Below are 114,289 nucleotides of genomic sequence, written 5' to 3'. Positions count from 1 at the left end.
CCATCGCGGCCAAGGCGCGCACGGCGGCGGAGGGCGCGAGCGCGGTGCACCTCACCGGCAATCTGGTCAGCCGGGGCCATACGTACAAGCTCGACATGCGGCTCAAGAAGAACGGCGGCTCGGGCAAGGTCGCCAGCGAGGCCAGCACGTTCCAACTGCTGCGCGTCGGCGGGGATCTGTACCTGAAGGCCGATGCCGCCTTCTGGTCGCACCAGAAGGGGCAGCAGGACCAGAAGGGCGGCGGTTCCGCCGCCGACAAGCTGGACGCCAAGTATGTGAAGGTCCCGTCCGGCGACCCCTCGTACAAGGAGCTCAGCGGCTTCACCGACAAGGCCGTCCTGCTGGACGGCGTCCTGGGCCTGCACGGCAAGCTCTCCCGCGGCGACCACGGCTCCATCGCCGGCACCCGCACGATCCGCGTCAGCGGCGACGGCGGCAGCGGCGGCACGCTCGACGTCTCGCTCAAGGGCACGCCGTATCCGCTGCGCCTGCAACGGGCCGGAGGGGCGGGAGTGGTCCAGCTGGCCGACTGGGACAAGGACTTCGCCCTGGCGGCCCCGTCCAAGGACCAGATGGTCGACTACGGCCACAAGATTCCACGAGGAGACTAGGCGCGTCCGCCGAACGGCTCGCGCAGCTTCCCGAGTCTCTTACGGGCGCGAATCCCGTCCGGAGCAGCTCCCCGGCTACGGGCAGCGAGCCGGCTATCGGCGGCGCGCCTTACGGGCCTTGCGGGCGCCCCGCGCCAAGAGCTTCGGCAACCCGGCCGGCACGGGCCGGCGCGTCGTAGCGCCAGTAGGCACGGGAGCGGCCGCCAGCGACCCCTCCGGGAGCTCCGCCGTCTCCCCGGACGGTTCCAGCCGCAGGACGCGGCACTCGCGGGCCCAGCGCTCCTCGATGCGGTCGGCGTCCGGCGCGTTCAGGCGCTTGCCCTTGAGGTCCGCTACGGCCGCGGTCCAGGCATCGCCGCCGGGGGCCAGCTCGCTGACGCGGGCCGTCCACTCGACGAGCCGCCCGCCCTTGTCCTTGCTGCGGACGGTCACGCTCGCCGTGGCCCCGTCGGCGAGGCCGAGGCCCGTGAGCGGCTGCTCGCCCGGCCCGTCGCCGACGAGGTGCAGCGCGCCCTCGTGCCATACGTGCCACAGCGCCCTGGCGGCGGTCCCGGCCTCGGCGCCCCGCACCCAGACCAGGCCGGACTTCTTGGTGGCCTCTTCGATCAGCGCCCGCGTCTGCGTCATACGCGCCAGCTTATGCGGGGGCGCCGACAGCGGGTCCGTCAGAGCCAGCCGTTGCGCTTGAAGCCGCGGTGGATCGTGAAGCAGATCACGACGGTCACGATCATGACGGCCGGGTAGGCGTACTTCCACTTCAGCTCCGGCATGTGCTCGAAGTTCATGCCGTAGACCCCGGCGATCATGGTCGGGACCGCGAAGATCGCCGCCCAGGAGGTGATCTTGCGCATGTCCTCGTTCTGCGCCACGGACGCCTGCGCCAGATTGGCCTGGAGGATCGAGTTGAGCAGGTCGTCGAAGGAGACCACCTGCTCGTGCACGCGCGCGAGGTGGTCGGCGACGTCGCGGAAGTACTTCTGGATGTCCGGGTCGACCAGCCGCATCGGCCGCTCGCTGAGCACCTGCATGGGCCGTATCAGCGGGGTGACCGCCCGCTTGAACTCCAGCACCTCGCGCTTGAGCTGGTAGATCCGGCTCGCGTCGCCGCCCCGCGAACTGCCCTTGGCGGGGGCCGAGAACACATCGATCTCGACCTCGTCGATGTCGTCCTGCACGGCGTCGGCGACCGCGATATAGCCGTCGACGACCTGGTCGGCGATGGCGTGCAGAACCGCCGACGGGCCCTTGGCGAGCAGCTCCGGGTCGTCCTGCAGCCGGTGCCGCAGCGCGCGCAGCGAGCCCTGGCCGCCGTGCCGCACGGTGATGATGAAGTCCCGGCCGGTGAAGCACATCACCTCGCCGGTCTCCACGACCTCGCTGGTGGCGGTGAGCTCGGTGTGCTCGACGTAGTGGATGGTCTTGAAGACGGTGAACAGCGTGTCGTCGTACCGCTCCAGCTTGGGGCGCTGGTGGGCGTGGACGGCGTCCTCGACGGCGAGCGGGTGCAGCCCGAATTCCTGGGCGATGCCGGAGAACTCCCGCTCGGTGGGCTCGTGCAGCCCGATCCAGGCGAAGCCGCCGCCGTTCTCGGTGCGCACCCGCCGCATGGCCTCGGCGGGGCTGACGGGCTCGCTGACGCGGCGGCCGTCGCGGTACACGGCGCAGTCGATGACGGCGCTGTTGGCGGACGGGTCGCGGGTGGTGTCGTAGTCGTACGCGGCGTGGCCGCGCCGCAGGGCGGGGCGGACGGCTGCGCGCAGGTCGCGAATCATCGACAAGGCTGACTCCTTCACGGGCCGGCCGGCAGCGACGGGCGCGGAGCGCAACGCGGCCCGGAACGTGGACGTGCGGCCTGGAATCGAGGCCACGTCCGCGAAGCGGGCGGCGTTCCGTGCGATGAGGCTGTCGGCAGTTCGCGGGGAACACGGAACAAGCGAGACGAAGGCGCTCTTCCGTCAAGTGCTGCGGACGCGAAAGGACTTCCGGTGTTTGAGTACTGAGAAGCCGGGTACGGAAGGCTTCAGATCACCGGGGGACGCATACCGAGCGGGAGAACGGGAGAACTGTCGGTACTGCACGGTCGACTTGGATCACCCACCGCAGCCCCACCTCCTCCGGCCGGTCCCCGTTGGGGGACTGACGTAACTCCCTGACACCAGCGGCCAGGCTAGCAGCCGCGGCAAGGGGCCCGGTCCGCCTTTGCCCGTTCGATACGCGTTCTATGCTCGCTCCATGGCAGACGTTCTTCAGCAGGTCGAGGCCCGGTTGCGTACGGCGCTGGGCGAACCGGACGCACGGGCCGCGGTGACCTTCCTGGGAACGGACCGCATCGAGGTGCTGCGCTTCGTGGCCGAAAACGAAGCGCGAACCGAAGCGCGAACCGGAGCCGGGGCCGGAACCGGGGACGAGGGGTCGGACGGCGGCGTCACGGTCCGCTACGCCACCCTCGGGATGTCCGCCCAGCCGATGGCCGACCCCGCCGACATGCTCGCCGACCAGGTCCGCGGGCCCCGCGCGGAGCTGGTGCTCTCCGTGCGCACGGGCCGCGCCGACACCGACCGGGTGCTCCGCCCGCTGGCCGTCCTCGCGGCGTCGCCGCAGGTCGAGGGCGTTGTCGTGGCCCCCGGCGGCTCCCTGGACACCGGCGAGCCGCTCTGGCCCGGTGCGCCCTTCACGTCCGTACTCGTCGGAGCGGGCGGCGGGCTCGTGCCGGACCTGGAACTGGACGATCCGATGTCTCCGGTGGCCTTCCTGCCGCTGCTGCCGATGACGGCGAACGAGGCGGCCTGGAAGCGCGTGCACGGCGCGGCGGCGCTGGAGGAGCGCTGGCTCCGGCACGGCACGGACCTGCGGGACCCGCTGCGCGCGGGCGTCCCGCTCGGGGACTGACGCCCGCTCATCCTCGTGGGCGCGGAAGCCCCGCCGCGCGGTGGGGGAAGACCGGCGCGGCGGGGCGGTGATGGGGGAGCGGGGTTCCGGTAGGCGGGACCCCGCTCGGACCCGGCTCGCGGTGACTCAGCTCGCGAAGACCGAGACGCTGTCCTCCGTGGCGTGGGCCGGCTCCAGCTCCTCGGCCTCCACGGTCAGCGGGCGGCGGCGGGCCCAGACGATCCCGGCGCCGACGACCGCGGTGGCGGCGGCGACCACGAACGGGATGTGGATGTCCGTCCAGCCCTCGATCTTCGGCGCGAGGAAGGGGGCCGCGGCGGCCGCGAACCAGCGCACGAAGTTGTAGCCCGCGCTCGCCACCGGCCGCGGCGCGTCCGACACGCCGAGCGCCAGCTCCGTGTAGACGGTGTTGTTCAGGCCGATGAAGGCGCCGGAGACGATCGTGCAGACGATGGCCGCCGTGTGGTCGCCGTAGCCGAGGAAGAGCAGGTCCACGGCGAGCAGGACCAGTGAGGCGCCCAGCACCTTCAGCGAGCCGAAGCGGGCCTGGACCCGCGGGGCGACGAGCACGGAGAAGACCGCGAGCAGCACGCCCCAGGCGAAGAAGACGCCGCCGGACTTGTAGGGCGACATGTTCAGCACGAACGGCGTGAAGGCCAGCACTGTGAAGAACGAGTAGTTGTAGAAGAACGCCGAGGCCGCGGCGGAGGCGAGTCCGGGGTGGCCCAGCGCCTTGACCGGGTCCAGCAGCGATGTCCTGCGGGCCGGCTTGGGCTGCTCCTTGAGGAACGCGGTGATGGCGATGAAGCCGACGGCCATCAGCACGGCGGTGCCGAAGAAGGGGTAGCGCCACTTCATGTCGCCGAGGATCGCGCCGACCAGCGGGCCGCAGGCCATGCCGAGCCCGAGGGCGGATTCGTACAGCAGGATGGCCGCGGCGCTGCCGCCTGCCGCCGCGCCGACGATGACGGCGAGGGCGGTGGAGACGAAGAGCGCGTTGCCGAGGCCCCAGCCGGCCCGGAAGCCGACCAGTTCGCCGACGGAGCCGGAGGTGCCGGAGAGGGCGGCGAAGACGACGACCAGCGCCAGGCCCGCGAGCAGCGTCTTCTTGCCGCCGATGCGGCTGGAGACGAAGCCGGTGACGAGCATCGCGATGGCGGTGATCAGGAAGTACGAGGTGAACAGGAGGGACACCTGGCTGGGGGAGGCGTCCAGGCCCTTGGCGATGGAGGGGAGGATCGGGTCCACGAGCCCGATGCCCATGAAGGCGACGACCGAGGCGCCCGCCGTGGCCCAGACGGCCTTCGGCTGGCGCAGCAGGCTGGTCGCGCCCTCGTCGAACGGATCCTCTTCGGCACTGTGCTGCTTCATGCGTGCCCCACCCTTCTCCGGGCGCGTCGATGCGTGTCCGGCGTGTGACCGATGTGGTGTGCGCGGTCTCCGCGGAGATCGTTGACGTTTACACACAATAACTTAGACGCGCTAATAGATGCAACTAGCATCTAGTTCTCGCGGGTGGCCGACGCCCGGCCGGGTGATCAGTGGGTGATCGTCCTTGACGCGGCGACCACCGGGGAGGACCGTTGGTCCTTATGAGGGGCGAACCCAGTTGCCCGAAGTGCGGTGGCCGGGTGCGAGCGCCCGGTCTCTTTGCCGACACCTGGCAGTGCGGAGTGCACGGCACCGTGCACCCCCTCCAGCCCGTCGTGCCGCCGAGCGTCGAGGCGCTGGCCGTCGTGGTGAACCGCGCCCGGGTGCCCGTCTGGATGCCATGGCCGCTGCCCGTCGGCTGGCTGTTCACCGGAGTGGCCTGCGCGGGCGACGACCGCGGCGGCGGTCGTGCCACCGCGGTGGCCTGCTCGGGCCCCGGCCCGCTCGGCGGCCCCGGGGAGCTGGTGCTCGTGGCGGAGGAGCTCGGCGTCGGCCTCGGCGCGCGCTACGCCGGTATCGCGGGCCCCGACCCTGGCCCGCACATGTGCGTCGACCGCCCGCCCGACGCCAAGGTCCTGGCGGCCGGCCGGCCCACCCCGCTCTGGCATGTCGAGGGCGCGCCCGACGACCGCGCGGTCTTCGCGGGCGAGGCGCGCGGGCTGTGGCTGTGGGCGGTGGTCTGGCCGGAGCGGTCCGGGCTGATGATGTACGACGAACTGGTCCTCACCGACCTGCGCGAAGCGGGCGCCGAGGTCGATCTGCTGCCGTGCGGCGCGCTGTCGCCGCGCGTCATCGCGCCGCCCGACCCCCGCTGACGGGCGCGTCCGCGCGGGGTAGCGGTATGTACGTACAGGGGGCGCGCACGGGGCGTGCGGCGAGGCGGGCGCGGGCGTTTGGCGCGGCCGTGTTCGAACGGCGGTTATCCTGATCAGGTCCCCTCCGTGTCCCGAGCCGAGTCTGGAGCCGTGCCGTGCGCATCGACCTGCACACCCACTCCACGGCGTCGGACGGCATGGACACCCCCGCCGAGCTGGTGCGCAACGCCGCCGCGGCCGGGCTGGACGTCGTGGCGCTGACCGATCACGACAGCGTCGGCGGCTACGCGGAGGCCGTCGCGGCCCTGCCCGCCGGGCTGACCCTGGTCACCGGCGCCGAGCTCTCCTGCCGCTGGGCCGTCGAGTCGCCGGACGACGACGGCATCGGCATGCACATGCTCGCCTACCTCTTCGACCCGCGCGAGCCCGAACTGTGGCGTGAGCGGGAGCTCGTACGCGACGGCCGGGTGCCCCGCGCCCAGGGCATGGTCGCCAAGCTCCAGGAGCTCGGCGTCCCCATCACCTGGGAGCGGGTGGCGGCGATCGCCGGCGACGGAGCCGTCGGGCGGCCCCACGTGGCCGCGGCCCTCGTCGAGCTGGGCGTCGTCGACAGCGTCTCCGACGCCTTCACGCCGCAGTGGATCGCGAACGACGGGCGCGCGTACGTCGACAAGTACGAGTTCGACCCCTTCGAGGCCATCCGCCTGGTCAAGGCCGCGGGCGGAGTCACCGTCTTCGCGCACCCGATGGCGCTCAAGCGCGGCCGGTGCGTACCGGAGAGCGCGATCGCCGAACTGGCCGCCGCCGGCCTCGACGGCATCGAGGTCGACCACATGGACCACGACGAGCCGACCCGCGCCCGGCTGCGGGGGCTCGCCGCCGACCTCGGGCTGCTGACCACCGGCTCCAGCGACTACCACGGCAGCCGCAAGGCGTGTGAGCTCGGCGAGTTCACGACCGACCCGGAGATCTACGGCGAGATCACGCGCCGCGCGACCGGGGCCTTCCCCGTGCCCGGCGCGGGCGGCTGAGTCCGTACGACGCGGAGTCCGAACCCGAGTCCGTAACCGAATCCGCGAGCGGCCGTATGTACGGCCGGGCGGTTCGTAGCGCCGCTGTGGGCTCGTAGCGCCGTCCGCTCTCCCCGACACCTTCCTCCCCCCCTCACTCGTACCTCGTGCAAGGCCATCACTGTGTTCGACTTTGCTGTCTTCGGGTCCCTTTTTGTCACGCTATTTGTGATCATGGATCCGCCCGGCATCACGCCCATCTTTCTCGCCCTCACCTCCGGCCGCCCCGCCAAGATCCAGCGCAAGATGGCCTGGCAGGCGGCCACGGTCGCGTTCGGCGTCATCGCCGTCTTCGGGCTCTTCGGCCACCAGATCCTGGGCCGGCTGCACATCACGCCGCCCGCGTTGATGATCGCGGGCGGGCTGCTGTTGCTGCTGGTCGCGCTCAGCCTGCTGACCGGGAAGTCCGAGCAGCCGACGCAGACCAAGGACGTCAACGTCGCGCTCGTACCGCTGGGCATGCCGCTGCTGGCCGGGCCCGGCGCGATCGTCTCGGTGATCCTCGCCGTGCAGCACGCGCACGGCGTCGGCGAGCAGATCTCGGTCTGGGCCGCGATCGCGGCGATGCACGTGGTGCTGTGGCTGGTGATGCGCTATTCGCTGCTGATCATCCGGGTGATCAAGGACGGCGGCGTGGTGCTCGTGACGCGGCTCGCCGGGATGATGCTCTCCGCGCTCGCGGTGCAGCAGATCATCAACGGCGTCACCCAGGTCGTGCAGGGCGTGTAGCCGCGCCCGCCCGCCGTCCCCGGCGTGTGCGCGCACACCTCATGATGAGGTGTACGGCTCCGCGCCCCCGGAGACCACGAAGCGCCCCGTACCTTCTGTACGGGGCGCTCGGCGTTATAGGGGTACTGCGTAAGGCGTTACCGGACCGCGGTGTCGGCCGGGCGGATGTAGATGCGCTGGCCGATCGCTGCGGCCTGCTGCACGATCCGATTGACGGAGGCGGCGTCCACGACGGTGCTGTCTACGGCGTTGCCGTCCACATCGTCCAGTCGCATGATCTCGAAGCGCATGGCTTCTCCCTTCGTCTGATCCTCCTGAGGAGAACTGATGAGTAAGAGTGCGAGGCGCGACAGTGCGCCTCGTTCCTGGTGGGTACAACGAGGTGCACTATGAAAAGATTCCCTACGCTAAAGAAAATTTTCGGGAGCCTAAGTATTTGCTGGTGAAGCGGCCGGTTGTGCCCGCCGCGCGGGCCCCCGGACAATGAGGCGCGTATGAACGACGTCCAGCCCTCGGGGCCTATCGACCTCACCGCCATCGCCACCGGCATCGAGCGCGCCAACGAGCTCCTCACCCGCGTACTCGCGGAAGTGGCGACCACCCCCTCCACCCACGCGATCTTCGTGGACGCCGGCTACGTCTACGCCGCCGCGGGCAGACTCGTCGCCGGGACGGAGGACCGGCGCGCCTTCGAACTCGACGCGGAAGGGCTGATCGAAGCCTTCATCGACCGGGCGCGCACGATATTCCCCGACAGCCGCCTGCTGCGCGTCTACTGGTACGACGGGGCGCGCCGCCGCATCCACACCACGGAGCAGCAGCGCATCGCCGAGCTGCCGGACGTCAAGGTGCGGCTCGGCAACCTCAACGCCAACAACCAGCAGAAGGGCGTCGACTCGCTCATCCGCAGCGACCTGGAGTCGCTCGCCCGGCACCGTGCCATCAGCGACGCCGCCCTCATCGGCGGCGACGAGGACCTCGTCTCGGCCGTCGAGGCGGCGCAGGGCTACGGCGCGCGCGTCCACCTGTGGGGCATCGAGGCGGCCTGCGGGCGCAATCAGGCCGAGCCGCTGCTGTGGGAGGTCGACAGCCAGCGCACGTTCGACCTCGAATTCTGCAAACCGTACGTGGCACGGCGTACGGGCATGTGCCCGCAGGAGCCGTACGCCGCCGCCGACCCGGGGGCGGCGGCCGGAGGCGGGGACGGGCCGGCGCCCAGCCGCGACGAGGTGCGGTTCGTGGGCGCGCAGGTCGCGGCGCGGTGGCTCGGCGAACGCGGCCGCGAAACGCTCGCCGACCTGCTGCCCGGCCACCCCTACCTGCCGGGCCCCGTCGACCAGGAACTGCTCGTGGAGGCCGAGGGGCTGCTCGGCCTCTCGCTACGGGCCCACGCCGACCTGCGGCGGGCACTGCGGGACGGGTTCTGGGAACACCTCCAGGCGCAGTACTGAACCGGTTCCGCGCCCCCGCCCGTACCGGGCGGATTCAGTGCCGCGACCAGAACGCCGCCAGTGCCGCCGCCGTCTCCTTCGGACGCTCGGCGTTGGGGGAGTGCTCCGCCCCCTCGATCACCGTGCGGCGCGCCGACAGCCGCTCGGCCATCGCGTCCATCAGCGGCACCGGCCAGGCGTAGTCGACCGCGCCGGAGACCACGTGCTTCGGCAGCGCTACCGCCGCCAGCTCGGCGACCCGGTCCGGCTCGCCGAGCAACTGCCGCCCGGTGCCGATGAGTTGAGCCGTCTCGGTATCGAGCCACCTGCGGTGCAGGAACTCGTCCAGGGCCGGGGACGCGGCGGCGTCCGGCACGTCCGCGGGGTTTTCGGGGTCCATGGCGCGCATCGCCTGCCAGACCGACTCCATGTCCCGCGTGGACAGGGCGTCGATGAGCAGCTTCGTACGGGCCTGCTGCTCCGCCGCGATGGCCGCCGGGCCGCTGCTCATGATGGTCAGCGACCGGAAGGGGGACGCGTCGCGCAGCACCGCCGCGCGCGTGATCAGCCCGCCGAGGGAGTGGCCGAGCAGATGCACCGGGCCGTCGCCGAGCGCCGCGGCCTGCGCGTGCACGTCCGCCGCCAGCTCGTCCTGCCCGTACGCGGCCTCGTCGGCCGGGCCCTCGCTCTCGTACTGGCCTCGCCCGTCGACGGCCACGACCCGGTACCCGGCCTGCGCCAGCGGTTCCAACAGGGCGTTGAAGTCCTCTTTGCTGCCGGTGAACCCGGGGACGAGCAGGGCGGTGGCCCGCGGCTCGGCCGCCGGGGGGCGCGCGTCGCACACGGCGAACGCGCCGCGCCCGGTCTTCAGTCGGTACGCGCGGGCGCACGCGGGCAAGGTGAGTATCGGCGGCCTGCTCATGCCCAGAGGCTATCCGCCGCCCCGTCGCCGCCGTCAGCCAGCCGCCCGCCGGAGGGCACGGCCGCGGACACGGCGAAGGCCCGCTCCCCGGCATTTCGGGGATACGGGCCTTCGGCGGTGCCGTACCGGGTCAGCCTTCGGTCGTCGCCTTGGGCTTCGCGGCGCGGGTGCGCTTCGGCTTGGCGGGGGCCTCGGCGACCGCGTCCGCGCCCGCCTCCGACACCGGCTGCGCGGCCCGCGTGGCGCGGCGCCTGGGCTTGGCCTCGGCGCCCTCCACAGCGGTCTCGGCCGCTTCGGCCTTGGGCTTGGCGGTCCGCGTGCGCTTGGGCTTCGCCGGGGCTTCGGCGGTCGCCTCCGCGGTGTCCACGGCCGTCTCGGCGGTCTTGGCCTTGGCGGTGCGGGTGCGCTTGGCGGGGGCCTCGGCGGTCGCTTCCACCGTGTCCACGACCGCTTCGGCAGCGGCCTTGGGCTTGGTCGTCCGCGTGCGCTTGGGCTTCGCCGGGGCTTCGGCGGTCGCCTCCACCGTGTCCACGGCCGCTTCGGCGGTCTTGGCCTTGGCGGTGCGGGTGCGCTTCGGCTTCGCCGGAGCCTCGGCGGCGGCCTCCGCCGTGTCGACCGCCGCGTCGGCCTTGGGCTTGGCCGTGCGGGTGCGCTTGGGCTTCGCCGGGGCTTCGGCGGTCGCCTCCACCGTGTCCACGGCCGTCTCGGCGGTCTTGGCCTTGGTGGTGCGGGTGCGCTTGGGCTTGGCGGCGTCCGTACCCTCGGCCGTCGCGACCGCTTCAGCGGCCTCCGACTTCGCGGTCCGCGTGCGGTTCGCCTTGGCGGCGTTCGCCTCGGCCTCCGCGGCCATGCTCGCGATCGTGCTCTCGACCGTGACGAAGGACGGCTCGTCCACCGCCGGCTTGGCGACGCGCGGACGACGGCGGCGCGGCCTGACCGCGGCCTCCTCCACGGCGGCGGAGCCGGCAGCGGCCTCGGGCCGTACGGCAGCGGACCGCGCGGCGGCCGGCTTCTCGGCGGCGGGCTTCGCGGCGACCGTGTCCACTGCCTGAGCGGCCTGAGCGGCGGGCGCAGGGGCCTCAGAGGTCACCGTGGCAGCGGCCGCCGGTGCCGCGGGCGCCGCACCGGTGCGGGTGCGGCGACGGCGGCGCGGCGTCCGGGGAGTCTTGGGCGCGCCCTCGGCGACGGCCTCGCCGGGAGCCTCGACAGCCGTCTCGGCGGCCACGGGGGTCACGGGCGACGCCGCGGCCTCCGAGCCCACCGTCGAGCCGCCGCGCGTGCGGCGGCGCTGACGCGGGGTGCGGTTCCGCGCCGGGCGCTCCTCCGTGGCGACGGGCGCCGCCGCGACGGGCTTGCGGCCACGGCCGCGGCCGCCCGTCTCGCCCAGGTCCTCGATCTCCTCGGCCGCCAGCCCGGCCCGCGTGCGCTCGGCGCGCGGCAGTATCCCCTTGGTGCCCTGGGGGATGGACAGCAGCTCGAAGAGGTGCTCGGAGGTGGAGTACGTCTCCTCCGGCTCGTCGAACGGCAGGTCCAGCGCCTTGTTGATCAGCTTCCAGCGCGGGATGTCGTCCCAGTCGACCAGCGTGACCGCCGTACCGGACTTGCCCGCGCGGCCCGTACGGCCGATGCGGTGCAGATACGTCTTCTCGTCCTCGGGGGACTGGTAGTTGATGACATGCGTCACGTTGTCGACGTCGATGCCGCGGGCGGCGACGTCGGTGCAGACCAGCACGTCGACCTTGCCGTTGCGGAAGGCGCGCAGCGCCTGCTCGCGGGCGCCCTGGCCGAGGTCGCCGTGGACCGCGCCGGACGCGAAGCCGCGCCGTGCGAGCTGGTCGGCGATGTCGGCGGCCGTGCGCTTCGTACGGCAGAAGACCATCGCGAGGCCCCGGCCGTCGGCCTGGAGGATGCGCGCGACCATCTCCGGCTTGTCCATGGAGTGGGCGCGGAAGACGTGCTGCGTGGTGTTGCGGACGGTCTGGCCCTCGTCGTCCGGCGACGTGGCGCGGATGTGCGTGGGCTGCGACATATAGCGGCGGGCGAGGCCGATGACGGCGCCCGGCATGGTCGCCGAGAACAGCATCGTCTGGCGCTTCACCGGCAGCATGGTGATGATCCGCTCGACGTCGGGCAGGAAGCCCAGGTCGAGCATCTCGTCGGCCTCGTCGAGGACGAGCGCCTTGACGTGCGAGAGGTCGAGCTTCTTCTGGCCCGCGAGGTCCAGCAGCCGGCCCGGCGTGCCGACGATCACATCGACGCCCTTCTTGAGGGCCTCGACCTGCGGCTCGTAGGCGCGGCCGCCGTAGATGGCCAGGACGCGCACGTTACGGACCTTGCCGGCGGTCAGCAGGTCGTTGGTGACCTGCTGACAGAGCTCGCGGGTGGGGACGACCACGAGCGCCTGCGGGGCGTCGGTCAGCTGCCCGGACGTGGCCCGGTCGGCCTCGACGTCCGCGGGGACGGTGACGCGCTCCAGCAGCGGCAGGCCGAAGCCCAGCGTCTTGCCCGTGCCGGTCTTGGCCTGGCCGATGACGTCGGAGCCGCTGAGGGCGACCGGGAGCGTCATCTCCTGGATGGGGAAGGGGGACACGATGCCGACGGCCTCCAGGGCCTCGGCCGTCTCGGAAAGAATCCCGAGGTCTCGGAAAGTGGACAGAATCTTGCCTCTTCTGTGAGACGCGGAGCGAGGCGGCGAAGGGGGTCGTACCGCGCCGGGTACTGGACCGGCCATGGTGGGGCCGGATGACGCGGGACCACTGCCTTCGCTCGTGCGCACGTGCCGCGAGCGGTTCCCTGCTTGGCGTGCGTACAGCTCGTACGCGCCGCGCTGAGGGCGGTCGGGTGGAAGCCGATCGGGCCACCGACCGGGCATCCGCTGGAGTCCGGGAGGCTTGCTTCCGGAAGACACAGCATAGGGACGGCCCGCCGATACTCGGCAGGCGCAATACCACTGTACCCCGGAATCGTGCATATGTGTTGGGGCAAACCTTTGTACGAGTGGGGTACGCGTGGTTGACCAGGGGCTTCCCCTTCCAGACGAGCGGGCTATTGTGCGGTCCATGGAGACGCCTGACAACGCCGCTGCCGCCGCCGAAGAACACACCGGGATCGCTGCCCAGGACTGGGCCCAGGCATCCGCCGAACCGCAGTACAAGGCCGCCGTCGTCGATCTGCTGGGCGCGCTCGCCTACGGCGAGCTGGCCGCCTTCGAGCGGCTCGCGGAGGACGCGAAGCTCGCGCCCTCGCTCGGCGACAAGGCGGAGCTGGCGAAGATGGCGTCCGCCGAGTTCCAGCACTTCCAGCGGCTGCGCGACCGGCTGGCGGCCATCGACGTCGAGCCGACCGGCGCGATGGAGCCGTTCGCCGCCGCGCTGGACGAGTTCCACCGCCAGACCGCGCCGTCCGACTGGCTGGAGGGCCTGGTCAAGGCGTATGTCGGCGACTCGATCGCCAGCGACTTCTACCGGGAGGTGGCGGCCCGGCTCGACTCCGACACGCGCGGCCTGGTGCTGACCGTCCTGGACGACACCGGGCACGCGACCTTCGCGGTCGAGAAGGTGCGGGCCGCGATCGAGGCCGAGCCGCGGGTCGGCGGGCGGCTCGCGCTGTGGGCCCGGCGGCTGATGGGCGAGGCGCTCTCGCAGGCGCAGCGGGTCGTCGCGGACCGCGACGCGCTCTCGACCATGCTGGTCGGCGGGGTGGCCGACGGCTTCGACCTCGCGGAGGTCGGCAAGATGTTCTCCCGCATCACCGAGGCGCACACCAAGCGCATGGCCGCGCTCGGCCTCGCCGCCTGAGCGGACTCCCGGCATGACGGCCTCCGGCCATCACGGCCTCCTGCCATCACGGTGTCGGGGGCCGGCCGGTCCGGCGGTCAGAGGTCGTACGTGCCCGGCCCCGGGTGGAGCTGTCGCTGCAGATGGAGCGGGGAGAGAGAGCCCTGACGCGCCGGCTCCGCTCCGGCGGTCGCCGGCCCCGTCAGACCGTCACTGATCGGCGGACGCGGCTCGCGGGGCGCAGCAGCAGCGACAGCAGCGCCACGCCGAGCGCGGCTCCCGCGATCAGCGTCGCGATCGCGTGACCGGGGCCGAGGACAGCGTGTGCGAGCAGGGCGCCGAAGAGGGCCGCGACCGGTCCCGTGGCGAGCGTCAGGGGCCGGGAGGGGAAGCGGTCGGGCAAGCGCCGCACCGCGCCCAGGGCCATGGCGAAGCCAATGAGGACTGAGCCGAACGCTTCCAGGAAAATCATGGTGCGATCCCTCCCGCTACGGCCGAAGCACAAGTGCAAATCGGTCGTAGCCGGTCTTACCCAAGGGCCAAGTCCAGCAACCCTCTCCCGTTCCTTCACCTCCAGGGAGCCGGAAACCGGTCCGCGCGGCGGTGTTCGTACTGGTGACGACAACGGCGGGGCCCCGGTGATTCCCACCGGGGCCCCGCCGTCGAACGCCGAACGTCGAACGCTGATCAGAGCGCGCTGAAACCGACCTTGCGGGCGGTCGGCTCGCCGATCTCGACGTACGCGAGTCGGTCGGCCGGCACCAGGACCTTGCGTCCGTGCTCGTCCACGAGGCTCAGCAGCTGCGCCTTGCCGCCCAGCGCCTCGGACACCGCGCGCTCGACATCCTCGGCAGACTGCCCGCTCTCCAGAACGATCTCGCGGGGCGCGTGCTGCACGCCGATCTTGACCTCCACGGCTTTTGTCCCTCCGATGGTCAGTATGGGTACGCGGTCAGCCGCGCCGTACGCAGCACACACTAGCCCGGTACGGGCGGGTGGCGGGGCGCGGGCCGCACGCCCGCAGCGAACAGAGGATCAACGCCCGGCGGCCCGTCCGGGGCTACGCCCCGTCGGTGCCGTGCAGCGGGAAGCCGGCGATGCCGCGCCAGGCCAGCGACGTGAGCAACTGCACCGCGGTGTCGCGCGGCACCGTGCTCCCGCTGGAGAGCCAGTAGCGGGCGACGACCTGGGAGACGCCGCCGAGGCCCACGGCCAGCAGCATCGACTCGTCCTTGGAGAGTCCGGTGTCCTCGGCGATGACGGCGCAGATCGCCTCCGCGCACTCCAGCGACACCTTGTCGACGCGCTCGCGCACCGCGGGCTCGTTCGTCAGGTCGGACTCGAAGACGAGCCGGAACGCGCCGCCCTCCTCCTCCACGTACGCGAAGTAGGCGTCCATCGTCGCGGCGACGCGCAGCTTGTTGTCGGTCGTGGACGCGAGGGCCGTGCGCACCGCGTGCAGCAGGGCCTCGCAGTGCTGGTCCAGCAGGGCCAGATAGAGGTCCAGCTTGCCGGGGAAGTGCTGGTAGAGGACCGGCTTGCTGACGCCGGCGCGCTCGGCGATGTCGTCCATCGCCGCCGCGTGGTAGCCCTGCGCGACGAACACCTCCTGGGCCGCGCCCAGGAGCTGATTGCGTCGGGCCCGGCGCGGCAGGCGTGTGCCCCGCGGGCGCGCCTCGGTCTGCTCGATGGCTGTCACGCCGCCTCCCAAGATCAATCCGTGCACGGTGTGCACCGCGCCCGCCATCGTACTTTTGGGTAACAGGCCGGCGCGCGGTCCGGGCGGAGAATTTCACGCTCTGAGCACAGTGGGAAATCGGCAAATCCGAGATTGCCGACAAAGCGTCTTTCTTGTCCGTGGTCGGGCGGTTACCGGTAGTCGTACTCGTCCGCCGCTGGTCGACACGTTTACCGGTAGTCGTCCTCGTCGGTCTCGACCACGCGGGCCTGCTCGGCCACGTCCCCGGGGTCGGCCGCGTCGGTGTCGACTCCGGTCAGGGGGCCGTCGCGGTGCTGGGTGAGGTCGGTGTGCTGCTCGGCGGCGTCGGCTTCGGGGGCCTCGACGTCGATCTCCGACGCGCCGGGGGCGTCGTCATCGCCGTCGTCGTACTCGTCGAAGGTTTCGGGGTCGGTCGGGTCTACAGGCATGGTGGGCCCCTTTCCCAGGTGCGCGCCTCTCACACGGGATGCCGGGCGAGCGCCCTGCGTCCGAGCCTAGGAGAGGCGGGTCCGGTCCGCCACGCGGTCTGTGACGGCGGACACACAGGCTTGCGGCGTGATCGTCTCGTAACATTGCCCGCATGTCTTCGACCGAGTCGCCGGATGCCCGCACTGTCCCCACGGTGCCGCCCGGGGGCTCTGTCCGAAGCGGCGTCGGGGAGTCGTTGCGGACCGTGACCCTGCCCGGCCTCACCCTGGCCGTCCGCTCCCGGCCGCCCCTGGCCGAGGGGCTGGCGCCCGCCCTGTACGTGCACGGGCTCGGCGGCTCGTCGCTGAACTGGTCCGACCTGATGGCGCGGCTCGCGCACCGGGTGGACGGCGAGGCCCTCGACCTGCCGGGGTTCGGGCACTCCCCGCCGCCCGACGACGGCGACTACTCCGTCACCGGACACGCGCGGGCCGTCATCCGCTATCTCGACGCGAGCGAGCGCGGCCCGGTGCACCTGTTCGGGAACTCGCTGGGCGGCGCCGTCGCCACCCGCGTCGCCGCGGTCCGGCCGGACCTGGTCCGTACGGCCACGCTCATCTCGCCCGCGCTGCCCGAGCTGCGCCCGCAGCGCACCGCCGTGCCCACGGCGATACTGGCCGTGCCGGGGATCATGCCGCTGTTCATCCGCGCGACCAAGGGCTGGACCCCGGAGCGGCACACCCGCGAGGTGCTCGCGCTCTGCTACGGCGACCCGCGGCGCGTGTCGGCGGAGAGCTTCGAGGACGCCGTGGCCGAATACGAGCGGCGGCTCGGGCTCCCCTACTTCTGGGACGTGATGATGCGTTCGGCGCGTGGCATCGTCGACGCCTATACCCTCGGCGGGCAGCATTCCCTCTGGCGGCAGGCGGAGCGAGTCCTCGCGCCCACTCTGCTCGTTTACGGCATGCGGGACCAATTGGTCGGTTTCCGCATGGCGCGCCGGGCCGGCAGGTCCTTCCGGGACTCGCGGCTGCTGGAGCTCGTCGAAGCGGGACACGTCGCGATGATGGAGGAGCCGGAGACAGTGGCGCGGGCCTTCGAGGAACTGCTGGACGACGTCGATGCGCGGCACGCCCGCGGCACGGGAGGGGGCGGGGCGCCCCATGGGTAAACACAGCGCGCGCAACCCCGGCGCGGGGCGGGCGGCGGACACCCCGCAGCCGCCGGCGCCCGCGGCCCCCGGCACGGGGCGCCGCCGCAGAGCGCCCCGGAACGAGGCCGGGAGCGGGACCGGTACGGGCGGCGAGCCGACGCCGCGCGGGCGGGGCGAAGGGCCCGCCGGCCACCCGGAGGTCCGTGAGCCCGGCGGCGGCTGGGGGGTGGTCGGCCGGCAGGCCGGCGAGCCCGCCGGCGAGTCGCACCAGCGCGGCGGCGAGCAGGAGTTCTCCGCCTTCGGCAGAGGCCGGGCCGTGCGGCCCGAGCCGCGACCGCGGCCGCAGCCGCAGGGCCCGATGGCGACCGGCATGGTGCCGCGCCCGCGCCAGGAGTTCATCGACGCATTCGACTATGTCGACCAGCAGGACCACCGGCGCGACGGGGACGGCCCGCGCGACGGGGTCCACCGGCGAAACGAGGACGACGTGTTCGCCGCAGGAGCTCCCGACAGGGTGAAGGACGATGCGAAGCCCGGCGGGCCGATCATCGGGCCCAGCGTCCCGCCCGTTCCGGCCGATCAGGCGGTGCCGCCCAGCCGGGGGCCGGAGCGGCGCACGGGAGCGGCCAAGGGCGGTCTCGCCCGTACGCTCACCGGCGTCGCCGCCGCGGCCGTGACGGCGGTGCTGGCCGTGGCCGTCTCCGGCCAGGTCGCGCACGACCAGGACGGCAAGGGCGGTGGCGGCGCGGCGCAGGCGGCCGGCGGCGCCGAGCGGCCCCGCACGGACGCCGCGACCCGCACGAAGAGCCGGCCCGCGCCCCCGCCGGGCACGGACGCGGACCACTCCCCGTACGAGGTCCAGATGGCGCGGAAGTTCCCGCTGGACGCGAAGCTCCAGGCGTCCGGGGAGTTCGAGCCGGTGCCGGGGCACGACAAGGCGCCCGGCAAGGGCGAGGTGCTGCGCTACCGGGTGGACGTGGAGAAGGGGCTCGGGCTGAACGGCGCGCTGTTCGCCGAGGCCGTGCAGAAGACCCTGAACGACGACCGCAGCTGGGCCCACGGCGGGCAGCGCACCTTCGAGCGGGTCTCGTCCGGCCACGCGGACTTCGTGATCAGCCTGGCCAGCCCCGGCACGACCGCGAAGTGGTGTGCGAAGTCGGGCCTGGACACCACCCAGGACAACGTCTCGTGCGACTCCGCGGCCACCGAGCGCGTCATGATCAACGCCTATCGGTGGGCGCAGGGCGCGGTGACCTACGGCGACGACAAGATGCACGCCTACCGGCAGATGCTGATCAACCACGAGGTCGGGCACCGGCTCGGCCGCAACCACGAGACGTGCCCGAAGCAGGGCGCGCTCGCGCCGGTGATGATGCAGCAGACGAAGTTCCTGACGCTGGACGGCGCGACCTGCCGGGCCAACCCCTGGCCGCACCCCAACGGGTAGGAATCCCGGCATGTGAGACCAGGAGTCTCTGATTGCGGGACACCTTTGCCAGTGAACGGATATTCGTCCAGGATTCTCCGCATGTCGCATCGCCACGCCCCCGATGACGCCGGCTTCGAGCTGGCGCTGATCGGCGTGGCCGCGCATGCGATCGCCGACATTCTCTGTCGCTGAGACCGCCCCTCCGCGCTTTCTCGCGCGTTCCCCCGCGTCTCACCATCTGATTTCTGTGTGCCCGCCGGGGGCGGTCCAGTGCCCGGCCACCGCATACGGGCTCCTCCCTGCCGCCTTCCGTGGGTGCTTCATGCCGCCACCTTCCGAAAGGCGCCCTCAGTCATGCGTCAACTGCCCCTCATATCGCACCGCGCGGCCGCCGCCGCGGTCGTCGTCGCCCTGGTCGGGGGCGTGGCGGCCTGCGGACCGAAGGAGGCCGGCGACGCCAAGAGCGGCGGCGCGGCCGGAGCGCCGAAGCAGGGCGGCACGCTCACCGTCCTCAACCGCGAGCCGCAGAAGGACTTCGACCCGGCCCGCCTCTACACCTCCGGCGGCGGCAACATCCCCTCCCTCGTCTTCCGCACCCTCACCACCCGCAACCGGGCGGACGGCGCCGCCGGCACCAAGGTCGTCCCCGACCTCGCCACGGACCTGGGCACGCCCAGCGAGGACGCCAAGGTCTGGACGTACAAGCTCAAGGACGGACTCGCGTACGAGGACGGGTCGCCGATCACCAGCGCCGACGTCAAGTACGGCATCGAGCGCTCCTTCGCCGGCGAACTCTCCGGCGGAGCGCCGTACTTGAGGGACTGGCTGGTCGGCGGCGAGCACTACCAGGGGCCCTACAAGGACAAGGGCGGCGAGGGGCTGAAGTCCATCGAGACGCCGGACGCGAAGACCCTCGTCTTCCACCTCAAGAAGCCCGAGGGCGACTTCCCCTACCTCGCCACGCAGACGCAGTTCGCGCCGGTGCCCAAGGCCAAGGACACCGGCACCAAGTACGAGGAGCACCCCGTCTCCTCCGGCCCGTACAAGGTCGTCAGCAACACCGGCGACGGCGAGCGGATGCTGCTGGAGCGCAACCCCCACTGGTCCGCGAAGACCGACGGCCAGCGGCACGCCTACCCCGACCGGATCGACGTGAAGTCGGGCCTGGACCCCGCCGTCATCAACCAGCGGCTGTCCACCGGCTCCGGCCCGGACGCCGCCGCCATCACCACCGACACCAACCTCGGCCCGGCCGAACTCGCCCAGGTCAGCGGCGACAAGCAGCTCGCGGACCGGGTCGGCACCGGCCACTTCGGCTACACCGACTACCTCGCCTTCAACCCGCGGACCAAGCCGTTCGACGACCCGAAGGTGCGCCAGGCCATCTCGTACGCGGTCAACCGCACCAGCGTCGTCAACGCCGCGGGCGGCTCCTCGCTCGCCGAGCCCGCGACCACCTTCCTGCCGAACCAGAAGGCCCTCGGCTATACCCCCTACGACCACTTCCCGGCCGGGAAGACCGGCGACCCCGACAAGGCGCGCGAGCTGCTGAAGGAGGCCGGCTACGGGCAGGGCGCCCCCAAGGGGCCGCTGAGCATCACCCTCACCCACTCCACCGCCCAGAACTTCGAGACCAGCCCCGAGATCGCCACCGCCCTCCAGGCCGGGTTCAAGAAGGCCGGGATCGCCGTCAAGCTCCAGGGCCTGGAGGACAACGACTACAACCAGCAGGTCCACTCGACCAAGACGCAGCCCGGCCTGTTCCTCGGCCACTGGGGCGCTGACTGGCCCTCCGGCGGCCCGTTCCTCGCGCCGATCTTCGACGGCCGGCAGATCGTGGAGGACGGCGCCAACTTCAACTCGGCGCGCCTCGACGATTCCGGGATCAACGACGAGATCGACGAGATCAACAAGATCACCGACCACGACGCCGCCGCGAAGCGCTGGGGCGCCCTCGACAAGAAGATCGGCGAACAGGCCCTGACCGTCCCGCTGTTCCACCCCGTCTACAAGCGGCTCTACGGCAAGGACGCCAAGAACATCGTGATCAGCGACTGGACCGGCGTCCTCGACATCTCCCAGGTCGCCGTCAAGTGAGCGCCGGAACCCTAAAAGCGCGGCCCGCGCCGCCCGCCGCCCAGGCCCCGCCCTCCGGCGCCCGCCAGGTCTGGCGGCGGCTGCGGGCGCGGAAGTCCGCGCTCATCGCCGCCGCAGTCCTCGCCCTGCTGGTCGTCCTCGCGCTCGCCGCCCCGCTGCTCGGCGCCCTGGAGGGCCAGGACGTCAACGCCTACCACGACCACCTCGTCGACTCCGCGCGCGGCGGGGTGCCCATCGGCCCGTACGGCGGGATCAGCGGCGACCACTGGCTGGGCGTCGAACCGGGCACCGGCCGCGACCTGTTCGTACGGCTCCTCTACGGCGCCCGCGTCTCGCTCGCCGTCGCCGCCGGAGCCACCCTCGTCCAGGTCTTCATCGGCGTCGCGGTCGGGCTGGCCGCCGGGCTCGGCAACCGGCTCGTCGACAGCGTCCTCAGCCACTTCAGCGACGTGATGGTGGCGCTGCCCATGCTCGTCTTCGCCATCGGCGTCACCGCCGTCGTGCCGTCCTCCTTCCCGCGCCCGGTGCTCCTCGTCATCGTCATCGGCCTGCTGGCCTGGGGCGGCACCGCGCGGATCGTACGGGCCCAGACCCTCACCCTCAAGAAGCTCGACTACGTCGCCGCGGCCCGGCTCGGCGGCGCCTCGCGGCTGCGCGTCGCCCGCCGCGAACTGCTGCCCGCGCTCGCCGCGCCCGTCATCACCTACGCCGCGATCCTGCTGCCCACCAACATCGTCACCGAGGCCGGAATGTCCTTCCTGGGCGTCGGCGTCACGCCACCCACCCCCTCCTGGGGGCAGATGCTGTCCACCGCGACCACCTGGTTCCGCGCCGACCCCATGTACGTACTCCTCCCGGCGCTCCTCCTGTTCGCCACCGTTCTCGCCTTCACGGTCCTCGGCGACGGGCTGCGCACGGCCCTCGACCCGCGCGCCGCGTCCCGGCTGCGGGTCGGCCGTACGGGGCGCGCGGCCCGGCGGAAGAAGGGGGAGCCCGCATGAGGGGCTACCTGCTGCGCAGGGCCATCGGCGCGGTCATCGTGCTCTTCGCCCTCTCGCTCGTCGTCTACGCGCTCTTCTACGTCGCCCCCGGCGACCCCGCCCGGCTCGCCTGCGGGCCGCGCTGCAACCCCGAGCAGATCCGCCAGGTCCGCGAGCAACTGGCCCTCGGCGACCCCGTGTACGTGCAGTACTGGCACTTCCTGCAAGGGCTCGTCGCCGGCCACGACTACTCCACCGGCACGGGCGTACTGCACTGCGACGCCCCCTGCTTCGGCCTCTCCTACCAGAACGACCAGCAGGTCACCGACCTCATCGCGCAACGGCTGCCCGTCACGGCCTCGCTCGCGCTGGGCGCCATGGTGCTGTGGCTGCTGCTCGGCGTCGGCAGCGGACTGCTCTCCGCGCTGCGCCGCGGCGGCGCGACCGAGCGGGTACTGACCTGGCTGACCCTGGCCGGCACCGCCACGCCCGTCTTCATCATCGGGCTGCTGCTGCTCATGCTCTTCTGCGCGTACCTGGGCTGGCTGCCCTTCCCCTCCTACGTGGCGCTGACCGAGGACCCCGAACAGTGGGCGTGGAACCTGCTGCTGCCCTGGACGGCGCTCGCCCTCATCGAGTCCGCGAAGTACGCGCGCCTCACGCGCAGTTCGATGCTGGAGACGCTCGCCGAGGACCACATCCGTACGTTCCGGGCGTACGGGGTCGCCGAGCGGTCCATCGTCGGCAAGCACGCGCTGCGCGGCGCGCTGCCGCCGGTCATCGCGCTCACCGCGCTCGACCTCGGCTCGATGTTCGGCAACGCGGTCCTGACCGAGACGCTCTTCGGGCTGCCGGGGCTCGGACAGCTGCTCGTGCACGCCACCCGGACCATCGACCTGCCGGTCGTGGTGGGCGTCGTGCTGGTCACGGGCGCGGCCGTCGTCGTCGCCAACATCGTGGCGGACATGTTGTACGCCGTCGCCGACCGAAGGGTGGTCCTCTCATGAGCCCTCGTCCGAGTCCGCCGAGTCCTTTGGGGCCCCGCGACATCCCCGATCCGCTGGTGGAGGTCGCGGACCTCTCCGTCACGTTCCCCGTGGGCCAGGGCGCCGCCGTACGGGCCGTGGACGGGCTCTCCTTCACCATGCCGCCGGGCGGCGCCCTCGGCATCGTCGGCGAGTCCGGGTCCGGCAAGAGCACCGTCGCGTACGGGCTGCTCGGCCTGCACCGGGGCACCGGCGCCGAGGTCACGGGCGCGGTACGGGTCGCCGGCCGGGACGTGCTCGCCGCCGGGGACGCCGAACTGCGCGCCCTGCGCGGCCCGGTGGCGGCCATGGTCTTCCAGGACCCGCTCTCCTCCCTCGACCCGTACGCGGCGATCGGCGACCAGATCGCCGAGGTGTACCGCGTGCACCGGCGCGACGCGTCGCGGCGGGCCGCGCGGGCGCGCGCCGTCGAGGTGCTCGACCGCGTCGGCATCCCGGACGCCGCGCGCCGCGCCCGCGCCCGCCCGCACGAGTTCAGCGGCGGCATGCGCCAGCGCGCGCTGATCGCCATGGCGCTGGCCTGCGAACCCCGCCTCCTCGTCGCCGACGAGCCGACGACGGCCCTGGACGTGACCGTGCAGGCGCAGATCCTCGGGCTGCTGCGGGAGCTGCGCGCGGAGACGGGCATGGGGCTGCTCCTGGTCACGCACGACCTGGGAGTGGCGGCCGGCAACGTCGACGAACTGCTCGTCATGAAGGAGGGGCGCGGGGTCGAGCACGGCCCGGCGCGGGCGGTGCTGGACGGGCCGCGCGAGGAGTACACGCGGGCGCTGCTGGCGGCGGTGCCGCGGATCGACGTACGGCGGGCGGTCGCTTCCGGGCCGGCGCCCGCCGGCGAACCGCTGCTCGAAGCCGTCGGCCTGCGCCGGGAGTTCGGGCGCGGCAAGCGCGCCGTCACCGCCGTGGACGAGGTGTCGCTGACCATCCGGCCGGGGGAGACCGTCGGCGTCGTCGGGGAGTCCGGCAGCGGCAAGACGACGCTGGGGCGGATGCTCGTACGGCTGCTGGAGCCGTCCGGCGGTGCGCTGCGGTACCGAGGGCAGGACATCGGTGGTGTGCGCGAGCGCGAGCTGCGCGGGTTCCGCGGCGAGGCGCAGATGGTCTTCCAGGACCCCGTCTCCTCGCTCAACCCCCGGCGCGGCATCGGCGAGTCGATCGCGGACCCGCTGCGCACGGCGGGGGAGCTGACGGGCGAGGAGATCGTCGAGCGGGTACGGAAGCTGCTGAGCAGGGTCGGCCTCGACCCGGACGCGTACCACCGCTATCCGCACGAGTTCAGCGGCGGCCAGCGGCAGCGCGTCGGCATCGCGCGGGCGCTCGCGCCCGAGCCGAAGCTGATCGTCTGCGACGAGCCCGTCTCCGCGCTCGACGTCACCACGCAGGCGCAGGTGGTCGAGTTGCTGGGCGACGTGCAGCGGGAGTCGGGGATCGCGCTCGTCTTCATCGCGCACGACCTCGCCGTCGTACGCCAGGTGAGTGACCGTGTCGTCGTGATGCGGGACGGCCGGATCGTCGAGGAGGGTCCGGCGGACACCGTCTACGACGATCCGCGGCACCCGTATACGCGGGGCCTGCTGGCCGCCGCGCCGTCCCTCGCACCGGTCGAGGCCGCCGCGTAGCGCGCGCCAACGCGTCACCGCCGGGAAAGTTACGCCTGTTCACCCCTTCCGGTGGCGCGATGGACAACCGTCCATCGCGCCACCCGCGGCCCCGCATAGCGTGCACTCGCTGCTGTTCGGCAGCTGCCCACAGGGGAGGACGGGGGTGCGCTCGTGCGCGTTGGACTGCTTACGGAGGGTGGGTGCCCGTACCCGGGTGGTGAGGTCCGGGGATGGTGCGACCGGCTCGTGCGCGGGCTCGCGCGGCACGACTTCGAGGTGTTCGAGGTCTCCGGGGCCTCCGGGCTTTCTGAAGTCTGCGAGGTCTCTGGGGTCTCCGGGGCCTGCGAGGTCTCCGAGGTCTGTGGCGGTGCCGGACTGTGGGCGGCCGACGGGCGGCGCGGCCGTGTGACCCGGGTCCGTACGGCGCGTCTGGGGGGCGGGCCGCAGACCGTGCCGGGCGCTTCCCAGTCGTACGGACGGCGCGAACGGCGCCGGTTCGCGGAGCACTTCGGGGACCTCGCGGCCGCCGTCGGCACCGCTTCCGCGGGCCGCGGGGCACCCGGCGACGCCGCCGGGAAGCCCGCTGATACCGCCGGCTCCGGCTACGGCTTCGGCTCGGGTTATGGCTCCGGCTCCCGCGATCAGCGGGGTTCGCGCGGCCCCGGCGGCCCTGGGGGCTCCGCGTGGCTGACGGACCGTTTCGCCAGCGGTCTCTACGGCCTCGCCGAACTCGCCCGCGACGCGGGCGGGCTGCCCCGCGCCCTCCGCTCGGAGCACGCCGTACGGCTCCTCGAAGCCGCCTGCCGCGCCTCGGGGGCGGCAGGCCCCGCGCGCGGCGTGCGCGTCGGCGATCTGCTCACCACCGCGGCGCTGCTGGAGCGCGCCCTGCGCCCCCTCTCGCTCGACTGGTACGGGGGGCCCGGCGGCGACGGCGGGCGCTCCGGCGACCGGGGGCTCGCCGGGGTCGACCTGTGCCACGCCACGGCGGGCGGGCCCGCCGCCATCCCCGGACTGCTGGCCAAACGCTTCTTCGGTACGCCGCTGCTCGTCACCGAGTACGACGTGCGGCTGCGCGCCCACCACCTCGGCCACGCGTACGCGCCCGGCGGCCCATCGACCGCCCTGCGGTCCCTGCTCGCCGCCTTCCACGGGCTGCTGGCCGCCGAGGTATACGACGCCGCCGCGCTCGTCACCGCGGGCGACGCGCACGCCCGGAGCTGGCAGGAGCGCTGCGGCGCGGACCGCGCCCGCGTGCGGATCGTCCACCCCGGCCTGGACGCGCGCCCCTTCGCCGACGCGGGGGAGGGCGGATGCGCGGAAGCGGGGGAGGGCGACGCGGACGACGACGGCCGGACCCTCGTGTGGTCCGGCCGGATCGGCCCCGCCAAGGACCTCGTCGGCCTCCTGCACGCCTTCGCGCTGATCCGCGCCTCCGAGCCAGGCGCCCGCCTGCGCGTCGTCGGGGCCCCGGCGCCGGGGCGGGAGGCGGCGGCCTATCTGGAGCGCTGCCGGGCGCTCGCCGCCGAGCTGTTCCCGGACGAGGGCGCGGTCTCCTTCGAGGAGCCGAGCGGCTCGGGGGACGGGGGCTCCGCTGAGGCGTACGCGTCGGGCAGCGTCGTCGTGCTGTCGAGCGTCGCGGAGGGCTTTCCGTTCCCGCTCGCCGAGGCGATGTTCCGCGGCCGGGCCACGGTCTCCACGGACGTCGGCGCGGTCCGCGAAGTCATCGGCGGTACGGGCCTGGTGGTCCCGCCGCGCAACCCGCACGCCCTCGCCGCGGCCTGTGTGGAGCTGCTGCGCGCCCCTGAGCGCCGTGCGCGCCTGGGCGCGGCGGCGCGTGCCCGCGCCGTGGAGCTCTTCACCGCCGAGCGGAACACCGCGGCGTTCCACGGCATCTACCTGGAGCTCGTCGCCCACTGCCCGGTGCGCGGCGCGTCCGTGGACACCGACGGCCAGCCCCTCCCGTTCGCCCGCCCGGCCGAGTCCCACGTTCCGGGTCACTGGTCGGCGTCGTCCCCGGCCTCCGGGCGCACCGCCCGCTTCCGGCAGTGGCTGCCGGGCGCCGGCACGGCGGCCCGGGGGCGGCAGGCGGCGCCGGACGAGCCCGCGGCGACCCGGGTTCCGGGCTGGGCTCGGGGCGGGGGAGAGGCCGGGTGCGAGGGGGAGCCGGTGGGCGCACCGGCCCGGCGAGTTGAGGAGGACGCGTGAAGCGGTCCCGTGTGACGACGCCGGACGATACGGCCGTCGAGCCCGTGCCCGAGCCCGTGCCCGTAACCGCGGGGCCGGGCGTCCCGGAGCGGTCGGGGCGGCCGAGGCCGGAGGACCGGCCGCAGCCGTCGGACCCGATCCGCGAAGCTCCGCGCGGGCCCGCCGATCCGGTCAGGGCGCTGATGCACCAGTACCATGAACTGTGCGCGCGGGCCGTCGATCCCCTGGAGATCGCCGCCGGTCTGGAGGCGAGGGGAGCCACCGACCGGACCGCCGCCAACTGCCGTCACCGCGACATCTTCGCCCTCGCCGAGGAGCTGTACGCGCGCGTGCCGCGCGATGACGCCCCTGAAGACGCAACCGTCGCCCCGGACCGCTCCCTCGGCGCGCGCTCGCGGCGCGCCGCGCTGCATCTGCTGCCGGGGGCCGCGTGCGCGGCGACCGTGGCGGCGCTGTCGTACGCGGGGGGCGCGGCCCCCGCGGTACGTATCGGCGTAGGCGCGTGCGGGGCCGCCGCCGCGGCGGTGGCGCTCCGGTTCTGCCTGGGCTGGCCGGGCAAGGGCGGCGGGCTCTCGGGCGCGCTGTCGGTCGGCTGGCTGATCGGGTACGCGCTCTTCGGCGACTGGCTGCTCGCCGAGGTCGTCAGCGGCGGCCCGGACGCCCTCCCCACGGCCGAGCCGCCCGAGTACGACGGCGCGCCCACCGCCCTGGCCCTGGCCTTCGCGGTGCCGCCGGCCGCGTGGTGCGCCCGCTGGTTCGCCGTACGGTCCGGCCGGGCGCTCATGGGCAGCCGGGGCCTCGCGGAGTTCGCCGGCCGCGTCCGGCCGGTGCTGCCGGCGGCTGTCGCGCTGTTCCTGTGCTGCGTCCTCGCGCTCGTACCGGCGGCCCGTCTCGCGCTGGGCGAGCGGCCGTACGCCGCGCCGGGCGCCGTGGCCGCCGCCGCGTCGCTGGCCGTACTCCTTTTCATCGCCCGGCTGCTCGCGGCGCACGGCTTCACCACCGCCGCGGTTGCCGGCACGGCGGCGGCCTGCTGCGCCGAGGGCGTCGCCGTGTGCGCCGTGCTCATCGCCCGCCTGCCCGGCTGCGACGCGGTCGCCCGCCCCGTCACGGCGCTGGTCGCCGCCCACGGCCCGACCGCCGTCCCCACCCTCGCCTGCGCCTTCGCCGCCCTGACCCTCCTGGCTTACTGCCTCCCCGCCCTCACCCGAGCCACCGCCCACACCACCCCCCGAACGGGGCAGAGGTGACGGGCGGGACCACGGCGGGCGGGGCCCGCGCGGGGTACGGGCGTGGGGGCGCGCGGAGGGCGGGTGCGGGGGCCCGTACGCCGGGCGGGCGTCGGCCTTCGCGCCCGGCGCGAGCGGACGTCCGTACGCCCTGTGCGCTCGGGGGTTGTGAGCCCGGCGGAGCCGTCCCCGGCCCGGCGTCGGCCCGTACGCCGTCACCGCCCATGTCCATGCAGCGGCCCCGCCGCCATCGGCCCCCGGCCCGTCCCGCGGCCCCACGGGCCGCATCGGCGTCGGGTTCGATCGCCCGGCCGGGGTGGTCCCGGCCGGGTGCCCATCACCTTGAGGAGCGACGCACATGACCGTTCGACCCACCAGCAGAGGGGCGAAGAGGGCCCCGGAACCCTCGGGGCCGGCCGAGCGGGAGCGAGGGCGTGACCGATGAGGGCTCTGTTGCTCGGCGCCAACGGCTACCTCGGCCGGTATGTGGCCGACCGGCTGCTCGCCGATCCCGCCGTCCAGCTCACGGCGCTCGGCCGCGCCGACGACGCCGACGTCCGGTTCGACCTGTCCACCGGCAGCCCCGGCGCGCTGACCAGGTTCCTGGACGCCGTGCACCCCGGCGTAGTGATCAACTGCGCCGGTACGACGCGCGGCGGCGCGCGCGAGCTGACCCGGCACAACACCGTCTCCGTCGCCACGGTCTGCGAGTCGCTGCGCCGCAGCGGCTGCGGGGCGCGCCTGGTGCAGATCGGGTGCTCGGCGGAGTACGGGCCCTCGCAGCCGGGCTCCTCGACGGCCGAGGACGCGGTGCCGCGCCCCGGCGGCCCGTACGGCGTGAGCAAGCTCGGCGGCACGGAGCTGGTGCTCGGCTCGGACCTCGACGCCGTGGTGCTGCGGGTGTTCTCGCCCGTCGGTCCCGGCACCCCGGCCGGTTCGCCGCTGGGGCGGCTCGCGGAGGCGATGCGGCGCGCGATGCAGAGCGGCGAGACCGAGCTGAAGCTCAGCGGCCTCGGGGTGCAGCGGGACTTCGTGGACGTACGGGACGTGGCCCGCGCCGTGCACGCGGCGTCCCTGTCGGCGGCGCAGGGCGTCGTCAACATCGGTACCGGCCGCGCGGTGCGGCTGCGCGACGCGGCGGCCGTCCTCGCCCGCGTCGCGGGCTTCACGGGGACGCTGCACGAGATGGACGTGCCGAACCCGCGCGGCGGCCCCGGCGACCGCGAGCACCCGGTCAACGCGCCCGCCTACCCCTATCCGGACGGCTGCGGCAGCTGGCAGCAGGCGGACGTGCGCACCGCCCGCGACCGGCTCGGGTGGCGGCCGCGGATCGCCCTGGAGGAGTCCCTGGCGGACATCTGGATGGAGGCGGCATGTCGTATCTGATGCCCCGTGGGTTCGCCGCACGGGTGCAGCGGGCGGGCGCGACCACCAGGGCGGCGCCGCAACGGCCCGCGGTGGAGGGCCCGAAGCGGCTGGGGATCGGCGTGCCCGGCTTCGCCCACCCGATGGTCGCGCCCGTGGAGTGGGGCGAACTGCTCTGCCCCGGCGCGCCCTTGGACTGGTCCGTGCTCAACGTCGCCCAGGGGCCGGGCGCCCGCCCGGACCCGTACTGCCTGGCCGTCGCCGGGCGGCTGCGCGACGCCGGGGTGCGCGTCCTGGGCCATCTGGACGTGCGCGCGGGCGCGCGTCCCTTCGGCGAACTCGTCTCGGACGCGCACCGCTTCCTGGACTGGTACAAGGTCGACGGCTTCTATCTGGACCGCTGCCCCACGGAGCGCTCCGGCCTGCCCGAGGTGCGCCGCACGGCGGACACCCTGCGCGCGCTGCTGGACCGCTCGTACGTCGTCCTCGCGCACGGGGCGCAGCCGTTCCCCGGATATGTGGAGAGCGGTGACCAGTTGGTCACCTTCGAAGGGACGTGGTCCGACTACCGGTGGTCCCAGGTCGCCGAGTGGACCGCGGACTACCCGCCCGAGCGGTTCTGCCACCTCGTGCACGGCGTGCCGCGCCCGCATCTGGAGGAGGCCCTGCGCATCGCCCGCTGGCAGGGCGCGGGAACGGTCTACTTCACGGACCGTTCGCCGCGCCCGGGAGCGGCGGGCGCGGCGGGCGGGGACGGCGCCTGGGAGGCGATGCCCGGCTACTGGGACGAGATCGTCTCGCGCATCGGACCTGGTGTCTCGGAATGAGGAGGGGCGTGGCAGTGTTACGGGGAGAAGTGCCCCGCGTGAGCGGGGCCGGTCCCGTCCACCGACCAACGGAGTCCCCGTGTCGCTGCCACCCCTGGTCGAGCCGGCTGCCGAGCTCACCGTCGATGAGGTCCGCAGGTACTCGCGCCATCTGATCATCCCGGACGTCGGGATGGACGGGCAGAAGCGGCTGAAGAACGCCAAGGTGCTCTGTGTGGGCGCGGGCGGCCTCGGCTCGCCCGCCCTGATGTACCTCGCCGCGGCCGGCGTCGGCACCCTGGGCATCGTGGAGTTCGACGAGGTCGACGAGTCGAACCTGCAGCGCCAGATCATCCACAGCCAGGCCGACATCGGCCGCCCCAAGGCCGAGTCCGCCCGCGACTCGGTCAAGGGCATCAACCCGTACGTGAACGTCGTTCTCCACCAGGAGCGCCTTGAGGCGGAGAACGTCATGGAGATCTTCTCCCAGTACGACCTGATCGTGGACGGCACCGACAACTTCGCCACCCGCTATCTCGTCAACGACGCCTGCGTGCTGCTGAACAAGCCGTACGTCTGGGGCTCGATCTACCGCTTCGACGGCCAGGCGTCGGTCTTCTGGTCCGAGCACGGCCCCTGCTACCGCTGCCTCTACCCGGAGCCCCCGCCCCCCGGCATGGTCCCCTCCTGCGCCGAGGGCGGCGTGCTGGGCGTGCTCTGCGCCTCCATCGGCTCGATCCAGGTCAACGAGGCCATCAAGCTGCTCGCCGGCATCGGCGAACCGCTGGTCGGCCGACTGATGATCTACGACGCGCTGGAGATGACCTACCGCCAGGTCAAGGTCCGCAAGGACCCCGACTGCGCGGTCTGCGGCGAGAACGCCACCGTCACCGAGCTGATCGACTACGAGGCGTTCTGCGGCGTCGTGAGCGAGGAGGCCCAGGAGGCCGCGGCCGGCTCGACGATCACGCCCAAGCAGCTCAAGGAGTGGCTGGACGAGGGCGAGAACGTCGAGGTCATCGACGTCCGCGAGCCGAACGAGTACGAGATCGTCTCGATCCCCGGCGCCAAGCTGATCCCCAAGAACGAGTTCCTGATGGGCACCGCCCTCCAGGACCTCCCGCAGGACAAGAAGATCGTCTTGCATTGCAAGACGGGTGTCCGCTCCGCGGAAGTCCTCGCGGTCCTGAAGTCCGCGGGCTTTTCGGACGCCGTCCACGTGGGCGGCGGCGTGATCGGCTGGGTCAACCAGATCGAGCCGGAGAAGCCGGTCTACTGACCCGCCTCGACCCGCACGCACGGCCCATGGGGTCCGCCCGCCCGCCCGTCGAAGGCGAGCGGGCCCCGCCGCTGTGTGCGCCGCGCTGCCGCCGAGGCCCCTACGAGCAGGTCTTGCCGTTCTCGGGGACCTTGGAGTCGAGCAGGTAGCCGTTGACCGTCCGCGTCATGCAGCCGTTGCCGCTGTTGTACGCGCCGTGGCCCTCGCCCTTGTACGTGACCTCGACGCCCACGCCCTCGCCCAGCTCGCGGGCCATCCGCCGCGCGCCCTCGTACGGGGTCGCCGGGTCGCCCGTGTTGCCGACGACGACGATCGGGGCCGCGCCCGCCGCCCGTACGTCCGGGACCTTCCAGCGGCCCTCGACGGGCCAGCCGGCGCAGCTCAGCAGCGACCACGCGGAGGACTCGCCGAAGACCGACGACGCCTTGCGGAACTTCGCCAGCCACGCCTGCACGTCGTTGCCGTCATAGCGCTGCTGGGCGTCGGCGCAGGTGATCGCCCGGTTCGCGGCCTGGAGGTTGCTGTAGTGGCCGTTCTGGTCGCGCCCGGACAGCGAGTCGGAGAGCAGCTGGAGGTAGTTGCCGCTGCCCAGGGTCGTGGCCTCCTGGAGCCCGCGGGTGAGGTACTGCCAGGTCTCCTTGGAGTACAGCGCGGACGCGATCCCGTTGACGGCCTGGTCCTGGGTCAGCTTGCGGCCGTCGCGGGTGGGCAGCGGCTCGGAGTCGAGCTTCTTCAGCAGCGCGGTGATCCGCCGGGTGCCCTCCTGGGGGCCGCCGTTGCCGGTCGGGCAGCCGGTGGTGTTCTCCGCGCAGTCCCGCATGTAGTCCTCGAGCGCGCGCTGGAACCCCTTGGCCTGGTTGAGGTCGCCCTGGAGCGGGTCCTGGGTGGGGTCGACGACGGCGTCGAGCACCGCGTGGCCGACCCGCTTGGGGAACAAGTGGGCGTAGACGGCGCCCAGTTCCGTGCCGTACGAGATGCCGAAGTAGTGCAGCTTGTCGTCGCCCAGGGCCTGGCGCATGACGTCCAGGTCGCGGGCCGCGCTCGTGGTGTCCACGTGCCCGAGCAGCTTCCCGGAGTTCTTCCGGCACGCGTCGACGTACGCCTTGTTGGCGGCCAGCGCCGCCTTCAGCTCGTCATCGTCGTCGGGCGTGGAGTCCACCTTGTCCGACTCGTCGATCTCCTTGTCGCTCAGGCACCTGACGCCCGAACTCGCGCCGACGCCGCGCGGGTCGAAGCTGACGAGGTCGTAGCGGGCGCGCAGGGCCTCGTAGTCGCGGGCGAAGCCGGGCAGCGTCGCGACCCCCGAGCCGCCGGGCCCGCCGAAGTTGAAGACGAGCGAACCGATGCGGTCGGCGCCGCCGCGGGCCTTCGCGCGGATCAGGGCGAGGTCGATGGTGTCCCCGGACGGCTTCGCGTAGTCCAGCGGCACCTTGAGCGTGGAGCACTCCCACCGGGTGCCGTCCCCGAGCGGCGCCGGGGCCTTGCCGCTGCCGCCCTGCGCGGTGGTGGGGGCCGAGCAGCCGTGCCAGCTCAGCTTCTGCGCTCCCGGGCCCGGGCCGCCGGTCGGGGCGGCCTCGGACGGGCTGCCGGGCTTCTTGTCCCCTGCGGCCTTGCTGTCGTCACCGCTGCTGCACGCTGTGGCCGCGAGGGCCACCGCGAGAGCCGTGGCCGCCAGCGTCCGGGCCCGGCGGCGCCGCTGCCGGTACGGGGTCCGGGGTCGGGTCCCTGTGGGGCTCCGCATGGTCTGTCAGTCTCCCGCCTGCCTGTCCGACAGGCTCGAAGTCTTCGGGTTTGCGAGCCTGTGACCGGAGGATGCCATATGGGCGGGCATGTGAGCCCGCCCTCTGCGCGAAGTGGCCGGTACCCGCGCCGGCCGCCCGTCGGCGCGAGCCGTCAACGCGAGCCGCCCGTGCCGGTGAGCGGGCAGCCCGCGGCGCGGGCTGCCGCCGCCACGAAGCGCGGGAAGACGGTGCTCGGATCGTCGAGCGAGGTGCCGGTGGCGCGCCCGCGGTGCATGGCGTAGACCGCCGGGCGGCCCGCGCAGTCGGCTCGTACGAGCGCGCCCGAGGCGTCCATACGCCCGTACGCGCGCCCGTACGGCAGCGGTATGCGCGACTCGGCGAGCCCGTCGAAGAGCGCGACGAGCCGCGGCCGGGCCACCATGGCGAACTGCGCGGCCGGCTCGCCGCGGCGGGACACCGCACAGGTCCGGAAATCGCCCCGGCCGCCGCCGGATATGGAGGCGAGCCCGCCGCGCGCCGTCTCCGCTCGCCCGAGCAGTCCGGGCAGCGAACACAGCCCGGAGGGGGAATGGGAGGGGGCTTCGGAGGGCGCGGGCGAGGCCGTGGGGGCGGCCATCCGCAGCGGTCGCCTCGGCGCGCAACCGGCCTTCCGCATGCCGTGGTTGGCCAGGTCCACGAGCAGCCGCCCGGTCCGCGCGAAGCCCCCGCCCGCCACGCCCGTCCGGCCCTCGCCCTGACGCGCGCCGCCCACCGTCACGACGGACGGGCGCCCGTCGACGTCGCACCGCTCGGGCAGCACGAGCGTGCCGGACCCGTCGCCGACGAACCCGGGCAGCGCGCCCGGAAGCGCGTCGCCGCCCCGCGCGAACAGGCCGTCCAGCCACGTGCGCCGGGCCTCCGCCGCCTTCGGCCCGGTGCCGTACCCCACCTGCACCCGCTGCTCCCGCGCGGCGGCCCCCGCGCCCCGCGTCCACGTGACGGTGCAACGGCCGCGCGGGGCCTCGGGGGTGGGCGCGGTCTCCTGGGACGCGCGGCGGCGGTCGCCGTGGTCGAAGAGCGACGCGCCGCCCTCGTCGGGCCACGCGCCCCAGCAGTGGGAGGCCCCGGCGAGCGGCCCGAACTGGGTCTGCCACAGCGCCGACAGCGCGGCGAGCAGCGCCACCACGGCCAAGGCGCCCACCATGACGCGCCCGCGCCCTCCGGCCCGTACCACCGCGCCCCCCGGCGCACCCCCGTCCGGCACCCCCGCCCCCTCCCGAATCCCTCAGCGGTGGACTGCTGTGCGGGCGATCGTAGCGGGGGGCACTGACAATCGGGGTGCGAACGGCCCCGGCGCGGGCGGGAGTCGGCGGCGCGGCGTCCCGATCGGCCCTACGAGCAGACCGTGCCGTTCTTCGGGACCGTGCCGTCCAGCAGATAGGCGTCCACCGTGCGCTTCACACACGCGTCGCCGCTGTTGTACGCGCCGTGGCCCTCGCCCTTGTAGGTGAGTTCGACGCCGACGCCCTCGCCCAGCCGCCGCGCCATCTTCCGCGCGCCCGCGTACGGCGTCGCGGGGTCCCCGGTGTTGCCGACCACCAGCATCGGGGCCGCGCCCCCGGCGCTCACGTCGGGGGTCTTCCACTCGCCGGGCACCGGCCAGCCGGTGCACTGGGTGAGGCTCCACGCCATGAAGTCCCCGAAGACGGGGGACGCCGCGCGGAACTCGCCGACCTTGCCCGCGATGTCCTCGGCCGTGTAGCGCTGCTTGAAGTCGGCGCAGGTCACGGCGTTGAGCGAGGACTGCAGTGAGCTGTACGCGCCGTCCTTGTCGCGGCCGTTCATGGAGTCGGCGAGGGCGAGCAGGATCTTGCCGTCGCCGTTCTCGGCGTCCTCCACGCCTTCGGTGAGGTAGTCCCAGAAGTCCTTCGAGTACAGCGACTGGGCGATACCGCCGCTGGCGAGCGACTCCGTGAGCGTACGGCCGTCCGCCGCGGGCGCCGGCCGCCGGTCGAGGCGGCCCAGCAACCGCTGGATCTGCTGCTCGGTGGGGCAGTTGTCGTGGCTCCCGGCGCACGCCCGCAGGTAGTTGCCGAGCGCGAGCTGGAACCCCTTCGCCTGGCCCAGGGCGCCCTGCACGGGGTCGTGCGTCGGGTCCACGACGCCGTCGAGGAGGGCGCGCCCCACCTTCTTCGGGAACAAGTGGGCGTAGACGCCGCCGAGTTCCGTCCCGTAGGAGATGCCGAAGTAGTGCAGCTTGTCGTCGCCGAGCGCCTCGCGCATCAGGTCCATGTCGCGCGCCGCGTTCGACGTCCCCACGTGCGCGAGGACCTTGCCGGAGTTCTTCTCGCAGGCGGCGGCGTACTTCTTGACGCGGTCCATGAGGGCGCGCCGCTCGCCCGCGTCGTCGGGGGTGGAGTCGGCCGCGTAGTAGGAGTCGAGCTCCTTGTCGCCGAGGCACTTGACGCCGTCGCTGCGGCCGACGCCGCGCGGGTCGAAGCTGACGAGGTCGTAGCGGGTGCGGAGGTTCCTGTAGTCCTCGGCGAAGGCGGGCAGGGTGGTGATGCCGGAGCCGCCGGGGCCGCCGAAGTTGAAGAGGAGCGAGCCGATCCGGTGGTCCGGGTCGGTGGCCTTCGCGCGGATCAGGGCGATGCCGATCGTGTCGCCCTTGGGATGGCCGTAATCGAGCGGGGCGTGCAGCGTGGCGCACTCCCAGGACTGGCCGGGCGCCCGGCCGGTGGAGGCGTCCTCGCTGTCGCTGGGGGCCGGGCAGGACTTCCAGTCCAGCTTCTGGCCGGCGCTGGTGTCGGCCCGCGAACTGTCCCCGCCGCCGCCGGAACATCCCCCGGCGGCGCCGGTCAGCAGCGCGGCGAGGAGCAGGGCCCCGGTCCGTACGGATCTCGACACGGCGGCTCTCCCGGAGGTCGGCGGCGCGTACGCGAAACGGGAACGTACGCGGACTGCCATCCTCCGGGCGGGCCGCCGCAGGGCGCGCGCCTTGCGGTCCGTACGGGTGAGAGACGCTCCTGGCCGCCCGCTCTACAGCGGTACGAACGTCACCTCCGTCGCCTTCACGCTCACCCACACCTCCGAGCCCTCCGCGAGCGCCAGCTCCGCCGCCGCCGACGGGGTGATCTCGGCGACGACCTCGGGCTCCCCGTCGATGAGGACCCGCAGCCGGCCGCCCTGCGCGGCGATCTCGCGGACCGTACCGGCCCAGACGTTGCGCGGGCTGCCCTCCGGGCGGGCCGTGTGCAGGGAGACGGCCTCGGGGCCGACGACGGCGAGTCCGGGCGTGTGCTCGGCGGGCAGCGGGTCGGCGGCGACGAGGTCCGCGCCGCCGGCCAGCCGCAGCGCTTCGCCCTTCGCCGTGCCGGGCCAGGCGTTGCGGCCGAGCATCCGGGCCACCCAGGGGGAGCGGGGGTGCCGGGTCAGTTCGGTCGGCGTCGCGTACTGGAGGGTCGCACCGTCCTCCAGGACGAGGATCCGGTCGGCTAGGGAGACCGCCTCCACGGGGTCGTGGGTGACGATCAGGCAGACGCCGGGGAAGTCCGCGAGGTGGGTGCGCAGGGTGTGCCGCACCCGCGCGCGCGTGGACTGGTCGAGCGCCGCCAGGGGCTCGTCGAGCAGGAGCAGCCGGGGGCGTGCGGCGAGGGCGCGCGCCAGCGCCACGCGCTGGGCCTGGCCGCCGCTGATGCCGCCGGGCTTGCGGAGGGCGAGGTGGCCGACGCCGAGCGCGTCCAGCCAGTGCTGCGCCTCCGCGTACGCCTCGGCCTTCGCCGTGCCCTGGGCGCGCAGCCCGTACGCGGTGTTGGCCAGGGCGGTCAGGTGCGGGAACAGCGCCCCGTCCTGCGGCACCCAGGCGATCCGGCGCTTGTGCGGCGGCTCGGCGGAGACCTCCGCGTCGCCGAGGGCCAGGGGCCGCGCGGTGGCGCGGTGGGTGAGGCCGAGCAGCGCCCGCAGCAGCGTCGTCTTCCCGGCGCCGTTGGGCCCGACGACGGCGATGGTGGTGCCCGCGGGCGCGTCGAGCGCGGCGTTGGTGGCGCCGGTGACGGTGGTGCGCAGGGGGGCGAGGGCGGGCTTGGGCAGGTCGGTCTTGCGGGCGGCCGGGGCGGCATCGTCGCGGCTGCTGCCGCCCTTCTCATCCGATGCACCGGATGTACCGGATGCGTCGGATGACGGCGTCGCCGCGGCCTTCGGCTCGGCCGGCCGGCCGGCCAGCCAGCGGCCGCGCAGCGCGAGGAGCACCACGGTCGCGATGACCAGCAGCAGGAGGGAGACCGCCGTCGCGCCCTCGGGGTCGTCCTGGAGCAGCAGATAGACCTGGAGGGGGAGCGTCTGCGTCGTACCGGGCAGGTTCCCGGCGAAGGTGATCGTCGCGCCGAACTCGCCGAGCGCCCGCGCCCAGCACAGCGCGGCCCCCGCGATGAGCCCCGGCGCGATCATCGGCAGCGTGATGGTGCGGAACACCCGCAGCGGGGCGGCGCCCAGGGACGTCGCCGTCTCCTCGTACCGGGGGTGCAGTCCGGCGAGGGACCCTTCGAGGCTGATGACCAGGAACGGCATGGAGACGAACGCGGAGGCGATCACCGCGCCCGTGGTGGAGAACGGCAGCGAGATGCCGAACCACGAGTCCAGCGCCGGGCCCAGCAGCCCGCGCCGCCCGTACCCCTGGAGGAGCGCGACGCCGGCGACCGTCGGCGGCAGCACCATCGGCAGCATCACCAGGCAGCGCACCAGGGCCTTGCCGGGGAACTCCACGCGGGCCAGCAGCCAGGCCAGCGGGATGCCGAGGACGAGCGCGAGCAGCAGCGCCCAGGCGGAGACGAGCAGCGAGAGGCCGAGCGCCTGGCTGACCTCGTGCGAGGAGAGCCGGGTGGTCAGCGTGGACCAGGGCGTACGGGCCAGCACCCCCGCGAGGGGGAGCAGCAGGAAGACCACCGCGAGCACGGCGGGGACGGAGAGGGTGAAAGGCGTACGCCCCCGGACCGCGCGTGTGCGGCCGGGGGCGCGCGTGGCGTTCGCGGTCACGGCTTCTGGAACCCCGCCGCCCGCAGCAGCTTCTGCGACTCGTCGGTGTTCAGCCACTTCACGAAGGAGGCGGCGTCGGAGCTGTGCTTGGAGCCCTTGAGGACCGCCGCCGGGTAGGAGGCGATGGCGTTCTGGTCGTCGGGCACGTCGACGGTGGCGACCTTCTTGCCCGCCACGGCGGCGTCGGTGGCGTACACGATCCCCGCGTCGGCCTCGCCCAGCTCGACCTTGGTGAGGACGGCGCGGACGTTGGGCTCCTGGGAGGCCGGCTTCACGGCGATGTGCTGCTTGTCGAGGACCTTCTTGCTGTAGCGGCCGACGGGCACCTGGGGTGCGGCGAGCACGACCTTGAGGTCGCTCTTGGCGAGGTCGGAGAGGCCCTTGACCTTCTTCGGGTTGCCCTTGCCGGTGACGATGGTCAGCCGGTTCTTGGCGATGACGGAGGGGGTCTCCGTGTCGGACTTGAGCCCGTCCATGGTCTTGGTGTCGGCGGTGACGAGCGCGTCGGCGGGCACCCCCTGCCGCACCTGCGAGGCCAGTTCCTGCGACCCGGCGTAGGAGAACTTCACCTTGACGCCCGGATGCTCCTTCTCGTACGCGGCGCCCGCCTGCTTGAAGACGTCGGTGAGGGAGGCCGCGGCGAGAACGGTGAGCGTGGTGTTCTTCTTGCCGTCGCCCGAGGCCCCGGAGTCCTTCTTGTCGTCGCTGCCGCAGGCCGCGACGAGCGGTACGAGCAGGGCGGCGGCCAGGGCGGGGAGCGCCGCGCGGCGTACGAGGGGGCGGGCGGCGCGGGGCATACGGGACGCGGGGGAGGTGCGGGACATCGAAACTCCAGAAGCCGGGTGATCAGGCGCGGTCGATATGGACATTGGTGGACTTCACACGGGCCACGGCCTCCATGCCGACGGCCAGCCCCAGCTCCTCGACCGCCTCGCGGGTGAGGAGGGAGACGAGCCGGTGCGGCCCGGCCTGGATCTCCACCTGGGCGGCGACGTCGCCGAGCTTGACGGCGGTGATGATGCCGGGGAAGGCGTTGCGGACGCTGGTGTACCCGGAGTCCTCGCTGTCGGAACTGTTCGCGTCCGCCGCGAGCGCCACGGAGAAGGCCGCCAGGTCGGTGCCCTCGATGAGGCGCTTGCCGAACTCATCCCGCCGCGTCGGAATCCGCTCGGCGTCGGCCCAGCGCCGGACGGTATCGGGACTGACGCCGAGGAGGCGTGCCGCCTGGCCGATTGTGTAGGACCGCATGTGCGGCACCGTATGGCTATTCATCCCGCAGATGCAAGGTAAATCGGATAAAGACACTGGCAAATGCGGGGTAGGGGTGCGTGTGCCCGCCCGCTGCGGGCAGCAGCGCTCCATCAAGCCCCGCCGGCGATCGCGGGCATACGAAAACGGGCCGGCGCGGTCACCCGCACCAGCCCGTCCCGCGATCGAGAACACCCCGGCCGCGCCGGCTAAATGGCTCCCTTGCGTGTGAGATACGTGAACGAGATCCACCCCGGAATCACCGGCAGCCAGAACACCATCAGCCGGAACACCAGCACCGCCGACAGCGCGGCATCCGCCGGCATCCCCGCCAGCGTCAGCGCCGACGTCAGCGCGATCTCGACCGCGCCCACACCCCCCGGCGTCGGCGCGGCGGAGCCGATCGCGTTGGCGGTGAGGAAGACCACCGCCGTACTGGCATAGCTCAGGTCCCCGCCGAAGGCGCGCGTCGCGGCGTCCAGGCACATCACGTTGGCCGCCGTCAGCAGCAGCATCCCGCCGATGCCCGACGCCAGCTTCTGCGGCCGCTGGAGCACGTCCAGCATGCGCGGGACCACGCCCGCGAACAGCGACCGCACCCGCGTCACGACGAACTTCCGCAGGAACGGCACGGCGGTGACGACGAGCACGAGGACCGCCGCCGTGAGCAGCCCGCCGATCACGGTCCGGGACGGCGACAGGGACGAGGCGCGCTCCGTGCCGGTCACATACCCGAAGGAGAGCAGCAGCAGGATGTGGCAGACCATGCCGAACAGCTGCGACGCCCCGACGCTCGCCACCGCCAGCCCCGGCCGCACCCCGGCGCGCTGGAGGAAGCGCGTATTGAGGGCGACGCCGCCGACCGCGGCGGGCGCGACCAGCTTCACGAACGAGCTCGCGACCTGCGCCACGACCGTACGGCGGAAGGAGACCTTCTCCGGTACGAACCCCAGCAGGCTCATCGCGGCGGCGACCTGCGTCAGCGCGGAGAAGAACACGGCGACCGCCACCCACACCCAGTTGGCGTTGCTGACGATGTCGCCGATCGGGGTGTTGGTGAGCTGCGAGAGCAGGAAGTACGCGGCCAGCGTGCCCGCCATGAAGGTGAACAGCGTGCGCGGCTTGATCCGCTCCAGCCGTACCGGCTCTATGGCCGCCTGCGGGCGGATCAGCAGCACCTGCTGGCGGATCCGCGAGAGCAGGTCCTCCTCGCGGGCGTCCTCGGCGACCTCGTCGAGCGCACGCTTCTCCGCCTGCCGCTCGGCCCTGGCCGCCTTGCGGTCGCTGCCGCCGTCGGCCGCGCCGCCGGTCCTGGCCTTGGCCATGCTGACGGCCCTGGCCGCCCCGGCGGTGGCCCCGGAGCGCTGCCCGTCGGCGGCCCCGGCGCCCTCACCGGCCCCGCCCTCTTCGACCGGCCCGGCCGCTTCCTCGGCCTCGGCCGCCCGCGCCTCCTCCGCCGCCTGCGCGGCCTTGGCCGCCTTACGGGCCTGCGCTGCCTCCAGCACCGCCTCCCGCTCGCGCTGCGAGCGCTCCCGCGCCAGCTGGCGCAGTGTGGCGCGGCTGATGCGGGTCAGCGCCAGCGGCTGGAGCAGCGGCAGGCTGTCGGCGATGGCGTCCGGGCCGAGCACGTCGACGGCGGCGGCCACCGACCGCTCGGCCCCGACCCGCAGGCCCAGCGTGGTCAGCAGCTGCGCGATGTCCATGCGCAGCACCAGATCGCCCGCGGCGATCTCGCCGCCGCTCAGATCGGTGAGCACGACATTGCCGGAACGATCCACCAGGAGGGCATCGCCGTCCAGCCGCCGGTGCGCGATGCGCCGCGACTGGAGGAACTTCAGCTGCTTCCAGGCGCCCGCCAGCAGCTCGTCGGTGATCTCCTCGTCCGGCAGCGAGTCGAGGGTGTGGCCGCCGATGTGCTCGTACACGAGCATGACCGCGTCCGGGCCGAGCTCGGAGGTCGCGATCAGCTTGGGCGCGTTGGCGCCGGCGGCGATGGCCGCGTACGCGAGCAGCGCCTCCTGCTCCAGCGCCTGACGCAGCGACTGGAGGCTGCGGCGCTGGGTGAAGCCGCGCAGCGCGAGCCGCTGCCAGACGCGGTAGAAGAAGCCCTGCGCCTGCTGCTCGCGGTCGACGACGGTCACGTCGAGCGGCGGGCCGTCCTCCAGGGTGACGATGTAGCGGCGGCCGCGGTCGTGGTGGCTCGCGTGGTCGCCGTCCGGGACGTCCTCCGAGCGCAGCGCGGTCACCGGCTTGAAGCCGACGCGGCGCAGCCCGGCGAGGAGGTTCTGGCCGGTGGGCCGTACGTTCGGGGAGCCGACGGCGTACAGCGTCCCGTAGGCGACGGTCCAGCCGATCAGCACGGTGACGGCGATCGAGAACGGCGTGGTGTAGCCGCCGACCAGCACCGCGAAGGCGTCCAGCAGCAGCACGGCCCACATCGCGACGCGCCAGCGCGGCCGGCGCGACATGCCGACGGCCGTCATATAGGCGATCACGGGGGCGAGATAGCCGTGCACGGGGTCGGTGACGCCGCCGCTCGGCGCGGCGCGCGTGAGCGCGTCGCTGATCGTCTCGGGGGCGGCGCGGGCCACCCAGAGATCGGTGGCCAGTGAGACGCCGTGCGCGAGGACGGCGGCGAGCACGCCGTCGGCGATCCGCAGCCCGTCGCGCTTGATGAGCCGCTCCATGGCGAACGCCACGGGGACGATGAAGACGGCGATATTGGCCGTCAGCCCCGCGAAGTCGGCCAGCAGCTGCGGCGCCTTGCCGGTGGAGTCGCCGATGTCCTTTTCCAGGCCGGCGGTGGTGCTGTGGGCGAACGCGGCGAGCGCGAGCACCAGCGCCAGACCGAGGATGCCGAGGAAGAGCCGGACCAGGTCGGAGGGGCGGTGCACCCGGGCGGGCAGCAGCGGCTCGTCACCGGAGACCCGGTCGATATGGGCCTCCTCACCCTCGCAGCGGTGCTCGTCGGAGGCGTGCGACCCGTCGGAGCAGGGCAGCACTTCGCGGGCGCGCTCCCCCTCGGGAGGCTGCGCGCCCTGCTGCTCGTCCGTTTCTTCTTGATCTCGTATCACCAGTCACCGCCCGGAAGATGGTGGCATGGCCACGCCGTACAGGGGGGCATCAGGGTGCATTTCGGGGGCGCGGAACCGAGATCGTACGCTCCGTCGTGCATCGGGACACCCACAGTGATCGCATCCGCGGGCGAGCTGGGCGGCTGTCGGTGGGGTGCGGCAGGATGGGTCGGATGAGCGAGTACGTACGGGCGGCCGACGAACTCCCCGAGTACGCGGAGCGGGTGCTGGCGGTCGCCGAGGAGATCCCGGCCGGCCGCGTGATGACCTATGGGGACGTCGCCGAATGGCTCGGCGAGGGCGGCCCCCGCCAGGTGGGACGCGTGATGGCGCTCTACGGGGGCGCCGTGCCGTGGTGGCGCGTGGTCCGCGCGGACGGCGCCATGCTGCCCGGCAGCGAGCTGCGGGCGCTGGGCCACTACCGCGACGAGGCCACCCCGCTGCGCACCGCGCCGCGCTCGGCCGAGGGGCACGTGCCGCGGATCGACATGAGGCGTGCCCGCTGGGACGGGGGCGTCGCCGACGACGGCGGTACGGACGGCGGCCGGGGCGGCGCTACAGGCGACGGGCGGGACGGCGATGGCCCGTACGGCGGCCGGGGCCCCGAGGCGGGCGGCGGCCGGGATCGTGCAACCGAAGCGGGCGGTGGCCGGCCTGGGGCTCCCGAGGCGGGCGGCGGCCGAGGCGGCGGCGAAGGTACTCCTCACGTATGACAGCTTCCGCCACCCGGAGGGCGCGAACGCGCATCGGAGCCCGTACGGAGTACGGGCCCGATCCCGTTGCCGCCCGCTGAGCCGAACGGGTGAGGCGGCCGCACCGGACCGGCGGCTCCGGGGACGCCCTGCGCCCCACGCGCCCACTGGCGTAGCGTCGGGAACTGCCCTCACCCCCCGGCCACCACCCGGCACGTACGGCCGCAAGGCACCCAGCACACCCACCAGGACCGGCGATCCACGTGAGCTCCTCCTTCTCGTCCCGCTCGTCGCACCCGCAGGTGCGACCGCCATCGGGCGGCTACCGCCTGGTGCGCGCCCGGCCGGGACCCGTGGCCCCTCCTGAGCTGGACGCACGGCAGCGCGCGGTGGTTGACCACCCCGGCGGCCCGCTGCTCGTCCTCGCCGGGCCCGGCACCGGCAAGACCACCACCCTCGTCGAGGCCGTCGCCGAGCGCGTACGGCGGGGCGGCGAACCGGAGCGCGTCCTCGTCCTCACCTTCAGCCGCAAGGCGGCCGTCGAACTGCGCGACCGGATGGCGGCCCGGCTCGGCCCCGGCGCGACGGGCCCGCAGGCCACGACCTTCCACTCGTACTGCTACGCCCTGGTCCGCGCCCACCAGGACGCCGACCTCTTCGCCGACCCGCTGCGGCTGCTGTCCGGCCCCGAACAGGACGTCGCCGTGCGAGAGCTGCTCGCCGGGCAGGCCGAGCTGGAGCGCGCGGGGCGCGGGGGCGTGCGCTGGCCCGACGAGCTGCGCGCGTGCCTGACCACGCGCGGGTTCGCCGACGAGGTGCGCGCCGTCCTCGCGCGCAGCCGCGAGCTGGGGCTGGGCCCCGGCGCGCTCGGCGACTTCGCGCGCCGTACGGGCCGCCCGGACTGGGGCGCGGCGGCGGCCTTCCTGGCGGAGTACCTGGACGTGCTGGACGCGCGCGGCGTCCTCGACTACGCGGAACTCGTCCACCGGGCGGTGCTGCTGGCCGAGCGGCCCGAGACGGCCGCGGAGCTGGCCGCCCGCTACGACGCGGTCTATGTGGACGAGTACCAGGACACGGACGCGGCCCAGCTGCGGCTGCTGCGCGCCCTGGCGGGCGACGGCCGGACCCTCGTCGCCTTCGGCGACCCGGACCAGTCGATCTACGCCTTCCGCGGCGGCGACGTCAACGGCATCCTCGACTTCCCCGACGCCTTTCCGCGAACGGACGGCTCCCCGGCGCCCGTCGAGGTCCTCACCACCTCCCGCCGCTCCGGCGCGGACCTGCTGGCCGCCACCCGGCTCATCACCCGCCGTATGCCCCTCACCCGCCTCCCGGCCGCCGCCGTACGCGCCCACCGCGACCTCACGGCCGTACGACCAGGGGGCCGGGTCGACGCCCTCACCTTCCCGACCCCCGGCGCCGAACTCGACAACATCGCCGACATCCTCCGCAGGGCGCATCTGGAGGACGGCATCCCCTGGACCGACATGGCCGTCCTCGTGCGCGCCGGAGCCCGCTCCCTCCCCGGCGTGCGCCGCGCCCTCACCTCGGCGGGCGTCCCGGTCGAGGTCGACGGCGACGACATACCCCTGCGCCACGAGCCGGCGGTCGGCCCGCTGCTCACGGCCCTGCGGGCGGCGGCGGAGGCCGCGCTGGGGGAGCGGGAGGGGACGGAAGGGCTGGACGGGCCGGAAGGGTCGGAAGGCGCGTACGGGCCGGGGGATGCGCTCTCCGCGGGAGCTGTTCCGGCCGACGAGGCCGCCCCGGAGGCGGACGCCCCGGCCCCCGCCCCCTTGGACGTCGAGACGGCGCTCACCCTCCTCGGCTCGCCCCTCGGCGGCATGGACGCCGCCGATCTGCGGCGGCTGGGGCGCGCGCTGCGCGAGGAGGAGCGGGCGGCGGGCGAGGGCGTACCGCGGCCTTCGGACGTGCTGATAGCCGAGGCGCTCGCCGAGCCGGAGCGCCTCGTGGCGCACGACCCGGCGTACGCGCGGGGCGCGCGGATTCTCGGCGAGCTGCTGCGCAAGACCCGCGAGCTGCTCGCCGGTGGCGGCACCGCCGAACAGGCGCTCTGGGAGCTGTGGTCCGGCACGTCCTGGCCGGACCGTCTGGAGCGGGCGGCCCGCAGGGGCGGCCCCGGCGGGCGGAACGCCGATCGCGACCTGGACGCGGTGTGCGCGCTCTTCGAGACCGCCGCGCGCGCCGAGGAGCGCACCGGCGGCCGGGGCGCGCTCAACTTCCTCGACGAGCTGGACGCGCAGGACATCGCCGCGGACACCCTCGCCGGCCGGTCCGTGCGCCCGGAGGCCGTACGGCTGATGACCGCGCACCGCTCCAAGGGCCTGCAATGGCGGCTGGTCGTCGTCGCGGGCGTACAGGAGGGGCTCTGGCCCGACCCGCGGCGGCGCGGCTCCCTGCTGGAGGCCGACCGGATCGGCCGCGACGGGCTCGCCGAGCCCCTGCCGCCGGGCGCACTCCTCGCCGAGGAGCGCCGGCTGTTCTACGTGGCGGCCACGCGCGCGCGCGAGCGCCTCGTCGTCACCGCGGTCAAGGCCGCGGCGGACGACGGCGACCAGCCCTCCCGCTTCCTCAACGAGCTCGGAACCGAGCCCGTGGACGTCACGCAGCGCCCGCGCCGCCCCCTCGCCGTCGCCGCGCTCGTCGCCGAGCTGCGGGCCACCACCGTCGACCCCGGAGCCTCGGACGCGCTGCGGGCCACCGCCGCCCAGCGGCTCGCCCGGCTCGCGGCGTTGCACGACGACGAGGGGCAGCCGCTCGTACCGGCGGCCCACCCGTACCGCTGGTGGGGCCTGAACGAACCGACGCACAGCGCGGTGCCGCTGCGCGACCGCGACCGCCCCGTCGCGCTCTCCGGGTCCGCCCTGGACCAGCTCGTCAACACCTGCTCCCTCCAGTGGTTCCTCGGCCGCGAGGTGAAGGCCGACGCACCGGCCACCGCCGCGCAGGGGTTCGGCAACGTCGTGCACGTACTGGCCGACGAGGTGGCCTCCGGGCGCACCCCCGCCGATCTCGCGGTCCTCATGGAGCGCCTCGACTCGGTCTGGGACGCGCTCGCCTTCGAGGCCCCCTGGAAATCGCGCCAGGAGAAGGAGAACGCGCGCGCCGCCCTGGACCGCTTCCTGCGCTGGCACGTCATGGAGCGCGGCCGCTCGACCGTCGCCACGGAGCACGATTTCGACGTCACCCTCAAAACCGACGCCTATATGGTGCGCATCCGCGGCTCCATGGACCGCGTGGAAGCGGACGCCCACGGGCGCGCCTACGTGGTCGACTTCAAGACCGGCAAGGCCGCCGTCACCGCGAACGACGTAGCCCGCCACCCGCAGCTCGCCGCCTACCAGCTGGCGGTGCGCGAAGGCGCGGTCGACGACCTGTTCGGCGGGGTGCGCCCCGAGGACGGCGGCGCGGAGCTGGTGCAGCTGCGCCAGGGCGCGGCGAAGAAGGACGGCGGCGACGCGCTGCCCAAGGTGCAGGCCCAGGAGCCCCCCGAAGGGGAGTGGGTGAGCGACCTGCTGGCCACCGCCGCGGGCCGCGTACTCGACGAGCGCTTCGCCCCCCGTCCCGGCCAGCACTGCGCCCGCTGCTCCTTCCGCGGCTCCTGCACCGCCCGCCCGGAGGGGCAGCACATCGTCGAGTGACGTACGGCACGGCCGGGCGGCCGGGGCGCTGCCGGAGGCGGACGGGGCCGCGGGTGATTGTCAGAGGGGCCCGTTAGCCTCACTGGAGTGGCAGCACGCATCACCGATCCCGAGCAGCTCAAGGAGCTCCTCGGCATCCCGTTCACCCCGGAGCAGACGGCCTGCATCACCGCGCCGCCCGCCCCGCAGGTCATCGTGGCCGGAGCCGGGTCCGGCAAGACCACGGTGATGGCCGCGCGCGTCGTCTGGCTGGTCGGCACCGGCCAGGTCGCCCCCGAGCAGGTGCTGGGCCTCACCTTCACCAACAAGGCGGCCGGCGAACTGTCCGAGCGGGTCCGCAAGGCCCTCGTCGAAGCCGGCGTCACCGACCCGGAGCCCGCCGACCCCGACGAGGCGCCCGGCGATCCGCAGATCTCCACGTACCACGCGTTCGCCGGCCGGCTCCTCAAGGAACACGGCCTGCGCATCGGCCTGGAGCCCACCGCCCGGCTGCTCGCCGACGCCACCCGCTTCCAGCTCGCCGCCCGCGTCCTGCGCACCTCGCCCGGCCCCTACCCGGCGCTCACCCGCTCCTTCAGCGACCTCGTCGCCGACCTCCTCGCCCTCGACGGCGAGCTCTCCGAGCACCTGGTGGACCCCGAGCGGCTGCGCGCGCACGACACCGCGCTGCTGCGCACCCTCGAAGGCGCCAAGCTCAGCAACCCGGATCTGCGCAAGGCCCCCGACGCCGCCCGCGCCCGCCTCGAACTCCTCGACCTGATCGGCGGGTACCGCAAGGAGAAGCGCGACCGCGACCTCATCGACTTCGGCGACCAGATCGCCCTGTCCGCGCGGCTCGCGCAGGAGCGGCCCGAGGTCGGCCGCCTCCTCCGCGAGCAGTTCGCGGTCGTCCTCCTCGACGAGTACCAGGACACCTCCGTGGCCCAGCGGCTGCTGCTCTCCGGCCTGTTCGGGGGCGGCACGGGCCACGCCGTCACCGCGGTCGGCGACCCCTGCCAGGCCATCTACGGATGGCGCGGCGCCTCCGTGGCCAACCTCGACGACTTCCCGGCCCACTTCCCGTACGCGGACGGCAGCCCCGCGCGGCGCTTCGCGCTCAGCGAGAACCGCCGCAGCGGCGGCCGCCTCCTCGACCTCGCCAACCGCCTCGCCGCCCCGCTGCGCGCCCGCCACGAGGGCGTGGAGGCGCTGCGCCCCGCCCCCGGAGCCGAGCGCGACGGCCTCGTACGGTGCGCGCTGCTGCCCACCCACGCCGAGGAGCTGACCTGGCTCGCCGACTCCATCGCCCACCTGGTGCGCACCGGCGCCCGGCCCGGCGGCATCGCCGTGCTGTGCCGCACGGCCGGCGACTTCGCGCGCGTCCAGGGCGAACTGGTCGAGCGGGACATCCCGGTCGAGGTCGTCGGCCTCTCCGGGCTGCTCCACCTCCCGGAGATCGCCGACCTCGTCGCCGTCTGCGAGGTCCTCCAGGACCCGACGGCCAACGCCGCGCTCGTCCGGCTGCTGACCGGGCCGCGCTGGCGCATCGGCCCCCGCGACCTGGCGCTGCTGGGCCGCCGCGCCCGTACGCTCGTGCCCTACGGCGGCGGGGAGAGCGACCCGGACCGCCGGCTGGCCGAGGCCGTCGAGGGCGTCGACCCGGCCGAGACGGTCTCCCTGGCCGACGCCCTCGACACGTTCCTGGCGGCCGACGCGTCCGCCCCGGACGACGGGCTTCCGTTCTCCGCCGAGGCCAGGGTGCGCTTCGCCCGGCTCGCCGCCGAACTGCGCGACCTGCGCCGCTCGCTGGCCGACCCGCTCATGGACGTCCTGCACCGGGTGCTGGCCGCCACCGGCCTGGAGGTCGAGCTCTCCGCCTCCCCGCACGCGCTGGCCGCCCGCCGCCGCGAGACCCTGTCGAGCTTCCTCGACATCGCGGCGAGCTTCGCCGCCCTGGGCGGCGAGATCACGCTGTCGGCCTTCCTGGGCTTCCTGCGCACCGCCGAGCAGTACGAGAAGGGCCTCGACAGCTCCCTCCCCGGAGGGGAGGACACCGTCAAGGTGCTCACCGCCCACAAGTCCAAGGGACTTGAGTGGGACGTCGTCGCCGTCCCCGGGCTGGTCGGCAAGCAGTTCCCCAGCGAGCAGTCCCGCGAGTCCTGGACGGCCCAGGCCAAGGTGCTGCCGCACGCGCTGCGCGGCGACGCGGGCACGCTGCCGGACATCGGGGCGTGGGACGCCAAGGGGATGGCCGCCTTCAAGGCGGCCATGAAGGCCCACCAGGAGACCGAGGAACTCCGCCTCGGCTACGTCACCTTCACCCGCCCCCGCTCCCTGCTGCTCGGCTCCGGCCACTGGTGGGGCCCCTCCCAGAAGAAGCCGCGGGGCCCCTCCGCCTTCCTGGAGGCCCTGCGCGAGCACTGCGAGGCGGGTTACGGCGAGATCGAGGCGTGGGCCGACGCCCCGGAGAAGGACGCCGAGAACCCCGTGCTCGCCGCGGCGGAGGCGGACCGCGCGTGGCCGCTGCCCCTGGACCCGGAGGCCCTCGCCCGCCGCCGCGCCGCCGCCGACGCCGTCATGGCCCACCTGGACCGCATGGCGGGGTCCCCTGGCGGGCAGACCGCGCACGAGCGCGGGGACGGCCCGTATCCGCACACCGCGTCCCCGGACGCCGACCAGGAGGCCACTCCGCCGCCCCCGGACGACGAGCCCCTGTACGACCCTGCGTACGAGCCGCTTCCTGACGACGAGCCGTTCCCCGGCGACGAGCCGCTGCACGAGCCGCCGGACGACGATCCGTACGTTCCGCGCCCCGCCGACGAGGGCGTCGGCCTCTGGGACGACTGGCCGACGGCCGAGCGGCCCGGAGGACACCCGCCCGAGGCACCGGAGACGGCGTCCTCCGCGGCTCCCGCGGCCTCCTCCCTGCCGGGGCCCCGCCACGGCCCTGAAGCCGGTACGGGCGCTCGTACCGGCCCCGGTCACGCCGCCCGTACCCGCCCCGCGGAAAGCGTTGTAGCGGCGCACTCCGCGACCGGCCGGGACGCGTCACCCGCGCGCGAGCACCCCGCCCCCGTCGGCGAGGCGGCCGGGGAGACGGACGCCCGGCCGGTGCTCCCCCCTGACGCCGCCGATGCCGCCCTGCCGCCCGAGGAGCAGCGCCTCGCGGACTCCTGGGACCGGGACCTCGACGCGCTCGCCGGGGAGCTGCGGCGCACCCGCGCGGCTGTCCGGGACGTCCCCCTGCCGACCGCGCTGAGCGCCTCGCAGCTGCTGCGGCTCGCCGCCGACCCCGAGGGCTTCGCGCGCGAACTGGCCCGCCCCATGCCGCGCCCGCCGCAGCCGGCGGCCCGGCGCGGCACGCGGTTCCACGCCTGGGTGGAGTCCCGGTTCGATGCCCTGCCGCTCCCGCTGCTCGGCCCGGACGAACTGCCCGGCGGCGCCGACGACGAGCCCGAGATCGCCGACGAACGCGACCTGACCGCCCTCAAGGAAGCCTTCGAGCGCACCCCGTACGCCCGCCTCACCCCCTGGCAGGCCGAGGTGCCGGTCCAGCTGACCCTCGCGGGCCGGGTGATCCGCGGCCGGATCGACGCCGTGTACCGCGAGAGCGGCCCCGGCGGCGACACCTACGAGATCGTCGACTGGAAGACCGGCCACGGCCGCGACGGGGACCCCCTCCAGCTCGCGATCTACCGGCTCGCCTGGGCCGAGCGGCACGGACTGCCGCTGTCGTCCGTATCCGCGGCCTTCCTGTACGTACGCAGCGGCGAGGTCGTCCGGCCCGCCGGGCTGCCGGACCGCCCGGCCCTCGAACGGCTCCTCCTGGGCCCGTCCGGCGGCGAGGAAACCCGGTAATGGGCACGGTCCGCAGGCGGATAGGGTCGATGTCATGAGCAACACCCCGGACAGTGCCGTCCGCACCTTCCTCGACGGTCACCGCCCCGCCTTCCTCGACGATCTCGCCGAGTGGCTGCGCATCCCCTCCGTCTCGGCCGACCCCGGCCACGCCGGGGACGTGCGCCGCAGCGCCGAATGGCTGGCCGCGAAGCTGACCGCGACGGGCTTCACGACCGCCGAGATCTGGGAGACGGCCGGCGCGCCCGCGGTCTTCGCCGAGTGGCCCTCCGGCGACCCGGAGGCCCCCACGGTCCTCGTGTACGGGCACCACGACGTGCAGCCCGCCGCCCGCGAGGACGGCTGGCACACCGACCCCTTCGAGCCCGTCGTCAAGGAAGGCCGGCTGTACGCGCGCGGCGCCGCCGACGACAAGGGGCAGGTGTTCTTCCACACCCTGGGCGTGCGGGCCCACCTCGCGGCCACCGGCCGCACCACGCCCGCCGTCAATCTCAAGCTCCTCATCGAGGGCGAGGAGGAGTCGGGCTCCCCGCACTTCCCCGACCTGATCCGCGACCGCGCCGACCGCCTCGCCTGCGACACCGTGATCGTCTCCGACACCGGCATGTGGTCGGAGGACACCCCGACGGTCTGCACCGGCATGCGCGGCCTCACCGACTGCCAGGTCGACCTCTACGGACCGGACCAGGACATCCACTCCGGCTCCTTCGGCGGCGCGGTGCCCAACCCCGCCACCGAGGCCGCCCGGCTGGCCGCCGCGCTCCACGACGACGACCGCAAGGTCACCGTTCCGGGCTTCTACGACGGCGTCGTGGAGCTGACCGACCGCGAGCGCGAACTCTTCGCCGAGCTGCCCTTCGACGAGTCGCGGTGGCTGCGCACCGCGCACTCCCACGCCACCGTCGGCGAGGCCGGGCACACCACCCTGGAGCGGATCTGGGCGCGGCCCACCGCCGAGGTCAACGGCATCAGCGGCGGCTACCAGGGGCCCGGCGGCAAGACCATCGTGCCGTCGAGCGCCCAGCTGAAGCTGTCGTTCCGGCTGGTCGCCGGCCAGGACGGGGAGAAGATCCAGCAGAGCGTGCGCGAGTGGATCGCCGCGCGCCTGCCGGCCGGCGTCCGCCACGAGATCACCTTCTGGGGCGCCACCCGCCCTTGTCTGACGCCGCTCGACCACCCCGCGCTCCAGTCCGTCGTACGGGCCATGGGGCGGGCCTTCGGGCAGCGGATCCGCTTCACGCGCGAGGGCGGCTCGGGCCCGGCCGCCGACCTCCAGGACGTGCTTGGCGTCCCGGTGCTCTTCCTCGGCATCTCCGTGCCGTCGGACGGCTGGCACGCGCCGAACGAGAAGGTCGAACTGGACCTCCTCATGAAGGGCGTCGAGACGGCCGCGTACCTCTGGGGCGACCTCGCCGAGAGCTGGCCCACCGAGAGCTGAAGCGCAAGCACCCGCTTCAGCGCACGCCCAGTCGTAAACCACCCGTTCGCAGGGGGAGTTGGAAGCAGCCGTGACCACCACCGATCGCACCGACAGCCGGCCCATCACGCTCAGCATGGCGAGCGGCATCGACCGCGCCGCGCACCACCGGCTCGACGAGGCGTGGCTGGCCGCGGCCTGGAGCCACCCCACGACGCGGGTCTTCGTGGTCTCCGGCGGCCAGGCCCTGGTCGACGACACCCCCGACGGCCGCACCGAACTCGTCATGACCCCGGCCTTCGAGGCCCCCGTCACCGAGACGCACCGCTACTTCCTCGGCGAGGACGAGGACGGCGTGCGCTACTTCGCGCTCCAGAAGGACGCGCTGCCCGGCCGCATGGACCAGTCCGCGCGCCCGGCGGGCCTGCGCGAGGCGGGGCTGCTGCTGTCGCCGCGGGACGCGGGGCTCCTGGTGCACGCGGTGGCGCTGGAGAACTGGCAGCGGCTGCACCGCTTCTGCTCGCGCTGCGGCGAGCGCACCGTCGTGGCCGCCGCCGGGCACATCCGGCGCTGCCCGGCGTGCGGCGCCGAGCACTACCCGCGCACCGACCCCGCCGTGATCATGCTGGTGACGGACGAGGAGGACCGGGCGCTGCTCGGCCGCCAGATGCACTGGCCGGAGGGGCGCTTCTCGACCCTCGCGGGGTTCGTCGAGCCGGGGGAGTCGATCGAGCAGGCCGTGCGGCGCGAGGTCGCCGAGGAGGCCGGCGTGGTGGTGGGCGACGTCGAGTACATCGCCAGCCAGCCCTGGCCCTTCCCGTCCAGCCTGATGCTCGGGTTCATGGCGCGGGCCACGTCCTCGGACATCCAGGTGGACGGCGAGGAGATCCACGAGGCCCGCTGGTTCTCGCGGGACGACCTGCGGGCGGCGTTCGACTCCGGGGAGGTCCTGCCGCCCACGGGCATCTCGATCGCGGCCCGGCTCATCGAGCTCTGGTACGGGAAGCCGCTGCCGCAGTCCTGAGCCGCCCCGCAGACACACGCGAGGGCCCGGATCCGCGCGGATCCGGGCCCTCACATGTCGGACGCTCAGGCGGCGAGAGCCTGCTTGACCTGGGCCAGGCTGGGGTTGGTCATGACCGACTCGGTGCCGGAGTCCGCCACCACGAGCAGCGTCGGCACGGTCTGGTTGCCGCCGTTCGCCTTCTCCACGAAAGCCGCGGAGTCGGCGTCGTGCTCGATGTTGACCTCGGTGTACGCGATTCCCTCGCGGTCCATCTGGCCCTTCAGCCGGCGGCAGTAGCCGCACCAGGTGGTGCTGTACATCGTCACAGTGCCCGACATCAGTCCTCGCGCTCCTTCGTGCTGGCGTGATTGCGGTGGTAGAACGCGCGACCGACGCCGACCATTCCCGGCCCCGGCCCCGGCCCCGGCCCCGGCCCCGGCCCCGGCCCCGGCCCCGGCCCCGGCCCCAGCCCCGATCCGGGACGGGCCGGCATTAGTACGACCGGAGTCGGGCGGCTGTGGACAACCGTCACGGTCGTCTCAGCGGACCTGGCAGCATGGCGGGGTGACAGCAGCAACGCGTTCCACCCTCTTCCCTCAGGTCCCCGACTCCGCCGACGCGGTGCTCGACGGACTCGACCCCGAGCAGCGCGAGGTGGCCACGGCCCTGCGCGGTCCGGTGTGCGTGCTGGCCGGGGCCGGCACGGGCAAGACGCGCGCGATCACCCACCGCATCGCGTACGGCGTCCGGTCCGGGGAGTTCCAGCCCGCGAGCGTGCTCGCCGTCACCTTCACCGCCCGCGCCGCGGGCGAGATGCGCGGGCGGCTGCGCCAGCTCGGCGCGGGCGGCGTCCAGGCCCGTACGTTCCACTCGGCGGCTCTCCGCCAGCTCCAGTACTTCTGGCCCAAGGCCGTCGGCGGCGACGTGCCCCGGCTGATCGAGCGCAAGGTCCAGCTGGTCGCGGAGGCCGCCGCGCGCTGCCGCGTCCGCCTCGACCGCAATGAACTGCGCGATGTCACGGGTGAGATCGAATGGTCCAAGGTCACCCAGACCGTGCCCGAGGACTATCCGGCCGCCGCCGCCAAGGCCGGTCGCGAGGCCCCCCGCGACCCGGCCGAGATCAGCCGGATCTACGCCACGTACGAGCAGCTCAAGCGCGACCGCGGCGTGATCGACTTCGAGGACGTGCTGCTGCTCACCGTCGGCGTGATCCAGGACCGGCAGGACATCGCGGAGACCGTGCGAAGCCAGTACAAGCACTTCGTGGTCGACGAGTACCAGGACGTCAGCCCCCTCCAGCAGCGCCTCCTCGACCTGTGGGTCGGCGACCGGGGCAATCTGTGCGTCGTCGGCGACGCCAGCCAGACCATCTACTCCTTCACCGGCGCCACCCCCGACCACCTGCTGAACTTCCGCCACCGGCACCCGAACGCGACGGTCGTCAAGCTCATCCGGGACTACCGCTCCACCCCCCAGGTCGTGAACCTGGCCAACGGCGTCCTCGCCCACGCCCGCGGCCGGGCCGCCGAGCACCGCCTCGAACTGATCTCACAGCGCGAGTCCGGCCCCGAACCCGCCTACACGGAGTACGCGGACGAGCCCGCCGAGGCCGAGGGCACCGCCCGCCGCATCCGCGACCTCATCGCCTCGGGCGTGCCCGCCAGCGAGATCGCGATCCTCTACCGCGCCAACTCCCAGTCCGCGGTCTACGAGGGGGCCCTCGCCGACGCCGGGGTGCCCTTCCAGCTCCGCGGCGCCGAGCGGTTCTTCGAGCGGACGGAGGTGCGCGAGGCGGTGGCGGCGCTGCGCGGAGCCGCCCGCTTCGGGGGCAACGACGCCCTGCTCGACGACATCGTGGAGCTGCCCTCCCAGGTGCGGGCGGTGCTCAGCACCAAGAACTGGACGCCTGAGCCGCCCGCGGGGGCCGGCGCGGCCCGCGACCGCTGGGAGTCCCTCTCGGCCCTGGCGCGGCTCGCCGAGGACTTCGTACGGGCCAAGGCGGACGCGACCCTCGCCGACCTCGTCGCCGAACTGGACGAGCGCGCGAACGCCCAGCACGCGCCGACCGTCGAAGGTGTGACGCTCACCTCACTGCACACGGCGAAGGGTCTGGAGTGGGACGCCGTGTTCCTGGTCGGCCTCACCGAGGGCATGATGCCGATCACCTACGCCAAGACCGACGAGCAGATCGAGGAGGAGCGGCGGCTCCTGTACGTCGGCGTCACCCGCGCCCGGTTCCACCTCGCCCTGTCCTGGTCGCTGTCCCGCACGCCCGGCGGCCGCGCCACGCGCCGCGCCAGCCGCTTTCTGAACGGCCTGCGGCCCGGCTCGGCGGCCCGGCGGCCGGGAGCCGCGGGCGCGGGCGGCACAGGGGGCGTGGAGCGCTCCGGCGCGCCCGTCCGCAAGCGGCGGGTGCCCGCCCGGTGCCGGGTCTGCGGCCGGACGCTGACGGACGCGGGCGAGATGAAGCTCATGCGCTGCGAGGACTGCCCCGCCGACCTCGACGAGGCGCTGTACGCGCGGCTGCACGACTGGCGCGCCGCGCGGGCCAAGGCGCTCGGCCAGCCCGCGTACTGCGTCTTCACGGACAAGACGCTGCTGGCCATCGCCGAGGCGGCGCCGGAGGACGAGGGCCGGCTCGCGAGCATCTCCGGGGTGGGCGTGCGCAAGCTCGGCCGGTTCGGCGCCGACGTCCTGGCGCTCTGCGCGGGCGAGGAAGTGGCCTGTGCCGACGACGCTCCCGGTGCCGCTGAGGCCGCGAGTGCCGAGCGTGCCGCGGACGCCCCGGAATAATCTTCCGAAGACTCTTCGAAAAAATAGTTTGCGCGCGCGGACGGCATACCCATAGCCTTCCGAGCACGAGGTCAACGGCTCTTCCTGGAACCGACGACTTCGTGCTGTACTTAACAACCGCGGACTGGTTCATCCGGTCCCTTGAGACGCCGAGAGGAGGCGAAGACCAAATGAGCAACTACACGATCATCACCAAACTGACCGATCACCCGGTCGTCGCCCCCTGCCCGCGCGGCTCTTCCCTGGTCTCGCTTCGCGCCACCGGTCTGTCCCGTGTCGTGGAAGCCCGCTTTACCGAGCGGCCGATTCAGGCAGAGGCAGTAGTGGCAGCGGCAGCGCAGGCAGGCGCCTTCGCCGCCGAGTCGCTCAAGGGCGCCGGATACACGGCCAATCTGAAGACGCAGGACCAGCACCACCAGAAGTGGGCCTTCCGTGGCCTCGAACCCTGGAGAGATCCAGCCTGATCGGCGATCAGGTCGGCACCTTCCAGGGCCGCGGAACCCACACCGGGTTTCGCGGCCCTTTTGTTTTGCCATACGCCCGGCCACAAGCCGGACCGACAGACGAGGAACACAAGACCGTGCAACTCAAGGCACACACCCCGTCAGTAGCAACCGACCTGATCCCCCCGCCCGGTCTTACGGAGGACTCCTTGACCCCGCCCGCCCCGCTCACCGCCCTCACCGACCTCGACGACGCGATCGAGAACCTCGGCGTGCCCGTACCCTGCCGCTCCTACGACCCGGAGGTCTTCTTCGCCGAGACCCCGGCCGACGTGGAGTACGCCAAGTCCCTCTGCCAGACCTGCCCCCTTCGCGAGGCGTGCCTCGCCGGCGCCAAGGACCGCCGCGAGCCGTGGGGCGTCTGGGGCGGCGAGCTCTTCGTCCAGGGCGTGGTGGTGGCCCGCAAGCGGCCGCGGGGCCGTCCGCGCAAGAACCCGGTCACGGCATGAGCACCACAGGCACCATCGATCGCCCAGCGACGCACGACCCCAAGAAGCAGGACCAGATCATGACCCCACCCGTCTCCGAGACTCCCGCCCGTGACACCTCCGGTGCGACGGAGTCGAGCCAGAACAGGACCCTCGAAATGCAACTCATCCCAGAAGCCCTGGCCCGCGCGCATATGAACGATCGGCTGCGCGAGGCCGACACGGAGCGCAAGGCCCTCCGGCTGGCCGCCGCCCGCCGGATGCAGCGCCGCGCGGAGCGCGCCTCGCTCCGCGCCCGCCGCGCCCTGGCCATGGCCGTCATGCACTGACGGCCGAACGGCCACCCGCCTGAACGCTCACGGCCACGATCAGCTCAACGCGCCGAACGTCCGTAGCGGCGCCGACGCGGCACAGCGGGCCGGGCCTGTCCCGACGAGGGGCGGGACCGGCCCGCTCCGTCATGTCCGGCGGGCCCCGGTCAGGTGTCGCTCAGGTGTTCGGTCGGGTTGTGCCCCGCACGGACCGTTCGCGGGGATATCGTCGGGGAGTGGAACAGAAGACGCATGAACAGATGCCTTCGGACCCTGAAACTCCCGCGGTGTGCGCCCGCTGCGGCACCGCCGCCGACCGGACGCCGCCGACCTGGACCTGCTCCGTCGAGAACGGCGTCCGCCGCTTCTTCTGCGACGACTGCGCCCGCGCCAACATCAGAGCCATCGAAGGACGCCTCGACTCGCCCTGGTGGTGAGCGCGGACCGGGCCCCGCCCCAGGCTCAGCCCCGGCCCCCGCTCAGGCGGGGGCCTCCTCGGACGCTTCCTCGGACTCCTCGCCCGCGCCGAACCCCGGCACCCACGCCTCCAGCTCGTCGCGCAGCCGCACCGACGCCCCGAGCTGACACAGCACCCCGATGGTGCTCGTCGTCACCCGGTGTATCAGCAGATACGAGGGCGGCAGATTGAGCTGCCGGGCCAGCTGGTGCGCGGGGGAGCGAGGGTCCGCGATCCGCGCCGCCTGGGCCCGCATCCAGCCCCGCGAGAACGTGAACTTCGTCACTTGCGCCGGCTCGATGATCGGCAGCAGATAGTCCAGCACCGCGTCCGGATCCAGCTCGATCGACGGCTTGACGAACCCCTCCTCGCGCAGCAGGTCCAAGACCCCCTCCGCGTGGCCGTCCAGCGTCATCCGCAGCGCCGTGCCGATCGTCGGCGGCAGCCCGTCCGGCAGCCGGTCCACCGTGCCGAAGTCCAGCACGCCCAGCCGCCACGACTCCGGCGGGCTGTCCTCGTCGCCGGTCAGCAGCCGGAAGTTGCCGGGATGCGGGTCGGCGTGCAGCAGCCCCGTGCGGGCCGTGCCCGAGAAGAGGAACCGCGCCAGCAGCTGCCCGGCCCGGTCCCGCTCCTCCTGGCCGCCGCGCTCTATCACCTCGGAGAGCGGCACCCCGCCCATCCACTCCGTGATCAGCACCTGGTCGCCCTGGTGCACCACGTCCGGCACCACCACGTCCGGGTCCTGCGCGAACTCCCGCGCGTGCGCCCGCTGGGCCCGCGCCTCCAGTTCGTAGTCCAGCTCCTCGGAGATCCGGTCGCGCAGCTCGGAGATGAGCGGCTTGATGTCCATGCCCGGAATCAGCGGCCCCAGCAGCCGCGCGAACCGGCTCAGCTGCGTGAGGTCCGACAGCAGCGCCTCGCCGGCCCCCGGATACTGCACCTTGACCGCGACCTCGCGCCCGTCGTGCCACACGGCCCGGTGCACCTGCCCGATCGACGCGGCGGCGGCCGGCTGGTCCTCGAACTCCGTGAAGAGCTCCCGCCAGTCCTCGCCGAGCCGCTCCGCCAGCGCCGCGTGCACCGAGCGGGTCGGCATCGGCGGCGCGGCCTCCTGAAGCTTGGTCAGCGCGGCCCGGTACGGCCCGGCGATCTCCTCGGGCAGCGCCGACTCGAAGACCGACAGGGCCTGCCCGAACTTCATCGCGCCGCCCTTCAGCTCGCCGAGCACCTTGAACAGCTGCTCCGCCGTGCGCTGTTGCAGCTCGCGCCCCACCAGCTCCGCCGACCGGCCGCCGATCCGCTTGCCGAGCCCCCAGGTGGCGCGGCCCGCGAAGCCCAGCGGCAACGCGGCCAACTTGGCGGTGCGGGTGACCGCTTTGCGGGGAAGATCAGACATGCACCCCTCCAACTACCTGAACAGCCACGCCGAGTACGACTGTTACCCGACCATTGTCCCGTGCAACGGCTTCGAGGCCGAGGCGCATTCAGGATGGGCCGATCCCGCCGCACCGCACGAGCATGCCGGATGCGGAGCGATACGCCGTGGAGCCCAGCCCGCGCCCGGCAGCGCGACCTCCAGCCGACTCCCCGCCGAGTCCGGCGGCCGGCCGTCGAGGAAGGCCAGCGCCTGGACGGCCGCCAGTCCGCTGACCACCGTAGCGAGCGCGGCATCGCAGGACGGCGCCCCCACCGCCCGGCCCGACCGCCACTGGGCGAGCATCCGGGGCCAGGTGGGGTCGCGCTCCGCCCGGCCCAGCTCCAGACAGCCCGCGCACGCCGACCCGCCCGGCAGCACCAGCGGCCCCACCACCCCCGTGCACTCGATGACGCCCGCGTACAAATGAGGCGTCCCGGACGCGACGAAGGGCTCGGCCACGGCCGGATCCGGCGCGTACGCCGCGAGGCCGTCCCGCGGCGCGATCACCACCAGCGACAAGGGCGGCTGGTCCGCGCCGTCCGACACCCCGGCCCGGCCGGGCGGCGCGTCCTCCCGAGGCCGGGCACGGGGCCGCGGCTCCGGCGCGGACTGCCGGACGACCCGCCGGGCCGCGGCGTCGCGCCGCTCCCCGATCTGCTCGGCGCGGACCCCGCCCGGAACCGTGTCCCACGGCTCGACGCACCCCCCTTCCAGCACATCGACCTGCCCCACCCCCGACGCCGACAGCAGCGCGGCGATCATCGCCCCCACCCGCCCCGCGCCCCGCACCTGCACCCGCGTCGCCCGCCGTGCCCCCAGCAGCCGCAGCGCGCCGCCCGGCTCCGGGTGCAGCACAGAGAGCGACGCCAGGTCGGGCCGCAGCCGGTCCAGCGCCGGGCCCGTATCGCGCAGCGCCGCCGCGGGCTCCCCGCCGCCCAGCGGATCGTCCAGCAGACCGGCCGCCGCCAGCCGCTCCACCAGCGAGTCCGCCCGGCCCTCGGGCAGCCCCATCGCCTTGGCCTGGGCGCGCAGCAGCGGCAGGCCGCGCGTCCCGTCCAGCAGGTCGAGGAAACTCCCCGTCGCCGTGTCCACCGGTCCCAGCACCACGGCGTGTGCGGGCGCCACCCCGAACTGCACGGTGTCGCGGTTGCGCCAGCCGCGCCGCAGCGCGGGCTTGATCATCGGATGCATGATCGCCTCCCCCATCGGTCGGGACCCAGCATGCGCGGCCCGGCGCATCGCCGCCGAAAGTTATCCACAGGGGGGCGCGTTAGTCGTACAAGTAGTGCACTCCGATGAGTGTTTCCCCCGACAACCGAGCGAGGTCGGGACTTCCGCCGCCGCCAGCGGGTAACGTCGAGGCGTGTCCGTCGACCCTCTGCACAGTGCCGCAAGATCACCGCGCAGCGCCCCGAGCCCGCAGGCCCGCTCGTCCGGGTCGAACGCGGTCGAGGTCCGCCGGAGCACCCGCCGACGCAGAACGGTCTCGGCCTACCGCGAGGGCGACCGCACCGTGGTCCTCATCCCGGCCCGGATGTCCGAGGCCGAGGAGCAGCGCTGGGTGGGCGTCATGCTGGACAAGCTCGCCGCGCAGGAGAACAAGCGCATGCTGGGCGACGCCGAGCTGGCCGAGCGCGCGGAGCGCCTCTCCGACCAGTACCTCGGCGGCCGCGCCCGCCCCGCCTCCGTCCGCTGGGTCACCAACCAGAACACCCGGTGGGGCTCCTGCACGCCCGCCGAGGGCAGCATCCGTCTTTCGCACCGCCTCCAGGGCATGCCGGAGTACGTCGTGGACTACGTACTCGTCCACGAACTCGCCCACCTGCTCGTACCGGGGCACGGCCCGCGCTTCTGGCGCCTCCTGGAGTCCTACCCGCGCACCGAGCGGGCGCGGGGCTACCTGGAAGGCGTGGTCGCCGCGGACCGGCTGCCGCACCTGCCCGCGGCCCGCAGCGAGTGACCGGGGGAGCGCGGCGCCCCCGGTACCGGCCGTCCTCTTCAAGAGCCGCAGCGGAAGCTCCGGGGGAAGGACGCGTCAGAGCAGGGCGCGCGTGCGCTCCAGCAGGCGCACGACCGACGCGTCGGCCACCCGCGGCACCTCGTCGTACGCGAACCAGCGCAGGTCCAACGACTCGTCGCTGATCGTCTCGACGGCGTCCGCCGGGGCGAGCGCCGCGTACTGCACATCGAGGTGCCAGGCGCACGGCGTCGAATGGCGGTCCAGCAGCACGGGCCCGCCGGGCAGCAGCGCCAGCCCGGTGCCGATCCCGGACTCCTCCCGCGCCTCACGGAGCGCCGCGTCCTCCAGCGTCGCGTCCTGCCGCTCGCAGTGGCCGCCCATCTGGAGCCACATCTTCAGCTTGCGGTGCAGCGTCAGCAGGACGCGCTCGCCGGCCGGGTCGATGACCAGCGCGCTGGCGGTGAGATGCGCGCCGGGGCACGCCTTCCACATCCCGGCCGGGTGCGTCGCGAGGTGGTCCAGGTAGGCCAGCCGCAGCTCCTGCTGGCCCTCGTCCGGCGCGGACCACCGATCGAGGACCCGCGCCGCGTCGTCGTGCAGGGTCACTTGTCGGCGTCGCCCTCGTCGTCGTTCTTGCCCTTGTTCTTGCCGTCACCCGTGGCGGTGCCGGTGTCCGCGGCGTCGTCGTCCGAGTGGTCGTCGATGACCGGCTTGTTGAGATCGGGCTTGCCCGGCGCGCTGCCGGCCGCCTCGCCGAGCATCTTGTCGAGCTCGGAGAAGTCCAGCTGCTCGTGGTGGACGAACCCGTCCGGGTCGTCGAGGTCCGCGGCCGTCGGCAGCATGTCCGGGTGCTCCCAGAGGGCGTCGCGCCCGTCCAGGCCCCGCGCGTCGGTGAGCGAGGCCCACAGCCGCGACGCGTCGCGCAGCCGCCGCGGCCGCAGCTGCAGGCCGATCAGCGTGGCGAAGGTCTGCTCGGCGGGACCGCCGGAGGCGCGCCGCCGGCGCAGCGTCTCCCGCAGCGCGTCCGCGGACGGCAGATGCGGGGCCGCCGCCGCGTGCACCACCGCGTCGACCCAGCCCTCGACCAGCGCGAGCGCGGTCTCCAGCCGGGCCAGCGCCGCCTTCTGCTCCGGGGTGTCCTCCGGCTGGAACATGCCCTGCTGGAGCGCGTCCTGCAGCTGCTCGGGGTGCGACGGGTCGATCTGGCCGACGACGTCCTCCAGCTTGGAGGTGTCGACCTTGATCCCGCGCGCGTACCCCTCGACGGCGCCGAAGAGATGCGAGCGCAGCCACGGCACATGGGTGAAGAGCCGCTGGTGAGCGGCTTCGCGCAGCGCCAGGTAGAGCCGCACCTCCTCCTGGGGGACGCCCAGTCCCTTGCCGAACGCCTCGACGTTGACCGGCAGCAGCGCGGCCTTGCCCGCCGGGCCCAGCGGCAGCCCGATATCGGTCGAACCGACCACCTCGCCGCCCAGCACGCCGAGCGCCTGCCCGATCTGGGTGCCGAACATCGCGCCGCCCATGGACCGCATCATGCCGAGCAGCGGGCCCGCCATGGCCTGCATCTCCTCGGGCAGCACATCGCCCATGGCCGCGCCGACGCGCTCCGCGACGGGGTCCACGAGGTCCTTCCACACCGGAAGGGTCGCCTCGACCCACTCGGCGCGGCTCCACGCCACCGCCGTGTTCGCGCCCGACGGCAGCGAGGTGACGCCGTCCAGCCACAGGTCCGCCAGGCGCACGACCTCGTCGACCCAGGCCCGCTCGCCCGGCGAGACGCTCGCGTCCTTGGTGCCGTCGGCGGTGCCCTGCGCGACGGTCTGCCGCGCGATGTCCTTGGCCATGTCCCAGTTCACCGGGCCGCCCTCGTACGAGAGCATCTGCCCGAGCTGCTGAAAGGCCGCGCCCAGGTCGTTCGGGTTCAGCGACCCGAACATCGAGGCGAACGGATTGTCTCCGCCGCCCGCCCCGCCGAACCCGAACGGATTCGCGGGACCCTGGCCACCACCCTGGCCTCCCTTCTTCTTGCCGTCGTCGCCGTCCTCCGGCTCCTCCGGCGGAAGGCCGAATCCGAATGGGGTGTCACTCACGGGTTTCCTCGGCTCGTAGGGCCGCCGGCCCGGGGCCGACGGCGAATGCCCGACAACACAACCCAGCGTAGACACCGGGCCCGGTTGCGGCCTCGGTGCTCCGCCGGCCCGAGGCCTGCGGCAGGATGGACATCACCTGGTGCGTACGCGTCATCGCGCACGCGTACTGAAGACAACCTCTGGAGACGCCTGGTGAGTTCCCCAGATCCGCACGTTCGCGCAGCGCGAAACGGTACGGCCCATGGTGCCGCGAAGTCCGGCCGACGGCCTGTCGTGGCCGTCACGGGCGCCGCCGGCGGCATCGGCGCCCTGCTCGCGCAGCGCCTCGCCGAGTCCGAGGAGATCAAGCAGGTCATCGCCATCGACGAGCGCCGCGGCGACGTCACCGAGGCGACATGGCACGTGCTGGACGTCCGCGACCCGGCCATCGCGGACAAGCTGCGCGGGGCGGACGTCGTCGTCCACCTCGCCGTCGACCTCGACCTGGAGACCGACCCCGCTGCCCGTACGGCCTACAACGTGCGCGGCACCCAGACGGTGCTCACCGCCGCGGCGGCCGCGGGCGTGCACCGGGTGGTGCTGTGCACCTCGGCGATGGTCTACGGGGCGCTGCCCGAGAACGACGTGCCCCTGGCGGAGGACGCCGAGCTGCGCGCCACCGCGGACGCCACGGGCGTCGGCGACCTCCTGGAGATCGAGCGGCTCGCCAAGCGCGCCCCGCGCGCCCACCCCGGCCTGAACGTCACGGTGCTGCGCCCCGCCGTCCTCGTCGGCGGCACGGACACCGCCCTCACCCGCTACTTCGAGTCGCCGCGCCTCCTGGTCGTCGCCGGCTCCCGGCCCACCTGGCAGTTCTGCCATGTGCAGGACCTGGTCAGCGCCCTGGAATTCGCCGCCCTGGAGAAGGCCGAGGGCGAGCTCGCGGTGGGCTGCGACGGCTGGCTGGAACAGGAAGAGGTCGAGGAGCTCACCGGCATCCGCCGGATGGAGCTGCCCTCGGCGGTCGCCCTGGGCGCGGCCTCGCGGCTGCACCGGCTGGGGCTGACCCCGTCCCCGGCGGGCGACCTCGCGTTCACCATGCACCCCTGGGTGGTCAGCGGCAGCCGGCTGCACGAGGCGGGCTGGCGGCCCCGGTGGACCAACGAGGAGGTGCTCGCCGAGCTGCTGGAGGAGGTCTCGGGCCGCCATACGGTCGCGGGGCGGCGGCTGGGCCGCAAGGACGCCACCACGCTGGGGGCCGCCGGGGCGACGGTCGCGCTGGTGGGCACCGCCGCGCTGGTCCGCCGCGCCCGCAAGGCACGCCGCCGCCTGTAGGGGCCTGTACGGGTCGCTGGGGCCCGTACACGGCGACGCCTACGGGGAACGGGCCGGACGCCCGTACGGCCGGGAGAGGGCCCCTGGAGCACCGTCCGTACGCACGGCCGGTGCCGGGTCCGCCGCCCGGTGCGGCACGATGGGTGCATGGCAAGCACCCATGACCGTCCCGCCGTCCCCGCCCAGAGCGCCGCCTCCCCCATCCGGCTGCTCGCCGTCCGGGACACCCCGCTGTCCCTGGACGAGGTGTTCGCGGCGGTCGGCGACCGGGCCGCGGGCGGCACCGCGCTCTTCGTCGGCACGGTGCGCGACCACGACGGCGGCGCGGAGGTCGCCGGCCTCGGCTACTCCGCCCACCCGAGCGCCGAGGCCGAGATGCGCCGGGTCGCCGAGAAGGTCGCGGCGGACTTCCCCGTACGGGCCGTGGCGGCCGTCCACCGGGTCGGCGACCTGGCGGTGGGGGACCTGGCCGTGGTGGTCGCGGTCTCCTGCCCGCACCGCGCCGAGGCGTTCGCGGCGTGCCGCAGGCTGATCGACGACCTCAAGCACGAGGTCCCGATCTGGAAGCACCAGGAGTTCTCGGACGGCACCGAGGAGTGGGTCGGCGCCTGCTGACGCGCCGCTCACGGACCGGCGCGCGGCAGCGGGGCGTGCGAACGGCTTTGGGCCAATCGTGGTGCTCCGGTTGCGTAACCCGTCTCCTGGTATAAGCGTTGACCTGACGGATAGTTAGTCTGCTTATTTGCTGATTGCGGCTGGCCTGGCGCCGCGACCGGCGGTGTCCGCTCGTCCGCACGCGAAATCCGGTGATTCCCGCCGGGCCGCGCGCCGGGGCGCGACCCGACGGAAGGCGCTGAGGGGTCGGGAGGCCAATGTGGGTGCGCTCATCTGGTTGCTGATTCCGCTTCTGGCGGCGATCGCCGCTGCCATATGGGGAAGTTGGGCCACGCGGAACCATACGTACGGGGATATCGCGGAGCTCGCCGGCTACGCGCGGTTCCGGGCCGCGATGGAGCGGCCGGATTCCGGTCCGGAAGCGGCCCAGGCGGCGCCCGGCCGTATCTAGCCGACCGGGTCAACTCGCGGGGCCACGGACGGCCCGGCCCCGCGGGTGGGCTGTCGGACCTGTCCCGTACTGTCGTTCCATGCCCCGCCGCACAGCGACGATGCTCGCCTCCCTCCTGATGCTGATCGCGCTGCTCTGCGCGGGTGTGCTCATCCCGGTGCCGTACGCGGACATGTCCCCCGGACCCACCGTCAACACCATCGGCGAGCACGACGGCGAGCCGGTGCTCCAGATCACCGGCCACGAGACGTACCCCACGTCCGGGCACCTCAACATGACGACGGTCCGGGTCACCGGCTCCCAGTACCGGATGAACCTGGTCGAGGCCGTCTTCGGCTGGCTCAACCACGACGATCTCGTCGTTCCGCACGAGACGGTCTATCCGGACGACAAGACCCCGGACCAGGTGAGCCAGGAGAACGCCGAGGAGTTCAGCCAGTCCCAGGAGACCGCGAAGGTCGCCGCGCTCAAGGCGGTCGGCATCCCGGTCGGCAGCCGCATCGTCGTGGGGTCCGTCGTCAAGGCCGGCCCGGCCGAGGGCAGGCTGCACGCCGGCGACGTGATCAAGGCCGTGGACGGCACGGCGGTCAAGCAGCCCGAGGATGTGGCCAAGCTCGTCACCCGGCACAAGCCCGGCGAGAAGGTCGTCTTCACCGTCGTGCCGGTCAAGGCGGCCGCGGAGGCGGAGAAGGACAAGAAGGAGCCGAAGGAGACCCGGAAGGTCGCCCTGACCACCGCCAAGGCCCCCGAGGACAAGCGCGCCATCGTCGGCATCAAGGCGGCCGTCGACCACACGTTCCCGTTCACCATCGACATCAAGCTGCCGGACATCGGCGGGCCGAGCGCGGGGCTGATGTTCGCCCTCGGCATCGTCGACAAGATCACGCCGGGCGATCTGACGGGCGGCAAGTTCGTGGCGGGGACGGGGACCATAGACGACAAGGGCGCGGTCGGCCCCATCGGCGGCATCGCGATGAAGGTCGTGGCCGCCCGCGACAAGGGCGCGCGGTATTTCCTGACGCCCAAGGGGAATTGCGCGACCGCCGCCAAGGACACCCCCGACGGGCTCCGGCTCGTGAAGGTCGGCACGATGGACGACGCGCTGAAGGCCCTGGAGAAGATCCGCAAGGGGGACACGGCCGGCCTGCCGCGCTGCACGACAGGCTGACCGTACGGACGTGAGCGGGCCCCGGACAGGGCCCGCGGCGGCTACCCCTCGAAGGTCGCGGACAGCGCCTCGGCGAGCCCCGGCACGAGGTCGGCTCCGGTGAGGACCTCGGTCGGCGAGTCCTTCTCGCGCAGCCGCAGCGCGGACTCGCGCGCGCCGTCGCGGAGCACCGCCACCGTCATACGGACCTCCTGGCGGTCCGGGTGCTCGGCGACCCACTCGGCGAGCTGCGCCTCGTCGAGGCCGTTCGGCACGGACCCCTCCGCGGACGGCGGCAGCATCAGCCGCTCTACCGTCATGGCGCAGCCGGTCACCGGGTCGGGCCAGGCGATGGTGGCGAGGAATTCGTCGAGGGCGACGCCCGCGGGCAGCTCGTCCTGTTCGATCGGGGTGATGGCGGCGGGGGCGTCCTCGCCGTCCGCGGCGTCGAGGCCGAGCTGTTCGGCGAGGCCGGGCTCCTGGGCGCGGAGCTTCGCGGTGTCGACGAGGGCGAAGAGCCGGGCCGGCTGGTCCCAGCCGAGCCCGGAGGCGTACTCGTCGATTTCGAGCACGGCCCGGGTCAGCGGACTCGCGGCCATAGGGGTGCTGGGGTCGGGAAGGTTGGACATGGTCAATATCGTGCCCTGGAAGTGACCGAAAACGGGAACTGAGTAAAGGCTCAGTAAGTTGCCACACTGGGTCCTACTATCACCGGGGCCGCTCAAAAGACCCCCCAACGACATTGAACTTCGAGGTGCGCACCTTGGCTTTCCAGATGCCGGACCGCGGCGGAGGCCCGACAGGGCCACGGATGAGAGTCGGCCGACCGTCCCGGCGCGTCCGGACCCTGCTCATGACCCTGGGCGTGCTGGCCGTGCTGGCCATGCTCTTCGTCATGTTCGCCGGGTTCTGGACGGACTGGCTCTGGTACCGCTCGGTCAGATACTCCTCGGTCTTCACGACCACGCTGGGGACCAAGATCGGGCTGTTCGCCGTCTTCGGCCTGCTGATGGCCGTCGCCGTCGGCTTCAACATCTGGCTCGCGCACCGGCTGCGGCCGCCGCTGAGCGCGATGTCGATGGAGCAGCAGAGCCTCGACCGCTACCGCATGAGCCTCGCGCCGTACAAGAAATGGGTGCTGCTCGCGGTCACCGCGCTGGTCGGGCTGATCGCGGGCGCGTCCGCGGCCAGCCAGTGGCGCACCTGGCTCCAGTGGGTCAACGGCGTCTCCTTCGGTCAGAAGGACCCGCAGTTCCACATGGACATCGGGTTCTACACCTTCGACCTGCCCTGGTACCGCTTCCTGCTGAGCTTCGGCTTCGCGGCCGCGGTGCTCTCGCTGATCGCCGCCGCCCTGGTGCACTACCTCTACGGCGGCCTGCGGATCACCAGCCCCGGCGGCCGGGCCACCGCCGCGGCCACCGGCCATCTGTCGGTGCTGCTCGGCGTCTTCGTGCTGCTCAAGGCCGTCGCGTACTGGCTGGACCGGTACGGGCTGACGGTGAAGTCCAGCGGTCTGAAGTCGACGGCGGGCTGGACCGGGCTGCGCTATGTGGACGCGAACGCCTATCTGCCGGCCAAGACGATCCTGTTCATCATCGCCGTGATCTGCGCGGTGCTGTTCTTCGCGACGCTGTGGCGGCGCACCTGGCAGCTGCCGGTGATCGGCTTCGGGCTGATGGTGCTCTCCGCGATCCTGATCGGCGGGCTCTACCCGGCGATGGTGCAGAAGTTCCAGGTCCAGCCGAACGAACAGGCCAAGGAAGCCCCGTACATCAAGAAGAACATCAATGCCACGCGCGAGGCGTACGGCATCGACGGTTCCGATGTGAAGGAGTACGCGGGCAAGAGCGAGCTGAAGGGCAAGGACAAGCAGAAGCTGCGGGCCGACGCGGACTCCTCCGCCAGCATGCGGCTGCTCGACCCGAACATCGTCTCGCCGACCTTCCAGCAGCTCCAGCAGGTCCGCGGCTACTACCAGTTCCCGTCCACGCTCGACGTCGACCGCTACAAGGAGGACGGCAAGGAGCAGGACACGGTCATCGGTCTGCGCGAGCTGAACATCAACGGCATCCCCGAGCGCAACTGGATCAACGACCACTTCAAGTACACCCACGGATACGGCGCCATCACCGCGAAGGGCACCGACACCGTGGACGGCGGCGCCCCGGACTTCACCGAGAAGAACCTGCCCACGAGCGGCAAGCTGCCCTCGTACGAGCAGCGGATCTACTACGGCGAGAAGACCACGCAGTACTCGATCGTCGGCGGCCCGCAGAAGGAGCTGGACTACTCCGGCGACAACGGCGAGAAGAGCTACAGCTACAAGGGCAAGAGCGGGGTGAACCTCTCCAACCCGATCAACCGCGCGGCCTACGCGGTCGCCTTTGGGGAGCCGCAGATCCTCTACTCCGGGGCCATCGGCAAGGACTCGCGGATCCTGTACAACCGCACGCCCAAGGAGCGCGTCGAGGCGGTCGCGCCCTGGCTGACGATCGACGGCGACGCCTACCCGGCGGTGGTCGACGGCCGCGTCCAGTGGATCGTCGACGCCTACACGACGACCAACGGCTATCCGTACGCGTCCCGCACCACGCTCGGCGACACCACGGCGGACTCCCTGACCACCGGCCAGCGGTCCGTGGTCGCCCAGCAGAACCAGGTCAACTACATCCGCAACTCGGTCAAGGCGACCGTGGACGCGTACGACGGCAAGGTCAAGCTGTACCAGTGGGACACCAAGGACCCGGTGCTCAAGACCTGGATGAAGTCGTTCCCGGGGACCGTGAAGGCCAAGAGCGAGATCGACTCGGACCTGATGCAGCACCTGCGCTACCCGCAGGACCTCTTCAAGGTCCAGCGCGAGCTGCTCACCCGCTACCACGTCACCGACCCGGGGACCTTCTACACCGGCAGTGAGCGGTGGCAGGTGCCGGACGACCCGACCACCAAGTCGGGGAACGCGGTGCCGCCGTACTACCTGAGCATGAAGATGCCGGACCAGAAGGCGCAGGCGTTCTCGCTGACGACGACGTTCACGCCGAAGAGCCGGGAGAACCTGGGCGCCTTCATGGCGGTCGACGCGGACGCGACCAGTACGGACTACGGCAAGATCAGAATACTGAAACTGCCGTCCGAGACCACGGTCTCCGGTCCACAGCAGGTGCAGAGCAAGTTCAACGGAGATCCGGAGATCGCCAACAAGATCAATATCTTGAAGAGAGGCGACTCCGAGATCGAGTACGGCAACCTGCTGACCGTGCCGCTGGACGACGGGCTGCTGTACGTCGAGCCGGTCTATGTGAGAGGCGCCGGCACCAACTACCCGCTCCTGAAGAAGGTGCTGGTCACCTACGGCGAGCAGACGGCCTTCGAGGACAACCTCCCCAAGGCGCTCGACGTGGTCTTCGGGGTGAAGAAGCCGTCCGGGGAGACCACTCCGCCGAGCGGTGACACCACGAAGCCGCCGGCCTCGGAGAACCCGACGACCAAGCAGGCCGTCAAGGACGCCCAGGACGCGTACGAGGCGAGCCAGAAGGCGCTGGACGAGAAGGACTGGACCGCGTACGGCAAGGCCCAGAACGACCTCAAGGACGCCCTGAACCGGGCCGCCAAGGCCGAGGAGGAGGCCGCCGAGAAGGGCAAGAAGCCAGGCAGCTGAGATACGGCCGCCCCGCGCCGTGGTAGGGTTGAAACACAACGGCGCGGGGTGGAGCAGCTCGGTAGCTCGCTGGGCTCATAACCCAGAGGTCGCAGGTTCAAATCCTGTCCCCGCTACTCAAAAGGACAAGGCCCGGAGTCTTCGGACTCCGGGCCTTGTCGTGCGTGCGGCGCGGGTGGCCGGCGGTGCGGCCGCTAGGACCTGTCGTCAAAATCCCGTCGTTCGCCCGGAGGGCGGGCTCCGCGGCGGCTGGTGCGTGCTCTCGCAAGGCGGAGGGGCATCCCTGTACTGGGCGTACCGGGATGGGCCCGACAACGCGGCGAGAGTGCGTGCCAGGCGTCGCGGAGCAGGCGGGATTTTGACGACAGGGCCTAGGGCTTGTGTGGGGGTTGTGCGGGACTCCCGTTCGGTGTTTGGAACGCCACGATGTCGGGAAGTCGACAAAACGCTGAAGTGACCTCACTGGCTGCGGTATACCAGGTGTACGCGGGTTGTGGGTGGTGCGACGATGGGGATCATGGGGGATAGGGCGAGGTTGTTGGAGACACGTCGGCTTGTGGAGGCGCCCGGGGGCGGGCGCGAGCGGAAGACGCCGACACCGGACGGATACGCCGGCCCCGATCCGGCCGACGACGAGACGGAGTCCGCCCACCGCCGGGCCGCGGCGGCCGGGGACACCGCCGCCATGAGCGTGCTCGGCGCGATGCTGCTGCGCCGCGGCGATCTCGACGGCGCCGAACGGCAGTTGCGCGCCGCCACCGCCGAGGGCGACCGGGCCGCCGCCAACAACCTCGGCGTCCTGCTGCACCAGCGCGGCTACCCCGACGAGGCGGCCGGCTGGTGGCGGATCGCCGCCGTCGCCGGTTCCGCGCCCGCCGCCCACGCCCTGGGCCGCTACCACCGCGAGCGCGGGGACGAGCCCGCCGCCGAGTACTGGCTCCGTCAGTCCGCGGAGTCCGGGCACGCGCTCGGCGCGTTCGCCCTCGCCGACCTGCTGGAGCACCGCGGCGACGCCGGGGCCGAGCGCTGGTTCCGCTCCGCCGCCGAGCGCGGCCACCGCGAGGCGGCGTACCGCCTCGCGCGCATCCTCGATGTCCGCGACCGCGGCCCCGAGAACCTCGAACCGCTCGGCCCCGCCGCCCGCCGCGTCGCCCTCGCGCGCCCCGGCGGCAGCCTCACGCTGGGCTCCGCGGCCCTTGAGAGCCTCGACGACTTCGGTGATCTGCACGACTTCGGGGACTTCGGCGACCTGCGCGGTACGGGCCGGGGGCGCGGCCGGGCCACCGCCACGGGAACCGGGCTGTGGGACACCGGCCGCTGGGACACGCCGAGCGCGGGGGCGGGCGACGGACAGCGGCGCGGCGACCGGCCGCCGAGCGGCCGTACGGCTGCCCGTACGACCGCGCGCACGGGCCCGTCCGCCGCGGCCGACCGGACCGCCGACGCCGGTGGCGGCGCCGGCGGGCTCGCCGCGGCCGGACGGGGCGCGCGCCGCCCCGCCGACACCGGCACGGGCTTCGCGACCTTCGGGAAGGGGGCCCGCCGTTCGACGACCCGTCAGGGCCCCGACACGGGCACGGGCCTCGCCGCCCCGTCCACCGGCGCCCGCCGCTCCGCCGCCCGGCACGACTGCGACACCGGCGCGGGCCTCCCCGCCAAGGGCGCGCGCCGCGTGGCGGCGCGCCAGAACGACACCGGCACGGGCTTCGCCGCCGCCGCCAAGGGCGCCCGCCGTCCCGCCGATCGGCCGGAGGCCGGCACGGACTCCCGTACAGACCTCCCCGCGGGCCGGCAGGGGCCGACGACGGGGACGCGGCACGCCGTCGGGCAGCCGACCGAGGCCGAGCAGTGGTACCGGCAGGCCGCCGCGCGCGGCCACCGCCGCGCGGCGCTGCACCTGGGGACGCTGCTGGAGGAGCGCGGCGAGAAGAAGGAGGCCGGCCGCTGGTATCTGACCGCCGCCAAGGACGGCGAGTCGCGCGCCGCGTGCGCCCTCGGGTTCCTGCTGCGCGACGTGGGCGACACCGAGAGCGCCGCCGTCTGGTGGCTGCGCGCCGCCCAGGAGGGCGACGGCAACGCCGCCAACGCGCTGGGCGCGCTGCACGCCGACCGGGGCGAGCCGCAGGCCGCCGAGCGCTGGTACCGCGCCGCCCTGGACGCCGGTGACGTCAACGGCGCGTACAACCTCGGCCTGCTGTGCACCGAGCAGAACCGCACCGAGCAGGCCGAGCAGTGGTACCGCCGCGCCGCCTACACCGGGCACCGCGAGGCCGCCAACGCGCTCGCCGTGCTGCTGCTCCAGCGCGGCGACTCCGCCGGGGCCGAGCCGTGGTTCTCCAAGGCGGCCGAGGCGGGCAGCGTGGACGCCGCGTTCAACCTCGGCATCCTGCACGCCGGGCGGGACGAGGACCGCGCGGCCTTCCAGTGGTACGGCCGGGCCGCGGCGGCCGGGCACACCGACGCCGCCCTCCAGGTCGCCATGGCTCTGCTGCGGGACGGCGAGGACGAGAGCGCCGAGCGGTATCTGCGGGTCGCGGTGCGCGGCGGCGGGGCGGAGGCCGCCTTCCGGCTCGGCGCGCTGCTCGACCGCCCCTCGGACGACGGCGGCACGGGCGGCCCGGAGCTCGCCGAGTGCGAGGAGTGGTACGAGCGGGCGGCCCGGCAGGGCCACCGGCGCGCCCAGGTGCGGCTCGGCATGCTCGCCGCCCTGCGCGGCGACGTCGTGCAGGCCGCGCACTGGTACCGGGAGGCCGCCGAGGCCGGCAGCCGCAACGGCGCCTTCAACCTGGGGCTGCTGCTGGCCCGCGAGGGCAGCGAGCCGGAGGCCGCGCTGTGGTGGACGCGGGCCGCCGAGGCCGGGCACGGCCGCGCCGCGCTGCGCCTCGCGCTGCTGATGGCCCGGCGGGGCGAGCTGGCGGAGGGGCAGCGGTGGTGCACGCGGGCGGTCGAGCTGGGCCCCGCGGAGGTCGCGGAGCGGGCGGCGCGGCTGCGCGAGGCGCTCCAGCAGGAGCTGTCGGCCTGACCGTACGGGCGCGTGAGGGGCGCGGGGCCCGGGGCGTACGGGTCCCGCGAAGGGGCTCGTGCGAACTGGTTTGCGCTGGTCGGGCGCGGCGGGTTACAGTTTCTCCAGCGACGCGGGGTGGAGCAGCTCGGTAGCTCGCTGGGCTCATAACCCAGAGGTCGCAGGTTCAAATCCTGTCCCCGCTACTGCGAACGAAGGCCCGGATCCGATCAGGATCCGGGCCTTCGTCATGTCATGGAGAAGCGGCCGGCCATGCCGTAGCGGCCGGGCGGTCCTGCCGCCCGGCCGGTCCGTTCGCCGCCCTCGCCTACGCCGAGGCGCAGTTGGGGCAGACCCCCCGGTAGGTGACCTCGACGGCGGAGACCTCGAAGCCGAAGCGCTGCTCGGCGGGGAGGTCCGCCAGCGGGTCGCCCGAGGGGTGCACGTCCCGGATCGTGCCGCAGCGCGCGCACACCAGGTGCTGGTGGGCGTGGTGGGCGTTCGGGTCGTACCGCTTGGCGCGGCCGTCCGTGCTGACCTCGATGATCTCGCCCAGCGACACGAGCTCGCCGAGCGTGTTGTACACGGTCGCGCGGGAGATCTCGGGCAGCCGGTCGGCCGCCTTCGCATGCACTTCGTCGGCGGTGTAGTGCACGTGGTCCCCGTCGAGGACCTCGGCGACGACGCGTCGCTGCGCGGTCAGCCGCCAGCCGCGTCCCCGGAGTCGTTCCAGCAGGTCACTCATGCCAATCACCTATCAGTCAGATAGGCACCAGGGTAGCAGCGGAACGGTCCACAGCCGGAATCCGTATGACTTTTCAGTTCTTCTTGACTTAGACAATGTCCAATGTAGGATCGGCAACGGCTGAGGCCATGGGACAGGACATGAATCAGGAGGCACACGTGTCGGTTCAGAGCGAGACCACCGGACCGCTGACCACGGAGGCGGGAGCGCCGGTCGCGGACAACCAGAACAGCGAGTCCGCCGGCATCGGCGGGCCGGTCCTGATTCAGGACCAGTCGCTGCTGGAGAAGCTCGCGCACTTCAACCGCGAGCGCATTCCGGAGCGCATCGTGCACGCCCGCGGCGCCGGCGCGTACGGCACCTTCACGCTGACCCGCGACGTGTCGCAGTGGACCCGCGCGAAGTTCCTCTCCGAGGTGGGCAAGCAGACCGAGACCTTCCTGCGGTTCTCCACCGTGGCGGGCAGCCTCGGCTCGGCGGACGCGGTGCGCGACCCGCGCGGCTTCGCGCTGAAGTTCTACACCGAGGACGGCAACTACGACCTCGTCGGCAACAACACCCCGGTGTTCTTCATCAAGGACGCCATCAAGTTCCCCGACTTCATCCACACCCAGAAGCGGGACCCGTACACGGGCTCGCAGGAGGCGGACAACGTCTGGGACTTCTGGGGGCTGAGCCCGGAGTCCACCCACCAGGTGACCTGGCTCTTCGGCGACCGCGGCATCCCGGCCTCGTTCCGCCACATGAACGGCTACGGCTCGCACACCTACCAGTGGAACAACGCGGCCGGCGAGGTCTTCTGGGTCAAGTACCACTTCAAGACCGACCAGGGCATCAAGAACCTGACGGCCGAGGAGGCCGCGAAGCTCGCCGGTGAGGACGCGGACAGCCACCAGCGCGACCTGCGCACGTCCATCGAGAACGGCGACTTCCCGTCCTGGACCGTGCAGGTGCAGATCATGCCGGCGGCCGAGGCGGCGACCTACCGCTTCAACCCGTTCGACCTGACCAAGGTCTGGCCGCACGAGGACTACCCGCCGATCGAGATCGGGAAGCTGGAGCTCAACCGCAACCCCGAGAACATCTTCGCCGAGGTCGAGCAGTCGATCTTCTCGCCGGCGCACTTCGTGCCGGGCATCGGCCCGTCCCCGGACAAGATGCTCCAGGGCCGGCTCTTCGCCTACGGCGACGCCCACCGCTACCGCGTCGGCATCAACGCCGACCACCTGCCGGTGAACCGCCCGCACGCCACGGAGGCCCGTACGTACAGCCGTGACGGCTACGCGTACGACGGCCGGCACGGCGCGTCCAAGAACTACGAGCCCAACAGCTTCGGCGGGCCCAAGGAGACCGGGCAGGCGGTGTGGCAGCCCAGCTCCGTCACCGGCCAGACCGGGCAGACGGAGGCGCCCTCGCACGCCGAGGACAACGACTTCGTGCAGGCGGGCAACCTCTACCGGCTGATGACGGAGGACGAGAAGGGCCGACTGATCGACAACCTGTCGGGCTTCATCTCGCAGGTGTCGCGCGAGGACATCGCCAAGCGCGCCATCGACAACTTCCGCCAGGCGGACCCCGACTTCGGCAAGCGGCTGGAGGCCGCCGTCCAGGCCCTGCGCGGCTGACGGACGCTTGTCGACGGACCGGAGAGGCCGGACGCCATGGGGCTCCGGCCTCTCCGCATGCCGTTACGGGCGTACGGACCCACGGGCGCGACGAGCGCGGTGCCGGGGGTCAGGCCGGGACGGCGTCAGCGTCCGCCGGGGCCGCGGCCGGGGCGACGGCCCAGCAGCGGATGATGTCGCGCACCGACACCAGTCCGACCGGCCCGTCGCCGTCGAGGACGATCAGGTGCCGGAAGCCGCCGTGCGACATCGCGTACGCGGCCTCCTCCAGCGTCCAGCGCGGGCCCGCGAAGACGACGTCGGTGGTGGTGTGGGAGTGAGCGGTCTCGCGGTCCGGGTCCTGGCCGGCGCCGACGGCGTTGAGCACGTCCCGCTCGGTGAGGATGCCGAGCCCGCTGGTGTCGGGATCCATGACCACCGCCGCGCCCACCCGGCGGGCGGCCATCAGATGGGCCGCCTGGCGGAGTGTGTGGGCGGGGCCGATGGTGAGGACCACCGTGCTCATGGCGTCGCGGACGAGCATGGGCGGAGCCACCTCCTTGGTGAACGAACCCGCTCGGTGAAGGGATTCACAAGTTCACAAGCGTGGGGGCTCTCATAGTCACACGCCGACTACGGCCACAACAAGGGGAGCGTCAGGGGCGCAGATAATCCAGCAGCTCGTCATGGAGAAGCCCGTTGGAAGCGGCGGCGTCACCGCTGTGCGGACCCGGCCGCCCGTCGAGCCCCGTGAAGCGTCCGCCCGCCTCCTCGACGATGATCGCGTTCGCGGCCATGTCCCACAGCGACAGCTCCGGCTCCGCGCAGATGTCCACCGCGCCCTCGGCGACCATCATGTACGGCCAGAAGTCGCCGTAGCCGCGGGTGCGCCAGCAGTCGCCCGCCAGCCGGAGGAAGCCCGGCAGCAGCCCGCGCTCCTCCCAGCCCGAGAGCGAGGAGTACGCGAACGACGCGTCGCCGATCCGCTCCACCCGGGAGGCGGTCAGCCGGCTGGCCGACAGCAGGCTGCGGCCGGTGAACGCGCCCGAGTCCTGCGCCGCCCACCACCGGCGGCCCAGCGCGGGCGCCGACACCAGGCCCACGACGGGCCGGTAGCCGCCCTCGCCCTGGACCATCAGCGAGATCAGCGTCGCCCAGACCGGCACGCCGCGCACATAGTTCTTGGTGCCGTCGATGGGGTCGATCACCCAGCGGCGCGGGCCGCTGCCCTCGCTGCCGAACTCCTCGCCGAGGACCGCGTCGCGCGGCCGGGCCCGCTGGAGGTGACCGCGGATCAGCTCCTCGGCCGCCTTGTCGGCCTCGCTCACCGGCGTCATGTCCGGTTTCGTCTCGACCTTCAGGTCGAGCGCCTTGAACCGGTCCATGGTCACCGCGTCGGCGGCGTCCGCGAGGACATGGGCGAGACGCAGATCATCGTGGAAGTCGGGCATAGCCGAACACTACCCGCGTCCCCGCCCGTTGCCCGTCAAGAGCCTTGACACCGTCTGGCGGCGAGTCAATTCTGTGCCCACAGCCGTCGGGCGAGCAGCCCGGCCGGGGAGGCGACGATGCCTACAGCGCGTGAAGCCTTATTGGACGCAGCTTTTTCCGCACTCGTCTCCCGGCCGTGGGCCGGGGTCCGGATGGTCGACGTCGCGGTGGCCTCGGGGGTCTCCCGGCAGACCCTCTACAACGAGTTCGGCAGCAAGGACGGCCTGGCGCGCGCCCTGGTGCGGCGCGAGGCCGACGCCTATCTCGGCGGGGTGACCCGGGCCCTCGCCGACACCGCCGCCCGCGACGGGGCCGACGCCGGGGACTGCTGCGCGGCCGTGACCGCCTGGACCCTCCGCGCGGCCCGCGCGAATCCGCTCGTACGGGCCGCCCTCACCGGCTGCCGCAGCGAGCGGCTGCCCGCCGTCGCGACGCCCGCGGCCCCGGCCCGTACGGTATGGCGCACAACGCCGCGGCCGGAGCTGGAGCGCGGCGCGGTGCCCCCGCCGCGGGTCCTCGCCGAATTGGTCCGGGACCGGGCCGTCGGCGTGCTGGAGGAGAACGCGGTCGACGGCGCGGCGACCCTCGGCGACGCGGTACGGGCCTGCGAGGCGGCTGTCCGGATGACGCTCTCGTACGTGATAGCCCCGGCGGAGCCGGCGGCCTCCGAAGCGCCCGGCGGCGGCGCGGCGGGCGAGACCGCCGCGGACCGGGCCGCCGCCGAACACGTGGCCCGGCTGGTCCGGGCGCTCCTCGGCCGCGACTGGTGAGCCGCGGCGCGCCCGGCGGCGACGCGCCGCATCGATGAGCCGCGGCGCGCCCCGGCGCGTCAGTGCGCCGAGCCGGAGAGCTGGAGGCCGATGACGCCCACGATCACGAAGCCGATCGAGATGAGCTTCAGCGTGGAGACCAGGTCGCCGAGGAAGATCATGCCGTAGATGGCGGTGCCCGCCGCGCCGATGCCCGTCCACACGGCGTACGCCGGGCCCACGTCGAGCTTGCGCAGGGACAGCGTCAGCAGGCCGAAGCTGCCCAGTGCGAAGCAGGCGAACGCGATGGTGGGCCAGAGCCGGGTGAAGCCGTGCGAGAGCTTGAGACAGACGGCGAAGCCGGTTTCCAGCAGACCGGCGACCACCACCAGCAGCCACGCCATCAGTTCTTCCTCCCGGTCGGTTCCTGCGTCCGTTCCCATCCGCGCGACCGCCCGCCGGCGCCGGTGTGTTGATCCGGTCGCCGCGCGCGGTCATTCGCAAACGTAGACGATCAATCGCCTTCCCGCCGCTCCCGCGTCGCGAGCAGCCGGCGCAGCGAGTAGAGCCGGGCCGGATCCGCGTGCCCGTCAGCCACCCACTGGTCGAGCGCGCACTCCGGCTCGTCGTGGCCGCACGCGCGCGGGCAGCCCTCGGTGCCCGGCACCAGGTCCGGGAAGGCCAGGACGACCCGCGCGGGGTCCACGTGGTGCAGCCCGAAGGACCGTACGCCCGGGGTGTCGATCAGCCAGCCGTCGCCGTCCGGGAGCGGCAGGGCGAGCGCGGACGTCGTGGTGTGCCGGCCGCGCCCGGTGACCGCGTTGACATGGCCGGTGGCCCGCTGCCGATCCTTGGCGACCAGGGCGTTGACCAGCGTCGTCTTGCCGACCCCGGAGTGGCCGACGAACGCGGTCGTCCGGCCGGTGAGCCGCTCGCGCACCCGGTCCGCGGCGGCGCCGTCGGCCAGCTCCTCGCGGCTGGTGACGACGTACCGGACGCCGAGCGTCCCGTACGACTCCAGGAGCGTGTCCGCGGGCGCCAGGTCCGACTTGGTGAGCACGAGCAGCGGTTCGAGCCCGGCGTCGTAGGCGGCCACCAGGCAGCGGTCGATGAGCCGGGGGCGCGGCTCGGGGTCGGCCAGCGCGGTGACGATCGCGAGCTGGTCGGCGTTGGCGACGACGACCCGCTCGAAGGGGTCGTCGTCATCGGCCGTACGGCGCAGCACGGAGACGCGCTCCTCGACCCGCACGATCCGGGCGAGGGTGTCCTTGGCCCCGGTGAGGTCGCCCACCACCGCGACCCGGTCGCCGACGACCACGCCCTTGCGGCCCAGCTCGCGGGCCTTCATCGCGTGGATGGTGCGGTCCTCGACAAGGACGGTGAGCCGGCCGCGGTCGACGGTCAGGACGAAGCCCTCGGCGGCGTCCGCGTGCTTGGGGCGGATGTTGGTGCGGGGGCGGTTGCCCTTGCGGTTGGGGCGGACGCGGATGTCGTCCTCGTCGGGGTTCTTGCCGTAGCGGCGCATCGCGGGGGTCTCTCAGGCTCTCGACACCGTCGTCGCCCCGGTCACCGAGCCGAGCATCCCGGTCCACATCTCGGGGAAGTCGGGGAGCGTCTTGGCGGTCGTCGCCACGTTCTCGACCTGGACCCCGTCGACGGCGAGGCCGAGGACGGCGGCGGCGGTGGCCAGCCGGTGGTCGTCGTAGGTGTGGAAGACGCCGCCGTGCAGCGCGCGCGGGCGGATGCGCAGCCCGTCGGCGGTCTCGGTGACGTCGCCGCCGAGCCCGTTGATCTCCTTGACGAGCGCCGCCAGCCGGTCCGTCTCGTGCAGCCGCAGATGGGCGACGCCGCGCAGCACGGACTCGGAGTCGGCGAGCGCCGCGACGGCCGCGATGCCCGGCGTCAGCTCGCCGACCTCGCCGAGGTCGATGTCGATGCCGTGCACGGAGCCGGTGCCGGTGAAGGTCAGCCCCTCCTCGGTCAGCTCGCAGGAGCCGCCCATGGCCGTGAAGATCTCGCGGAGCGCGTCGCCGGGCTGGGTGGTGCGCTCGGGCCAGTCGGGGATGGTGACCCGGCCGCCGGTGACCAGCGCCGCGGCCAGGAACGGCTGGGCGTTGGAGAGGTCGGGCTCGACGGTCAGGTCGCGGCCGAGCAGGGCGCTGGGGGAGACCCGCCACATGTCGCGCTCGCCGCCGGACTCGGGGGTGTCCACCTGCGCGCCCGCCATCCGCAGCATGTCCACGGTCATCCGGATGTGCGGCATCGAGGGCAGCGCGCCGCCCACGTGGCGCACCTCCACGCCCTGGTTGAAGCGCGGCGCGGAGAGCAGCAGGGCGCTGACGAACTGGGAGGACGAGGAGGCGTCGATGCGCACCGCGCCGCCGTCCAGGGCGCCGCCGCCGTGCACGGTCAGCGGCAGCGCGCCGCGGCCGTCGTCGTCGATGCGGGCGCCGAGCGTGCGGAGCGCGTCGATGACGCCGCCCAGCGGACGCTCGTACGACCTGGGGTCGCCGTCGAAGCGGATCGGGCCGTCGGCGAGGGCCGCGACGGGCGGCAGGAAGCGCATCACGGTGCCGGCGTTGCCGACGTCGACGGTGGCCGGGCCGTGCAGCCCGGCGGGGATCACCCGCCACGCCTCGCCGCTGCCGTCCGGGCCGACGCCCTCCTCGATGCCGACGCCCATGGCGCGCAGCGCCTCGGCCATCAGCAGGGTGTCGCGGGAGCGCAGCGGGCGGCGCAGCCAGCCCGGCTCGGCGGCCAGGGCGGCCAGCACGAGCGCGCGGTTGGTGACCGATTTCGAACCGGGCACGGTGACGGTCGCGTCGACGGCCCCGGTGGCGAGCGGGGCGGGCCAGAGGGCGGGGTGCGCGGGGCTCTCGGTCATGTCTTTACCTTAGTGGCTCTCCGGGAGGGAGAAATTTGATCAAATACGTTGAAACTTGGGTGAAACGTACGGCTGGTAGGGGGGCCTACGCTGCGGAAGCAGTCACACCCCGAGCAGCCACCGGCCGCCGCCGATCAGCGAGCACAGCGACACCACGTGGAACAGCGACAGCCACAGCAGCGGCGGTACGTGCGTGAGCCGGGCCAGCTGGTCCGCGTCGGAGTCCGGCGCTCCGCCGTAACGGCGCTTGCGCTGCAGCTCGAAAGGCGGACGCACGCCGCCCAGCAGCAGGAACCACACGACGCCGTACGCGAACGCCGCCTGCACGTCCGGCCCCGTCAGCCACGACACCAGCACGAAGGCCGCCCCCGCGAGCACCACCGTCAGCACCCCGTACGCGTTGCGGATCATCACCAGCATCGCGAGGAGCAGCAGCGTCGCGCCCCACAGCAGGGCGGTGATGTGGTTCGCGGCCAGCAGCCAGGCCCCGGCCAGCCCCAGCAGGGACGGCGCCGTGTACCCCGCGGCGGCGGTGAGGATCATGCCGAGGCCGGTCGGCCTGCCGCGGCTGACCGTCAGCCCGGAGGTGTCCGAGTGCAGCCGGATGCCGTCCAGGCGGCGGCCGCTGAGCAGGGCTATGAGGCCGTGGCCGCCCTCGTGCGCGATGGTGATCGCGTTGCGGGTCAGCAGCCACACCGGGCGCGGGACGACGGCCGCGAGCGCGACGGCCGCGGTGACGATCACCAGCCATGAGGAGGGGTCCGGCTGGGTGCCGAAGACGCGGTCCCACAGATCGGCGGTTTGCGTGCTGTCCATACGGGGGCGGCTCCTTGGTCGGTCGTGGAAGTGTGGCACCCGGCGGCACGGGGCCGGTAAGCGGCCGGTTCCCGCCGCTCGGCGGCGTCTGTCAGGGTTGGACGCGAGTCGTAGGCGAGTCGGTCATGGGCGGGTATACGGGCCGGACGGGCGCGGTGGTCCGGGCGGGGCGCCGGCCGGGGCAGTCAGGGAGTGGGTATGTGCGGGCGGTACGCGGCCAGTCGGCGGCCGGAGGATCTCGTCGAAACCTTCGACGTGGAGAAGTGGGACGCGGCGGAGACGCTGGCTCCCGACTGGAACGTCGCGCCGACGACGAGCGTGTACGCGGTGCTCGAACGCCCTCTTAAAGACGCCGGCGACCCGCGTCCGGTTCGCCAGCTGCGGCCGCTGCGCTGGGGGCTCGTACCGTCGTGGGCCAAGTCGCCCGACGTCGGCGTCAAGATGATCAACGCGCGGGCGGAGACGGTGCACGAGAAGCCGTCCTTCCGGCGGGCCTTCACCGCCCGCCGCTGCCTGATACCGGCCGACGGCTACTACGAGTGGGTCACGGAGGCCGCGGAGCGGCAGTTGGAGGAGCAGGGGCGCAAGAAGCGGCCGCGGAAGCAGCCGTACTTCGTGACCCCCGCCGACGGGTCGGTCATGGCGATGGCCGGGCTGTACGAGTTCTGGCGCGACGCCACGCTGCCGCCGGACCACCCCCAGGCGTGGTGGGCGACATGCACCGTGATCACCACCGAGGCGGAGACGACGCCGCTGGCGGGGGCCCAGGGAGGGGAGGGGCCGCAGTCGCTGGCGGACATCCACCCCCGCATGCCGCTCGCCCTCCCGGCGGACCGGTGGGACGCCTGGCTGGACCCGGCGCGCACGGACGCCGACGAGCTGCGGTCGCTGCTGGCCCCGCCGCCGGCGGGCGGCGTACGGGCGTACCCGGTGGGCACCGCGGTGAGCAACGTCCGCAACAACGGCCCGGAGCTGCTGGCGGAACTGGAGGCTCCGGAGGCGGGCACGCTGTTCTGACGCTCCTATCGGCCGCCGCGCGGGGCGATCGCGTCGCTGTAGAGGCGGAAGAGGCGGGGCGAGGAGGCGTCCCGCGCGTCCGGGAGGGCTTGCAGAGCCGTCCAGCACTCCTGGGCGAGGCGGCGGGCGCTGCTGCCGGGCCAGGGCTGCGGCAGCAGTTCCGGCGGCAGGAGCGGATCGGGGTCCATGGCGCGGGCGAACGCCGCGGCGAGCTCCACGGCCAGGGTCAGCTGCTCCGTCCCGGACAGGGGCTCCGCCCCCGACAGCCGGGCGGCGCAGCTACGGGCGAAGGCGGCGAGGCGCTCGTGCCGGGCGGCGATCTCGTCCAGGGGCCAGATGGCCGCCGCCAGTGCCTGGGGGCCGTCCGTCTCGCCGACGCGGAGGTCGGTGCTGGTGAGGAACGTGACGGTGTCGAGTACGCCGAGGTTCCGGGCGCGGGCCTCCACCAGGTCGGCGATGGGGTTGGCGCACACGTACAGACCGCCCTGCACCGGGGCGGCGCCCAGGTGGAGCAGGGTCTCCCGGAGGGCGTCGCGGGCGGTGCGGCGGGCTTCGGGGATGGCGAAGGCGAACAGGTGCCACGTTCCGTTCCACGGGGCTTCGCCGCGGTCCTGGCAGTAGGCGTAACGGACGTGGTCGGCGTCCGGGGCGATGGCCCCGGTGTCGTCGGCGACGGCGCGCAGGACGGCCTTGCGCCCTCTGCCCTCCTGGGTGAAACCGCCCTCGGTGACGAGGCGTTTGACGCACAGCCGGACTTGCTGGTCGGTCATGCCGAGCTGGGCGGCTACGGCGTACAGCTCGGCGGCGTCGACGACGCCGTCCTCGCGGACGAGGGCGTGCACCAGCAGCCGTGTCGGGATCTCCGGACGCTCCGCTTCCGGCTCCGGGCCGTGGCTGCGCTTCATGGGGGGCTTCCTCCGTTTCGGGGCCGCTGGGCTTGCCGCCCTTGTCTTGCGGGGGTCCATTGTGTGCCGTTGCCATGCCATCTATCGCCGGGCGGGCTCTCTGGGCCGAAGCCCAACGACGGCCTCAAGCGCCGGCCGGGCTGGGTGGCCTCAAGCGCCGGGCGGGCTGGGGGGTGCCCTCAAGCGCCGGGCGGGCTGGAGGGGGTGCCCTCAAGCGCCGGGCGGGCTGGAAGGGATGGCCTCAAGCGCCGGCCGGGCTGGGGGTGCGGCTCAGGGGGCGCTGGGCTTCAGGATGGCCTCAAGCGCTGGCCGGGCTGGATTGGCCGGGCTCGGAGACGGGCCTGAACGTCGGGCGGGTTGGGCATGTCAGCCCGGCCGGCGATTGAGGCCGTCTTTTAGGCGCGTGGGGACGCGCCGAGTCCGGTCAGCCCGCCCGGCGATTGAGGGGCAGGCAGGATGGGCGGGTGACGAAGATCGAGAGCGAGACCGTACCCACCCCCGCCGGCGACGCACGCGTCACCTGGGCCCGGGCCCGTACGCCCGGACTCGTACTGGCCCTCGGGCACGGAGCCGGCGGCGGCATCGAGGCGCGGGACCTTCAGGCGCTCGCGGCGGGCCTGCCCGCCCACGGCGTGACCGTCGCGCTCGTCGAGCAGCCCTGGCGCGTCGCCGGAAAGAAGGTGGCCCCCGCGCCCAAGACGCTCGACGCCGCCTGGACCGCCCTGTGGCCCGTACTCGCCGCGGCCGGGCCGCCCGTCGTCGCCGGCGGCCGGAGCGCCGGAGCGCGCGTGGCCTGCCGGACCGCGCGGGAACTCGGCGCCGCCGCCGTGCTCGCGCTGTCCTTCCCGCTGCACCCGCCCGGCAAGCCGGAGAAGTCCCGGGCCGAGGAGCTGGCCGCGCCCGGGGCACTGCCGACGCTCGTCGTGCAGGGCGGGCGCGACCCGTTCGGGCGCCCGGAGGAGTTCCCGGAGGGCGCGGACGTCGTGACCGTGCCCTACGGGGACCACGGTTTCGCCGTGCCCAAGAAGGCCGGCATCACCCAGGACGAGGCCCTGGCGGGGCTCACGGACGCGGTCGCTTCGTGGTTGGACGGGCCCGTACGTGCATCCGCTCGCCCTGCCGCCCGAAAAGGCTGAGCACCTCCACCGGCGCGTCCCCGGCCGCCCCGAACCAGTGCGGCAGCCGGGTGTCGAACTCGGCGGCCTCCCCGGACCGCAGCTGGAGGTCCTGGTCGGCCAGGAGCAGCCGCAGCCGGCCGGAGAGCACGTACAGCCACTCGTACCCCTCGTGCGTCCGCAGGTCCGGCTCGGCGTCGGACGGGTCGATGACCATCTTGAACGCCTGGAGCCCGCCCGGCTGCCGGGTCAGCGGCACGGCCGTCACGCCCGCCATCCGGCGCGGCGTCGCCCGTACCCGCGGGTCGCCGACCTCCGGCGCGCCCACCAGCTCGTCCAGCGGCACCTGGAAGGCGCGGGAGAGCGGCAGCAGCAGCTCCAGGGAGGCGCGCCGGCCGCCGGACTCCAGCCGGGACAGCGTGGAGACCGAGACCCCGGTCTCCTGCGACAACTCGGACAGCGTGACCCCGCGCTCCTGGCGTACGCGCCGCAGCCGCGGGCCGACGTCCGCCAGTACCTCTTCGTAGCCGCTCATCCCCTCATTGCAGGAACGGCAAGTGAGTTTGTCAATCCGGTCGCCGTTCCGGTTGCGGCGCGGCGCCGGGAATGCAGGGGCGGGGGGTCGCTGTTGTGCCAGGCGTAGGTACGTACAGGCACGCTCAGAGGAATGGGGACTTCCCGCATGGGTTCGATCGCATGCCCGTCACGCCCGCAGGCCGCCGAGGTCCAGTGGTCGACGCTGCGGGTGGACCAGCCCGGCATGGCTGGAGCGGCGGCCGGACCGGATCGTCGTCTATTCTCCGATTCGAGCGGGTCCGCATCCGGTCCCGCCACCGTCTTGGAGGAGGTGGGTCCGGTCACTGGGACCGACGCAGGGACCGATGACGGCCAGGCGCGGGAGCCCGCGACGCCCGCGGAGAGCGCTCTGGAGCGCAACGCGCGCTTCGAGCGGGACGCCCTCACTTTCCTCGACCAGATGTACTCCGCGGCGCTGCGCATGACGCGCAACCCGGCGGACGCCGAGGACCTGGTGCAGGAGACGTATGCCAAGGCGTACGCGTCCTTCCACCAGTTCCGCGACGGCACGAACCTCAAGGCGTGGCTGTACCGCATCCTCACCAACACCTTCATCAACTCCTACCGCAAGAAGCAGCGCGAGCCGCTGCGCAGCGGCTCGGAGGAGATCGAGGACTGGCAGCTGGCGCGCGCCGAGTCGCACATGTCGACGGGGCTGCGCTCCGCCGAGTCGCAGGCGCTCGACCACCTGCCGGACTCCGACGTGAAGGCCGCCCTCCAGGCGATCCCCGAGGAGTTCCGCATAGCGGTGTACCTCGCGGACGTCGAGGGCTTTGCGTACAAGGAGATCGCCGACATCATGGGTACGCCCATCGGCACGGTCATGTCGCGCCTGCACCGTGGGCGCCGCCAACTGCGCGGCATGCTGGAGGACTACGCCCGTGAGCGCGGGCTCGTCCCGGCAGGAGCCGCGACCGCTTCGAACGCGTCGGACGAGTCGCACGACGGGAAAGGCTCGGACTCATGAGCTGCGGAGAGCCGCACGAGACGGATTGCTCGGAGATCCTCAGCCATCTCTACGAGTTCCTCGACCATGAGATGCCGGACGGCGACTGCGCCAAGTTCGAAGTGCACATCGACGAGTGCTCGCCCTGCCTGGAGAAGTACGGCCTGGAGCAGGCGGTGAAGAAGCTCGTCAAGCGGTGCTGCGGGCACGACGACGTACCGGCGGACCTCCGGGCCAAGGTGATGGGGCGGATCGAGCTGATCCGTTCCGGTCAGTCGGTGCCGGACATGGACGTGGTGGCCGAGGCGCGGGCCGCCGAGGCCAAGGCCGCCGCGGAGCGGGCGGCCGGGGCCGAGGAGAGCCAGGAGGCCAAGGGCGGCGCCGAATCGCGGCTGGGCGTCCAGCCGCCGGGGCTGTCCGCCACCTAACCGCCGGCCCTATTCGAATCGGACCTGGCCGTCGGTCGGCGCTGCCTCCGCTCGCGTCCGGCCTCGCCGCCGGACGGCGCTGCCCCGGTCCCTACCCGAAGCCGCCCTCGGCTGTCATCGCATAGCCGCACTTTTCACCTGAAGGTGTGCTTCCGGCCGGTCCGCTCGGGCCAATTCGCGGATGCGGCCCATCGCCCCGGCGCACCGGCCTATTCTCCCCATCTCGACGCGCAAGCCGACGGGACGGGGAGAGCTCCATGCGCACACTTCCGGCCACGGCCCGCGCGTACATCCTGTGCGTCGTGGCCGCCGCCGCCCTCTGCGCGGCCCCGGCGCTGCGCTACGGCCACGCCGCGCCCTGGCGCACGGCCCTCGCGCTCGCCGCGCTCTACGCCCTCTGCGAGCGGCTCACCCGCCGCCCCCCGATGGGCAGAGGGGCTCCTGCCGCCGCGGGCGCGTTCTTCCCCGTCCTGCTGGCGGCGGCCTTCCTGCTGCCGCCGCCGCTCGCCGTGCCCGGCGCCCTCGCCGCACCCGTCGAGCGCGAGCCGGCCCGCGTGCGGCGGCTCTGGCACGCCGCCCGGCTCTCGCTCGCCGCCCACGCCGCCTCCCACGTCTTCGCGCTCGGCGCGCACCGCACGGTCACCGCGCCCGACTTCCCGTACGTCCTGCTGCCCGCCGCGGCCGCCGCGCTGGCGTTCGCCGTCGTCTCCGCCGCCCTCGACGGCGGCATCCTCGTCACCGCCGAGCGCAGCTCGCCGCGCACCGCCTGGCGCGCCCCGCTGCTCGGCTCGCTCGCGCCGCACCTGGTGCACGGGCTGGCCGGGCTGATGATGGCGGTCCTGTGGCACTCCACGTACGGGCCGGCGGCGGCCCTGCTCGTGCTGCTGCCGATGTACATCTCCTGCTGGGTCTTCGCCCAGTACCACCGCGAGCGCGCCGCCCACCAGGCCACGATCCGGGCCCTGGTGCAGGCCGTCGACATCAAGGACCGGTACACGCGCGGCCACAGCGAGCGCGTCGGCCGCGCGTCCGTGCTGATCGCCCGCGAACTGGGCATGGACGGCGACCGCCTCGAAGCGCTGCGCTTCGCGGGCATCCTGCACGACGTCGGCAAACTCGGCGTCCCCACCCGGCTGTTGCGCAAGAACGGTCCGCTCACCCCGCAGGAGCGGCGCGTCATCGAGCTGCACCCCGAGTACGGGCACGAGATGGTGCGCGGCATCGGCTTCCTCGACGAGGCCCGCGCGGCGATCCTCCACCACCACGAGCGGCTCGACGGCAGCGGCTACCCCTACGGGCTGAGCGGCCGTCACATTCCGTTGTTCGCACGGGTGGTGGCCGTGGCCGACGCCTTCGACGCGATGACCTCCACCCGTACGTACCGGCGCGGCCGGCCCGTCGCGGCGGCCGTCGAGGAGCTGCGGCGCTGCGCCGGAACGCAGTTCGACCCCCTCATGGTCGGCGCCCTCGCGCGCGCCCTCGACCGCCACGGCTGGCATCCGGCGGTCACCGCGGATGCGGTCGGGGAAACCGCCGACGACCTCAGCGGAAACGTCCCTTCAGAGGACGCGTCGGCCCTTGCGCCTGCCGTGCACCGCGTCGGGCCGCACGGTGACGGAGCCCACCGCGGCGGCGGCCCGCCCGGACGGGCGTTCCCCGGTCCCAGGGGAGGCGGCCCCAGGGACGGCGCCCCCAGGGACGGCGCCCGGTGAGCCGGGAGAGCGCGTCGCGCCCGTACGCCGCTCCGTACGCCCCGCACGCCCCCCGCGTCGTCGCCGTCCTGTACTGCGTCGCGGGCGCGCTCGCCGCCGTCTCCCTCGCCGGGACGTTCTGGAACGGCGTCACCGACCCGCAGGTGGCGCTCGCCTTCGGCGCGTTGATCGCCGTCGGCGAAGTGGCCCGGCAGCGCGTGGGCGACCGGCCCGGCGACCGCGAGCCCGCGCCGCTCGCCGCCGCCGGGTCGCTCGCCTACGCCTTACTCGGCGAGACCGACCGCCACCCCACCTCGCACGGCGCCTTCCAGGTCCTCGCCGTCGTCCTCGCCGCCACCCTCGCCGGGCTCGCGCCCCGCCTGGCCGCCGGCCGCGGCCCGGCCCTGGACCACCTCGTACGCCGCCTGCTCACCGTCGGGTTCGCCGCCACCTGCTTCCAACCGCTCTACAACAACGGCGCCTTGACCCGGTGGCCCGGCCACGGCCCGTACTACGCCCCCTTCCTGCTGCTCCTGCTCGCCCTCACGGCCCTGTGCGACGCGGTGCTCTCCGCCGCCCTCGCCCGCGCCCGCACCGGCTGGCCGTACGGGCCGCTGCTCCGCGACGAACTGCGCGGGCTGCTCGGCGTCGGCTCCGCGATCTGCGCGACCGGCGTGGTCATCGCGCTGGCCGTCGCCGTCGCCGGGCTGTGGGCGCTGCCCGTCTTCTGCCTGCCGCTGCTGCTGACGCAGTTCTCGCTGCGCCGCCACGGCGCCGTACGGGCCACATACGCGCAGACCATCGCCTCCCTCGCCCGCTGCACCGAGATCGCCGGCTACACGCCCGCGGGCCACGCCCGCCGCGTCGCGACGCTCTGCCGGGCCGTCGGCCGCGAGCTGGGGCTGTCCGAGCCGGAGCTGACCGTGCTGGAGTACGCGGCCCTGATGCACGACATCGGCCAGCTGTCCCTGGTCGACCCCGTGCCCGCCGGGGCCACCGAGCCGCTGCCGCCCGCCGAACAGCGCCGGATCGCGCTGCTGGGCGGTGCGGTGGTGCGGCAGACCGGGGTGCCCGAAGAGGTCGCCTCAGTGGTGGAACGGCAGGCCGATCCGTACCGCGAGCAGCCGGTCACCGCCCGTATCGTCCGCACGGCCAACGCCTACGACGACCTCGTCGGCCGCTTCGCGGGAGACGGTCCGCACGGCCCGCTGCGCGCCCTGGAGCGGCTGCGCCTGGCCACCGCGCAGGATTACGCGCCGGCGGTCGTGGAGGCCCTGGCACGCGTACTGGCGCGGGGCGGCGGTATCAGGTAGGGAGCGGCGGTTTCCGGGAGGCGCTGCGGAAGATCAACGGAACCCACGGGTAATGAGCGCCCGCCCGGAGGGGCATGGTTGGATGCGAAGACAGGGGTGTCGGACGCATCGCAGATGGCAAGAAGGTGTGATGAGTCCCCTCCTCGAACGGGAACAGAGGGGCCGGGCTGAGATGTCCGTCAATGTGTGGCAGGTTGGCGTCAGGGAGGACGCCGCCGCCCGACGTGACGGCTGGGCGCGGGACCATGGAGAAACCGGCAGGCGGGAATCGTGAGGATCTTCGGCAAGGTACGGCATCGGCCTTCCGCCTTGTGGCGGCAGGCGACCGACCGCGCGTTCACGCTCATCGGCGACGGCCGGTACGAGGACGCGGGCGCGCTGCTGACGCGCGCCGCCGACATGGAGCCGTGGCTCTCGGAGTCCTGGTTCAACCTGGCGCTGCTGCACAAGTTCCGGCACGACTGGGACCAGGCGCGCGCCGCCGGGCTGCGGGCCGTGGCCCTCCTGGACCGCGAGGCCGGGGCCCCCGACTGGTGGAACGTCGGCATCGCCGCCACCGCCCTCCAGGACTGGCCGCTGGCCCGCCGGGCCTGGCAGGCGTACGGGCTTCGGGTGCCCAGCGTGGGCGCCCCCTCGGGCGAACCGCTCGGCATGGAGCTGGGCAGCGCCGCCGTGCGGCTCTCCCCGGAGGGCGAGGCCGAGGTCGTCTGGGGCCGCCGCCTGGACCCCGCCCGTATCGAGGTGCTGTCCATCCCGCTGCCGTCCTCCGGGCGGCGCTGGGGCGAGGTCGTGCTGCACGACGGGGTCCCGCACGGCGAGCGCACCACCGCCGCGGGCCCCTCCTACCCCGTGTTCGACGAGATCGAGCTGTGGGCCCCCTCGCCCGTGCCCACCTGGGTGGTTCTCCTGGAGGCCGCCACGGAGGCCGACCGGGACGCCCTGGAGCGGCTCGCGGCCGACGCCGGGTTCGCGGCCGAGGACTGGTCCTCCTCCGTGCGCCTGCTGTGCCGTACGTGCTCGGAGAGCCGGATGCCCAGCGACGAGGGCGAGGGCGAGCACCTCGACCCGCACGACCACAGCGAACCCGGCCACCCCGGCCCGCTCGGCCACCGCACGGCCGGCTCCGGCTCGCTGTGGGTGCCCGAGCGCGAATGCGGCATCGCGGCGCCCTCCGGGCTCGTACGGGGCCTGCTCGACGGCTGGGTCGCCGACAGCCCGGACTCGCGCGAGTGGCGGGATCTGGAAGAGGTCTGCTGACCCCTGCCACGGCCCCGTACCCTGTATCAGCAGCGCTTTCGGCTGCCCTGATTTTGTAGCGTGGGTTTTTAGAGAGGCGTGCGGCGAACATGGCGCAGCAAGACACTGAGCGGCAGTCGGTCGACGAGTTCTTCGACGACACGGTGGACGCCGAGGCGCGCGAGGCGGCGCACCGCGAGCGCGGCACGTCCCGGCCGATCACCGTCGTCGGCAATCCGGTGCTGCACAAGGAGTGCAAGGACGTCACCGAGTTCGGCGACGACCTCGCGCGGCTCATCGACGACATGTTCGCGAGCCAGCGCACCGCCGAGGGCGTCGGCCTCGCCGCCAACCAGATCGGCGTCGACCTGAAGGTCTTCGTCTACGACTGCCCCGACGACGAGGGCGTCCGGCACGTGGGCGCCGTCTGCAACCCGGTCCTCGACGAGCTGCCCGCCGCCGAGCGCGTCCTCGACGACTCCAACGAGGGCTGCCTGTCGGTCCCCACGGCGTACGCGCCGCTGGCCCGCCCCGACTACGCGGTCGTCCGCGGCCAGGACGCCCAGGGCAACCCCATCGCCGTCCAGGGCACCGGCTACTTCGCCCGCTGCCTCCAGCACGAGACCGACCACCTCTACGGCTACCTCTACATCGACCGGCTCTCCAAGCGGGACCGCAAGGACGCGCTGCGGCAGATGGAAGAGGGCACGCCGCGGTACCCGGTGGTCGAGAACGGCTGACCTTCAGCGCACGCGCAGCGCCCGTAGGACCGCGTCGTGGGTGTGGTGGGCGCCGGGAGGGGCCGGGGCGGTGCGCGGGCGGGTCTCGTTGACGAGGACGCTCCAGGCGGGGCCGAGGAGTTGGGCGATGTCGTCGGGCTGGTAGAAGTCGGCGGGGTCGTATTCCCCGTCCCGGTGCGAGATCAGGTCCGAGAGGACGTGGGTCGTGAAGAGCAGCGTGCCGCCGGGCGCGACGGCCTCCAGGAGCCCGTACAGCGCCGAGTGTCCCGGCTCGCGGCGGAGCGGGAAGTAGTGGATGCTCACCAGGTCGAACGTGCCGGCCGGGGGCGGGGTGGCGGTGAGGTCGGCGCGCGCCCACGACAGGCGGTCCCGGACGTCGTCCTCCGCCGCTCCGGCGGCGCGCCGCAGGGCGACCTCGGACACGTCGACCGCGGTGACCTGCCAGCCGCACCGGGCCAGCCAGAGCGCGTCCGCGCCTTCGCCGCACCCGACGTCGAGCGCCTGACCGGGCGGCAGCCCGCCGACCTCGGCGACGAGCACTGCGTTGGGGTTGCCGCTGAATACCTGGTCGCGGCTGCGGTACATGTCGTCCCAGTGGCGGGCGTCCATAGCGTTCCGTCCTTCAGTCAGTCGATGTGCTGTGACCATCTCCGACGTCAAGGTGGACCCGAGCCGCTCACCAAGCAAAGTTCTTTGCGGAAACCGCAAAAGGCGGACACAACCCCGCGTCTCCCCGTGGCCGTCAGGCGAGGCCTGCGGCTAGGCGGCGGTCCTATACGCGCTGCCGCTGGCTTCGAGCTCGAACCAAAGCATCTTGCCGCGCTTTCCCAAGAGTTCGTCGCCGAGCAGATAGCTTCCCCACCTGTCGGCGCACATCTGTACAAGCAACAGTCCGCGTCCGCCCTCCCCTTCTCGGTCGCAGTCCCGCGGCGGGGCGACGCGCTTGCGGAACGTCGTCGGAATGTCGGGGTTCGTATCCCACACACTGACCCGCAGTCGTTCGCCCTGCGGGCCGGTGCTGTGCAGCCGCAGGGAAGCCGGTCCGTCGGAGTGCAGGTAGGCGTTGGTGACGAGTTCGCTGGTCAACAGCTCTGCGGTGTCGACGAGTTCGCCTATGGCGTGCCGGAACAGCACGGCTCGCAGAGTGGTCCGGGCCACGCCTGCTGCGCGCGGGTCGTGGGGGAGATCGAGGGTGTACGTCCAGGGCTGCTGTGAAGATACGGTTGCCATGGAGCCTCCTGGTGGGAGGTGGAGTTGGAGCCGGTTCGACTGCGTGACGTCGGCAGTTGAAGGGGCGAGTCAGGCCACACCGTAGCGCCTGATGTGTAAGGTATTCCATCAATGTAGAGGGACGTCTTACAGGTCCCCTCGTGTGAGTGACGAGGGACGTTCTGTTCGAGCGAAGAGAGGGCACTCATGCCGTCGGTCAGCTCCCCCACGCTGAGGCAGCAACGTCTGGGTGCTGAGCTGCGCAAACTACGGGAACGGGCGGGTCTGTCCTCAACCGCTGCCGCCGGCCTCCTCGGTGGCAACCAGGCGAGGATCAGCAACATCGAAGCGGGCCGGTACGCGGTGAGCGCGGACCGCGTGCGCACCTTGGCCGGTAACTACACATGCTCGGACCTGGATTACGTCGACGCGCTCGCCGGTATGACCGGCACGAGGAAGCGCGGCTGGTGGGAGGAGTACCGGGAACTCCTCCCGAAAACGCTGCTGGACCTCGCTGAACTCGAACATCACTCGACAGCGGTGCGCGTCGCGGTAGTGGTCCATATCCCCGGGCTGCTCCAGACCACGGAATACGCTCGCGCGACATTCCGCGAGAATCTTCCGCCTCTGCGCCCGCATGAAGTCGAGCACCGTGTCTCGTACCGCATCAAACGCCAAGCGATCCTCTTCGGGGGCAGCCCGGCCCCCTACACTGCGATCGTGCACGAAGCGGCCCTGCGAATGGGCCATGGCGGCCCGGGTGTCACGAGCGAACAACTCGACCATCTCAACGAGATGAGCGAGTACGGCCACATCTCCGTCTTGGTCATCCCGTTCGGCGAAGCCTCGTTTCCCATCTCGGGCCAGCCCATCACGTATGCCGGCGGCCCCGTGCCGCAGCTGGACACGGTGGTGGTCGACACAGAGATGGGCTGCGACTTCCTTGATGCCGAAGCGCAGTTGACGAAGTACACCTCGGTACTGGACCGCATGGAATCCCGAGCCCTGGGTCCGACCCAGTCGCGGGACCTGATCCACCGCATCGCACAAGAGACTCGCAAGGGATGAACATGCCCCCGCTGACCTGGCAGAAGTCCTCATACAGCAATGAGGGCGCCAACTGCATATACGTGGCCGCGACATCGGGAGGAGCCGTCCATGTCCGCGAAAGCGACGCGCCGGAGTCCGTCCTCACCACCAGGCCCGAGGTGCTGCGCACACTCATATCTGGCATTAAATCGGGCAAGATTGCCGCCGAGTCATCGCGCGTTTGAGTCACCCAGGCTTCGTCAGAGAGCAATTGGTCGATAGGCCAGCGCTTGGTCCACTACTTGCTCTGCGGTGAGTGCAGGATCTGAGTAGTAGATCAACCCCAGCACGCGTGGGTGCGGAACGTTTTCCTCCAGGGTGCGGACAAGGGCATCGTGCTCACTCTCCGACCCTTCGCCGGCCATGATCCTCTCCACGAGTTGAATAAGCTCACTGCGCGTCACGTGTGCCTCCTTGCTGAGTCTTCGGACCGTAATGAGAACTGGCTACCGCATATGATAGCCGGGATCCAGTACCTCGCCATGGTACTGCGGAGTGACCACGATAATGTTATCGAGGTCGTAGACACCGCCGCCGTGCTGAATTGGTGTCACGTGGTGCAGCACGTATCTCTTATTACCTCCTACGCTTTGGTTCGGCGCGACAAAGGGTGCCTTGCCCTGCGCTATTAGCGTCTGGTTCGACGGGCTGAACTGTGAAGATAGCGAAGGATCTCTGGATACCTGAGTCCAAAATTCTTCGCGGAAATCGTCGAAGTTCTTGAAATTCTTTCCCTGCATTGCTCGGGCCACCTGTCCCGGAATTTTTCCGGCGTTTCCCGAACTTCCTCGGAGCCATCGGCCGCTGACGTCTCGGAGTTTCGAACCACCTGTTACGGACCCCGGGCCGTTCCTTATCTGTGACGACTTCTTGGGAGATTCGATACAGGATTGCAACCCTAGTGGGTCGGCCCACTTTTCAGGATTTGCTATGTACCCGTGGTGATTAGGGGACGGTTCGAGGCCCAGAGGGTCCGGGCTGATGTAGCGGGCGGATTCGGGGTCGTAGTAGCGGAAGTAGTTGTAGTGGAGGCTGGTCTCCGCGTCAGAGTATTGGCCGGGGAAGCGGAGGGGGCAGTCGGTCGTGGTGGGGTCTGTCGGGGCGGGGAAATGGGTGCCCCAGAGGGTGGTGCGGTGTTGCCAGGCCACCTCGCCCGCCGGGGTGATCAGCTCCGTCGGGGTGCCGACCAGGTCCGTGATGATGGCGTGGAAGCGGGTGGCTTCGGTCGGGTTCGAGGATTCCGCGAATTTCGTGATCAGGGACTCGCCCGGCTCGCGGATCAGCGGGCGGTGGTCCGTCTGGGTCAGGGGGCGGTGGGTGTCGGGGGCGTAGTCCCAGGTTGTGGCCCGGCCGGTGGGGGAGAGTTGTTCTGCCAGGCGGCTTTCGTCCCAGGCGAAGGTTGTTTCCTCGGCCACCTTGCCGTCTTCGCCGAGGCGTTGCTTCGCTATTCGGCGGCCCAACGGGTCGTACGTGTAATGCCAGGTTTCGCCATCCGGGGTCACCGCATCCGTGAGGCGGTCCTCCGCGCTCCACTTGTATGTCCAGGTTTTCGTCTGGCCGTTGAGGAGTTTGCGGGTTTTGCGGGTCAGGCGGCCCTGCGCGTCGTGTTCGTAGCGTGTGCGGCCCGCCTTGCTGATCAGCGTGCCGTGGAATTCCCGGGCGCCCGGCGCCTCGTGGGCCGGGGCCTCGGCCCCCGTCAGGTTGCCGGCGCCGTCGTAGGCGTAGCGTTCCGTCCAGCCGTGGGCGTTCACGCCCGTTATTCGGCCCATCGCGTCCAGGTCGAAACGGCGGGTGCCCGAGGTCAGTTCGCGGATTTCGGTGAGGCAGCCGTCCGGGCGGTAGGCGTAGGAGCGGTGTTGCAGGAGGCTGCCGGCTTGGGGGGAGTGGACGCTCTGCGTCGTCAGGCGGTCGTTCTTGTCCCAGGTCTGCGTCAGCGTCGCACCGCCGCCCAGGGTCCGTTCCGTTTCCCTTCCCGCCGCGTCGTAGGCGAAGGCCAATGTCCCCGCGTCCGAGCGCAGGGCGGTCGCGCGGTCCTCCTCGTCGTACGTCCATTCCGACGACAAGCCGGTCGGTGTCACCCGACGCGTGCGGCGGCCCAGCGCGTCGTACGCGTACGTCGTCGTACGGCCGTTCACCCTCTCCCGTACCGGCCGTCCCAGCGCGTCCCGCTCGATGACCAGTTCCGCGTCCGCGTTCGTCGCCCCCGCCAATGCGCCGGCCTCGTCATACGCATATGTCGTGATCTCGTCGTCGTCGGCGCGCTGTTCCACCACCCTCCCCAACGCGTCCCGCTCGAAGCGCAGCGTCTCGCCCGCTCCGTTCGTCCGCGACACGAGACCGCCCGCCGCGTCGTGTCCGTACGTCAGCGTGCGGCCGTTGAAGTCCGTCTCCGAGGCCAGGCGGCCTGCCTCGTCGTACGCGTATGACCAGGTCAGGCCCTGCGGGTTGGTCACCTCGGTGAGCCGCAGTTCCGTGTCGTACGCGAAGGCGTACCGCGTGCCGTCCGGGTCCGTGCGCGTCGCCGGGACGTCGAAGTGGGTGGAGGTCTGACGCGTGATGTTGCCTGCGGGGTCGGTGTGGGTGAGGAGGTTGCCTTCCCCGTCCCATTGCCAGGTCTCGCGGGTGCCGTCCGGCAGTTCGCGACGGCTCGGCTTGCCCTCGGCCGTCCAGGCCATCCGCGTCGTGTGGCCCAGCGGATCGGTGGATTCCGTAACGCGGCCGAAGCTGTCCCGCATCACCGTGGTCGTGTGCCCCAGCGCGTCCGTCACCGCCACCGGCAGGCCCGCCGCGTCGCACGCGACCGTACGGGTGTGGCCCAGCGCGTTCGTCACCGACGCCAAGTGGCCCGCCGGGTCGTACGCGTACCGCGTCTCCGCCCCCGCCGGGTCCGTCGTCGTCAGGACGTTGCCGCGCTCGTCGTACGTATGCCGCCACGTCGCGCCGCCCGGTTCCCGCACCTCCAGCGGCCGGCACAGGTCGTTGTACGCGGCCCGAGCCGTGGCGCCGTCCGGCAGCACCAGCTCCGTGAGGTTGCCCGCCGCGTCGTACGCGTAGCGCGTCGTACGGCCCAGGGGGTCCGTCGCGGAGAGGGGGTTCTCGCCCCAGGCGTCCCACTTGGTCAGCGTGACGTGGCCCAGCGGGTCCGTCTCCGCGATCACCTGGCCGTCCGCGTTGTACCGGCAGATCGTCCGGCGGCCGAGCGAGTCCGTGTAGGTCGTCGTGCGCGCGGCGTCGTCGTAGGCGAAGGAGCCGTTGAAGACCCCGTCGCTGCCCTCGGTACGAATCACCCGGCCCCGGCTGTCGTAGACGTACGCGAAGGAGGTGCCGTTGCGGTCGGTCCAGGAGGTGATCCGGTCTTCGGCGTCGTAGGCGAAGCGCAGGGGCTTGCCGCTGGAGTTGACGACTTCGGTGAGGTGGCCCGTCGCGTCGTAGGCGTAGCGCATCACCACCGTCCCGCCGGCGGGAGCCGCCGAGGGCCCCTGCTCGTACGCCGACGGGGCCTCGTCCAGCAGGCGCAGCGCCGTGATCCGCGGGCCGTCCGTGTCCACGGCCAGGTAGTAGCCGCCCGAATGCCGCAACCCCACCGGCACGCTGTCCGCCGTCCGCTCCACGTCGATACGGGCGCCGTTACGGTCCGACCAGGACTCCAGGGGCAGATGGACCGCGCCCTCGGCCGCGCTGGGCGCGATGTGGCTGAAGGTGCGTACGACACCGGTGTGCGGGTCGGTGATGGTGATGACGCCGTCCGGCGTGCCGTCCCACTCCAGCGGCCAGCGGGCGCCCTTCGACGGCAGCATCGCCTCTCCCGGCCGGGGCACCGGATACACCAGCCGCATCCCGTCCGCGGCAGCGAACACCACGCCCTGCGCGTCGAGCTGCAACGTCTCGTCCAGCGTCGAGACCCAGGTCGGGCCGAAGCACGTACCCGCCCGGTACGAGGAGAGATGCGTGCGTTCGAAGAGCAGCGGCAGGCTCCCCGGCAGCTCCACATCCGTCTGCGTCATCAGCATCGCGCCGGTGGCCACATCCACCGGCTCCCCCTTGCAGGGGGTCTTGCCCGCCGGGCGGGCAAACGCGCCCTCCTCGATCAGATTGGGGCGCAGGCCCGGCCGCAGCAGATATTTCATGCCGCCGAACTGTCCCGCCCGCGACGTGATCGGGCCCACGCCGCCGAACAGCCCGCCCCAGACCATGCCGCTCTCCGCGGCGTGGGAGACCTCGTCCAGGCTGAAGCCGTGCTGCTGCCCCAGCGCGATCCGCACGGGCTGGGCGACGGCCGCGTCGATCGTCATCGAGAAGACGCCCTCGTAGACCGCGCCGGTCAGCATGCCCGCGGCGATCGCGGCCACCGACGCCTCGACCTCCACCCCCAGGCCGGCCGCCATCTCGATGATCCCCGCGGCCACCTCGTCGGATCCGCCCCCGGTGAAGACGGTCAGCACCAACCCGCCCGCGATGGCGACCGCGTCGATGGCGATCTGCTCCCACAGCGCCTTGATCGCGTCGTCGACCGTGTCGGCGAACTGCTCCAGGGCCTCGGCCATCTTCCGGGACGCCTTCGCCAGCTCGCTGAGCCAGCCGCCGTCCGCGCCCTTGGCGTAGCGCTCCCAGAAGGCCTGGAAGGCGTCGACCGCCTCACCCTCGTTGTTGTGGATGAGGGAGGTGGCCTGCCGGTTGGTCGCGCCCCGCACGTCATCGACGCTGTCGGCGAACGTCCGCCACGCCTCGGCCGCGTGCCGCAGCGTCCCGGAATTGGCGTCCGGCCACCACATGCCGAGGTGGAGGAGGATCTTCTTGGCCTCGTCCTCGACGCTCATTCGGCGCCCTCACCGTGGCCGCCGCCCTGGTGCTTCTCCTTGGTTTCCTTGGTGCCCTTGGTGAAGATCCCGGCGATCGCTTCGTCGTTGTCGACGTGGCCGTCCGCCAGGTCGTCGAGCGCCTCGTGGATGCTCACCAGGCCCAGGATGGCGATGCCCGTCACCTGTTCCAGCTTCTTCTGGTTCGGGCTGTAGTCCTTGCCGAACTTCTTGCCCGGCTTGTCGTCGCCCCACGGCTCGCCGTACCCGTCCAACGTCTTGATCAGCAGCTTGAGCGCGTTGCTCAGCTGCACGCTCTGCTTCTGGAAGACGGGCGCCGCCGATTTGATGTCCGCCGTTTTGATGTTCAGGACCTTGCCGCTGCCGTGACCGTCGCCCACCGCGTGCCTCCCCCGTCAAACCAAGCCCCCACGCAAACCTTCAGCGTAGGAAGCGAGCGTCATGAGGCCGCCAATGGGGCGTAATGGGTGAGCAAAGGCGACGGGCCTCCCAGGGGGACATCAGGCACAGGGTGCGGCATTTCGTCGAAATGCCGCACCCTGTTTGTCCAGTGACCGCCGATCAGGGGGCTACTTCGCCAGTTTCGCCAGTTTCGCCAGCGATCCCGGGTAGAGGTATTTCTTCTCCGGGATCTTGGTGCTGTGTGCCCAGGCGTTGAAGAAGCCGGTGAGGTTCTTGCCGGATACCTTCTGGGCGAGCTTCTCGAATTGCGGCCACGTCGCGTTGGAGTCGCGGTGGTCGTGGGTCCACTGCTTGAGCGTCGCGAAGAACGCCTTGTCGCCGACGGTGTGGCGCAGGGCGTGCAGCATCAGCGACCCCCTGTCGTACAGCGCGTAGTCGAGTTCCTTGCCCTTGCCGGGGGCGTAGAGCTTGACGGCCCAGTATTTGGGGTCGTTCTTGTTCTCCTCCACGGTGTCGCGGTAGAAGCCCTTGTCGATGTCGGAGCCGTTGTGCTCCTCCCAGAGCTGGCTGGCGTACTGCGCGAAGCATTCGTTGAGGCAGCCGTTGCGCCAGTCGGCGACGGTGACGCTGTCGCCGAACCACTGGTGGGCGTTCTCGTGGGTCATCGACATGTCGAACATCGACCCGATGTACGTGGGGCGGGTCTGCGTCTCCAGAGCGCCTGGGCCGCCCCCGTCGCCCCCGTTGACGACGATGCCGCCGGCGGAGGAGAACGGATACGGGCCGAACTTCGACGAGAGGAAGTCGAGGATCTCCGGGAGTTGGCCCTCCCATTCCTGACTGGCCGCCTCCGTGCCGGGGCTGTACGCGTGGATGACGGGCGTACCGTCCTTGAGCTTCGAGTTGTGCACCGTGAACTTGTCGACGGCGAAAGCGCTCAGGTAAGTGGCGAGCGGCTTGTCCTCGTGCCAGCGGAAGGTCTTGGTGGCTTTGCCGTCGGCGTTCTTCCCGGTGGTGGTTTTGCCGGGGAGTCCGCTGCCGATGGCGGTCCAGCCCTCCGGAACGGTCGCGGTGAGCTGGAAGGTGGCCTTGTCCGAGGGGTGGTCATTGCTCGGGTACCAGTCCCGCGACGAATGCGGCTCCCCGGATACGTACGCCCCGCCGTCCTTCATGGTGTTCCAGGCGGCACCGGTCGGCTTGCCCGCGTAGCGCACGCGGACCGTGAACTTCTTGCCCTTGGCGAGCTGCTGGGCGGGGGTGATGACCAGCTTGTGTTCGCCGGAGCGGGAGAACGCCTTGACCGGGGCGCCGTTGACGGCGACGGAGGCGACCTTGAAGCCCTTCAGGTCCAGGCTGAAGAGGTCGAGGGCTTCGGTGGCCGTGGCGGTGATGGTGGTGTCGCCGTCGAGGTAGTGGGTGCGGGCCGGGTCGTAGCCGACACGTACGTCGTAGTGCGAGACGTTGTATCCGGAGTTGCCGTCGTCGGGGTAATAGGGGTCGCCCGCGCTGCCGCCTCCGTTGGCGGCGGAGGCGGGTACGGCCGACAGGACGAGGCTGCCGACGAGCGCGCCCAACAGGGCGAAGCGGCGTGGTGTACGCATGAGGTGGCGTCCGTTCTGTCGGCGTCAGCGGGTGGAGGCGAGTTTCCAGACCACGCCGGTGATGGCGTTGGCGCTGGTGGTCTCGGTCTTCGGGTCCACGTTGTCGATCCGGTCGCACGCCTCGTGCAGGCAGCTGCCGACACCCGTGTTGAAGCCGGAGGTGGGGATTCCGGCCTTGCCGAACGATTCGTGGTCCGAGCCGCCGATGCCGATGTCGAAGGTGGGGAGCTTCTTGGCGGCGAAATAGTCCTCGAACGCGTCCGTGGCCTCCTTGCCGTCGTGCACGACAAGCCACTGCTGCACGTTCTTGGTGCCGGTCATGTCGAAGTTCAGATAAGTGTCGATCTTCTTGCGCTCGGCGACGGGGAGCTTCTTGAGGTACTGGGCGGAGCCCACCAGCCCTTCTTCCTCCGCGTCCCACCAAGCGAAGCGCAGGTGGCGCTTGGGCTTCAGATGCCCCTTGGCCACGGCCTGGGCGGTGGCCAGGATGGCGGCCGAACCGGAGCCGTTGTCATTGATCCCCGGGCCCGCCTTGACGCTGTCGAGGTGTGCGCCCGCGAAGAGGGTGTGGTTCGTGTCGCCGCCGGGCCAGTCCGCGATGAGGTTGTGGCCGACGGCTCCCTTGTACGTGAAGGAGTCGATACGGGTCGTGAAGCCCGCCTTGTCGAGCACCCCCTTCACGTACTTCAGCGACCGCTCATGCCCCTTCGTGCCGAAGGCGCGGTTGCCGTCGTTGCGGTCCGCGATCTTCTGGAGGGCGTCCAGGTGCGGCATCACGTCCTGCTCGGAGATGACGGGCGGCGCCGCTTGCGTACGGGCAGGGGCGGCCCCGGCCGGTACGGCGCCGGTCCCCAGCAGGGCGAGGCCGAGCCCCACGGCCCCGATCGCGTACGTACGACGGCTGGCCAACTTCATGGACGCTCCTTCAGTCGGTCGGTACTCCGGCACGGAAAGGTGCCTTCGCCGACCAGACGTCCGACCGGGGCCGGGGTTGCGCCGGCCGCTCCGCGTATCACCCCGCGAGCTGAAACCAGACCGCTTTCCCGGGCCCCGGCCCGTGCGCGCACACCCCCCACTCCGAGGCGCACGCCCCGATGAGCAGCAGCCCCCGCCCGTTCTCCTGCGCCTCGCCCGGCGCACTCTCCTTGGGCACCCCCGGCGCACCGTCGTGGACCAGTACGCGCAGCGATCCTTCGACGTCCCACTCGGCGTAGAGCGTCACGGGCACCGAACACCCACTGCCGAGGCAGGCGTTGACCGCGTTGGTCACCGCTTCGGAGGTGAGGAGGACGGCGATGTCGATGAGGTCGGCCCGGTCGGCGGCCGTGAGCGCGGTGCGCATGGCCTGGCGGGCGGTATGGACCCATCCGGGGCGGGGCGGGAAGACGAGCGAGAAGTCTGGCCGCGGCGTTTCGGCGGTCGCGGTGCTGGGACACATGGCGTGACTCCTTTGGTCACGGGGGTGCCGGCCCTGGCGCGATGCGACTTCGCATGGGCATCACGATGACAGGACGTCATGGGGCGTGCCTGCGCTGCGATGCCGGCTGTCGGGCCGGGGCGGGCGATGTGTCTTCGACGGTAGAGACTCGGGTTTCCGATCAGCAACTCAATCGGAGGAATTGCTCCCAACGAGTGGCCCGGTCCACCCAACACCGGGCAGACTGCTCACAATCAGAGGGAGGCGACATGGGTCTTCGGGCCAACGCGACGCTCAGGCAGCGAAGGTTGGGTATCGAGCTGCGCAGACTACGTGATGCGTGCGGCCTGTCGGTCGCGGATGCCGCAGGCTTCGCCGGGCTCGGGGCACCGCATCTGGGTCACATCGAAGCGGCTCGAACGGCCATTCCTGAGGCCAAGATCCGCGCATTGGCTGACGCGTATGGTTGCCGGAAGGAGCCCTTGGTTGATGCGCTGGTCGCTATGGGCGCGTCGACAGGCAGGGGGTGGTGGTCCGATTACCGCAAGGTGCTGTCGGCGGATGCCCTCGACCTCGCGGAGCTGGAGGCGTCCTGTGCAGGATGCAAGACCTTCCAATGGCTGTATGTACCGGGCGTGCTTCAGACTCCCGAGTACACCCGCGCTCTGTTCAGAGGCGTCGAGTCGGAAGCGTCGCCGCAGACTGTGAGGGCATCTATTGAATATCGGCAGCACCGCCAGCGCATGCTCGTCGGCGGCTCCCCGGCGGCCTTCCATGCGGTCATTCATGAGGCGGCGCTGCATATGCAGTTCGTGGGGGTAGACGTGATGCGACGCCAAGTCGAGCACCTGGTGGAGATGGCCAGGCTGCCGCACGTACGAATTGAGCTCCTGCCCTTCAAGGCAGCTGCCTACCCGGCCCCCTTCGGCGCACCGTTCGTCGTCTTCGAGGCCGCTGTGCCCGAACTGAACACTGTCTATGTGGAGCACCCCATCTCCTCGCCTTTCGTAAGCGCCCAGGAGCAACTGGTCCAGTTCTCCGCCGCTTTCGACCACTTGAGCGCGGTGGCTCTGCCGCCGATTGACCTACGGGTCGAACCCGAGTTCCATGTGCGGAAAGACTCCCTCGGACTCATCCAGCACCTGCTGTATGCGTCGTGAAAGGAATGCCATGCCAGAGCGTCAGTGGCAGAAGTCGAGCTTCAGCGGAGGCAGCGTCAACGGTGAGTGCGTCGAAGTGGCGGTCGGTCTCGATGGCCAGATCTGTGTCCGTGAGAGTGATGATCCGGATGTGGTGATGGCGGCGAGCCGTTCCACCTGGGGGGCGTTTCTCAGGAGCATCAAGGCAGATGTCTGATGCGGTACGCGTCGTAGGAGGAGAGCCATGTCCCAGCTCATATGGCGGAAGTCGTCGTTCAGCACCAGCGGGCAGGACGAGTGCGTAGAGGTGGCGGCCGATGCCAGCGGCCGTATCCGTCTCCGTGAGAGCGACGCCCCAAACACCGCACTGGCGGCCAGCAGCGCCGCCTGGGGCGCGTTCCTCAAGACCCTCAAAGCCGACAGCTGAGCCGCCGACGCACCGGCGGGGTCACCCCCCAGCCGGCGCGTCGGCTCAGCCCAGTCCCCTACGAAACGGGACCGATCAGAAGTCGTCGTCGAAGGAGACCGAGCCCTCCACCGCCGTCTGGTACGCGGACGCGCGGCGCTCGAAGAAGTTGGTCAGCTCCTGGACGTTCTGGAGTTCCATGAAGGAGAAGGGGTTCTCCGAGCCGTACACGGCCGGGAAGCCCAGGCGGAGCAGGCGCTGGTCGGCGACGCACTGGAGGTATTCGCGCATCGACTCGGTGTTCATGCCGGGGAGGCCGTCGCCGCACAGGTCGCGGCCGAACTGGAGCTCCGCCTCCACGGCCTCCTTGAGCATGTCGGTGACCTGGCGTTCCAGCTCGTCGTCGAAGAGGTCCGGCTCCTCTTCGCGAACGGTGTCGACGACCGAGAACGCGAAGTTCATGTGCATCGTCTCGTCGCGGAACACCCAGTTGGTGCCGGTCGCCAGGCCGTGCAGCAGGCCGCGCGAGCGGAACCAGTAGACGTAGGCGAAGGCCCCGTAGAAGAACAGCCCCTCGATGCACGCCGCGAAGCAGATGAGGTTGAGCAGGAAGCGGCGGCGGTCGGCCTTGGACTCCAGGCGGTCGATGGACTCCACCGAGTCCATCCACTTGAAGCAGAACTGCGCCTTCTCCCGGATGGAGGGGATCTCCTCCACCGCGTCGAAGGCCGCCGTGCGGTCCTCCGGGTCGGGGAGATAGGTGTCGAGCAGCGTCAGATAGAACTGGACGTGCACGGCCTCCTCGAAGAGCTGACGGCTCAAGTACAGCCGCGCCTCGGGGGAGTTGATGTGCTTGTAGAGCGTCAGGACGAGGTTGTTCGACACGATCGAGTCGCCGGTCGCGAAGAACGCCACCAGCCGCCCGATCATGTGCTGCTCGCCCGGCGAGAGCTTGGCGAGGTCGGCGACGTCGGAGTGGAGGTCGACCTCCTCCACGGTCCAGGTGTTCTTGATCGCGTCGCGGTAGCGGTCGTAGAAGTCCGGGTACCGCATCGGGCGCAGGGTGAGTTCGAAGCCCGGGTCGAGGAGGTTCTTCGCGATCTTCTCGGCCGTCGTCTTCTCGGCAGCCGTCGTCTCGGCCGTGTTCTTCTCGGGTGCTGTCGTCATTACTGGCATGCCTCGCAGGACTCGGGGTTTTCCAGGGAGCAGGCGATCGCGTCGGGCTCGCTCGCCTGCTGCGGTACAGGGGCGGCGGGGACGGCGGGGGCTGCCGCGCGCGCCGACTGCGCGATCCGCGTCGCGGGGCGCGAGCGCAGGTAGTACGTGGTCTTGATGCCGCGCTTCCAGGCGTACGCGTACATCGAGCTGAGCTTGCCGATCGTCGGCGAGGACAGGAACAGGTTCAGCGACTGGCTCTGATCCAGATACGGCGTACGGGCCGCCGCCATGTCGATCAGCGAACGCTGCGGGATCTCCCACGCGGTGCGGTACAGGTCGCGTACCTCCGCCGGGATCCAGCCCAGCTCCTGGATCGAGCCGTTGGCCTCCGTCATCGCGTCCCGCGTCGTGCGGTCCCACACGCCGAGCTTCTTCAGGTCCTCCACCAGATAGGCGTTGACCTGGAGGAACTCCCCGCTGAGCGTCTCGCGCTTGAAGAGGTTGGAGACCTGCGGCTCGATGCACTCGTACACGCCCGCGATCGAGGCGATGGTGGCCGTCGGCGCGATGGCCAGCAGCAGCGAGTTGCGCATGCCGGTCTTCGCGATACGGGCGCGCAGCGCCGCCCACCGGTCGGCCCACGTCGGCTCGGCGTCGGGGTAGTGGTCCGGGTGGAGCACGCCGCGCGCGGTGCGGGTCGCGGACCAGGCCGGGTGCGGGCCGTGCCGCTCGGCGAGGTCGGCGGACGCCTCGTACGCGGCGAGCATGATCCGCTCGGAGATCCGGGTGGACAGCGCCTTCGCCTCGGGGGAGTCGAAGGGCAGCCGCAGCCGGAAGAACACGTCCTGGAGCCCCATCAGGCCCAGACCCACCGGCCGCCAGCGGGAGTTGGAGTTCCCGGCCTGCTCGGTCGGGTAGTAGTTGATGTCCACGACGCGGTCGAGGAAGGTGACGGCCGTACGCACCGTACGGTCGAGCCGCTCCCAGTCCATCGCCTCTGCCCCGTCGGCGACGTCTCTGCCTAGGTGCGCCGCGAGGTTCACGGAGCCGAGGTTGCAGACGGCCGTCTCGCCGTCGTCGGTGACCTCCAGGATCTCGGTGCACAGGTTCGAGGAGTGCACGACCCTGCCCGGTTCGGCGGTCTGGTTCGCGGTGCGGTTGGCGGCGTCCTTGAACGTCATCCAGCCGTTCCCGGTCTGCGCGAGGGTCCGCATCATCCGGGCGTAGAGGACCCGCGCCGGGATCTGCTTGACGGCCAGGCCCGCCGCCTCCGCCGCGCGGTACGCGGCGTCGAACTCCTCGCCGTACAGGTCGACCAGCTCGGGCGCGTCCACCGGCGAGAACAGCGACCAGTCGGCGTCGGCCTCTACGCGGCGCATGAACTCGTCCGGGATCCAGTGCGCCAGGTTGAGGTTGTGGGTGCGCCGCGCCTCCTCGCCGGTGTTGTCGCGCAGCTCCAGGAACTCCTCGATGTCCGCGTGCCACGTCTCCAGGTAGACGCAGGCCGCGCCCTTGCGCCGGCCGCCCTGGTTGACGGCGGCGACGGAGGCGTCGAGGGTCCGCAGGAACGGGACGATGCCGTTGGAGTGGCCGTTGGTGCCGCGGATCAGGGAGCCGCGGGAGCGGATGCGGCTGTAGGAGAGGCCGATGCCGCCGGCGTGCTTGGAGAGCCGCGCGACCTGGTGGTAGCGGTCGTAGATCGAGTCGAGCTCGTCCAGCGGCGAGTCCAGCAGATAGCAGGACGACATCTGCGGGTGCCGGGTGCCGGAGTTGAAGAGGGTGGGGGAGGAGGGCAGGTACGACAGCGAGCTGGTGAGCCGGTACAGCTCGGCGACGTCCTCCAGGGCCCGTACGGACCCGTCCTCGGCGAGGCCGCACGCCACGCGCAGCAGGAAGTGCTGCGGGGTCTCGATGACCTGTCGGGTCAGCGGGTGGCGCAGCAGGTAGCGGCTGTGCAGCGTGCGCAGCCCGAAGTAGCCGAAGCGGTCGTCGGCGCCGTCGGCGAGGGCCTGCTCCACCAGGGCGTCGAGCCGGGCGGCGTGGGCCGTGACGAACGCGGCGGTCTCGTCCGCGATCAGCCCCTCGCGGTGGCCGGTGGCGACGGAGGCGGAGAAGGAGAGCGCGCCCTGGCCGGCCGCCTCGTCGGCGATGGCGAGGGTCAGCAGCCGCGCGGCCAGCCGGGAGTACTCGGGCTCCTCGGCGATCAGGCCTGCGGCGGCCTCGGTGGCCAGCGACCGCAGTTCGGCCTCGTCCGAACCGGGATGGCGGCCGCGCAGCGCGGCGGCGGCGACCTTGCCCGGGTCGGTGGCGGGCAGATCGGCGGTGAGGTCGGTCAGGGTGCGCAGCAGCGCGGTACCCGGGCCGTCGGACGCTACCTCTGAAACCGGATCGGCGGGCGCGATGGTCACGGTGTGGCTCTCCCTCGCTCGGCAGGGGGCCAGGAGGGAGGGGGCGACGGGCGCGTACGGGCACGACCCTGAAAAGGGCGCACCGTACCGCGTCCACCGGCCCAACCCGCGAGGCCCGGACGTATTCGACGCCCGGCCGGGTATGGCGGCTCGGCCACGGGCGTACTGTCGGCAGGTCCTCGGACTCATGGGTACGTAAATGCGCACACATACACCGTTGCGGGACAGTTCCGGATTCGCACCGGATTCCCCTGCGGCGACAGCGAGCATGAGCATACATCTTGTGCTGGCGGTCGCACGCACCCCCACATCTTGTGTCGCTCTCCGCGGGAAGTGGGGTGAATGTGCTAGTGGCACCGCCGCGGTTCCTCCGCGATTCTCCCGCTTCCCGGCCGCGGATTCGCCGTTTTCCCGCCATGCGCGCGGGTCCCGGCCCGCTGCCTGCGCATGACACGAGCCCCGGTTTCCCCTGCTGCAACAAGCGTATTGACGCCTGGTCCCGCGCCCGATCCGTTGACCGTGCCCGGTCGGCGGAGTTGGCTCGTCCGCGGTCGGCGAGGATCGGCGCGGGGGCTTGAGGGCGAGCGGTCATCCGGTCACCCGGCATCCTAGGAGGGACGAGATGGGCAGTCGCACCCGCATGACTGTCGTCGGCGCTGGGCTGTGCGCGCTGGTGCTGCTGCCGGTGGCGGCGGCCGCCGCGTGGCCGGAGGCGCCGCGCGCGGCCGTGCCCGGCCTCGCCTCCGACGGCGCCCAGGCGATCGGCTCCTCCGGCGTAGCGGCCGTCTCCGCCGACGGCCGTTACGCCGTCTTCTCCTCGACCGCCGACGACCTGGTGCCCGGCGACACCAACGGCGAGGCGGACCTCTTCGTCAAGGACCTGCGGACGGGCGCCACGGAGCTGGTGAGCGCCGCCGCCGACGGCACGCGGGCGGACTCCTGGTCGGCGGAGCCCGCGATCAGCGCCGACGGCCGTTATGTCGCCTTCACCTCGGCGGCGACCAACCTCGTACCGGGCGACGCCGACGGCGCGCCCGGCATCTTCGTCCGCGACCGCCGCACCGGCCGCACCGAGCGGATCACCGGCGGCACCGAGCGGATCCCCGGCGGCGGTACGGGCGGTGGCACGGGCTCGGGTACGGGCGCGGGTACGGCAGGCGGTATCGGCGCGGGTACGGGCAGCGGTGCCGGTGCCGGTGTCGGCACGGGCGCGCGTACGGCCGGGGGCGCGGGCTCCGGGGCGGACCGGGGCGCGCGGTCGCCGGCGATCAGCGCCGACGGGAACGTCGTCGCCTTCGTCTCCGCCCGCGCCGACCTGGTGCCGGGCGACACCAACGGCGTGCGGGACGTCTTCGCGTACGACCGGCGTACGCACACCACCCGGCGGGCTAGCGTCGCGAGCGACGGCGCCCAGGCGGACGCCGCCTCCGCCAGCCCGGTCGTCAGCGCGGACGGCCACCACGTCGCCTTCGCGTCCCGCGCCACCAACCTCGGCGCCGCCCGGACCCCGGTCCACACCGCCCCCGACCCCCGCCCGTACCCCTTCTACGTGCACGACCTGCGCACCGGCCGGACCCGGACCGCGAGCGTGTCCTGGGACGGCCCGCGGACCGTAGTCGGCGGGACCACCGCCCCCGGCGACACCGCTGTCAGGGCATGGCACGGAGTAGGACACCAGCCCCGGTTTCCCCTCCCGCATCAGGCGTATTGAGATCCTGTCAGCCGTCCCATGCGTTGACCGCGTACGGCCGAGAGAGTTGGCTCAGCCGTCACGGAAGAATCTTGGGAGGGGAGAGTCAGGATGGGCTTATCCAGACATTTACCCGGACATTCGCCCGATCGTCTGCCCGGTCATCCGCCCGGCCGTTTGCCCGGTCGTCCGCTCGGTCATCTGCCCGGACGCCTGCTCGGCCGCACGGCCGTGATCGGCGCGGCGGCCTGCGCGCTCGCGCTGCCGTCGGCGGGGGCGGCTTGGGCGGGGCCCGGCGCGCCGCCGCACACGGAGCGGGTGAGCGTCGCGGCCGACGGGACGCAGGCCGCCGGGGCGTCGACCACCGAGGCGGTCTCCGCCGACGGCCGCTATGTGGTCTTCACCTCGACGGCCGCCAACCTGGTGCCCGGCGACACCAACGGCGTCGCGGACATCTTCGTCAAGGACCTGCGGACCAAGAAGGTCGAGCGCGTCAGCGTGGCCACCGGCGGCGCGCAGGCGGACCTCAGGTCGTCCGGCGCCGCGATCAGCGCCGACGGCCGGTACGTCGCGTTCGCCTCGGACGCCGCCAATTTGGTGCCCGGCGACGACGACGGCACGGACGACGTGTTCGTACGCGACCGGCACACCGGCCGCACCGAGCGCGTCAGCTCCGGCACGGCCGCCGGCCCGCAGCCCTACGGCGCCTGGATGCCGGCGATCAGCGCCGACGGGAACGTCGTCGCCTACGCCTCGCGCCGCGCCGACCTGGTGCCGGGCGACACCAACAACGCGCAGGACATCTTCGCGTACGACCGGAGTACGCACACCACGCGGCGGGTCAGCGTCGCCGCCGACGGCGCCCAGGCGAACGGGCCGTCCGCCTCGCCGGTCATCAGCGCCGACGGGCGGCACGTCGCCTTCACTTCACGCGCGTACAACATGGAGCCCGGCACGCCGCCGCGCGAGGAGCCCGGCGGGGCCTCGGTCGCCAAGCCCAGGGAGTACCCCTCCTACATCCACGACCTGCGCACCGGGCGGACCCGGGCCCTGTCCGTGAGTTCGGCGGGGAAGACCGCCGGGGGCAGCGTCACCTCGCTCAGCGCGGACGGCCGGTACGCCGTCTTCCACAGCTACTGGCCCGACCTGGTGCCGCAGACCCCCACCCGCGAGGGGCGGGTCTACCTCCGGGATCTCCGGGAGGGCACCACCACCCTGGAGTCGCTCGCCGCCGACGGGAGCCAGGCCGACAGCTCCTCGTACGGGGGGAGGCTCGCCGACCACGGGCGGCTGCTGTTCTTCCACTCCTCGGCGACCAACCTGGTGCCCGGCGACGCCAACAGCGCCGGCGACGTCTTCGTACGCGACCTGGTGACGGGCCGCGTCGAGCTGGTGAGCCTCGCGAACGACGACAGCCAGGCCACGACATGGACGGACGCCGTCGAAGTCGACGCCGAGGGCCGTATCGCCGTCTTCGACTCGGACGACTCCCACTTGGTCGCCGGCGACACCAACGCGGCCGAGGACGTCTTCGTGCGGCACGTGGAGCCCTGACCCCGAGAGCACGCGGAAGCGGGGCCCTGACCCCGAGAGCACGCGGAAGCGGGGCCTTGACCCCGAGAGCACGCGGAAGCGGGGCCTTGACCCCGAGAGCACGCGGAAGCGGGGCCCCGGCCGATGACGACCGGGACCCCGCCATCCGTCCTCGTCCTCGTACGCCTCAGTGCCCGCCCGGCGCCCCCGCCGTCGCCGGCGGCAGCTCCTCCTGCACACCCGGATCGCCCGCGTCCGCCGTGTAGTCCGCGGGCGACGTCTCGTCCACGCCCGCCGGGGCCTTCACAGCCCGCAGCACGACGGTCAGCACGACCGTCACGATGACATTGAGCACGAACGCGGTGAGCCCGATGTAGCCGATCTCGCCGATACCCGGGATCTGGTCGTTGCTGCCGCCGAAGTGCTTCTGCGTGGGGCTCGCCACCCCGTACGCGGCCACCGTGCCGTAGACCATGCCGACCGCCCACCCGGCGAGCAGCGCCCACCGGTGGAACCAGCGCGTGAACAGGCCGCCCACCAGCGCCGGGAAGGTCTGAAGAATCCAGATGCCGCCCAGCAGCTGGAAGTTGATCGCCACCGTCTTGTCCATGGTCAGGACGAACACGAGCGCGCCGACCTTCACCAGCAGCGAGACCAGCTTGGAGACCTTGGCCTCCTGCGCGGGCGTGGCCGCGGGCTTGAGGAAGTCCTTGTAGATGTTGCGCGTGAAGAGGTTGGCCGCCGCGATCGACATGATGGCCGCGGGGACCAGCGCGCCGATGCCGATGGCCGCGAACGCGACGCCCGCGAACCAGTCCGGGAACATGTTCTCGAACAGCTGCGGGATCGCCAGCTGGCCGTTCTTCACCTTGACGCCCGCCGCGATCGCCATGAAGCCGAGCAGCGCCAGCAGCCCCAGCATCAGCGAGTACAGCGGCAGGATCGTGGTGTTGCGGCGGATCACATTGCGGCTGCGGCTGGAGAGCGTCGCCGTGATCGAGTGCGGATACATGAACAGCGCGAGCGCCGAGCCCAGCGCCAGCGTCCCGTACGCCCACTGCGCCTTGTCGCCGCTGGCCAGCTCGCCGCGCGGCTTCCCCGTGGCCGGATTGATCTGTTCGAACGCGTGGCCCGCCTTCGCGAAGATGTCGTCGAAGCCGCCCAGTTTGATCGGGATGTAGATGATCGCGACCAGGATGACGATGTAGATCAGGCCGTCCTTGACGAACGCGATGAGCGCGGGCGCCCGCAGCCCGGACGAGTAGGTGTAGGCCGCCAGCACGGCGAAGGCGATGAGCAGCGGCAGGTCCTTGACGAACCAGTTGGTGTTCTCGCCGCCGCCGACGCCCATCACGTCCAGGACGGCCTGGATGCCGACGAGTTGCAGCGCGATGTACGGCATCGTGGCGAGGATGCCGGTCAGCGCCACCGCCAGCGAGAGCCCCTTGGAGCCGAACCGTCCGCGCACGAAGTCCGAGGTGGTCACGTACCCGTGCTTGTGCGAGACCGACCAGAGCCGGGGCAGGAAGGTGAAGATCAGCGGGTAGACGAGGATCGTGTACGGGACCGCGAAGAACCCGGCCGCGCCCGCCGCGTACACGGCCGCCGGCACGGCGACGAAGGTGTACGCGGTGTACAGGTCGCCGCCGAGCAGGAACCAGGTGATCCAGGTGCCGAAGCTGCGGCCGCCGAGCCCCCATTCGTCGAGGCTCTCGGCATTGTCCGCGCGCCGCCAGCGGGCGGCAAGGAAGCCCATGACCGTGACGGCCACGAAGAAGAAGATGAAGACGCCGAGCGCGACGCCGTTCACGCCGTGGTTCATCGCGACGCACCCGCCCTGCGGTTCCGCTCATGGCGGCGGACGATGACGTACGCGATGGAGGTGAGCGCGGTCGAGATCAGCACCCAGGCCATCTGGTACCAGTAGAAGAACGGGATGCCGATGAAGGCCGGTTCGGTCTTCGCGTACGAGCCGACCCACAGGATCGCGATGAAGGGGATGACGAGGCAGACGCCCGCCACGACGAGCGGCGCCGTGACGACCGGCCTCCGCTCGGCCTCGGGTGGTTCCGACATTGGCACGCGCTCCGTCCCCTTGACCGATCTTCTGCGTAATGCGCAGGAAATCTAGAGGAGCCGCCCTCCGGACGTCACCCCCCGTCCGCATATCGGTACGGACACGCTTCGCGCAACCGCAGGTCGGGGGGTGTATGTCGGTCAACTCACCGGGTGTTTCAGTCCACCGGCCGCCGCAACCGCGCCACGAACTTGTACCGGTCCCCCCGGTACACCGACCGCACCCACTCCACCGGTTCGCCCCGCGCGTCGAGCGAGTGGCGGGAGAGCAGCAGCATCGGCAGGCCCACGTCCGTACCGAGGAGCCCCGCCTCGCGCGGGGTGGCCAGGGACGTCTCGATCGTCTCCTCGGCCTCGGCCAGGTGCACGTCGTAGACCTCGGCCAGCGCCGTATAGAGCGAGGTGTACTTCACCAGGGAGCGGCGCAGAGCCGGAAAGCGCTTCGCCGACAGGTGCGTGGTCTCGATCGCCATCGGTTCGCCGCTCGCGAGCCGCAGCCGCTCGATGCGCAGCACCCGGCCGCCCGTGGTGATGTCGAGCAGCCCGGCGAGCCGGTCGTCGGCGGTGACGTAGCCGATGTCCAGGAGCTGGGAGGTGGGTTCGAGGCCCTGGGCCCGCATGTCCTCGGTGTAGGAGGTGAGTTGGAGGGCCTGGGATACCTTGGGCTTGGCGACGAAGGTGCCCTTGCCCTGGATGCGCTCCAAGCGCCCCTCGACGACCAGTTCCTGGAGTGCCTGGCGTACTGTCGTGCGGGAGGTGTCGAATTCCGCGGCCAGTGCGCGCTCTGGAGGAACCGGGGTTCCCGGGGGTAGGGTTTCGGTCATCTCCAGCAAGTGCCGTTTGAGGCGGTAGTACTTGGGGACGCGCGCGGTGCGCGTCGCACTCGCCGCGCCGACGGCGCCGCCTTCCGCGGTGCCTCCGTCGGTCGCCAAGGTGCGCCTTCCCGACTCCGAACCTGCTGCCGTCACCGGCTCCTCCGTCCATTCGCGTCACATCGTGGCACGGGCAGGGCCCGAGCGGACCCGCGCCGAAGCGCCGACCTCAGGTGTCGGTCCGATAACGGACCTGACAGCGACTCTTATACACCCTTGACACCCCAAAAGGTCTAGGCCAAGCTGCCAGAACTGGTCTAAACCATTAAAGACCACGGTCGGTCCTTAGAGGAGAGTGCTGTGAAGCGTGGGCTCATAGCGGCGACGGGTGTCGCGGCCATGTTGGTGAGTGTTGCGGCCTGCGGGTCCGGCGACGGTGACAAGAAGTCGGGTGCCGACGGCTTCAAGGGCGAGACCCTGAACGTCTGGTTCATGGATGGCTCGAATCCGCCGAAGTGGACCAAGGACGTCCAGGCCGAGTTCGAGAAGAAGACGGGCGCCAAGCTCAAGATCACCATCCAGAAGTGGAACGGCATCCAGCAGAAGCTGACCACGGCGCTCTCCGAGACCAACCCCCCGGACGTTGTCGAGATCGGCAACACCCAGACGCCGATGTACGCGCAGACCGGCGGCCTGGAGGACCTCTCCGACCTCAAGAAGGAGATCGGCTCCGACTGGACGGAGTCCATCAACAAGTCCTCCATCTACGACGGCAAGCAGTACGCCGCGCCGTGGTGGGCCGCCAACCGCGTCGTCGTCTACAACAAGAAGATCTGGGCCGACGCCGGCATCAAGGACACGCCCAAGACGCGCACCGAGTTCCTCAAGGACCTCGACGCGATCAAGAAGAAGGGCGACGCCGACCCGATCTACCTGCCCGGCCAGAGCTGGTACGTGCTCGACGGCTTGTTCATCGGCCAGGGCGTCGAGCCGGTGAAGAAGGAAGGCAACAAGCTCGTCAGCAACCTTGCCGACCCGAAGATCGCCAAGGCCATGGACATCTACAAGCAGTACCAGGCGTTCAGCACGGCCCCCAAGGACAAGGACGAGGCCAACCCGCAGCAGGGCGAGGTCTTCGGCAAGGGCAAGACCGGCGCGTTCATCGGCATGGGCTGGGAGGCGAACGTCTCCATCAAGACCGACCCGGCCATCAAGAAGGACATCGGCTACTTCACGCTCCCCGGTGAGACGGCGGACAAGCCCGAGGGCGTCTTCCTCGGCGGCTCCAACCTCGCGGTCGCCACGGGCAGCAAGAAGCAGGACCTCGCCAAGGAGTTCCTGAAGGTCGCCCTCTCCGACAAGAACGAGTCCGCGCTGGCCAAGGAGGTCGGCAACGTCCCGAACAAGCAGTCCCTGATGGACGCGGTCAAGGGCAACGCGGCCGCCGAGGCGATG

99 protein-coding genes, 2 tRNA genes and 1 riboswitch (2 of these 102 running past the window's edge) are annotated in these 114,289 nt (G+C 72.4%); of the genes, 56 read left to right on the top strand and 45 right to left on the bottom strand.

Annotated elements, in window-relative coordinates; translation table 11 throughout:
• Positions 1-611, top strand: partial view of a hypothetical protein gene (locus AB0I49_RS15260; protein ID WP_363227407.1) — the 3' portion only. Its footprint begins 121 nt before the window's first position; 611 of the gene's 732 nt are visible here — the last part of the coding sequence; its start codon lies beyond the left edge, outside the window; it ends in the stop codon at positions 609-611.
• 93 nt (positions 612-704) lie between these two features.
• Here the strand turns inward: AB0I49_RS15260 and AB0I49_RS15255 are convergent, their stop codons facing one another.
• Complete coding sequence (locus AB0I49_RS15255; protein ID WP_363227406.1) at positions 705-1,238, bottom strand: hypothetical protein; 534 nt, start codon at positions 1,236-1,238, stop codon at positions 705-707.
• Between the two features lie 38 nt (positions 1,239-1,276).
• Positions 1,277-2,389: a magnesium and cobalt transport protein CorA gene (locus AB0I49_RS15250; RefSeq protein ID WP_363227405.1), complete on the bottom strand. Its 1,113-nt coding sequence runs from the start codon at positions 2,387-2,389 to the stop codon at positions 1,277-1,279.
• Positions 2,390-2,843: 454 nt separating this feature from the next.
• Between AB0I49_RS15250 and AB0I49_RS15245 the strand changes: the two genes are divergently transcribed.
• Positions 2,844-3,500, top strand: coding sequence for a suppressor of fused domain protein (locus AB0I49_RS15245; RefSeq protein ID WP_363227404.1), 657 nt, complete (start codon positions 2,844-2,846; stop codon positions 3,498-3,500).
• A 126-nt stretch (positions 3,501-3,626) separates the two neighbouring features.
• Here the strand turns inward: AB0I49_RS15245 and AB0I49_RS15240 are convergent, their stop codons facing one another.
• Positions 3,627-4,871: an MFS transporter gene (locus tag AB0I49_RS15240; protein WP_363227403.1), complete on the bottom strand. Its 1,245-nt coding sequence runs from the start codon at positions 4,869-4,871 to the stop codon at positions 3,627-3,629.
• Positions 4,872-5,092: 221 nt separating this feature from the next.
• Here AB0I49_RS15240 and AB0I49_RS15235 point away from each other — a divergent pair, with 221 nt between their 5' ends.
• The 3 genes from AB0I49_RS15235 (at position 5,093) to AB0I49_RS15225 (ending at position 7,545) form a co-directional block, all read left to right on the top strand.
• Positions 5,093-5,746 (top strand): DUF6758 family protein, encoded by a 654-nt coding sequence (locus AB0I49_RS15235; RefSeq protein WP_363227402.1) that lies wholly within the window; start codon positions 5,093-5,095, stop codon positions 5,744-5,746.
• Between the two features lie 155 nt (positions 5,747-5,901).
• Positions 5,902-6,777 (top strand): PHP domain-containing protein, encoded by an 876-nt coding sequence (locus AB0I49_RS15230; RefSeq protein WP_363227401.1) that lies wholly within the window; start codon positions 5,902-5,904, stop codon positions 6,775-6,777.
• Positions 6,778-6,939: 162 nt separating this feature from the next.
• Complete coding sequence (locus AB0I49_RS15225) at positions 6,940-7,545, top strand: MarC family protein (RefSeq protein WP_363227400.1); 606 nt, start codon at positions 6,940-6,942, stop codon at positions 7,543-7,545.
• A 137-nt stretch (positions 7,546-7,682) separates the two neighbouring features.
• Here AB0I49_RS15225 and AB0I49_RS15220 read toward each other — a convergent pair whose 3' ends face one another.
• Complete coding sequence (locus tag AB0I49_RS15220) at positions 7,683-7,835, bottom strand: hypothetical protein (RefSeq protein WP_363227399.1); 153 nt, start codon at positions 7,833-7,835, stop codon at positions 7,683-7,685.
• A gap of 204 nt (positions 7,836-8,039) precedes the next feature.
• Here AB0I49_RS15220 and AB0I49_RS15215 point away from each other — a divergent pair, with 204 nt between their 5' ends.
• A complete protein-coding gene (locus tag AB0I49_RS15215) occupies positions 8,040-8,996 on the top strand; it encodes an NYN domain-containing protein (protein ID WP_363227398.1) in 957 nt (318 codons plus the stop codon).
• A gap of 34 nt (positions 8,997-9,030) precedes the next feature.
• Here AB0I49_RS15215 and AB0I49_RS15210 read toward each other — a convergent pair whose 3' ends face one another.
• Together AB0I49_RS15210 and AB0I49_RS15205 are read right to left on the bottom strand one after the other, a co-directional pair.
• On the bottom strand, positions 9,031-9,897 hold the full coding sequence (locus tag AB0I49_RS15210; protein ID WP_363227397.1) for an alpha/beta hydrolase: 867 nt from the start codon (positions 9,895-9,897) through the stop codon (positions 9,031-9,033).
• Between the two features lie 130 nt (positions 9,898-10,027).
• Entirely contained in the window at positions 10,028-12,628 is a 2,601-nt protein-coding gene (locus AB0I49_RS15205) for a DEAD/DEAH box helicase (RefSeq protein ID WP_363227396.1), read from the bottom strand.
• Between the two features lie 328 nt (positions 12,629-12,956).
• Between AB0I49_RS15205 and AB0I49_RS15200 the strand changes: the two genes are divergently transcribed.
• Positions 12,957-13,694, top strand: a complete 738-nt coding sequence (locus AB0I49_RS15200) for a ferritin-like fold-containing protein (RefSeq protein ID WP_363227395.1) — start codon at positions 12,957-12,959, stop codon at positions 13,692-13,694.
• A 181-nt stretch (positions 13,695-13,875) separates the two neighbouring features.
• On the opposite strand, the gene AB0I49_RS15195 is transcribed toward AB0I49_RS15200, so the two are convergent.
• From AB0I49_RS15195 to AB0I49_RS15180, 4 genes are all read right to left on the bottom strand, one after another.
• Positions 13,876-14,142 carry a hypothetical protein gene (locus tag AB0I49_RS15195; RefSeq protein ID WP_363227476.1) on the bottom strand — a complete coding sequence of 89 codons (267 nt, stop codon included), beginning with the start codon at positions 14,140-14,142 and terminating at the stop codon, positions 13,876-13,878.
• 218 nt (positions 14,143-14,360) lie between these two features.
• Positions 14,361-14,588, bottom strand: a complete 228-nt coding sequence (locus AB0I49_RS15190; protein WP_363227394.1) for a DUF3107 domain-containing protein — start codon at positions 14,586-14,588, stop codon at positions 14,361-14,363.
• A 145-nt stretch (positions 14,589-14,733) separates the two neighbouring features.
• Positions 14,734-15,372: a TetR/AcrR family transcriptional regulator gene (locus tag AB0I49_RS15185; RefSeq protein ID WP_363227393.1), complete on the bottom strand. Its 639-nt coding sequence runs from the start codon at positions 15,370-15,372 to the stop codon at positions 14,734-14,736.
• Between the two features lie 209 nt (positions 15,373-15,581).
• Positions 15,582-15,821 carry a hypothetical protein gene (locus AB0I49_RS15180; RefSeq protein ID WP_363227392.1) on the bottom strand — a complete coding sequence of 80 codons (240 nt, stop codon included), beginning with the start codon at positions 15,819-15,821 and terminating at the stop codon, positions 15,582-15,584.
• Between the two features lie 152 nt (positions 15,822-15,973).
• Here AB0I49_RS15180 and AB0I49_RS15175 point away from each other — a divergent pair, with 152 nt between their 5' ends.
• The 12 genes from AB0I49_RS15175 (at position 15,974) to moeZ (ending at position 30,988) form a co-directional block, all read left to right on the top strand.
• On the top strand, positions 15,974-16,972 hold the full coding sequence (locus AB0I49_RS15175) for an alpha/beta hydrolase (protein WP_363227391.1): 999 nt from the start codon (positions 15,974-15,976) through the stop codon (positions 16,970-16,972).
• The gene (locus tag AB0I49_RS15170; RefSeq protein ID WP_363227390.1) at positions 16,965-18,401 is read left to right on the top strand and encodes a DUF3152 domain-containing protein; all 1,437 of its coding nucleotides are present in this window, start codon (positions 16,965-16,967) and stop codon (positions 18,399-18,401) included. The genes AB0I49_RS15175 and AB0I49_RS15170 overlap by 8 nt, the downstream gene beginning before the upstream one ends.
• An 81-nt stretch (positions 18,402-18,482) precedes the next feature.
• Positions 18,483-18,575, top strand: coding sequence for an Ms4533A family Cys-rich leader peptide (locus AB0I49_RS15165; protein WP_342668325.1), 93 nt, complete (start codon positions 18,483-18,485; stop codon positions 18,573-18,575).
• A 162-nt stretch (positions 18,576-18,737) separates the two neighbouring features.
• Entirely contained in the window at positions 18,738-20,480 is a 1,743-nt protein-coding gene (locus AB0I49_RS15160) for an ABC transporter substrate-binding protein (RefSeq protein ID WP_363227389.1), read from the top strand.
• Positions 20,477-21,481, top strand: a complete 1,005-nt coding sequence (locus AB0I49_RS15155) for an ABC transporter permease (protein ID WP_363227388.1) — start codon at positions 20,477-20,479, stop codon at positions 21,479-21,481. Before AB0I49_RS15160 ends, AB0I49_RS15155 begins: the two co-directional genes overlap by 4 nt.
• Positions 21,478-22,467 (top strand): ABC transporter permease, encoded by a 990-nt coding sequence (locus AB0I49_RS15150; RefSeq protein ID WP_363227387.1) that lies wholly within the window; start codon positions 21,478-21,480, stop codon positions 22,465-22,467. The genes AB0I49_RS15155 and AB0I49_RS15150 overlap by 4 nt, the downstream gene beginning before the upstream one ends.
• Complete coding sequence (locus AB0I49_RS15145) at positions 22,464-24,125, top strand: ABC transporter ATP-binding protein (RefSeq protein WP_363227386.1); 1,662 nt, start codon at positions 22,464-22,466, stop codon at positions 24,123-24,125. Before AB0I49_RS15150 ends, AB0I49_RS15145 begins: the two co-directional genes overlap by 4 nt.
• A gap of 153 nt (positions 24,126-24,278) precedes the next feature.
• Positions 24,279-26,312, top strand: coding sequence for a glycosyltransferase (locus AB0I49_RS15140; protein WP_363227385.1), 2,034 nt, complete (start codon positions 24,279-24,281; stop codon positions 26,310-26,312).
• The gene (locus AB0I49_RS15135) at positions 26,309-27,559 is read left to right on the top strand and encodes a hypothetical protein (protein WP_363227384.1); all 1,251 of its coding nucleotides are present in this window, start codon (positions 26,309-26,311) and stop codon (positions 27,557-27,559) included. Before AB0I49_RS15140 ends, AB0I49_RS15135 begins: the two co-directional genes overlap by 4 nt.
• Positions 27,560-27,979: 420 nt before the next feature.
• Positions 27,980-28,924 carry an NAD-dependent epimerase/dehydratase gene (locus AB0I49_RS15130; RefSeq protein WP_363227383.1) on the top strand — a complete coding sequence of 315 codons (945 nt, stop codon included), beginning with the start codon at positions 27,980-27,982 and terminating at the stop codon, positions 28,922-28,924.
• Positions 28,912-29,730: a spherulation-specific family 4 protein gene (locus AB0I49_RS15125; protein ID WP_363227382.1), complete on the top strand. Its 819-nt coding sequence runs from the start codon at positions 28,912-28,914 to the stop codon at positions 29,728-29,730. The genes AB0I49_RS15130 and AB0I49_RS15125 overlap by 13 nt, the downstream gene beginning before the upstream one ends.
• Before the next feature lie 79 nt (positions 29,731-29,809).
• A complete protein-coding gene (gene moeZ, locus AB0I49_RS15120) occupies positions 29,810-30,988 on the top strand; it encodes an adenylyltransferase/sulfurtransferase MoeZ (protein ID WP_363227380.1) in 1,179 nt (392 codons plus the stop codon).
• A gap of 100 nt (positions 30,989-31,088) precedes the next feature.
• Here the strand turns inward: moeZ and AB0I49_RS15115 are convergent, their stop codons facing one another.
• The 7 genes from AB0I49_RS15115 to AB0I49_RS15085 all read right to left on the bottom strand — a co-directional run bounded on the left by AB0I49_RS15115 (position 31,089) and on the right by AB0I49_RS15085 (position 42,062).
• On the bottom strand, positions 31,089-32,729 hold the full coding sequence (locus AB0I49_RS15115; RefSeq protein ID WP_363227379.1) for an alpha/beta hydrolase: 1,641 nt from the start codon (positions 32,727-32,729) through the stop codon (positions 31,089-31,091).
• A gap of 152 nt (positions 32,730-32,881) precedes the next feature.
• A complete protein-coding gene (locus tag AB0I49_RS15110; protein WP_363227378.1) occupies positions 32,882-33,913 on the bottom strand; it encodes a hypothetical protein in 1,032 nt (343 codons plus the stop codon).
• A 188-nt stretch (positions 33,914-34,101) separates the two neighbouring features.
• Positions 34,102-35,616, bottom strand: a complete 1,515-nt coding sequence (locus AB0I49_RS15105) for an alpha/beta hydrolase (protein WP_363227377.1) — start codon at positions 35,614-35,616, stop codon at positions 34,102-34,104.
• Between the two features lie 132 nt (positions 35,617-35,748).
• Positions 35,749-37,659 (bottom strand): ABC transporter permease, encoded by a 1,911-nt coding sequence (locus AB0I49_RS15100; RefSeq protein WP_363227475.1) that lies wholly within the window; start codon positions 37,657-37,659, stop codon positions 35,749-35,751.
• A 77-nt stretch (positions 37,660-37,736) separates the two neighbouring features.
• Positions 37,737-38,537 (bottom strand): molybdate ABC transporter substrate-binding protein, encoded by an 801-nt coding sequence (gene modA, locus AB0I49_RS15095; RefSeq protein WP_363227474.1) that lies wholly within the window; start codon positions 38,535-38,537, stop codon positions 37,737-37,739.
• Between the two features lie 49 nt (positions 38,538-38,586).
• Positions 38,587-38,988 (bottom strand): helix-turn-helix transcriptional regulator, encoded by a 402-nt coding sequence (locus AB0I49_RS15090; protein ID WP_363227376.1) that lies wholly within the window; start codon positions 38,986-38,988, stop codon positions 38,587-38,589.
• A gap of 209 nt (positions 38,989-39,197) precedes the next feature.
• On the bottom strand, positions 39,198-42,062 hold the full coding sequence (locus AB0I49_RS15085) for a lysylphosphatidylglycerol synthase transmembrane domain-containing protein (protein WP_363227375.1): 2,865 nt from the start codon (positions 42,060-42,062) through the stop codon (positions 39,198-39,200).
• 164 nt (positions 42,063-42,226) lie between these two features.
• Between AB0I49_RS15085 and AB0I49_RS15080 the strand changes: the two genes are divergently transcribed.
• The 5 genes from AB0I49_RS15080 (at position 42,227) to nudC (ending at position 52,691) form a co-directional block, all read left to right on the top strand.
• Positions 42,227-42,775, top strand: a complete 549-nt coding sequence (locus AB0I49_RS15080; RefSeq protein WP_363227374.1) for an MGMT family protein — start codon at positions 42,227-42,229, stop codon at positions 42,773-42,775.
• A gap of 242 nt (positions 42,776-43,017) precedes the next feature.
• Positions 43,018-46,413 (top strand): ATP-dependent DNA helicase, encoded by a 3,396-nt coding sequence (locus AB0I49_RS15075; protein ID WP_363227373.1) that lies wholly within the window; start codon positions 43,018-43,020, stop codon positions 46,411-46,413.
• Between the two features lie 87 nt (positions 46,414-46,500).
• A complete protein-coding gene (locus AB0I49_RS15070) occupies positions 46,501-50,250 on the top strand; it encodes a UvrD-helicase domain-containing protein (RefSeq protein ID WP_363227372.1) in 3,750 nt (1,249 codons plus the stop codon).
• A gap of 34 nt (positions 50,251-50,284) precedes the next feature.
• Positions 50,285-51,688 carry a dipeptidase gene (locus tag AB0I49_RS15065; RefSeq protein ID WP_363227371.1) on the top strand — a complete coding sequence of 468 codons (1,404 nt, stop codon included), beginning with the start codon at positions 50,285-50,287 and terminating at the stop codon, positions 51,686-51,688.
• A gap of 115 nt (positions 51,689-51,803) precedes the next feature.
• Positions 51,804-52,691 (top strand): NAD(+) diphosphatase, encoded by an 888-nt coding sequence (nudC, locus tag AB0I49_RS15060; RefSeq protein ID WP_363227473.1) that lies wholly within the window; start codon positions 51,804-51,806, stop codon positions 52,689-52,691.
• A 65-nt stretch (positions 52,692-52,756) separates the two neighbouring features.
• Here nudC and AB0I49_RS15055 read toward each other — a convergent pair whose 3' ends face one another.
• The gene (locus AB0I49_RS15055; protein ID WP_363227369.1) at positions 52,757-53,011 is read right to left on the bottom strand and encodes a mycoredoxin; all 255 of its coding nucleotides are present in this window, start codon (positions 53,009-53,011) and stop codon (positions 52,757-52,759) included.
• Positions 53,012-53,237: 226 nt separating this feature from the next.
• On the opposite strand from AB0I49_RS15055, the gene AB0I49_RS15050 reads away from it, so the two are divergent.
• The 5 genes from AB0I49_RS15050 (at position 53,238) to AB0I49_RS15030 (ending at position 57,145) form a co-directional block, all read left to right on the top strand.
• Positions 53,238-55,466 (top strand): ATP-dependent DNA helicase UvrD2, encoded by a 2,229-nt coding sequence (locus tag AB0I49_RS15050; protein WP_363227368.1) that lies wholly within the window; start codon positions 53,238-53,240, stop codon positions 55,464-55,466.
• 170 nt (positions 55,467-55,636) lie between these two features.
• Complete coding sequence (locus tag AB0I49_RS15045) at positions 55,637-55,930, top strand: hypothetical protein (RefSeq protein ID WP_363227367.1); 294 nt, start codon at positions 55,637-55,639, stop codon at positions 55,928-55,930.
• Between the two features lie 116 nt (positions 55,931-56,046).
• Positions 56,047-56,418, top strand: a complete 372-nt coding sequence (locus AB0I49_RS15040; protein ID WP_030878493.1) for a WhiB family transcriptional regulator — start codon at positions 56,047-56,049, stop codon at positions 56,416-56,418.
• Positions 56,415-56,726, top strand: coding sequence for a hypothetical protein (locus tag AB0I49_RS15035; protein WP_363227366.1), 312 nt, complete (start codon positions 56,415-56,417; stop codon positions 56,724-56,726). The genes AB0I49_RS15040 and AB0I49_RS15035 overlap by 4 nt, the downstream gene beginning before the upstream one ends.
• 218 nt (positions 56,727-56,944) lie before the next feature.
• On the top strand, positions 56,945-57,145 hold the full coding sequence (locus AB0I49_RS15030) for a hypothetical protein (protein WP_363227483.1): 201 nt from the start codon (positions 56,945-56,947) through the stop codon (positions 57,143-57,145).
• A 42-nt stretch (positions 57,146-57,187) separates the two neighbouring features.
• Here the strand turns inward: AB0I49_RS15030 and AB0I49_RS15025 are convergent, their stop codons facing one another.
• Positions 57,188-58,561 carry an AarF/ABC1/UbiB kinase family protein gene (locus tag AB0I49_RS15025; protein WP_363227365.1) on the bottom strand — a complete coding sequence of 458 codons (1,374 nt, stop codon included), beginning with the start codon at positions 58,559-58,561 and terminating at the stop codon, positions 57,188-57,190.
• Between the two features lie 42 nt (positions 58,562-58,603).
• The gene (locus tag AB0I49_RS15020; RefSeq protein ID WP_363227364.1) at positions 58,604-59,773 is read right to left on the bottom strand and encodes a ThiF family adenylyltransferase; all 1,170 of its coding nucleotides are present in this window, start codon (positions 59,771-59,773) and stop codon (positions 58,604-58,606) included.
• A gap of 172 nt (positions 59,774-59,945) precedes the next feature.
• Between AB0I49_RS15020 and AB0I49_RS15015 the strand changes: the two genes are divergently transcribed.
• Complete coding sequence (locus AB0I49_RS15015; protein ID WP_363227363.1) at positions 59,946-60,542, top strand: M48 family metallopeptidase; 597 nt, start codon at positions 59,946-59,948, stop codon at positions 60,540-60,542.
• A 75-nt stretch (positions 60,543-60,617) separates the two neighbouring features.
• On the opposite strand, the gene AB0I49_RS15010 is transcribed toward AB0I49_RS15015, so the two are convergent.
• On the bottom strand, positions 60,618-61,148 hold the full coding sequence (locus AB0I49_RS15010) for an NUDIX hydrolase (protein WP_363227362.1): 531 nt from the start codon (positions 61,146-61,148) through the stop codon (positions 60,618-60,620).
• Complete coding sequence (locus tag AB0I49_RS15005; RefSeq protein WP_363227361.1) at positions 61,145-62,632, bottom strand: zinc-dependent metalloprotease; 1,488 nt, start codon at positions 62,630-62,632, stop codon at positions 61,145-61,147. The genes AB0I49_RS15010 and AB0I49_RS15005 overlap by 4 nt, the downstream gene beginning before the upstream one ends.
• A gap of 192 nt (positions 62,633-62,824) precedes the next feature.
• On the opposite strand from AB0I49_RS15005, the gene AB0I49_RS15000 reads away from it, so the two are divergent.
• From AB0I49_RS15000 to AB0I49_RS14985, 4 genes are all read left to right on the top strand, one after another.
• On the top strand, positions 62,825-63,946 hold the full coding sequence (locus tag AB0I49_RS15000) for an SDR family oxidoreductase (protein WP_363227360.1): 1,122 nt from the start codon (positions 62,825-62,827) through the stop codon (positions 63,944-63,946).
• A gap of 147 nt (positions 63,947-64,093) precedes the next feature.
• Positions 64,094-64,561 carry a molybdenum cofactor biosynthesis protein MoaE gene (locus AB0I49_RS14995; protein ID WP_363227359.1) on the top strand — a complete coding sequence of 156 codons (468 nt, stop codon included), beginning with the start codon at positions 64,094-64,096 and terminating at the stop codon, positions 64,559-64,561.
• 259 nt (positions 64,562-64,820) lie between these two features.
• On the top strand, positions 64,821-65,012 hold the full coding sequence (locus tag AB0I49_RS14990; protein ID WP_363227358.1) for a hypothetical protein: 192 nt from the start codon (positions 64,821-64,823) through the stop codon (positions 65,010-65,012).
• A 79-nt stretch (positions 65,013-65,091) separates the two neighbouring features.
• The gene (locus tag AB0I49_RS14985; protein ID WP_363227357.1) at positions 65,092-66,180 is read left to right on the top strand and encodes a PDZ domain-containing protein; all 1,089 of its coding nucleotides are present in this window, start codon (positions 65,092-65,094) and stop codon (positions 66,178-66,180) included.
• Between the two features lie 41 nt (positions 66,181-66,221).
• On the opposite strand, the gene AB0I49_RS14980 is transcribed toward AB0I49_RS14985, so the two are convergent.
• Entirely contained in the window at positions 66,222-66,788 is a 567-nt protein-coding gene (locus AB0I49_RS14980; protein WP_363227356.1) for a PPA1309 family protein, read from the bottom strand.
• 146 nt (positions 66,789-66,934) lie between these two features.
• Here AB0I49_RS14980 and AB0I49_RS14975 point away from each other — a divergent pair, with 146 nt between their 5' ends.
• The 4 genes from AB0I49_RS14975 to AB0I49_RS14960 all read left to right on the top strand — a co-directional run bounded on the left by AB0I49_RS14975 (position 66,935) and on the right by AB0I49_RS14960 (position 73,027).
• Positions 66,935-69,820: a UPF0182 family protein gene (locus AB0I49_RS14975; RefSeq protein WP_363227472.1), complete on the top strand. Its 2,886-nt coding sequence runs from the start codon at positions 66,935-66,937 to the stop codon at positions 69,818-69,820.
• Between the two features lie 42 nt (positions 69,821-69,862).
• Positions 69,863-69,936 (top strand) — tRNA-Met (locus AB0I49_RS14970).
• Between the two features lie 392 nt (positions 69,937-70,328).
• A complete protein-coding gene (locus tag AB0I49_RS14965; RefSeq protein ID WP_363227355.1) occupies positions 70,329-72,842 on the top strand; it encodes a tetratricopeptide repeat protein in 2,514 nt (837 codons plus the stop codon).
• 111 nt (positions 72,843-72,953) lie between these two features.
• A tRNA-Met gene (locus AB0I49_RS14960) sits at positions 72,954-73,027 on the top strand.
• A gap of 122 nt (positions 73,028-73,149) precedes the next feature.
• On the opposite strand, the gene AB0I49_RS14955 is transcribed toward AB0I49_RS14960, so the two are convergent.
• Positions 73,150-73,566, bottom strand: coding sequence for a Fur family transcriptional regulator (locus AB0I49_RS14955; protein WP_363227354.1), 417 nt, complete (start codon positions 73,564-73,566; stop codon positions 73,150-73,152).
• A gap of 140 nt (positions 73,567-73,706) precedes the next feature.
• On the opposite strand from AB0I49_RS14955, the gene AB0I49_RS14950 reads away from it, so the two are divergent.
• A complete protein-coding gene (locus AB0I49_RS14950) occupies positions 73,707-75,191 on the top strand; it encodes a catalase (protein WP_363227353.1) in 1,485 nt (494 codons plus the stop codon).
• Between the two features lie 109 nt (positions 75,192-75,300).
• Here the strand turns inward: AB0I49_RS14950 and AB0I49_RS14945 are convergent, their stop codons facing one another.
• Both AB0I49_RS14945 and hisN read right to left on the bottom strand, forming a co-directional pair.
• Positions 75,301-75,714 (bottom strand): CBS domain-containing protein, encoded by a 414-nt coding sequence (locus AB0I49_RS14945; RefSeq protein ID WP_363227352.1) that lies wholly within the window; start codon positions 75,712-75,714, stop codon positions 75,301-75,303.
• A gap of 112 nt (positions 75,715-75,826) precedes the next feature.
• Entirely contained in the window at positions 75,827-76,621 is a 795-nt protein-coding gene (gene hisN, locus AB0I49_RS14940) for a histidinol-phosphatase (RefSeq protein ID WP_363227351.1), read from the bottom strand.
• Positions 76,622-76,738: 117 nt separating this feature from the next.
• Here hisN and AB0I49_RS14935 point away from each other — a divergent pair, with 117 nt between their 5' ends.
• Complete coding sequence (locus AB0I49_RS14935) at positions 76,739-77,431, top strand: helix-turn-helix domain-containing protein (protein ID WP_363227350.1); 693 nt, start codon at positions 76,739-76,741, stop codon at positions 77,429-77,431.
• Between the two features lie 59 nt (positions 77,432-77,490).
• Here AB0I49_RS14935 and AB0I49_RS14930 read toward each other — a convergent pair whose 3' ends face one another.
• The 4 genes from AB0I49_RS14930 to AB0I49_RS14915 all read right to left on the bottom strand — a co-directional run bounded on the left by AB0I49_RS14930 (position 77,491) and on the right by AB0I49_RS14915 (position 81,110).
• Positions 77,491-77,814, bottom strand: a complete 324-nt coding sequence (locus AB0I49_RS14930; protein ID WP_363227471.1) for a multidrug efflux SMR transporter — start codon at positions 77,812-77,814, stop codon at positions 77,491-77,493.
• 110 nt (positions 77,815-77,924) lie between these two features.
• The gene (gene rsgA, locus AB0I49_RS14925; RefSeq protein ID WP_363227349.1) at positions 77,925-78,935 is read right to left on the bottom strand and encodes a ribosome small subunit-dependent GTPase A; all 1,011 of its coding nucleotides are present in this window, start codon (positions 78,933-78,935) and stop codon (positions 77,925-77,927) included.
• Between the two features lie 12 nt (positions 78,936-78,947).
• Positions 78,948-80,294, bottom strand: coding sequence for a 3-phosphoshikimate 1-carboxyvinyltransferase (gene aroA, locus AB0I49_RS14920; protein WP_363227348.1), 1,347 nt, complete (start codon positions 80,292-80,294; stop codon positions 78,948-78,950).
• A 102-nt stretch (positions 80,295-80,396) separates the two neighbouring features.
• Entirely contained in the window at positions 80,397-81,110 is a 714-nt protein-coding gene (locus AB0I49_RS14915; protein ID WP_363227347.1) for a M50 family metallopeptidase, read from the bottom strand.
• A gap of 198 nt (positions 81,111-81,308) precedes the next feature.
• Here AB0I49_RS14915 and AB0I49_RS14910 point away from each other — a divergent pair, with 198 nt between their 5' ends.
• On the top strand, positions 81,309-82,127 hold the full coding sequence (locus AB0I49_RS14910; RefSeq protein WP_363227346.1) for an SOS response-associated peptidase: 819 nt from the start codon (positions 81,309-81,311) through the stop codon (positions 82,125-82,127).
• Between the two features lie 5 nt (positions 82,128-82,132).
• On the opposite strand, the gene AB0I49_RS14905 is transcribed toward AB0I49_RS14910, so the two are convergent.
• Entirely contained in the window at positions 82,133-83,032 is a 900-nt protein-coding gene (locus AB0I49_RS14905; protein WP_363227345.1) for a PaaX family transcriptional regulator C-terminal domain-containing protein, read from the bottom strand.
• A gap of 473 nt (positions 83,033-83,505) precedes the next feature.
• Between AB0I49_RS14905 and AB0I49_RS14900 the strand changes: the two genes are divergently transcribed.
• Positions 83,506-84,168 carry an alpha/beta family hydrolase gene (locus AB0I49_RS14900; protein WP_363227470.1) on the top strand — a complete coding sequence of 221 codons (663 nt, stop codon included), beginning with the start codon at positions 83,506-83,508 and terminating at the stop codon, positions 84,166-84,168.
• On the opposite strand, the gene AB0I49_RS14895 is transcribed toward AB0I49_RS14900, so the two are convergent.
• Complete coding sequence (locus tag AB0I49_RS14895; protein WP_363227344.1) at positions 84,095-84,682, bottom strand: XRE family transcriptional regulator; 588 nt, start codon at positions 84,680-84,682, stop codon at positions 84,095-84,097. The two genes, AB0I49_RS14900 and AB0I49_RS14895, sit on opposite strands and share 74 nt — an antisense overlap.
• A 312-nt stretch (positions 84,683-84,994) precedes the next feature.
• On the opposite strand from AB0I49_RS14895, the gene AB0I49_RS14890 reads away from it, so the two are divergent.
• The 6 genes from AB0I49_RS14890 (at position 84,995) to def (ending at position 91,077) form a co-directional block, all read left to right on the top strand.
• A complete protein-coding gene (locus tag AB0I49_RS14890) occupies positions 84,995-85,690 on the top strand; it encodes a sigma-70 family RNA polymerase sigma factor (RefSeq protein WP_030878583.1) in 696 nt (231 codons plus the stop codon).
• A complete protein-coding gene (gene rsrA / locus AB0I49_RS14885) occupies positions 85,687-86,097 on the top strand; it encodes a mycothiol system anti-sigma-R factor (protein WP_363227343.1) in 411 nt (136 codons plus the stop codon). Before AB0I49_RS14890 ends, rsrA begins: the two co-directional genes overlap by 4 nt.
• Positions 86,098-86,354: 257 nt before the next feature.
• A complete protein-coding gene (locus tag AB0I49_RS14880) occupies positions 86,355-87,809 on the top strand; it encodes an HD-GYP domain-containing protein (protein ID WP_363227342.1) in 1,455 nt (484 codons plus the stop codon).
• Positions 87,810-87,877: 68 nt separating this feature from the next.
• Positions 87,878-89,101: an HD domain-containing protein gene (locus AB0I49_RS14875; RefSeq protein WP_363227468.1), complete on the top strand. Its 1,224-nt coding sequence runs from the start codon at positions 87,878-87,880 to the stop codon at positions 89,099-89,101.
• A 270-nt stretch (positions 89,102-89,371) separates the two neighbouring features.
• Positions 89,372-90,358, top strand: a complete 987-nt coding sequence (locus AB0I49_RS14870) for a hypothetical protein (RefSeq protein WP_363227341.1) — start codon at positions 89,372-89,374, stop codon at positions 90,356-90,358.
• 89 nt (positions 90,359-90,447) lie between these two features.
• Positions 90,448-91,077 carry a peptide deformylase gene (gene def / locus AB0I49_RS14865; protein WP_363227340.1) on the top strand — a complete coding sequence of 210 codons (630 nt, stop codon included), beginning with the start codon at positions 90,448-90,450 and terminating at the stop codon, positions 91,075-91,077.
• Positions 91,078-91,080: 3 nt separating this feature from the next.
• Here the strand turns inward: def and AB0I49_RS14860 are convergent, their stop codons facing one another.
• Both AB0I49_RS14860 and AB0I49_RS14855 read right to left on the bottom strand, forming a co-directional pair.
• On the bottom strand, positions 91,081-91,686 hold the full coding sequence (locus AB0I49_RS14860; RefSeq protein WP_363227339.1) for a class I SAM-dependent methyltransferase: 606 nt from the start codon (positions 91,684-91,686) through the stop codon (positions 91,081-91,083).
• 150 nt (positions 91,687-91,836) lie between these two features.
• Positions 91,837-92,307 carry an ATP-binding protein gene (locus AB0I49_RS14855; RefSeq protein ID WP_363227338.1) on the bottom strand — a complete coding sequence of 157 codons (471 nt, stop codon included), beginning with the start codon at positions 92,305-92,307 and terminating at the stop codon, positions 91,837-91,839.
• A 186-nt stretch (positions 92,308-92,493) separates the two neighbouring features.
• Between AB0I49_RS14855 and AB0I49_RS14850 the strand changes: the two genes are divergently transcribed.
• Positions 92,494-93,354: a helix-turn-helix transcriptional regulator gene (locus AB0I49_RS14850; RefSeq protein WP_363227336.1), complete on the top strand. Its 861-nt coding sequence runs from the start codon at positions 92,494-92,496 to the stop codon at positions 93,352-93,354.
• Positions 93,351-93,560: a DUF397 domain-containing protein gene (locus tag AB0I49_RS14845; protein WP_363227335.1), complete on the top strand. Its 210-nt coding sequence runs from the start codon at positions 93,351-93,353 to the stop codon at positions 93,558-93,560. The genes AB0I49_RS14850 and AB0I49_RS14845 overlap by 4 nt, the downstream gene beginning before the upstream one ends.
• A 15-nt stretch (positions 93,561-93,575) precedes the next feature.
• Here the strand turns inward: AB0I49_RS14845 and AB0I49_RS14840 are convergent, their stop codons facing one another.
• The 6 genes from AB0I49_RS14840 to AB0I49_RS14815 form a co-directional block, all read right to left on the bottom strand.
• Positions 93,576-93,779, bottom strand: a complete 204-nt coding sequence (locus AB0I49_RS14840) for a bacteriocin immunity protein (protein ID WP_363227334.1) — start codon at positions 93,777-93,779, stop codon at positions 93,576-93,578.
• 42 nt (positions 93,780-93,821) lie between these two features.
• Positions 93,822-98,192, bottom strand: coding sequence for a DUF6531 domain-containing protein (locus AB0I49_RS14835; RefSeq protein ID WP_363227333.1), 4,371 nt, complete (start codon positions 98,190-98,192; stop codon positions 93,822-93,824).
• Positions 98,189-98,572 (bottom strand): hypothetical protein, encoded by a 384-nt coding sequence (locus AB0I49_RS14830; RefSeq protein WP_363227332.1) that lies wholly within the window; start codon positions 98,570-98,572, stop codon positions 98,189-98,191. Before AB0I49_RS14830 ends, AB0I49_RS14835 begins: the two co-directional genes overlap by 4 nt.
• A 189-nt stretch (positions 98,573-98,761) precedes the next feature.
• On the bottom strand, positions 98,762-100,195 hold the full coding sequence (locus AB0I49_RS14825) for a M1 family metallopeptidase (RefSeq protein ID WP_363227331.1): 1,434 nt from the start codon (positions 100,193-100,195) through the stop codon (positions 98,762-98,764).
• 24 nt (positions 100,196-100,219) lie between these two features.
• Complete coding sequence (locus AB0I49_RS14820) at positions 100,220-101,110, bottom strand: M28 family peptidase (protein WP_363227330.1); 891 nt, start codon at positions 101,108-101,110, stop codon at positions 100,220-100,222.
• 97 nt (positions 101,111-101,207) lie between these two features.
• Positions 101,208-101,633, bottom strand: a complete 426-nt coding sequence (locus AB0I49_RS14815) for an ATP-binding protein (RefSeq protein ID WP_363227329.1) — start codon at positions 101,631-101,633, stop codon at positions 101,208-101,210.
• Between the two features lie 248 nt (positions 101,634-101,881).
• On the opposite strand from AB0I49_RS14815, the gene AB0I49_RS14810 reads away from it, so the two are divergent.
• Genes AB0I49_RS14810 through AB0I49_RS14800 form a run of 3 tightly spaced genes read left to right on the top strand, consistent with a single transcriptional unit; the run spans position 101,882 to position 103,178 of the window.
• Complete coding sequence (locus AB0I49_RS14810; protein WP_363227328.1) at positions 101,882-102,772, top strand: helix-turn-helix transcriptional regulator; 891 nt, start codon at positions 101,882-101,884, stop codon at positions 102,770-102,772.
• A 10-nt stretch (positions 102,773-102,782) separates the two neighbouring features.
• Positions 102,783-102,968 carry a DUF397 domain-containing protein gene (locus AB0I49_RS14805; protein WP_363227327.1) on the top strand — a complete coding sequence of 62 codons (186 nt, stop codon included), beginning with the start codon at positions 102,783-102,785 and terminating at the stop codon, positions 102,966-102,968.
• 27 nt (positions 102,969-102,995) lie between these two features.
• Entirely contained in the window at positions 102,996-103,178 is a 183-nt protein-coding gene (locus AB0I49_RS14800) for a DUF397 domain-containing protein (RefSeq protein WP_363227326.1), read from the top strand.
• Positions 103,179-103,253: 75 nt separating this feature from the next.
• Here the strand turns inward: AB0I49_RS14800 and AB0I49_RS14795 are convergent, their stop codons facing one another.
• A complete protein-coding gene (locus AB0I49_RS14795) occupies positions 103,254-104,210 on the bottom strand; it encodes a ribonucleotide-diphosphate reductase subunit beta (RefSeq protein WP_363227466.1) in 957 nt (318 codons plus the stop codon).
• Between the two features lie 113 nt (positions 104,211-104,323).
• Positions 104,324-106,723: a ribonucleoside-diphosphate reductase subunit alpha gene (locus AB0I49_RS14790; protein WP_363227325.1), complete on the bottom strand. Its 2,400-nt coding sequence runs from the start codon at positions 106,721-106,723 to the stop codon at positions 104,324-104,326.
• A 152-nt stretch (positions 106,724-106,875) separates the two neighbouring features.
• Positions 106,876-107,006, bottom strand: a riboswitch (cobalamin riboswitch).
• Between the two features lie 339 nt (positions 107,007-107,345).
• On the opposite strand from AB0I49_RS14790, the gene AB0I49_RS14785 reads away from it, so the two are divergent.
• The gene (locus AB0I49_RS14785) at positions 107,346-108,434 is read left to right on the top strand and encodes a hypothetical protein (RefSeq protein WP_363227324.1); all 1,089 of its coding nucleotides are present in this window, start codon (positions 107,346-107,348) and stop codon (positions 108,432-108,434) included.
• Positions 108,435-108,590: 156 nt separating this feature from the next.
• Positions 108,591-109,967 carry a hypothetical protein gene (locus AB0I49_RS14780; RefSeq protein ID WP_363227323.1) on the top strand — a complete coding sequence of 459 codons (1,377 nt, stop codon included), beginning with the start codon at positions 108,591-108,593 and terminating at the stop codon, positions 109,965-109,967.
• A gap of 166 nt (positions 109,968-110,133) precedes the next feature.
• Here AB0I49_RS14780 and mctP read toward each other — a convergent pair whose 3' ends face one another.
• From mctP to AB0I49_RS14765, 3 genes are all read right to left on the bottom strand, one after another.
• Positions 110,134-111,768 carry a monocarboxylate uptake permease MctP gene (mctP, locus tag AB0I49_RS14775; protein WP_363227322.1) on the bottom strand — a complete coding sequence of 545 codons (1,635 nt, stop codon included), beginning with the start codon at positions 111,766-111,768 and terminating at the stop codon, positions 110,134-110,136.
• Positions 111,765-112,022: a DUF3311 domain-containing protein gene (locus AB0I49_RS14770; RefSeq protein ID WP_363227321.1), complete on the bottom strand. Its 258-nt coding sequence runs from the start codon at positions 112,020-112,022 to the stop codon at positions 111,765-111,767. The genes mctP and AB0I49_RS14770 overlap by 4 nt, the downstream gene beginning before the upstream one ends.
• Positions 112,023-112,180: 158 nt before the next feature.
• Entirely contained in the window at positions 112,181-112,954 is a 774-nt protein-coding gene (locus tag AB0I49_RS14765) for a GntR family transcriptional regulator (protein ID WP_363227320.1), read from the bottom strand.
• A 240-nt stretch (positions 112,955-113,194) separates the two neighbouring features.
• On the opposite strand from AB0I49_RS14765, the gene AB0I49_RS14760 reads away from it, so the two are divergent.
• Positions 113,195-114,289, top strand: partial view of an extracellular solute-binding protein gene (locus tag AB0I49_RS14760; protein ID WP_363227319.1) — the 5' portion only. The gene runs 177 nt beyond the window's last position; 1,095 of the gene's 1,272 nt are visible here — the first part of the coding sequence; its start codon is at positions 113,195-113,197; its stop codon lies off the right edge, out of view.

Source organism: Streptomyces sp. NPDC050617 (assembly GCF_040654795.1).
Lineage (GTDB): Bacteria > Actinomycetota > Actinomycetes > Streptomycetales > Streptomycetaceae > Streptomyces.
This window is presented reverse-complemented; position numbering and strand designations above follow the sequence as displayed.

Coding starts and splice junctions, on each gene's coding strand:
- AB0I49_RS14955 (WP_363227354.1), bottom strand. CDS start 73,566: ATGAGTGACCTGCTGGAACGACTCCGGGGACGCGGCTGGCGGCTGACC.
- AB0I49_RS15020 (WP_363227364.1), bottom strand. CDS start 59,773: ATGCATCCGATGATCAAGCCCGCGCTGCGGCGCGGCTGGCGCAACCGC.
- AB0I49_RS14895 (WP_363227344.1), bottom strand. CDS start 84,682: ATGAGCGGCTACGAAGAGGTACTGGCGGACGTCGGCCCGCGGCTGCGG.
- AB0I49_RS15255 (WP_363227406.1), bottom strand. CDS start 1,238: ATGACGCAGACGCGGGCGCTGATCGAAGAGGCCACCAAGAAGTCCGGC.
- AB0I49_RS14785 (WP_363227324.1), top strand. CDS start 107,346: ATGGGCAGTCGCACCCGCATGACTGTCGTCGGCGCTGGGCTGTGCGCG.
- AB0I49_RS14950 (WP_363227353.1), top strand. CDS start 73,707: ATGAATCAGGAGGCACACGTGTCGGTTCAGAGCGAGACCACCGGACCG.
- AB0I49_RS15080 (WP_363227374.1), top strand. CDS start 42,227: ATGGGTCGGATGAGCGAGTACGTACGGGCGGCCGACGAACTCCCCGAG.
- AB0I49_RS14975 (WP_363227472.1), top strand. CDS start 66,935: ATGCCGGACCGCGGCGGAGGCCCGACAGGGCCACGGATGAGAGTCGGC.
- AB0I49_RS14845 (WP_363227335.1), top strand. CDS start 93,351: ATGAACATGCCCCCGCTGACCTGGCAGAAGTCCTCATACAGCAATGAG.
- AB0I49_RS14815 (WP_363227329.1), bottom strand. CDS start 101,633: ATGTGTCCCAGCACCGCGACCGCCGAAACGCCGCGGCCAGACTTCTCG.
- AB0I49_RS15130 (WP_363227383.1), top strand. CDS start 27,980: ATGAGGGCTCTGTTGCTCGGCGCCAACGGCTACCTCGGCCGGTATGTG.
- modA (WP_363227474.1), bottom strand. CDS start 38,537: ATGCCCCGCGCCGCCCGCCCCCTCGTACGCCGCGCGGCGCTCCCCGCC.
- AB0I49_RS14860 (WP_363227339.1), bottom strand. CDS start 91,686: ATGGACGCCCGCCACTGGGACGACATGTACCGCAGCCGCGACCAGGTA.
- AB0I49_RS15065 (WP_363227371.1), top strand. CDS start 50,285: ATGAGCAACACCCCGGACAGTGCCGTCCGCACCTTCCTCGACGGTCAC.
- AB0I49_RS14980 (WP_363227356.1), bottom strand. CDS start 66,788: ATGTCCAACCTTCCCGACCCCAGCACCCCTATGGCCGCGAGTCCGCTG.
- AB0I49_RS15165 (WP_342668325.1), top strand. CDS start 18,483: ATGTCGCATCGCCACGCCCCCGATGACGCCGGCTTCGAGCTGGCGCTG.
- AB0I49_RS15145 (WP_363227386.1), top strand. CDS start 22,464: ATGAGCCCTCGTCCGAGTCCGCCGAGTCCTTTGGGGCCCCGCGACATC.
- AB0I49_RS15115 (WP_363227379.1), bottom strand. CDS start 32,729: ATGCGGAGCCCCACAGGGACCCGACCCCGGACCCCGTACCGGCAGCGG.
- AB0I49_RS15200 (WP_363227395.1), top strand. CDS start 12,957: ATGGAGACGCCTGACAACGCCGCTGCCGCCGCCGAAGAACACACCGGG.
- def (WP_363227340.1), top strand. CDS start 90,448: ATGGCGCAGCAAGACACTGAGCGGCAGTCGGTCGACGAGTTCTTCGAC.
- AB0I49_RS15220 (WP_363227399.1), bottom strand. CDS start 7,835: ATGCGCTTCGAGATCATGCGACTGGACGATGTGGACGGCAACGCCGTA.
- AB0I49_RS15180 (WP_363227392.1), bottom strand. CDS start 15,821: ATGCCTGTAGACCCGACCGACCCCGAAACCTTCGACGAGTACGACGAC.
- AB0I49_RS14825 (WP_363227331.1), bottom strand. CDS start 100,195: ATGCGTACACCACGCCGCTTCGCCCTGTTGGGCGCGCTCGTCGGCAGC.
- rsrA (WP_363227343.1), top strand. CDS start 85,687: ATGAGCTGCGGAGAGCCGCACGAGACGGATTGCTCGGAGATCCTCAGC.
- AB0I49_RS14915 (WP_363227347.1), bottom strand. CDS start 81,110: ATGGACAGCACGCAAACCGCCGATCTGTGGGACCGCGTCTTCGGCACC.
- AB0I49_RS14945 (WP_363227352.1), bottom strand. CDS start 75,714: ATGCTCGTCCGCGACGCCATGAGCACGGTGGTCCTCACCATCGGCCCC.
- AB0I49_RS14985 (WP_363227357.1), top strand. CDS start 65,092: ATGCCCCGCCGCACAGCGACGATGCTCGCCTCCCTCCTGATGCTGATC.
- AB0I49_RS15055 (WP_363227369.1), bottom strand. CDS start 53,011: ATGTCGGGCACTGTGACGATGTACAGCACCACCTGGTGCGGCTACTGC.
- AB0I49_RS14810 (WP_363227328.1), top strand. CDS start 101,882: ATGGGTCTTCGGGCCAACGCGACGCTCAGGCAGCGAAGGTTGGGTATC.
- mctP (WP_363227322.1), bottom strand. CDS start 111,768: ATGAACCACGGCGTGAACGGCGTCGCGCTCGGCGTCTTCATCTTCTTC.
- AB0I49_RS15045 (WP_363227367.1), top strand. CDS start 55,637: ATGAGCAACTACACGATCATCACCAAACTGACCGATCACCCGGTCGTC.
- AB0I49_RS15110 (WP_363227378.1), bottom strand. CDS start 33,913: ATGGTGGGCGCCTTGGCCGTGGTGGCGCTGCTCGCCGCGCTGTCGGCG.
- AB0I49_RS15160 (WP_363227389.1), top strand. CDS start 18,738: ATGCGTCAACTGCCCCTCATATCGCACCGCGCGGCCGCCGCCGCGGTC.
- AB0I49_RS14930 (WP_363227471.1), bottom strand. CDS start 77,814: ATGGCGTGGCTGCTGGTGGTGGTCGCCGGTCTGCTGGAAACCGGCTTC.
- AB0I49_RS14995 (WP_363227359.1), top strand. CDS start 64,094: ATGGCAAGCACCCATGACCGTCCCGCCGTCCCCGCCCAGAGCGCCGCC.
- AB0I49_RS15215 (WP_363227398.1), top strand. CDS start 8,040: ATGAACGACGTCCAGCCCTCGGGGCCTATCGACCTCACCGCCATCGCC.
- AB0I49_RS14820 (WP_363227330.1), bottom strand. CDS start 101,110: ATGAAGTTGGCCAGCCGTCGTACGTACGCGATCGGGGCCGTGGGGCTC.
- AB0I49_RS14855 (WP_363227338.1), bottom strand. CDS start 92,307: ATGGCAACCGTATCTTCACAGCAGCCCTGGACGTACACCCTCGATCTC.
- AB0I49_RS15175 (WP_363227391.1), top strand. CDS start 15,974: ATGTCTTCGACCGAGTCGCCGGATGCCCGCACTGTCCCCACGGTGCCG.
- aroA (WP_363227348.1), bottom strand. CDS start 80,294: ATGACCGAGAGCCCCGCGCACCCCGCCCTCTGGCCCGCCCCGCTCGCC.
- AB0I49_RS15235 (WP_363227402.1), top strand. CDS start 5,093: ATGAGGGGCGAACCCAGTTGCCCGAAGTGCGGTGGCCGGGTGCGAGCG.
- AB0I49_RS15245 (WP_363227404.1), top strand. CDS start 2,844: ATGGCAGACGTTCTTCAGCAGGTCGAGGCCCGGTTGCGTACGGCGCTG.
- AB0I49_RS14805 (WP_363227327.1), top strand. CDS start 102,783: ATGCCAGAGCGTCAGTGGCAGAAGTCGAGCTTCAGCGGAGGCAGCGTC.
- AB0I49_RS15205 (WP_363227396.1), bottom strand. CDS start 12,628: ATGGCCGGTCCAGTACCCGGCGCGGTACGACCCCCTTCGCCGCCTCGC.
- AB0I49_RS14795 (WP_363227466.1), bottom strand. CDS start 104,210: ATGCGGTACCCGGACTTCTACGACCGCTACCGCGACGCGATCAAGAAC.
- AB0I49_RS15240 (WP_363227403.1), bottom strand. CDS start 4,871: ATGAAGCAGCACAGTGCCGAAGAGGATCCGTTCGACGAGGGCGCGACC.
- hisN (WP_363227351.1), bottom strand. CDS start 76,621: ATGCCCGACTTCCACGATGATCTGCGTCTCGCCCATGTCCTCGCGGAC.
- rsgA (WP_363227349.1), bottom strand. CDS start 78,935: ATGCGCCGCTACGGCAAGAACCCCGACGAGGACGACATCCGCGTCCGC.
- AB0I49_RS14965 (WP_363227355.1), top strand. CDS start 70,329: ATGGGGATCATGGGGGATAGGGCGAGGTTGTTGGAGACACGTCGGCTT.
- AB0I49_RS15035 (WP_363227366.1), top strand. CDS start 56,415: ATGAGCACCACAGGCACCATCGATCGCCCAGCGACGCACGACCCCAAG.
- AB0I49_RS14800 (WP_363227326.1), top strand. CDS start 102,996: ATGTCCCAGCTCATATGGCGGAAGTCGTCGTTCAGCACCAGCGGGCAG.
- AB0I49_RS14880 (WP_363227342.1), top strand. CDS start 86,355: ATGCGCACACTTCCGGCCACGGCCCGCGCGTACATCCTGTGCGTCGTG.
- AB0I49_RS15210 (WP_363227397.1), bottom strand. CDS start 9,897: ATGAGCAGGCCGCCGATACTCACCTTGCCCGCGTGCGCCCGCGCGTAC.
- AB0I49_RS14905 (WP_363227345.1), bottom strand. CDS start 83,032: ATGAAGCGCAGCCACGGCCCGGAGCCGGAAGCGGAGCGTCCGGAGATC.
- AB0I49_RS15150 (WP_363227387.1), top strand. CDS start 21,478: ATGAGGGGCTACCTGCTGCGCAGGGCCATCGGCGCGGTCATCGTGCTC.
- AB0I49_RS15170 (WP_363227390.1), top strand. CDS start 16,965: ATGGGTAAACACAGCGCGCGCAACCCCGGCGCGGGGCGGGCGGCGGAC.
- AB0I49_RS14850 (WP_363227336.1), top strand. CDS start 92,494: ATGCCGTCGGTCAGCTCCCCCACGCTGAGGCAGCAACGTCTGGGTGCT.
- AB0I49_RS15090 (WP_363227376.1), bottom strand. CDS start 38,988: ATGCGGTCCTACACAATCGGCCAGGCGGCACGCCTCCTCGGCGTCAGT.
- nudC (WP_363227473.1), top strand. CDS start 51,804: ATGGCGAGCGGCATCGACCGCGCCGCGCACCACCGGCTCGACGAGGCG.
- AB0I49_RS14910 (WP_363227346.1), top strand. CDS start 81,309: ATGTGCGGGCGGTACGCGGCCAGTCGGCGGCCGGAGGATCTCGTCGAA.
- AB0I49_RS14935 (WP_363227350.1), top strand. CDS start 76,739: ATGCCTACAGCGCGTGAAGCCTTATTGGACGCAGCTTTTTCCGCACTC.
- AB0I49_RS15125 (WP_363227382.1), top strand. CDS start 28,912: ATGTCGTATCTGATGCCCCGTGGGTTCGCCGCACGGGTGCAGCGGGCG.
- AB0I49_RS14835 (WP_363227333.1), bottom strand. CDS start 98,192: ATGAGCGTCGAGGACGAGGCCAAGAAGATCCTCCTCCACCTCGGCATG.
- AB0I49_RS14770 (WP_363227321.1), bottom strand. CDS start 112,022: ATGTCGGAACCACCCGAGGCCGAGCGGAGGCCGGTCGTCACGGCGCCG.
- AB0I49_RS15025 (WP_363227365.1), bottom strand. CDS start 58,561: ATGTCTGATCTTCCCCGCAAAGCGGTCACCCGCACCGCCAAGTTGGCC.